Annotated in this window: 97 protein-coding genes, 5 tRNA genes, 1 pseudogene and 2 riboswitches (2 of these 105 running past the window's edge); of the genes and pseudogenes, 55 read left to right on the top strand and 48 right to left on the bottom strand. The window is 68.3% G+C overall.

What is annotated here, in order from left to right; all coding sequences use genetic code 11:
- A protein-coding gene (locus LA521A_RS13050) for an amylo-alpha-1,6-glucosidase (protein ID WP_281779310.1) crosses the window boundary here: on the bottom strand, positions 1–1,361 show its 5' portion. 757 nt of this gene lie to the left of the window's left edge; 1,361 of the gene's 2,118 nt are visible here — the first part of the coding sequence; its start codon is at positions 1,359–1,361; the stop codon falls past the left edge of the window.
- Between the two features lie 110 nt (positions 1,362–1,471).
- Complete coding sequence (locus LA521A_RS13045; RefSeq protein ID WP_281779309.1) at positions 1,472–2,530, bottom strand: glycosyltransferase family 4 protein; 1,059 nt, start codon at positions 2,528–2,530, stop codon at positions 1,472–1,474.
- Positions 2,531–2,715: 185 nt separating this feature from the next.
- Between LA521A_RS13045 and LA521A_RS13040 the strand changes: the two genes are divergently transcribed.
- From LA521A_RS13040 to LA521A_RS13020, 6 genes and pseudogenes are all read left to right on the top strand, one after another.
- Positions 2,716–3,600 carry an alpha/beta hydrolase family protein gene (locus LA521A_RS13040; protein ID WP_281779308.1) on the top strand — a complete coding sequence of 295 codons (885 nt, stop codon included), beginning with the start codon at positions 2,716–2,718 and terminating at the stop codon, positions 3,598–3,600.
- Between the two features lie 515 nt (positions 3,601–4,115).
- Positions 4,116–4,175: pseudogene (locus LA521A_RS19030) on the top strand (ESPR-type extended signal peptide-containing protein); the annotation flags it as partial.
- Positions 4,176–4,323: 148 nt separating this feature from the next.
- Positions 4,324–5,055, top strand: coding sequence for a hypothetical protein (locus tag LA521A_RS13035; RefSeq protein ID WP_281779307.1), 732 nt, complete (start codon positions 4,324–4,326; stop codon positions 5,053–5,055).
- Between the two features lie 355 nt (positions 5,056–5,410).
- Complete coding sequence (locus LA521A_RS13030) at positions 5,411–7,597, top strand: ESPR-type extended signal peptide-containing protein (protein WP_281779306.1); 2,187 nt, start codon at positions 5,411–5,413, stop codon at positions 7,595–7,597.
- A 219-nt stretch (positions 7,598–7,816) separates the two neighbouring features.
- Positions 7,817–8,167, top strand: coding sequence for a VOC family protein (locus LA521A_RS13025; protein ID WP_281782094.1), 351 nt, complete (start codon positions 7,817–7,819; stop codon positions 8,165–8,167).
- Positions 8,168–8,206: 39 nt separating this feature from the next.
- A complete protein-coding gene (locus LA521A_RS13020; protein WP_343226693.1) occupies positions 8,207–9,460 on the top strand; it encodes a multidrug effflux MFS transporter in 1,254 nt (417 codons plus the stop codon).
- Position 9,461: 1 nt separating this feature from the next.
- On the opposite strand, the gene LA521A_RS13015 is transcribed toward LA521A_RS13020, so the two are convergent.
- From LA521A_RS13015 to LA521A_RS13005, 3 genes are all read right to left on the bottom strand, one after another.
- On the bottom strand, positions 9,462–10,745 hold the full coding sequence (locus LA521A_RS13015) for an amino acid permease (protein WP_281779305.1): 1,284 nt from the start codon (positions 10,743–10,745) through the stop codon (positions 9,462–9,464).
- Positions 10,746–10,942: 197 nt separating this feature from the next.
- On the bottom strand, positions 10,943–12,016 hold the full coding sequence (locus LA521A_RS13010; protein WP_281779304.1) for an aromatic ring-hydroxylating oxygenase subunit alpha: 1,074 nt from the start codon (positions 12,014–12,016) through the stop codon (positions 10,943–10,945).
- A gap of 101 nt (positions 12,017–12,117) precedes the next feature.
- Positions 12,118–13,263: a DUF1214 domain-containing protein gene (locus LA521A_RS13005; RefSeq protein WP_281779303.1), complete on the bottom strand. Its 1,146-nt coding sequence runs from the start codon at positions 13,261–13,263 to the stop codon at positions 12,118–12,120.
- 509 nt (positions 13,264–13,772) lie between these two features.
- On the opposite strand from LA521A_RS13005, the gene LA521A_RS13000 reads away from it, so the two are divergent.
- Positions 13,773–14,327, top strand: a complete 555-nt coding sequence (locus LA521A_RS13000; RefSeq protein WP_281779302.1) for a hypothetical protein — start codon at positions 13,773–13,775, stop codon at positions 14,325–14,327.
- 104 nt (positions 14,328–14,431) lie between these two features.
- Here LA521A_RS13000 and LA521A_RS12995 read toward each other — a convergent pair whose 3' ends face one another.
- The 7 genes from LA521A_RS12995 to LA521A_RS12965 all read right to left on the bottom strand — a co-directional run bounded on the left by LA521A_RS12995 (position 14,432) and on the right by LA521A_RS12965 (position 21,356).
- The gene (locus LA521A_RS12995; protein ID WP_281779301.1) at positions 14,432–15,880 is read right to left on the bottom strand and encodes an amidohydrolase family protein; all 1,449 of its coding nucleotides are present in this window, start codon (positions 15,878–15,880) and stop codon (positions 14,432–14,434) included.
- Positions 15,881–16,006: 126 nt separating this feature from the next.
- Positions 16,007–18,040 (bottom strand): M2 family metallopeptidase, encoded by a 2,034-nt coding sequence (locus LA521A_RS12990; protein ID WP_281779300.1) that lies wholly within the window; start codon positions 18,038–18,040, stop codon positions 16,007–16,009.
- A gap of 201 nt (positions 18,041–18,241) precedes the next feature.
- Positions 18,242–18,736 (bottom strand): hypothetical protein, encoded by a 495-nt coding sequence (locus tag LA521A_RS12985; RefSeq protein ID WP_281779299.1) that lies wholly within the window; start codon positions 18,734–18,736, stop codon positions 18,242–18,244.
- A gap of 128 nt (positions 18,737–18,864) precedes the next feature.
- The gene (gene minE / locus LA521A_RS12980) at positions 18,865–19,131 is read right to left on the bottom strand and encodes a cell division topological specificity factor MinE (RefSeq protein ID WP_115842847.1); all 267 of its coding nucleotides are present in this window, start codon (positions 19,129–19,131) and stop codon (positions 18,865–18,867) included.
- Between the two features lie 2 nt (positions 19,132–19,133).
- Positions 19,134–19,943: a septum site-determining protein MinD gene (gene minD, locus LA521A_RS12975; protein WP_281779298.1), complete on the bottom strand. Its 810-nt coding sequence runs from the start codon at positions 19,941–19,943 to the stop codon at positions 19,134–19,136.
- Positions 19,944–19,968: 25 nt separating this feature from the next.
- Positions 19,969–20,748 (bottom strand): septum site-determining protein MinC, encoded by a 780-nt coding sequence (gene minC / locus LA521A_RS12970; RefSeq protein ID WP_281782093.1) that lies wholly within the window; start codon positions 20,746–20,748, stop codon positions 19,969–19,971.
- A gap of 8 nt (positions 20,749–20,756) precedes the next feature.
- Complete coding sequence (locus LA521A_RS12965; RefSeq protein ID WP_281779297.1) at positions 20,757–21,356, bottom strand: GNAT family N-acetyltransferase; 600 nt, start codon at positions 21,354–21,356, stop codon at positions 20,757–20,759.
- Positions 21,357–21,540: 184 nt separating this feature from the next.
- Between LA521A_RS12965 and LA521A_RS12960 the strand changes: the two genes are divergently transcribed.
- The 6 genes from LA521A_RS12960 to LA521A_RS12935 all read left to right on the top strand — a co-directional run bounded on the left by LA521A_RS12960 (position 21,541) and on the right by LA521A_RS12935 (position 26,533).
- The gene (locus LA521A_RS12960) at positions 21,541–22,734 is read left to right on the top strand and encodes a sensor histidine kinase (protein ID WP_281779296.1); all 1,194 of its coding nucleotides are present in this window, start codon (positions 21,541–21,543) and stop codon (positions 22,732–22,734) included.
- Complete coding sequence (locus LA521A_RS12955; RefSeq protein WP_281779295.1) at positions 22,731–23,372, top strand: response regulator; 642 nt, start codon at positions 22,731–22,733, stop codon at positions 23,370–23,372. Before LA521A_RS12960 ends, LA521A_RS12955 begins: the two co-directional genes overlap by 4 nt.
- A gap of 301 nt (positions 23,373–23,673) precedes the next feature.
- Entirely contained in the window at positions 23,674–24,750 is a 1,077-nt protein-coding gene (locus tag LA521A_RS12950; protein ID WP_281779294.1) for a polyketide cyclase, read from the top strand.
- Between the two features lie 212 nt (positions 24,751–24,962).
- Complete coding sequence (locus tag LA521A_RS12945) at positions 24,963–25,340, top strand: DUF423 domain-containing protein (RefSeq protein WP_281779293.1); 378 nt, start codon at positions 24,963–24,965, stop codon at positions 25,338–25,340.
- A gap of 9 nt (positions 25,341–25,349) precedes the next feature.
- Entirely contained in the window at positions 25,350–26,024 is a 675-nt protein-coding gene (locus LA521A_RS12940; RefSeq protein WP_281779292.1) for a DNA-3-methyladenine glycosylase family protein, read from the top strand.
- A gap of 113 nt (positions 26,025–26,137) precedes the next feature.
- Entirely contained in the window at positions 26,138–26,533 is a 396-nt protein-coding gene (locus tag LA521A_RS12935) for a hypothetical protein (protein WP_281779291.1), read from the top strand.
- Here the strand turns inward: LA521A_RS12935 and LA521A_RS12930 are convergent.
- The 6 genes from LA521A_RS12930 to LA521A_RS12905 all read right to left on the bottom strand — a co-directional run bounded on the left by LA521A_RS12930 (position 26,514) and on the right by LA521A_RS12905 (position 30,010).
- The gene (locus tag LA521A_RS12930) at positions 26,514–27,353 is read right to left on the bottom strand and encodes a M15 family metallopeptidase (protein WP_281779290.1); all 840 of its coding nucleotides are present in this window, start codon (positions 27,351–27,353) and stop codon (positions 26,514–26,516) included. The two genes, LA521A_RS12935 and LA521A_RS12930, sit on opposite strands and share 20 nt — an antisense overlap.
- 46 nt (positions 27,354–27,399) lie before the next feature.
- Positions 27,400–27,576, bottom strand: a complete 177-nt coding sequence (locus LA521A_RS12925) for a DUF4177 domain-containing protein (RefSeq protein ID WP_281779289.1) — start codon at positions 27,574–27,576, stop codon at positions 27,400–27,402.
- Complete coding sequence (locus tag LA521A_RS12920; protein WP_281779288.1) at positions 27,573–27,785, bottom strand: type II toxin-antitoxin system antitoxin; 213 nt, start codon at positions 27,783–27,785, stop codon at positions 27,573–27,575. The genes LA521A_RS12925 and LA521A_RS12920 overlap by 4 nt, the downstream gene beginning before the upstream one ends.
- Before the next feature lies 1 nt (position 27,786).
- A complete protein-coding gene (locus tag LA521A_RS12915) occupies positions 27,787–28,086 on the bottom strand; it encodes a hypothetical protein (RefSeq protein WP_281779287.1) in 300 nt (99 codons plus the stop codon).
- Between the two features lie 7 nt (positions 28,087–28,093).
- A complete protein-coding gene (locus LA521A_RS12910; protein ID WP_281779286.1) occupies positions 28,094–28,969 on the bottom strand; it encodes an SPFH domain-containing protein in 876 nt (291 codons plus the stop codon).
- A 144-nt stretch (positions 28,970–29,113) separates the two neighbouring features.
- Positions 29,114–30,010, bottom strand: a complete 897-nt coding sequence (locus LA521A_RS12905) for a YjiK family protein (protein WP_281779285.1) — start codon at positions 30,008–30,010, stop codon at positions 29,114–29,116.
- Between the two features lie 174 nt (positions 30,011–30,184).
- On the opposite strand from LA521A_RS12905, the gene purT reads away from it, so the two are divergent.
- Positions 30,185–31,384 carry a formate-dependent phosphoribosylglycinamide formyltransferase gene (gene purT, locus LA521A_RS12900; protein ID WP_281779284.1) on the top strand — a complete coding sequence of 400 codons (1,200 nt, stop codon included), beginning with the start codon at positions 30,185–30,187 and terminating at the stop codon, positions 31,382–31,384.
- A gap of 7 nt (positions 31,385–31,391) precedes the next feature.
- On the top strand, positions 31,392–31,865 hold the full coding sequence (locus tag LA521A_RS12895) for a hypothetical protein (protein WP_281779283.1): 474 nt from the start codon (positions 31,392–31,394) through the stop codon (positions 31,863–31,865).
- Between the two features lie 843 nt (positions 31,866–32,708).
- Here the strand turns inward: LA521A_RS12895 and LA521A_RS12890 are convergent.
- Together LA521A_RS12890 and LA521A_RS12885 are read right to left on the bottom strand one after the other, a co-directional pair.
- Complete coding sequence (locus LA521A_RS12890) at positions 32,709–33,950, bottom strand: endonuclease/exonuclease/phosphatase family protein (protein ID WP_281779282.1); 1,242 nt, start codon at positions 33,948–33,950, stop codon at positions 32,709–32,711.
- 73 nt (positions 33,951–34,023) lie between these two features.
- Positions 34,024–34,758 (bottom strand): arginyltransferase, encoded by a 735-nt coding sequence (locus LA521A_RS12885; RefSeq protein WP_425494517.1) that lies wholly within the window; start codon positions 34,756–34,758, stop codon positions 34,024–34,026.
- A 139-nt stretch (positions 34,759–34,897) separates the two neighbouring features.
- Between LA521A_RS12885 and LA521A_RS12880 the strand changes: the two genes are divergently transcribed.
- On the top strand, positions 34,898–35,521 hold the full coding sequence (locus LA521A_RS12880; protein WP_281779280.1) for a CREC-EF hand family protein: 624 nt from the start codon (positions 34,898–34,900) through the stop codon (positions 35,519–35,521).
- 249 nt (positions 35,522–35,770) lie between these two features.
- On the opposite strand, the gene LA521A_RS12875 is transcribed toward LA521A_RS12880, so the two are convergent.
- The 3 genes from LA521A_RS12875 to LA521A_RS12865 form a co-directional block, all read right to left on the bottom strand.
- Positions 35,771–36,628: a hypothetical protein gene (locus LA521A_RS12875; protein WP_281779279.1), complete on the bottom strand. Its 858-nt coding sequence runs from the start codon at positions 36,626–36,628 to the stop codon at positions 35,771–35,773.
- A 133-nt stretch (positions 36,629–36,761) separates the two neighbouring features.
- Positions 36,762–37,673 (bottom strand): acyl-CoA thioesterase, encoded by a 912-nt coding sequence (locus LA521A_RS12870; RefSeq protein ID WP_281779278.1) that lies wholly within the window; start codon positions 37,671–37,673, stop codon positions 36,762–36,764.
- A gap of 341 nt (positions 37,674–38,014) precedes the next feature.
- On the bottom strand, positions 38,015–38,587 hold the full coding sequence (locus LA521A_RS12865; protein ID WP_281779277.1) for an N-acetylmuramoyl-L-alanine amidase: 573 nt from the start codon (positions 38,585–38,587) through the stop codon (positions 38,015–38,017).
- 110 nt (positions 38,588–38,697) lie between these two features.
- Between LA521A_RS12865 and LA521A_RS12860 the strand changes: the two genes are divergently transcribed.
- The 5 genes from LA521A_RS12860 (at position 38,698) to LA521A_RS12840 (ending at position 43,228) form a co-directional block, all read left to right on the top strand.
- The gene (locus LA521A_RS12860; RefSeq protein WP_281779276.1) at positions 38,698–39,213 is read left to right on the top strand and encodes an MOSC domain-containing protein; all 516 of its coding nucleotides are present in this window, start codon (positions 38,698–38,700) and stop codon (positions 39,211–39,213) included.
- Positions 39,210–39,740 carry a YqiA/YcfP family alpha/beta fold hydrolase gene (locus LA521A_RS12855; protein ID WP_281779275.1) on the top strand — a complete coding sequence of 177 codons (531 nt, stop codon included), beginning with the start codon at positions 39,210–39,212 and terminating at the stop codon, positions 39,738–39,740. The genes LA521A_RS12860 and LA521A_RS12855 overlap by 4 nt, the downstream gene beginning before the upstream one ends.
- A 10-nt stretch (positions 39,741–39,750) precedes the next feature.
- On the top strand, positions 39,751–41,922 hold the full coding sequence (gene rlmKL, locus LA521A_RS12850; protein WP_281779274.1) for a bifunctional 23S rRNA (guanine(2069)-N(7))-methyltransferase RlmK/23S rRNA (guanine(2445)-N(2))-methyltransferase RlmL: 2,172 nt from the start codon (positions 39,751–39,753) through the stop codon (positions 41,920–41,922).
- A 109-nt stretch (positions 41,923–42,031) separates the two neighbouring features.
- Positions 42,032–42,883, top strand: a complete 852-nt coding sequence (locus LA521A_RS12845) for a pirin family protein (protein ID WP_281779273.1) — start codon at positions 42,032–42,034, stop codon at positions 42,881–42,883.
- A 24-nt stretch (positions 42,884–42,907) separates the two neighbouring features.
- The gene (locus LA521A_RS12840) at positions 42,908–43,228 is read left to right on the top strand and encodes a DUF3861 domain-containing protein (protein WP_281779272.1); all 321 of its coding nucleotides are present in this window, start codon (positions 42,908–42,910) and stop codon (positions 43,226–43,228) included.
- A gap of 132 nt (positions 43,229–43,360) precedes the next feature.
- On the opposite strand, the gene aqpZ is transcribed toward LA521A_RS12840, so the two are convergent.
- The 4 genes from aqpZ to LA521A_RS12820 form a co-directional block, all read right to left on the bottom strand.
- Complete coding sequence (gene aqpZ / locus LA521A_RS12835) at positions 43,361–44,098, bottom strand: aquaporin Z (protein WP_281779271.1); 738 nt, start codon at positions 44,096–44,098, stop codon at positions 43,361–43,363.
- A 191-nt stretch (positions 44,099–44,289) separates the two neighbouring features.
- A complete protein-coding gene (locus LA521A_RS12830; protein WP_281779270.1) occupies positions 44,290–44,727 on the bottom strand; it encodes a hypothetical protein in 438 nt (145 codons plus the stop codon).
- Positions 44,728–45,028: 301 nt separating this feature from the next.
- Positions 45,029–45,898: a ribonuclease H-like domain-containing protein gene (locus LA521A_RS12825; protein WP_281779269.1), complete on the bottom strand. Its 870-nt coding sequence runs from the start codon at positions 45,896–45,898 to the stop codon at positions 45,029–45,031.
- A complete protein-coding gene (locus LA521A_RS12820) occupies positions 45,895–48,318 on the bottom strand; it encodes a DEAD/DEAH box helicase (protein ID WP_281779268.1) in 2,424 nt (807 codons plus the stop codon). Before LA521A_RS12820 ends, LA521A_RS12825 begins: the two co-directional genes overlap by 4 nt.
- A 297-nt stretch (positions 48,319–48,615) precedes the next feature.
- On the opposite strand from LA521A_RS12820, the gene LA521A_RS12815 reads away from it, so the two are divergent.
- The gene (locus tag LA521A_RS12815) at positions 48,616–49,587 is read left to right on the top strand and encodes an MBL fold metallo-hydrolase (protein WP_281779267.1); all 972 of its coding nucleotides are present in this window, start codon (positions 48,616–48,618) and stop codon (positions 49,585–49,587) included.
- A gap of 367 nt (positions 49,588–49,954) precedes the next feature.
- On the opposite strand, the gene LA521A_RS12810 is transcribed toward LA521A_RS12815, so the two are convergent.
- The gene (locus LA521A_RS12810) at positions 49,955–50,584 is read right to left on the bottom strand and encodes a 2'-5' RNA ligase family protein (RefSeq protein WP_281779266.1); all 630 of its coding nucleotides are present in this window, start codon (positions 50,582–50,584) and stop codon (positions 49,955–49,957) included.
- Positions 50,585–50,758: 174 nt separating this feature from the next.
- On the opposite strand from LA521A_RS12810, the gene LA521A_RS12805 reads away from it, so the two are divergent.
- Positions 50,759–52,459 (top strand): sensor domain-containing diguanylate cyclase, encoded by a 1,701-nt coding sequence (locus LA521A_RS12805; RefSeq protein ID WP_281779265.1) that lies wholly within the window; start codon positions 50,759–50,761, stop codon positions 52,457–52,459.
- A gap of 83 nt (positions 52,460–52,542) precedes the next feature.
- Here LA521A_RS12805 and LA521A_RS12800 read toward each other — a convergent pair whose 3' ends face one another.
- The gene (locus LA521A_RS12800) at positions 52,543–52,983 is read right to left on the bottom strand and encodes an EF-hand domain-containing protein (protein ID WP_281779264.1); all 441 of its coding nucleotides are present in this window, start codon (positions 52,981–52,983) and stop codon (positions 52,543–52,545) included.
- Between the two features lie 422 nt (positions 52,984–53,405).
- Between LA521A_RS12800 and LA521A_RS12795 the strand changes: the two genes are divergently transcribed.
- Positions 53,406–56,060, top strand: a complete 2,655-nt coding sequence (locus tag LA521A_RS12795; protein ID WP_281779263.1) for a M1 family metallopeptidase — start codon at positions 53,406–53,408, stop codon at positions 56,058–56,060.
- A 288-nt stretch (positions 56,061–56,348) separates the two neighbouring features.
- On the opposite strand, the gene LA521A_RS12790 is transcribed toward LA521A_RS12795, so the two are convergent.
- The 3 genes from LA521A_RS12790 to LA521A_RS12780 form a co-directional block, all read right to left on the bottom strand.
- Entirely contained in the window at positions 56,349–56,708 is a 360-nt protein-coding gene (locus LA521A_RS12790) for a response regulator (protein ID WP_281779262.1), read from the bottom strand.
- Between the two features lie 107 nt (positions 56,709–56,815).
- Positions 56,816–59,326, bottom strand: coding sequence for a PAS domain-containing hybrid sensor histidine kinase/response regulator (locus LA521A_RS12785; RefSeq protein ID WP_281779261.1), 2,511 nt, complete (start codon positions 59,324–59,326; stop codon positions 56,816–56,818).
- Positions 59,327–59,621: 295 nt separating this feature from the next.
- Positions 59,622–60,332, bottom strand: coding sequence for a response regulator (locus LA521A_RS12780; RefSeq protein WP_281779260.1), 711 nt, complete (start codon positions 60,330–60,332; stop codon positions 59,622–59,624).
- A gap of 174 nt (positions 60,333–60,506) precedes the next feature.
- On the opposite strand from LA521A_RS12780, the gene LA521A_RS12775 reads away from it, so the two are divergent.
- The 7 genes from LA521A_RS12775 to LA521A_RS12745 all read left to right on the top strand — a co-directional run bounded on the left by LA521A_RS12775 (position 60,507) and on the right by LA521A_RS12745 (position 68,885).
- Positions 60,507–61,292, top strand: a complete 786-nt coding sequence (locus tag LA521A_RS12775; protein ID WP_281779259.1) for a methyltransferase domain-containing protein — start codon at positions 60,507–60,509, stop codon at positions 61,290–61,292.
- Positions 61,293–61,359: 67 nt separating this feature from the next.
- Positions 61,360–61,638, top strand: coding sequence for a DUF4242 domain-containing protein (locus tag LA521A_RS12770; protein ID WP_115842889.1), 279 nt, complete (start codon positions 61,360–61,362; stop codon positions 61,636–61,638).
- 31 nt (positions 61,639–61,669) lie between these two features.
- Positions 61,670–62,647 carry a hypothetical protein gene (locus LA521A_RS12765; protein ID WP_281779258.1) on the top strand — a complete coding sequence of 326 codons (978 nt, stop codon included), beginning with the start codon at positions 61,670–61,672 and terminating at the stop codon, positions 62,645–62,647.
- Between the two features lie 83 nt (positions 62,648–62,730).
- Positions 62,731–63,261 (top strand): hypothetical protein, encoded by a 531-nt coding sequence (locus LA521A_RS12760; protein WP_281779257.1) that lies wholly within the window; start codon positions 62,731–62,733, stop codon positions 63,259–63,261.
- Between the two features lie 261 nt (positions 63,262–63,522).
- Positions 63,523–65,976 (top strand): two-partner secretion domain-containing protein, encoded by a 2,454-nt coding sequence (locus LA521A_RS12755; protein WP_281779256.1) that lies wholly within the window; start codon positions 63,523–63,525, stop codon positions 65,974–65,976.
- A gap of 186 nt (positions 65,977–66,162) precedes the next feature.
- Positions 66,163–67,881 carry a ShlB/FhaC/HecB family hemolysin secretion/activation protein gene (locus LA521A_RS12750; protein WP_281779255.1) on the top strand — a complete coding sequence of 573 codons (1,719 nt, stop codon included), beginning with the start codon at positions 66,163–66,165 and terminating at the stop codon, positions 67,879–67,881.
- A gap of 521 nt (positions 67,882–68,402) precedes the next feature.
- The gene (locus LA521A_RS12745) at positions 68,403–68,885 is read left to right on the top strand and encodes an OmpA family protein (protein ID WP_281779254.1); all 483 of its coding nucleotides are present in this window, start codon (positions 68,403–68,405) and stop codon (positions 68,883–68,885) included.
- Positions 68,886–69,403: 518 nt separating this feature from the next.
- Here the strand turns inward: LA521A_RS12745 and gcvP are convergent.
- The 3 genes from gcvP to LA521A_RS12730 all read right to left on the bottom strand — a co-directional run bounded on the left by gcvP (position 69,404) and on the right by LA521A_RS12730 (position 73,957).
- Positions 69,404–72,304 (bottom strand): aminomethyl-transferring glycine dehydrogenase, encoded by a 2,901-nt coding sequence (gene gcvP / locus LA521A_RS12740; RefSeq protein ID WP_425494516.1) that lies wholly within the window; start codon positions 72,302–72,304, stop codon positions 69,404–69,406.
- A 51-nt stretch (positions 72,305–72,355) separates the two neighbouring features.
- Positions 72,356–72,474, bottom strand: a riboswitch (glycine riboswitch).
- A gap of 3 nt (positions 72,475–72,477) precedes the next feature.
- Positions 72,478–72,578, bottom strand: a riboswitch (glycine riboswitch).
- Between the two features lie 63 nt (positions 72,579–72,641).
- Positions 72,642–73,502: a pirin family protein gene (locus LA521A_RS12735; protein WP_281779252.1), complete on the bottom strand. Its 861-nt coding sequence runs from the start codon at positions 73,500–73,502 to the stop codon at positions 72,642–72,644.
- Between the two features lie 83 nt (positions 73,503–73,585).
- Positions 73,586–73,957, bottom strand: coding sequence for a hypothetical protein (locus LA521A_RS12730; RefSeq protein ID WP_281779251.1), 372 nt, complete (start codon positions 73,955–73,957; stop codon positions 73,586–73,588).
- Between the two features lie 133 nt (positions 73,958–74,090).
- On the opposite strand from LA521A_RS12730, the gene LA521A_RS12725 reads away from it, so the two are divergent.
- Complete coding sequence (locus tag LA521A_RS12725; RefSeq protein WP_281779250.1) at positions 74,091–75,668, top strand: phospholipase D family protein; 1,578 nt, start codon at positions 74,091–74,093, stop codon at positions 75,666–75,668.
- Between the two features lie 242 nt (positions 75,669–75,910).
- Here LA521A_RS12725 and LA521A_RS12720 read toward each other — a convergent pair whose 3' ends face one another.
- Both LA521A_RS12720 and mfd read right to left on the bottom strand, forming a co-directional pair.
- The gene (locus LA521A_RS12720) at positions 75,911–76,450 is read right to left on the bottom strand and encodes a SixA phosphatase family protein (protein WP_281779249.1); all 540 of its coding nucleotides are present in this window, start codon (positions 76,448–76,450) and stop codon (positions 75,911–75,913) included.
- A 20-nt stretch (positions 76,451–76,470) separates the two neighbouring features.
- Complete coding sequence (gene mfd, locus LA521A_RS12715; protein ID WP_281779248.1) at positions 76,471–79,944, bottom strand: transcription-repair coupling factor; 3,474 nt, start codon at positions 79,942–79,944, stop codon at positions 76,471–76,473.
- Between the two features lie 179 nt (positions 79,945–80,123).
- On the opposite strand from mfd, the gene LA521A_RS12710 reads away from it, so the two are divergent.
- Positions 80,124–80,648 (top strand): MarR family winged helix-turn-helix transcriptional regulator, encoded by a 525-nt coding sequence (locus LA521A_RS12710; RefSeq protein WP_281779247.1) that lies wholly within the window; start codon positions 80,124–80,126, stop codon positions 80,646–80,648.
- A 113-nt stretch (positions 80,649–80,761) separates the two neighbouring features.
- Positions 80,762–81,187 carry an organic hydroperoxide resistance protein gene (locus LA521A_RS12705; protein ID WP_281779246.1) on the top strand — a complete coding sequence of 142 codons (426 nt, stop codon included), beginning with the start codon at positions 80,762–80,764 and terminating at the stop codon, positions 81,185–81,187.
- 120 nt (positions 81,188–81,307) lie between these two features.
- Here LA521A_RS12705 and LA521A_RS12700 read toward each other — a convergent pair whose 3' ends face one another.
- Both LA521A_RS12700 and LA521A_RS12695 read right to left on the bottom strand, forming a co-directional pair.
- The gene (locus tag LA521A_RS12700; RefSeq protein ID WP_281779245.1) at positions 81,308–82,360 is read right to left on the bottom strand and encodes a class I SAM-dependent methyltransferase; all 1,053 of its coding nucleotides are present in this window, start codon (positions 82,358–82,360) and stop codon (positions 81,308–81,310) included.
- A 168-nt stretch (positions 82,361–82,528) separates the two neighbouring features.
- A complete protein-coding gene (locus LA521A_RS12695) occupies positions 82,529–83,095 on the bottom strand; it encodes a GNAT family N-acetyltransferase (protein ID WP_281779244.1) in 567 nt (188 codons plus the stop codon).
- Between the two features lie 68 nt (positions 83,096–83,163).
- Between LA521A_RS12695 and LA521A_RS12690 the strand changes: the two genes are divergently transcribed.
- Complete coding sequence (locus LA521A_RS12690; RefSeq protein WP_281779243.1) at positions 83,164–83,493, top strand: MmcQ/YjbR family DNA-binding protein; 330 nt, start codon at positions 83,164–83,166, stop codon at positions 83,491–83,493.
- 135 nt (positions 83,494–83,628) lie between these two features.
- Entirely contained in the window at positions 83,629–84,543 is a 915-nt protein-coding gene (locus LA521A_RS12685; protein WP_281779242.1) for a cation diffusion facilitator family transporter, read from the top strand.
- 265 nt (positions 84,544–84,808) lie between these two features.
- Here the strand turns inward: LA521A_RS12685 and LA521A_RS12680 are convergent, their stop codons facing one another.
- Complete coding sequence (locus LA521A_RS12680; protein ID WP_281779241.1) at positions 84,809–85,669, bottom strand: 23S rRNA (adenine(2030)-N(6))-methyltransferase RlmJ; 861 nt, start codon at positions 85,667–85,669, stop codon at positions 84,809–84,811.
- Between the two features lie 149 nt (positions 85,670–85,818).
- On the opposite strand from LA521A_RS12680, the gene creB reads away from it, so the two are divergent.
- The 5 genes from creB (at position 85,819) to LA521A_RS12655 (ending at position 91,131) form a co-directional block, all read left to right on the top strand.
- The gene (gene creB, locus LA521A_RS12675; protein WP_281779240.1) at positions 85,819–86,514 is read left to right on the top strand and encodes a two-component system response regulator CreB; all 696 of its coding nucleotides are present in this window, start codon (positions 85,819–85,821) and stop codon (positions 86,512–86,514) included.
- A complete protein-coding gene (gene creC, locus LA521A_RS12670) occupies positions 86,511–87,944 on the top strand; it encodes a two-component system sensor histidine kinase CreC (protein WP_281779239.1) in 1,434 nt (477 codons plus the stop codon). The genes creB and creC overlap by 4 nt, the downstream gene beginning before the upstream one ends.
- A gap of 210 nt (positions 87,945–88,154) precedes the next feature.
- Positions 88,155–89,477 (top strand): cell envelope integrity protein CreD, encoded by a 1,323-nt coding sequence (gene creD / locus LA521A_RS12665; protein WP_281779238.1) that lies wholly within the window; start codon positions 88,155–88,157, stop codon positions 89,475–89,477.
- 110 nt (positions 89,478–89,587) lie between these two features.
- Entirely contained in the window at positions 89,588–90,217 is a 630-nt protein-coding gene (locus LA521A_RS12660) for a GNAT family N-acetyltransferase (RefSeq protein WP_425494515.1), read from the top strand.
- A gap of 26 nt (positions 90,218–90,243) precedes the next feature.
- Entirely contained in the window at positions 90,244–91,131 is an 888-nt protein-coding gene (locus LA521A_RS12655) for a carbon-nitrogen hydrolase family protein (RefSeq protein WP_281782091.1), read from the top strand.
- 269 nt (positions 91,132–91,400) lie between these two features.
- On the opposite strand, the gene LA521A_RS12650 is transcribed toward LA521A_RS12655, so the two are convergent.
- Positions 91,401–91,949 carry a phosphatase PAP2 family protein gene (locus LA521A_RS12650; RefSeq protein ID WP_281779237.1) on the bottom strand — a complete coding sequence of 183 codons (549 nt, stop codon included), beginning with the start codon at positions 91,947–91,949 and terminating at the stop codon, positions 91,401–91,403.
- Complete coding sequence (locus LA521A_RS12645) at positions 91,946–93,118, bottom strand: glycosyltransferase family 4 protein (RefSeq protein WP_281779236.1); 1,173 nt, start codon at positions 93,116–93,118, stop codon at positions 91,946–91,948. Before LA521A_RS12645 ends, LA521A_RS12650 begins: the two co-directional genes overlap by 4 nt.
- Before the next feature lie 231 nt (positions 93,119–93,349).
- Here LA521A_RS12645 and LA521A_RS12640 point away from each other — a divergent pair, with 231 nt between their 5' ends.
- Positions 93,350–94,882, top strand: coding sequence for an OpgD/OpgG family glucan biosynthesis protein (locus LA521A_RS12640; RefSeq protein ID WP_281779235.1), 1,533 nt, complete (start codon positions 93,350–93,352; stop codon positions 94,880–94,882).
- Between the two features lie 17 nt (positions 94,883–94,899).
- Positions 94,900–96,813 carry a glucans biosynthesis glucosyltransferase MdoH gene (mdoH, locus tag LA521A_RS12635; protein ID WP_281779234.1) on the top strand — a complete coding sequence of 638 codons (1,914 nt, stop codon included), beginning with the start codon at positions 94,900–94,902 and terminating at the stop codon, positions 96,811–96,813.
- Positions 96,814–97,111: 298 nt separating this feature from the next.
- Here the strand turns inward: mdoH and ppx are convergent, their stop codons facing one another.
- From ppx to LA521A_RS12610, 5 genes are all read right to left on the bottom strand, one after another.
- Entirely contained in the window at positions 97,112–98,641 is a 1,530-nt protein-coding gene (ppx, locus tag LA521A_RS12630; RefSeq protein ID WP_281779233.1) for an exopolyphosphatase, read from the bottom strand.
- Positions 98,642–98,728: 87 nt separating this feature from the next.
- Positions 98,729–100,825 (bottom strand): polyphosphate kinase 1, encoded by a 2,097-nt coding sequence (gene ppk1, locus LA521A_RS12625; RefSeq protein WP_281779232.1) that lies wholly within the window; start codon positions 100,823–100,825, stop codon positions 98,729–98,731.
- A complete protein-coding gene (gene phoR / locus LA521A_RS12620) occupies positions 100,822–102,150 on the bottom strand; it encodes a phosphate regulon sensor histidine kinase PhoR (protein WP_281779231.1) in 1,329 nt (442 codons plus the stop codon). The genes ppk1 and phoR overlap by 4 nt, the downstream gene beginning before the upstream one ends.
- 130 nt (positions 102,151–102,280) lie before the next feature.
- Positions 102,281–102,988 (bottom strand): phosphate regulon transcriptional regulator PhoB, encoded by a 708-nt coding sequence (gene phoB / locus LA521A_RS12615; RefSeq protein WP_281779230.1) that lies wholly within the window; start codon positions 102,986–102,988, stop codon positions 102,281–102,283.
- A gap of 105 nt (positions 102,989–103,093) precedes the next feature.
- A complete protein-coding gene (locus LA521A_RS12610; RefSeq protein WP_281779229.1) occupies positions 103,094–104,743 on the bottom strand; it encodes a M48 family metalloprotease in 1,650 nt (549 codons plus the stop codon).
- Between the two features lie 240 nt (positions 104,744–104,983).
- Between LA521A_RS12610 and grxC the strand changes: the two genes are divergently transcribed.
- From grxC to LA521A_RS12590, 4 genes are all read left to right on the top strand, one after another.
- Positions 104,984–105,286 carry a glutaredoxin 3 gene (gene grxC / locus LA521A_RS12605; RefSeq protein ID WP_281779228.1) on the top strand — a complete coding sequence of 101 codons (303 nt, stop codon included), beginning with the start codon at positions 104,984–104,986 and terminating at the stop codon, positions 105,284–105,286.
- Between the two features lie 101 nt (positions 105,287–105,387).
- Complete coding sequence (locus LA521A_RS12600; RefSeq protein ID WP_281779227.1) at positions 105,388–105,786, top strand: carboxymuconolactone decarboxylase family protein; 399 nt, start codon at positions 105,388–105,390, stop codon at positions 105,784–105,786.
- Positions 105,787–105,969: 183 nt separating this feature from the next.
- Complete coding sequence (locus LA521A_RS12595; protein ID WP_281779226.1) at positions 105,970–106,977, top strand: isocitrate dehydrogenase; 1,008 nt, start codon at positions 105,970–105,972, stop codon at positions 106,975–106,977.
- A gap of 319 nt (positions 106,978–107,296) precedes the next feature.
- Positions 107,297–108,616 (top strand): Na+/H+ antiporter NhaC family protein, encoded by a 1,320-nt coding sequence (locus tag LA521A_RS12590; protein ID WP_281779225.1) that lies wholly within the window; start codon positions 107,297–107,299, stop codon positions 108,614–108,616.
- A 76-nt stretch (positions 108,617–108,692) separates the two neighbouring features.
- Here LA521A_RS12590 and LA521A_RS12585 read toward each other — a convergent pair whose 3' ends face one another.
- On the bottom strand, positions 108,693–109,457 hold the full coding sequence (locus LA521A_RS12585; RefSeq protein ID WP_281779224.1) for a Bax inhibitor-1/YccA family protein: 765 nt from the start codon (positions 109,455–109,457) through the stop codon (positions 108,693–108,695).
- Positions 109,458–109,599: 142 nt separating this feature from the next.
- On the opposite strand from LA521A_RS12585, the gene LA521A_RS12580 reads away from it, so the two are divergent.
- The 8 genes from LA521A_RS12580 to clpX form a co-directional block, all read left to right on the top strand.
- Positions 109,600–109,676, top strand: a tRNA-Pro gene (locus LA521A_RS12580).
- A gap of 65 nt (positions 109,677–109,741) precedes the next feature.
- Positions 109,742–109,818 (top strand) — tRNA-Arg (locus LA521A_RS12575).
- Between the two features lie 49 nt (positions 109,819–109,867).
- Positions 109,868–109,944 (top strand) — tRNA-His (locus tag LA521A_RS12570).
- Between the two features lie 65 nt (positions 109,945–110,009).
- A tRNA-Lys gene (locus LA521A_RS12565) sits at positions 110,010–110,085 on the top strand.
- A 130-nt stretch (positions 110,086–110,215) separates the two neighbouring features.
- A tRNA-Leu gene (locus LA521A_RS12560) sits at positions 110,216–110,300 on the top strand.
- 261 nt (positions 110,301–110,561) lie between these two features.
- On the top strand, positions 110,562–111,863 hold the full coding sequence (gene tig, locus LA521A_RS12555) for a trigger factor (protein WP_281779223.1): 1,302 nt from the start codon (positions 110,562–110,564) through the stop codon (positions 111,861–111,863).
- A gap of 138 nt (positions 111,864–112,001) precedes the next feature.
- A complete protein-coding gene (gene clpP, locus LA521A_RS12550) occupies positions 112,002–112,628 on the top strand; it encodes an ATP-dependent Clp endopeptidase proteolytic subunit ClpP (RefSeq protein WP_115842923.1) in 627 nt (208 codons plus the stop codon).
- Between the two features lie 163 nt (positions 112,629–112,791).
- A protein-coding gene (clpX, locus tag LA521A_RS12545; RefSeq protein WP_281779222.1) for an ATP-dependent Clp protease ATP-binding subunit ClpX crosses the window boundary here: on the top strand, positions 112,792–113,566 show its 5' portion. 515 nt of this gene lie beyond the right edge of the window; only the first 775 of its 1,290 coding nucleotides appear in the window; it begins with the start codon at positions 112,792–112,794; its stop codon lies beyond the right edge, outside the window.

The raw sequence follows: 113,566 nt of genomic DNA, 5'->3' as shown, positions 1-113,566 counted from the left end.
CGCGACATGCCGCGCATCGCCGCGAACACGTAGCCCTGCACCTCGACGAGCGCGATCGGGCCCTCCGGCGAACGGCCATCGGCATGGAAGACCGAATCGAAACTGTCCTTCCAGCCCTGGTTCGCCAGTCCCGTCGCTTCGCCGCGCGCATAGTCGAGCAGGCCGAGCGGGTTCGCATCGCATACGCGTTCGATCCACGCCGCCGCGGCTTTCAGCTCGTTCCAGATACTGCGCACGAACGCGACATCGCCCGTGCGCCGCGCGTACTCGGAGGCCAGCACCAGGAACAGCGGCGTGGTGTCCACGCCACCGTAGTACAGGCCGAACGGAAGCTCGCGCAGGCGCGCCATCTCGCCCTTGCGCGTCTCGTGCATGATCTTGCCGGGCGAGGCGTCCATGAAGGACGACTCTTCCTTCGCCTGGTTCTTGGCCAGGAACGCGAGCACGCCGCGCGCAAGCTGCGGATCCAGCCACAGCGTCTGCAACGCCGTGATCACCGCATCGCGGCCGAACGGCGTGGAGAACCACGGGATCCCCGCATACGGATACGGCCCGGTGTCGAGTTCGCTGGTGAGCAGCGCGAGATCCGCGCGCGAACGTTCCATCCACGAATTGAACAGCGGCGCTTCGCTGCGCACGCGCGATAGCCGTCGTTGCCTGCGACGCATGCGCGTGCGCGCCACGCTCGCTGCGGCGCGATACCGCGAACGCGTGGCCGGCGGCGGATCGTCGTCGGCGCTGACTTCCAGGTGCAGTTCGTCGCGACCGCGCGGCGGGAGCGAGATGTCGAACGCAAGACGCCCGTCGTCCATGCGTCGCGGTGCGCGAGAAAACACGATCGACGCGCGGCACGGCGCGCCATCGAGCCCGACGTAGCCGAACGTCAGGCCGTCCTCGCGCGGATGGGGCGGCAGCTGCTGGCCGCGTGCGGCGCGATGCGTGCCGCGCACTTCGAACATGTCGCGGAAGTCCGCATCGCAGTCGAACACGAGGCTCATGCGCACCGCGTCGGTGCCGTAGTTGGTCAGCGCCACGCGCTCGAACAACCGGTCCGCGCACAGGAAGCGCGTGCGCTTGATATGCACCAGCCCGTGCGGCGTCGCGTCGCCGCCGAGCGGCGGCAGTGCACGGTTGGTGAGGTGCGCGACGAAGAACACGTTGTCGCGCGACACCATCGAACTCAGCAGCGCCGGCGCGGTGTCGCCCAGGGTCAGGCGGAAGCGCGAGAGGATGCGCGTGTCGTTGTGGAACTGGCCGTCGCCTTCGCCGACGACATCGCCGGAACCATTGGCGATGAGGAAGGTGTCGCCGTCCTTGAGGACGTAACTGGAGAACAACGTCGCGGCAGCGGCGGGATCCATGGGTCAGCCCGTCGATGGAGGGAATGTGGTCGTGCGGCGAACGCACGTCGCGTTCGCTTCCGGCGGCGCCGTCCCTGGCGCGATGTGACGCTGGACCTCGTCCAACGTGCTCAGGCGGTAAGGCGGACGCGCGTGCCGCCCTGTTCCAGCACGCGCCAGTACAGTTCGACGTAGCGACGCGCCATGGCCGATGCGGAAAAGCGTTGTTCGAAGCGCGCGCGGACGCGACCGCGGTCGTAGCGCGCGACCGATTGCACGGCCTGCACCGCGTGGTCGATGTCGTCGACGATGAGGCCGGTGACGCCGTGGTCGAGCACTTCCGGCACCGAGCCGCAGTTCCATGCGATCACCGGCGTGCCGCAGGCCATCGCCTCGATCATCACCAGCCCGAACGGTTCGGGCCAGTCGATCGGGAACAGCAGCGCCACCGCGCCGCCGAGGAACGCGCTCTTCTGCTCGTCGTTGATCTCGCCGATGTACTCCACGCCCGGCCCCTTCAGCAGCGGCTCGATCTCGTCGTGGAAGTAGGCGCGATCGACCGCATCGACCTTCGCGGCGATCTTGAGCGGCAGGCCGGCACGACGCGCGATCTCGATCGCGCGATCGACGCGCTTCTCCGGCGAGATGCGCCCGAGGAACGCGAGGTACCCGCCGCGCGGCGTCGGGCTGAACTCGTACTGGTCCTGCGGCATGCCGTGGTACACGGTGCCGGCCCAGTTCGCGGTGGGCAGCGGACGGCGCTGGTGGTCGGAGATCGACGCCAGCGGGAACTGCGGCCAGCACGCGTACGCCTGCGGCAGGTCCTTCAGGTCGAGCCGGCCATGCAGCGTGGTCAGCGTGCGCCACGGCATGTCCTGGAAGAACGGGAAATGCAGCAGGTCGATGTGGAAATGGATGATGTCGAACTCATCGGCGCGCTGGCGCACTTCGTCGAGCATCGCCAGGTGCGCGGCGAGATCGCTCTTCAGCGGCGCGGGATCCAGGCGGATCGCCTGGTCGCGCATCGGCGCGAGCGTCGCGCTGGTCTGCGCGTCGGCGGCGGCGAACAGCGTGACGTCGTGTCCCGCCTGGACCAGCGCATCGGATAGATGCGCGACGACGCGTTCGGTTCCCCCATACAGCTTCGGCGGCACGGCCTCGTACAGCGGTGAAATCTGCGCGATCTTCATGCGAGTGGTTTCATCAGGGACGCCATCGCCGGCCGGGGCCTGCATGAATGGGCGGCCCCTCGACCTGCGTGTGCTGGCTTAAGGCACGACCATATGGCAGCGTTCTTCAAGGCCGCGTGATGCGCGCGCGGCCCGCATGAACATTAACGACGGCGGTTTCACCGGCGCGGCGTGAGGATCGCCGCATGCAGGATTCGCCGGGCCACGAAGCGCCGCCGCACGAGAACGCTTCACGCCGCAATGCGCATCGCGCGCCGGTCGAGGCGCGCGTGGAATCGCGGCGCATCGCCGTGGGCAACGACCACTTCTGCGCGACGCTCGCCTCGCCGACGCCCGCGCTGCCGGGCGTGATCTTCGTGCACGGATGGAACGGCACGCAGGAATTCGACCTCGGCCACGTGCGCGACGCGGTGGCGCTGGGATGCGTGGCGCTGGCGGTGGATCTTCGCGGGCACGATCGCGACGACCCGCGCCACGAACGGGTCACGCGCGAGGACAACCTGCGTGACCTGCTCGCCGCGTACGACTGCCTGGTCGCGCGGGACGACGTGGACGAGCGGGCGATCGCGGTGGTCGGCTTCAGCTATGGCGGTTACCTCGCCACGCTGCTTACCGCGCAGCGGCGCGTGCAGTGGCTCGCGCTGCGTTCGCCCGCGCTGTATCCCGACGAAGGCTGGGGCGTGCCGAAACACGAGCTGGAGGACCGCGTCGAACTCGACGCGTACCGGCGCGAGGTGCAACCGCCCGACGGCAATCGTGCGCTCGCCGCGCTGGCGGAGTTCCGCGGCGACGTGCTGCTGGTGTCCTCGCAGAACGACCAGGTGCTGCCCAAGCCGGTGGCCGAAAGCTTCCGCGGCGCCCTGGTGCGCGCATCGTCGATCACGACGCGCACCATCGCGGGCGCCGATCACGAGCTGTCGCATCCCGACGCGAAGCGGGCATGGGCCGACCTGCTGCAGGACTGGCTCGGCGGGATGGTTCGCGGCGCTCGCCGGCAGGCGGTGGTCGCCGCGCTCGAGGCGCGATACGAGCAGGTGGACGGGGCAGGGGACCCGCACGAGCGGGCGTGAGTCGTCGGCCTGCGCCGTCACGCTGGAAGCCGTTGAACCGTCATCCCGGCGAAGGCCGGGACCCAGGCCCGCAACGTTCGGTCACTACAACGGTGAACCGCCCACGTCACCGCAGGGAAGCTGGACGCGCTCAGCAGTCACTCCATCGCAATCGCGAGCTGAAACCTCACGCGCTTCACGTCGCGCAGCTTTGCGTCACGAGTCAAAACCCTTCAGCACTGCCGCACGACATCGGCGTCCATCCGGCCGGATGGCGACGATCGGTCGCAACCGCGCGTTCCGATGGACGAATCCGATGCCATGTCGTGCGCGATGCATTGACTGATCGTGTCGCGCGTTCGTGCATTTTTTCGCGAACGTAAAAGTTCAACGAATTTCAGACGAATCTGATTTGACGACAGACCCCCGTTCATAGGATCGCGCCGCGTTGAGAGTTTTCTCAAAGAGTTATCTCAACCAATCAAGCGAAATTCTCAAAAGAGACAGGTGATCCTTTGAACAAGATCTATCGCGTTGTGTGGAATGCCGAGCTCGGCCAATGGGTCGTGGCGTCGGAAGTAGCGAAGGGCCGGAAGAAGCAGTCGCGCACGTCGCCGAACCAGAAGGCCGTGATGGCCAGCGTCATGGGTGCGACGCTCATCTGGGCTGGCGGCGCATCCGCACAGTCCGTGACCAGCGGCGGCCTGGTGGTGTGCCAGCCGCGTGAGCAACATCGAAGGCTCCGTGACCAACATCACCACGCAGCTCAACAACGGTGGCGTCGGCCTGGTGAAGCAGGACGCGACGACGAAGGAAGTGTCGGTGGCGAAGGCCGTCGGCGGTACGTCGATGAACGTCGCCGGCACCGATGGCGATCGCACGATTTCCGGCGTCGCCGCGGGTTCGGCCGACAACGATGCGGTCAACGTCGGCCAGCTGAAGAAGGCGGGCGTGATCGCAGCCGACGGCCAGGCGCGCTCGGTCATCGCCTACGACGGCGGCGATCAGTCGAGCATCACGCTCGGTGGCAGCGGCGCGAGCCAGCCGGTGGCGATCCACAACGTCGCCGACGGCATGGCCGACCACGACGCGGTGAACGTGAGCCAGCTCAACCAGCGTCTGGAGTCGAAGGCGACGGAAATCGTCACGGAAGCCAACAGCTACACCGATTCCCGCATCAACGACGTGTGGGGCAGCATGGACAAGGTGGCGCGCGAGGTGGTGCAGCAGGATCGCCGCATCAGCTCGCAGGGCGCGATGTCGATGGCCTCCTCGCAGATGGCATCTGGTGCCGCCGCGGCGGCGGTGGGCAACCCGAACGGCGCGTGGTCGGTCGGTGTAGGCATGGAGCAGGGCCAAGGCGCGCTGTCGGCCGGTTACGCCAAGCCCGTCGGCCGCAAGAGCCAGATCAGCTTCGGCGCGGCGTTCAGCGGCAACGACCAGTCGATCGGCATGGGCTTCGCGCACAAGCTGTAAGCAGAAAAATTCGGATTCGTCCGATGGCAGAACGAAAGACGGGGCGGGAAACCGCTCCGTCTTTTTGTTTGTGCGGCGAACAGCCGAGGCGGCATCGAAACGCGGTAGCGGATTTCGTCCGCGCAACCGCCGTGTTTCGCGAAGGCCAAAACCAAATTAGCGCATAGGAATCGTCCGAAAAGCGCAATTTTGGGTGCAGCAGAAACAAGGGCTTACGACACGATCGAACAAGTACGGCGAAAACTCTGATGTGCGAAAAATTCTCTGGACACGAGCATCACCTCCGTTGCGACGCACAACGCTTCCAACGCTCTTCTCAAAACGCTCTCTCTCCCAGAACTCTTCAGGTGATCTCGTGAACAAGATTTTCCGCATCGTTTTCAACGCTTCGACCGGCCGCTATGTCGTGGCCTCCGAAATGGCCAAGGGGCGCACGAAGGCTTCTTCGCGCGCTCTGGCCGGCTTGGTTCTCATGGGCGGTACGGCGGCGGGCATGCTTTCCCCGGCCGCGTTCGCCAACGGCATCACCGTATGCAGCGAAGACAACACCACCTACGGCATGTCCGGCAATGGCGTGGGTCCCTACAGCATGGGCTGCACGACCGGCTCGGATGTCATCTACATGGGTGGCGCGCCGAGTACCGCGCCGCACGACGCCTATGCCGACACGACCACGACGTACATCTCGGTCAATAGCGCGTCGTCCACGAGCTCGGGCTGGACGGGCGGTACGGCCGCGCAGAGCATCAAGCTCCACGCGCCGGGCAGCATCGTGCTGGACGGCGTGACGGATCTGGCGAACCACAAGATCATCGGCCTGGCCGGCGGCAGCATCGCCGACAACAGCCTGGAGGCGGTCAATGGCGACCAGCTGTTCGACAGCAACAGGGCGCTGGCGGCAGCCTTCGGCGGCGGCTCAACGGTCGACTCGAACGGTTTCGTCACCGCGCCGAGCTACGCGCTGACGAAGGCCAACGCCATCGGCGGCACCAGCGGCGCGGCAACCGACGTCGGCTCGGCCTTCGTCAAGGTCGACGGCGCCCTCGGCGCGCTCGACACCCGCGTGACCAACAACGCCAACAGCATCACCACGCTCCAGTCCACGGTGAACAACATGGCGACCAGCGCGCTCGTGCAGCAGGCTTCGGCCGGTGCCGCGCTGACGGTCGGCAAGAACACCGACGGCGCGTCCGTCGACTTCACCGGCACCGCCGGCACCCGCAAGCTCGTCGGCGTCTCCGAAGGCGCGGTCTCGGCCACCAGCAAGGAAGCCGTCAACGGTTCGCAGCTGTACGCCACCGAGCAGAAGGTCGCGGCGAACACCAGCGCCATCGGCGCGCTCGATACGCGCGTCGGCACGGCTGAAACCGATATCGCCGGCCTGAAGACCCGCGCCGATGCGACCGATGCCGCCGTCGCGAAGAACACGACCGACATCGCGAAGAACACCACGGACATCGCGAAAAACACGAGCGACATCGCGAAGAACACCACCGACATCGCGAAGAACACGAGCGACATCAGCGCCCTGCAGACCCGCGCAGACACGACCGATGCCGCCGTGGCCGCCAACACCAGCGACATCTCGACCTTGAAGGACCGTGCCGATGCGACCGACGCCGCCGTCGCGCAGAACACCGCCGACATCGCGAAGAACACCGGCGATATCTCCGCGCTCGACACCCGCATGGGCAGCGCCGAGTCCAGCATCTCCAACCTCGACGGCCGCGTGACCAACGTCGAAGGCAGCGTCACCAACCTGACGCAGCAGATGAACGACGGCGAAGTGGGCCTGGTGAAGCAGGATGCGACGAGCAAGGTCGTCACGGTCGCCGCCGACAAGGACGGCAGCGAGGTGAACATCGCCGGCTCGGCGGGCGATCGCAAGCTCAGCGGCGTGGCCGCGGGCGAGATCTCCGCGACCAGCAACCAGGCCGTGAACGGTTCGCAGCTCAACGCGACCAACGAGCGCGTCGCCGCCAACGAGGGCAGCATCGTGAACCTCGACAACCGCACGACGAAGAACGAAGGCGACATCGCCTCGCTCGACAGCCGCACCGCGAAGAACGAAGGCGACATCGCCTCGCTCGACCAGCGCCAGGGCAAGACCGAAGGCGATGTGTCCGAGCTTCGCCAGGGCGTCAACGGCCTGGACGGCCGCGTGAGCTCGGTGGAGACCAACGTCGCCAGCCTCAACGAGAAGCTGCAGAAGACCGGCACGGAAGTCATCAACCAGTCGCGCGCCTACACCGACAAGCGCGTGGAAGAACTCCACGGCGAGATGGACGACCGTTTCAACCTGCAGGACGAGCGCATCGACCGCATGGGCGCCATGGGTTCGGCGATGTCGATGATGACGGCCAGCCTGGGCGGCCTGCACACGCAGAACCGCGCCGCGGTCGGCACCGGCTTCGTCAACGGCCAGAAGGCGCTGTCGGTCGGCTACCAGCGTGCGATCAGCGACCGCGCCAACGTCTCGCTGGGCGGTGCGTTCACCAGCGACGACCGCTCGGTCGGCGCGGCGGTGGGCATCGGCTGGTAATGCCGGGCCAACGAACCTGAGAGTGCGGTATGCAAGTGCGACATCCGATGCCGCGGCGACGACCTCGCCGCGGCATCGCTTTTTCCGGCCCGCCGGCCCGGTTCGGCAAGGCCGTCCGGGAGTATCCTGTCGCCCACGTCAGGGAGGGCGTGGCCCGTGATTCCATTCCAGCTGCAACGGCTCGACCACCTCGTGCTGCGCGTACGCGACGTCGAGGCGATGGTCGCCTTCTACTGCGACGTGCTCGGTTGCACCGTCGAGCGGCGCCAGGACGCGATCGGCCTCACGCAACTGCGGGCCGGCGACTCGCTCATCGACCTGGTCGGCATCGACGGGAAGCTCGGCCGCATGGGCGGCGCCGCACCGGGCGAAGAGGGTCGCAACGTCGATCACTTCTGCCTGCGCGTGGAGCCGTTCGATGTCGATGCGATCGTCGCGCACCTGCGGGCGCATGGCGTGCGCATCGGCGAATTCGGTTCGCGCTACGGCGCCGACGGCGAGGGGCCGTCGCAATACCTGTACGACCCGGAAGGCAACGTGGTCGAACTGAAAGGGCCGCCGCACGCCTGAGCGCGCGGCGCCCGTCCATCCCATCCGCATCGGTCGCACATGCCCAAGCAACCCGCCTCGCTGTCCGTCCCCATCCGCACGCTCGCGCTGCTGCTCGGCGGGCTGGCGATGTTCGGACCGTTCTCGATCGACACCATCTTCCCGGCGTTCCCGGCGATCGGCGCGCAGTTCGGCGCCGACAAGCTGGCGATGCAGCAGACCATCAGCGTGTACCTGGTCGCGTACGCGGCGATGAGCATCGTGCACGGGCCGCTGTCGGATGCGATCGGGCGCAAGCGCGTGATCCTCGGCGGGCTGGTGGTGTTCGCCATCGCCTCGGCCGGTTGCGCGCTGGCGAAGGACCTGCCGACGCTGCTCGCGTTCCGCGCGCTGCAGGGACTGTCGTCCGGCGTGGGCCTCATCGTCGGCCGCGCGGTGATCCGCGACGTGCTGCACGGCGACGACGCGCAGCGGTTGATGAGCCAGGTGTCGATGATCTTCGGCGTCGCGCCCGCGCTGGCGCCGGTGATCGGCGGCTGGATCCTCGGCGTCGCGCACTGGCCGGCGATCTTCTGGTTCCTGGTGGCGTTCTCCATCGTGCTGATCGTTGCGACCTGGCGCGCGCTGCCGGAAACCCATCCGACGCAGGCGCGCCTGCCGCTCGCGCCCAAGCGCCTGCTGCGCGACTACGTAGCCATCGTGGTGAACCCGCGTTTCCAGCGGCTGTCGGCCGCCGCGGCGTTCAACTTCGCCGCGCTGTGGGTGTACATCGCGTCGGCGCCGGCGTTCGTGCTGGACATCCTCAAGCTCAACGAACGCCAGTTCGGCTGGTTCTTCGTGCCGATGATCAGCGGCATGATCCTGGGCGCGTTCGTCTCCGGGCGCAGCGCGGGCAAGGTCAGCGGCGCGAAGCTGGTGTCGATCGGCTTCGCGTGCTCGGCCGTGGCGATGGCGTTGAACCTGGGCTACAACCTCGCGACCGACGCGCCGAAGGTGCCGTGGGCGGTGCTGCCGATGATGCTCAACGCCTTCGGCATCGCCCTGGTGTTCCCGATCGTGACGCTCGCCATCCTCGACATGTACCCGCGCCAGCGCGGCTCGGCGTCGTCGCTGCAGGCGTTCACCGGGCTGGTGCTCAACGCGGCGATCGCCGGCGTGTTGTCGCCGCTGATCAGCGACCACGCGTTGTGGCTGATCGCCACGGCCATCGCGTTTTTGACGATCGGCTTCGGGTTCTGGCGCTGGGAGGCGCGCGTGTCGCGCATGCGCGCCGGCAACGAGGCGGCGCCGTCGGTGCCGGGCGAATCGCTGTAGGTCAGGAAGCCGGCGCGACGCGTCGCCGGCGCATCCACGCGTACAGCGGGAAGCCGGCGAGGATCAGCACCGCGCCCCAGGCCAGCGCTTCGGTGCCGATGCCGAACATCGCGTACAGGCTGTAGACCAGCGCCAGGCCCGCGAGCGTGCGGCTGACCGCGCCCGTGCCGCGCACCAGCCACGCGGCGCTGCTCACCACGTACGGCAGCAGCGTCGCGGCAGTCGACAGCAGGATGGAGAAGGTGAACACCTGCACGAGCGAGCGGCTGTAGTTCGCCGCCACCAGCGCGCTGGCGAGCACGCTGCTCACGATCACGCCGACCACCGGCGTGCCGCCCTGGTCGAGTTTCGTGAAGGGCTTGGGGAACAGGCCATCGCGCGCGGCGGCGAACGGCAGCTGCGCCGACAGCAGGATCCAGCCGTTGAGCGCACCGAAGCACGAGATCGCCATGACCACGGCGAGCGTCACGCCTGCGGCCGGGCCCCACAGCGAACGCGCGGCGTCGGCCATCGGCGCCTGCGATTGCGCGAGCACCTCGCGCGGCAGCAGGCCGAGCACGGCGGTGCAGGCGAGGATCGTCGCCACGCCGGCGAGCAGCGTGCCGAACACCGTCGCGCGCGGCACGGTGGACTGCGCGTTCTCGGTCGAACCGGCCGGCACCGTGGCGGCCTCCAGCCCGAGCATCGCCCACAGCGTCAGCGCGACGGCGGCGTTGGCGACGTGCGGCAGGGGCTGCGTCGTCGGATTGAACGGCGTGTAGTGCTTCGCATCGACGAACCACAGCGCGATCAGTCCGAAGAGCAGCAGTGGCAGCAGCTTCAGGATCGTCGTCACCAGCTGCAGGCCGCCGGCTTCGCGCAGGCCGATGAGGTTCACGCCGCTGCACAGCCACAACGCGCCCAGCGCGCACATCGCCGCACGCAGCGGCGTGGCGGTGAGCGCGGGGAAGATCGCCCCGACACTGCCGGCGAAGGCGACGGCGATCGCGGCCGTGGCGCACCAGATCGAGATCCAGTAGCTCCACGCGATGACGAAGCCGGGCAGTTCGCCGAACGCATTGCGCGCGAACACGTACGGGCCGCCGGTCTGCGGCCAGCGCATCGCAAGGCGCGCGAAGGTGATCGCCAGCAGCATCGCGCCGGCCAGCGTGATGCCCCAGCCGAGCAGGCTCGCCGCACCGAACGGCGCGAGCGCCGCCGGCAGCAGGAACGCGCCGGAGCCGATCATGCTGCCGATGACGAGCGCGGTGGCGGACCAGAAGCCGAGGGGGCGGTTGTGGGTCATGTGTGAACGGGTCCGAAAGCTTCGAGGAACGAAACGCCTATGCCGTCATCCCCGCGAAGGCGGGGATCCAACTGTCCGACGCACCTCCGTCTTCCGGAGAGCGTGATGCATTCACGGCTGGATTCCCGCCTTCGCGGGAATGACGGCAGAAAACGCGGGAAATAAATGTCTGAAGTGGCGTGATGGTGATGACCGCGTTAGTGCCCATCCGCCCGATACACCGCGCGCAGCAGCTCATGGAAATGATGCACCGCGTTCTCGCGCAGCGGATTCAGGCGGCCCGGCTCGTACGAGCCCGACGACAACCCGCGCTGCACGTCCTCGCAGATGGTCAGGTCTTCCAGCTGCACTTCGTCGCTGAAATCGCGGTCGGCCTCGCGGCGCTGTTGCGCCTGGTCGCTGTCGTCCATCGCGTAGTAGAAATCGAACTCGACGCGGCAGCGATCCACGCCGCGCGGCACCACGCGGTTGGTCTGCAGGCGGCCGGGCAGGATGTTGAGCATCGTGTTCGGCCACAGCCAGTAGTAGAGCGCGTCGCCGTCGCCGTAGAGGCCATCGCCGCTTTCCAGCGGGCTGAACTGGTACGAGTACCACCGCGCGGTTTCGGTGATGTAGCTGCGGTAGTCCAGAAGCTTGTTCAGGCCCGGATGGATGTGCGGGACGTGGTAGCCCTCGAGGTAATTGTCGACGTACACCTTCCAGTTGCACGCGACGTCGTAGCCCACGCGACGATGGTGGCCGTAGCGTTCCAGGTGGCGGTTCGCGCCGAGCCGCGCATCGATGCCTTCGACGAACGCGTCGAAATCCGGCGCGCGCGCTTCATCGACCGCGGCGAACACCATGCCCTGCCACACGCGCACCGCGAGCTGCGGAAGGCGGATGTCGCCCGGCACGAAATCCGGCGCGGTGCCCATCTCCGGCGCGGAGCGCAGCACGCCGTCGAGCGTGTAGGTCCAGCCGTGGTAGCGGCAGCGCAGCGATTTCGCGGCGAGGCCGTCGCAACTGGCGATCGGCCCGGCGCGATGGCGGCACACGTTGTGGAAGACGCGGATGTCGCCATCGGCGCCGCGGACCGCGATCACCGGCAGCCCGGCGAAGTCGCCGACGACGTGATCGCCCGCGTCGCGCAACTGGCAAACGTGCGCGAGCAGCTGCCAGCCGGCATCGAAGATGGCGCGCCGGTCCAGCGACGGCATCGCCGGGTCCACGTAATAGCGGGCGTGCAGGGCCCTCGCGCGATCGAGCGGCTGCGAGGCGAGGTCGGTGTCCATGCGATTCATTCGCGCAGTATGCCCCGACCCCGCAGTGCGGCAGAAACCCGGATGCGCGCGTCGAACGGGCGGCACCGCGGCCACCCGTCCGCAATGTGCCGTCAACCCACCGGCTGCGGCGCCGGGAAGGTCCAGCTGCCGTCGAGGATCGCCTGGCGCGGTCGATACAGCCGCACCGTGTAGTTCCAGCCCGGCGAGGTCGGGAGGCAGTTCGCGATCTTGCCATCGCAGCCGCCGAACCGGATGCGGATCGTCCCGTCGGCTTCCTTCTTCGCCGTGAGGTTGTTGAGCGAATAGGCGTCGTACGGGTTCTTCTGGAAATACCCGTCGGCGTTGTAGACGCTCACCGACCAGAACGCGTCGACCGGCACGTCGCGTACGTCGAGCGTGTAGACGACCTTCCCGTCGTTGCGTTCGGGCGTGATGTTGAGGTACGTCGCGTCCTTGTCCGGGTTGCCGCCCCACGCGGCGGCGGTGGCGATCAGGTGCCGCACCGGATCGACCTGGCCGCGCATGCCGAACGCGTGTCTGAAGTCGGGCATCGTCGCGTTGAGGGCGATCAGCGCGTCGCGCACCTTCTTCTGGCTCACCGGGTCCCAGCTCGGCAGCGACAGCGTGCCCGGCGCCTTCTGCGACACGGAGATCGCGTCCTGCAGCCGATGCACTTCGTCCACGTCCTTCGCGTCGGCCGGATCGACCAGCGTGCGGATGCCGACGACCACGTAGCGCGTGCCGGCCTTGTCGCGCGTGACGGTGTGCGGGCCGGCGCCGTACTCGGTCCAGGCGGCGTGGTCCTGGTTGATGAACATCACCGACTGGAAGCGCGAACCGGCGTCGGGCAGCGTCACGGTGACCGGCCCGGCCTCCAGGTCATACACGCCCGAGCTGTAGAGCGTGTCCCGGTTGATGCGGATGACGGTCTGGTTGTCGATCGACGCCGGGACGCGGCGATGCTGCAGTTTCCCGATGCCGCCGGCGTCCTTCGCCAGGCCCGCCATGTAGGTGTCGGATTCGGCGCGGATGAAGTTGTCGGGCGTGACGGGGATCGCGCCTGCGACGGGCAGCGGCTGCGATGGCGCAGGCGGCGCGGTGGCGGAAGCGGCGGGTGTTTCTGCCGATGCCGGCGCGGTGGCGGCAGGCGTGGTGTCGGTCGGGGTAGAGGACGTCGGGGTGGAGGGCTGGCGACTGCAGCCGGCGGATGCGGCGAGGGCGAAGACGATAAGGCCGAACTGCACATGGACACGCATGGGAGTGCTCCTTGCGGGTGTCGGGGGGCATGACCGGTTCGCGATGCTGCCCCGGCAGGCGCTCAGTCCGCGTGAACCGCTATCGCAAGGCGCCTGCGTGAGCCGGAAAAGCACCCGCAGCACGAACTTTTCCCGCAATTGGTTTCATCTGAAACATTAGCCTTGCCGGGCCATGGATGCCCGTGGCGCCCGCGTGTGTCGCCGCGGCGAGGCACGCATTCCCCCGAAAACAAGGAAGCTTCAGATCACTCATCGCTCGAGCAGTTCCGCCCGATCGCGTCACCGCCCCGTCCCCGCGTCGAGCCCAATGCGCGGATCACCGCGACGCACGCGGTAAACCTCGACGCACAGAACGATCTTGCGATCGCAGGACGCGTCGATTCCGGCAGCATCGGGTTGGGTGGCGAAAACACAACCGTCGGGGGCACGGTGCACGGGACGAGCAGCGTCAACGTCTCCGCGAGCGGGAGCATGGTGCAAAAGGCAGCATCGTCGCGGACGCCGCCCATGTGCTGATCCGCGCGCCCAGGATCGAGCAGGCCAAGGGCGCCGTGACGCGTGCGGGCGATTACGTTTCGCTGGAAGGGAAGGGTGCCGTCCGCACGGCAGCGCTGCAAGGCAAGACCGTGAAGATCACCGGTTACGACATCGTGCTCGACGGCAACGTGCGCGCGGATGGCGATGTCGCCATCACGACGGTGGACAATCGCGTCTGCGATGAGATGTGCACCATGGAGTTCCGGGAGGGCAAGATCACGCAGAACGCGAACGTGACGAGCGTCGGCGGAGATGTGGCCTTCAAGGGATATACGACCGTGAAGTGGCCGGGATTCACCAGCATCGCGGGTAGCGGAAGCCTGCTCCAGAACGCCGCCGCCCAGACGCGCGCCGCAGGCACTGTCACGGTGGATACCGACTCGGCGAGCGTGGGCAATATCCAGGCAGGAAAGGCCATCGTGGTGAACGCGCCGCAGACCACGCTTACGGGCCGTCTCGTGGCGCCGGTGATCACCTTGCCGCCGGGCGCGCTCAACACCGAGGGGAATGTCCGCCTGAAGCGCTGAACGCTGGTACGTTCCGAAGCGTGACGCATGCGTCGCGCGACCAGGCACCACGGAAAAGGCCGGCATTCGCCGGCCTTTTCTCATCTGTAACGTCAACAGCGCCGTCAGCGCGGCGCCGCGTCCCGCTCCTGCGCCACGCGTCGCGCCACGTCGGCGAGCATCGCGTCGAGATCCGCGCGATCGTGCACCTGCCCGCGCTGCACGACGGCATGGATGCGCTTCGTCGCGGTGATGTCGCGCAGCGGATCTGCGTCGAGCAGCACGACGTCTGCGACCTTGCCGCTCGCCAGCGTGCCGTATTCGTTCGCGTGGCCGAGGAATCGCGCGCCGTTGATGGTCGCGGCCTGCAACGCCTGCGGCGGCGTCAGGCCGTAATGCACCAGCCAGCCCAGTTCCTGGTGCAGGCCGATGCCGGGGTAGTTGTACGAGTTGAGGAAGCCGGCGTCGGTGCCTGCGAGGATGGTCATGCCGGCCTTGCGCATCATTGGCAACACGCTCGCGCTGGTTTCGAAACGTTCGTGGCGGCGCGCGATCGCCTGCGCGTCGTCCTTCGCCGCGCGCTCCACGCGCCACGCATACGTCGCCTGCAGGCCGGGGCCGATGTACTTCAGGTACGCGTCGTCCTGGTGGTCGTCCTGGTCGAGGTAGGTGACCACGCGGCTGCCGTTGATCGTCGGCGTGATCGCGGTGCCGTGCGCGGCGAGGTTGCGGTACGCGGCCATCGCGCGCGCGGGATCGAATGTCGCGTTCCATTGTGTCCATGCGTCGCGGCTGTTGATCTCGCCTTTGGCGATTTTCTCGCCGAGGGATTTCTCCAGCGGCGAGCCGGCCTTGTACGCGTAGTCGAAGTGTTCGATCGAATCCAGGCCGGCGGCGCTCACTTCCTCCAGCGTCAGGGAGTAGGGCACGTGCGCGGAGGTTTTCAGGCCGCGACGATCGGCTTCCTTCACCGCCGCGAGGAACAGTTCCGGCGACAGCGTGTTGTCGGTGATCTTGACGAAGTCGACCTTCCAGCCCTGCAACTGGTCGAGCGCGGCATCCAGTTCGGCGGTGTTGCCGATCTCGATGTCGCCCGGCCAGATCGACTTGTAGCCCTCGATCTTCGGCCCCGAAGTGAAGATGCGTGGGCCAGCGAGTTCGCCTTTGGCGACCGCATCGCGCCACTGCAGCACGCTGGGGCTGAGGTCGCCCGCGCAATCGCGCACCGCCGTGATGCCGTGCGCGAGGTAGAGCGGCAGCAGGTTGCGGTTCTCCTCGATCAGCGCGTCGCCGCCGCCGAAATGCACGTGCATGTCCCACAGGCCGGGAATGGCGAACTTGCCGCGCGCATCGAGCACGTTCGGCGCGTCGTACTCCTTCGCGTGCTTCGCATCGGCGATGGCGAGGATGCGGCCGTCGCGAACGGCGATGGTGCGATGCGGCTGCAGCGTGCCAGATTCGACGTCGACGATGGTCGCGTCGCGGATGAGCAGGTCGACGCGTTCGGCGGCGTTCGCGCTGAATGCGAGGGGCAGCGAAGCGGCGAGGACGGCGGAAAGCAGGCGTTTTTTCATCCCGCCACCATACGCGCGCGGGCGTCGCGGGAACGGCACGCAAGCTGGCGAAAGCACCGTGCGCGCGTCGCAGAAACGAAAAACGGCCGGCGGATGCCGGCCGTTTCGCGGGTGGTGCGAGCGGGATCAGCCCTGCTTCGGCGGTTCCTGCGGAGCCGGCGTGGCGGCCGGTGCGGCCGGTGCCGTCGGCGCGGCAGCGGCGGTGGCATCGGCCTGCCAGCCGCAGGTCTTGCCTTCGTTCTGCTGCTTCAGCCAGGTCTGCAGCGGGGCGAAGTACTCCAGCACCGCCGAGGCGTCCATCTGCTCGCCGCCGGTGAGTTCCTTGAGCGTCTTCTGCCAGGGCTGGCTCGCGCCCTTGCTCAGCATCGCCTGGAAGCGCGCGCCGGCTTCCTTGTTGCCGTAGAAGCTGCACTCGTGCAGCGGGCCCTTGTAGCCCGACGCATCGCACAGCGCCTTGTAGAACTGGAACTGCAGCACGTGCGCGAAGAAGTAACGCGTGTACGGCGTGTTGCCCGGAACGTGGTACTTCGCGCCCGGATCGAAGAATTCCTCGCCGCGCGCGGTGGACGGCGCGACGCCCTGGTATTTCGCCTTCAGTTCCCACCACGCCTTGTTGTAGTCGGCCGGCTTGATCGAGCCGTCGAACACGCCCCAGCGCCAGCGGTCGATCATCAAACCGAACGGCAGGAACGCCACCTTCGCCAGCGCCATGCGCATCTGCGCGTTGACCACGGCTTCGTCGCTGACCTGCTGCTCGCCTGCAAGGCCAATGGACTGCAGGTACTTCGGCGTCATCGACAGCACGATCGTGTCGCCGATGGCTTCATGGAAGCCGTCGTGCGCGCCCTGCTGGAACAGCGGCGACAGCTTGTTGTACGCCAGGTAGTAATAGACGTGGCCGAGCTCGTGGTAGATCGTCGTGAAATCTTCCTCGTTCGGCTTGATGCACATCTTGATGCGCACGTCGCCGGTCATGTTCATGTCCCACGCGCTGGCGTGGCAGACCACGTCGCGGTCGCGCGGCTTGATGAACTGCGTGTGCGTCCAGTAGCTCTCCGGCAGCTTCTGCATGCCCAGCGAGGTGTAGAAATCCTGCGCGCGTTCACTCATCAGCTTGGCCGAGGCGAGGCGGGCATCCTGCTCGATCTGCGCGAGGTCCGCCGGCGCGCGCTTGCCCGGGTTCTTGGCGAGGATCGCGTCGTGCGTGGCGCGGTACTGCGATTCCAGCGCGGTGGTGATTTCCGGAACGCTGGCGTTCGGATACGGCGCCAGGATGTCCCACAGATTGCCCCAGTCCTGCTGCCACATGTTGCCCATCAGGTGCGCGGGCAGCATGTTGCCGGCGACGTGGCCGCGATCGGCGCCGTACTTCGCTTCAAGGCGCGTGCGCGCGTAGCAGTGCAGCTGTTCGTACAGCGGCTTGACCTGGCCCCAGAGGCGATCGGTTTCGGTCGCCATCTCGGCCGGCGTCATGTCGTAGCCGGAGCGCCACATCTCGCCGGTGTCGGCGAAGCCCATGTCGCGCGCGCCCTGATTCACCAGTTCGACGAAGCGCGTGTAGTCCGGGCGCATCGGCTTGGAGATGGTGTGCCAGCCCTGCCACGCCTGAAGCTGTTCGTCGTAGTCGCGGCTGGTACGCAGCACGTCTTCCAGGTCGCCCAGCTGGCGGCACTGCTTCGCGTCGCCTTCGCCGGTGCAGTGCGTGCCGGAGCCGTACATGCCTTCCAGGCGCGTGGCGATCTTCGTCAGTTCCTCGAGCTTGGCCGGATCCTTCGGCGGCGGCATCGAGGTGCCGAGCTTGAGCAGCTGGATGGCGCGCGCGGTTTCCGGCGACATCTGCTGGCCTTCGAAGCGCTTGGCCTGGTCGATCCAGCTGTTGAGCTGGGCGAGGTAGCGCTCGTTCGCCTTGGCCGACAGCAGCTGGCTGTCGTCGTTGATGAAGGTGGACGACAGCCACTGCGCGGCGGTCATCTCCGGATACATCTTCCGGTATTCGTCGTTCACCCGGGCGATGAACTGGTCGGCGGTCTCGCCGGCCGGCGCGGTGGCCGCGGTGCCGCCCTCGGGCGTGGTCGTCGGGGTCGGTTCCTTCTTGCAACCGCCCAGGCCGAGCGCGGCCGCGGTGATGCTGAGCGCGAGCAACGCGCGTACGGGTTTCATGATGGCTCTCTCCGGAGTGGAACTGCCCGCCATGGAGGGCGGCCCCGGAAGGCTAGAGGCGGCGCGGGATGCGCGCAAGGGAAGGAAGATTGGTGCGGTGCAGCGTTCTCGCGCGTTGCCGTGCCGGCTTTTGTAGCCCGGGTAAGCGGAGCGCACCCGGGTCAGGCGCAACGGGGCCTAGCCGCGCTTCGCTTGCCCGGGTTACGACACCGGGGCGAAATCCGGCAGCGTCAACGAACGCGCACCCGCATCCGCCAATCCGCGCACCTGCAGCCATTGCCACGCGCTGTCCGAATCCCGTTCGAAATACGCCTTCGCCGATCCCAGCCGGAACGTGTAGCCCCAACCGTCCATGTCGGCCAGCACGCGCTCGCGTCCGACGCCCGGCAACGCGTCGCCGAGCAGCGCCTGCAGCACGCACACGGCGTCTTCTTCCTCGATGGAATCGGTGGCGTCGGTATGCACCTGCGCGCGACGTTCGGGCGGCAGGACGATCAGGTGCGCGGCTTCGTGCAGCAGCGAATGCACCGGCGTGTCGCCGCGTGCGTAGACGTTGTGGCCGATCAGCCCCGCTTCGCATTCGCCCCAATAGCTGCCGGGAATCGCCTCGCCATCGGCGACGCGATGCAGCGTCAGTCCGTACCGCGCGAGCAGCGTGGCGGTGGCGTCGAAGTCGATGTCGGCGAGGGTGAGCATTGCGGGCTTCGTCCCCTCTCCAGCTTGCGGGAGAGGGCAGGGTGAGGGCGAACGGAGCGGCAGCCCTGGGCTGCCCTCATCCGGCCTTCGGCCACCTTCTCCCGCGGGCGGGAGAAGGGATCAGGCGATCACGCCTGCGCCGGGTTCTCCGGCAGCGCGACGGAGATGTCGAGTACCTTGCTGTCGCCTTCGCCGATCAGGTCCACCTTCACCGACTCGGCGTCGACGTTGATGTACTTGCGGATGACTTCCAGCAGCTCGCGCTGGAGCATCGGCAGGTAATCCGGGCTATTGCTGCCGCGGCCGGCGCGCTCGTGCGCGACGATGATGCGCAGGCGATCCTTGGCGATCGTGGCGGTCTGCTTCTTGGCGAGCAGGAAATCGAACAAGCCCATCCTCAACCTCCGAAGATCTTGCTGAAGAAACCCTTCTTCTCTGCAGTGATGAAACGCATCGGCCGGGTGTCGCCCAGCAGGCGCGCGACGGCGTCGTCATAAGCCTGGGCCGCGTTGGATTCGGTTTCCAGGATGACCGGTTCGCCCTTGTTGGACGCGTTGAGCACGTCGGGCGATTCGGGGATCACGCCGATGGTCTTGAGGCCGAGGATTTCCTCGACGTCGCCGACCGACAGCATCTCGCCCGTTTCCACGCGATTGGGGCTGTAGCGGGTGAGCAGCAGGTGCTCCTTGATGCGCTCGCCGTTCTCGGCGCGGCGCGTCTTGGACGACAGCAGGCCCAGGATGCGGTCGGAGTCGCGCACGGAGGAGACTTCCGGGTTCACCACCACCAGCGCCTGGTCGGCGAAGTACATGGCGAGGTAGGCCCCCTTCTCGATGCCGGCCGGGGAATCGCACACGATGTAGTCGAAACCGTCGGCGGCCAGGTCGTCGAGCACCTTCTGCACGCCTTCCTTCGTCAGCGCGTCCTTGTCGCGCGTCTGCGAAGCGGCCAGCACGTAGAGGTTCTCGAAGCGCTTGTCCTTGATCAGCGCCTGCTTCAGGTTCGCCTCGCCGTTGACGACGTTGACGAAGTCGTACACGACGCGACGCTCGCAGCCCATGATCAGGTCGAGGTTGCGCAGGCCGACGTCGAAGTCGATGACGGCGACCTTGTGGCCACGGCGGGCGAGACCGCATGCAAGGCTGGCGCTGGTCGTGGTCTTTCCGACGCCGCCCTTGCCCGAGGTGACTACGATGATTTCGGCCACTAACGAATCCTCCGGTAATGCGGTCTCAGTCAAGAGCCGCGATTTTCAGTTGTTGGTCTTCAAGCCAGATCTGCACGGCCTTGCCGCGCAGCTCCTTGGGAATCTCTTCCATCACTTTGTAATGGCCCGCGATGGCGACGAGCTCGGCGTGGAACTCGCGGCAGAAGATGCGGGCCTGTTCGTTGCCTTTCGCGCCGGCAAGGGCGCGACCGCGCAACGGTCCGTAAATATGCACCGAGCCGTCGGAGATGACCTCCGCGCCGGCCCCCACCGTTGTAAGAACGGTCAGGTCGCGGTTTTCGGCGTAGATCTGCTGCCCCGAGCGCACCGGCGCCGACTGGATCATGCCAGGGGCGACGTTCGCCGCTGCCGGCGTGGCGGGAGCGGGCGCGCTCCGGGGCGCCTTCGGCGGCGGCGCGGGTTCGGGTTCGCGGATGGTCGGTGCGGGCGCAGGCTGCGATGCCGCCTGTTCGTCGCGCTCGTAGGAGGCGCGGAACTTCGCGAGCAGCGGCAGGCCGAGCGCTTCGGACAGGCGCTCGATCTCGGTCGTGCCGTAGGCCAGCGCGACCGGCAGCACGCCGGCGTCGCGCAGTCCTGCGATCAGGGCACGCGCGGTGGCCTCGTCGGGCGTGCGCGTGAGGCCGCCGAAGTCGATCACCACTGCGGCGCGCGCGAACAGCTTCGGCGCGCGCTGCACGCGGCCGCGCATTTCCTCGGTGAGCTTGGCGACGTCGAGGGTGCGGATGCGCAGGTTCGCGATGCCGACCTGGCCGATCTTCAGTTCACCGGCCAGTTCGAAGTCCATGGCGGCGCTCACAGGGCGGTTCCGGTCAGGCGTTGTGCGGCGACGGCATTGCGCGGACGGGTGATCCACGGCGCCTGCGGCAGCGCGTCGCCGTAGGTCTCGCGGACCCAGGCGTAGCTGCACAGGGGCTTCATGAGCATCGCGGCGCGCACGTCCGCTTCCTCCATCACGTGCTGCCCGACCTCGTGGAAGCCGAAGCTTCCGTGGAAGAGCAGGGCGGGGTCGTTGGTGCCTTCCAGGAAGACCTCGCACGCCATCTGCGGGTAGCGCAGCTCGGCGTAGCTCTGGGCGTCGGCATAGAACGCACGGCCCACGCCGCCGCCGCGACGGCGGCTGGCGACCACGATGCGGTCGATGTAGAAGAAATCCGGGTAACGCTCGCAGAACCAGCGGAAGTTGCTGCTGTCGTGGTTCGTATGGCTGCCCACGCCGATCAGGAAGCCGGCGATGGCCCCGTCGCGCTCGGCGACGCGGAAGTATTCGGCGGTATCGAAGAAGTGACGCAGTCTCGCCGCATCCAGCGGCAGGATCGCAGGGCCGGCGGCGTTGTTGAGGGCAAGGACGGAATCCAGCTCGTGCTCACGCACGTCGCGGACGACGATCGACATTCCAGGCTCCAGCTGTGCTTCGGACCGGGCGCAAAGCGCGGCCGGCGTCGCGATTATCGCATGGCCGACTCCCCCCGGCGACCCGTCACGAGGCCGCCGGCGAGGCCATGGGAAGATGCGGGCCGCCGCTCAGACATGACTTTCGGACGGCTCCCCAGGCCCTTGATGCGTTTAGCATGCCGCCATGCTGGCCCGCCTCAACCACACCCGATTACTGCGCTACGCGGGCCTGTTCACCTGGGGCGCGGTCGGCCTCTGGCTGCTCAGCGTCTGGTTCGATCCGACCATCCTCAGCCCCGACACCGAAGGCCCGCCCGCGCTGCAGATCCTGCGCTGGCTGGTGGTTTATCTCGCGTTCGGGCTGATCTACTGGTGGATCAGCCGCCAGCTCGGACGCCCGAGCGGCGCGCTCGACAAGGTCCTGCTGCTGGTGCTGACCGGCTGCGCGATCGGCGTGGGCTACTTCTCGCGCACCGGCCTGGGCTCGATCCTGCTGATGGTGGTCGCCGGCCTGCTGCCGTGGCTTATGCCGGTGCGCTGGGGCCTGGCGCTGCTGGTCGGCGGCAACGTCGCGATCATCCCGTTGTTCGTCGAGGCGCTGGATTTCCCGCCGATGGTCGCGGTGCTCCAGTCGGTGACCTACATGGGCTTCTCCAGCCTGGTCTTCGTCACCGCGCTGGTCGCGCGCCAGCAGGCCGAAGCCCGCGAGGAGCAGCGTCGCCTCAACGCCGAACTGCGCGCCACCCGCGCGCTGCTGGGCGAGAGCGTGCGCGTGAACGAACGCACGCGCATCTCGCGCGAACTGCACGACCTGCTCGGCCATCACCTCACCGCGCTGAGCCTCAACCTGGAAGTCGCCGGGCATCTGTCGGAAGGCCGCGTCAAGGAACACGTGCAGCAGGCGCACACGCTCGCGCGCCTGCTGCTGACCGACGTGCGCGAAGCCGTGAGCCAGCTGCGCGAAGGCGGGGCGATCGACTTGTCCGCCGCCTTGCTGCCGCTGGCCGAGAACGTGCCGGCGCTGGAGATCCACATGGACATCCAGGCGCCGCTGACGCTGGACGATCCCGAGCGCGCGCACGTGCTGCTGCGCTGCACGCAGGAAATCATCACCAACGCCGTGCGCCACGCCGGCGCACGCAACCTGTGGATCAACGCCGGCCGTCGCGCGGACTGCATCGTCATGAGCGCGCGCGACGACGGCAACGGAAGTGACAACCTCGTCGCCGGCAACGGCCTGCGCGGCATGCGCGAGCGCCTCCAGGCGCACGGCGGGGACTTGAAGATCGAAACCCGGCTGGGGGCGGGCTTCTGCCTGCACCTGACGTTGCCGGCCTCGGCGGCCGCGGCCGCCGCCTGCGAAGGAGCCATCGCATGATCCGTGTGTTGATAGTCGACGACCAGACGCTGGTCCGGCAGGGCGTTCGTTCCCTGCTGGCGCTGGCCGAAGGCATCGAGGTAATTGGCGAAGCCGGCGACGGCCGCCAGGCGGTGGAACTGGTCCCGCAGCTCAAGCCCGACGTGGTGCTGATGGACATGCGCATGCCGGTGATGTCGGGCCTGGAGGCGCTGCAGTCGATGGCCCGCAGCAACACGCTGCCGCCGACGATCATCCTGACCACCTTCGATGACGACCAGCTGGTGCTGGCCGGCCTGAAGGCGGGCGCGAAGGGCTACCTGCTCAAGGACGTCTCGCTCGAGCAACTGGTGAGCGCGATCCAGGCCGTGGCCGATGGCGGGTCGCTGGTGCAGCCGGCGGTCACGCAGCGGCTGCTGTCGGGCCTGGAGCACATGCGCAACGACTTCGTCAGCCTGGATCGCCCCGATCCGCTGACCGAACGCGAAACGGAAATCCTGCGCCTGATGGCCGGCGGCTTCTCCAACAAGGAAATCGCCAATTCGCTGGGCGTCGCCGAGGGCACGATCAAGAACCATGTGTCGAATATCTTGTCCAAGCTGGGTGTGCGCGATCGCACACGCGCGGTGCTGAAGGCGTTCGAACTGCAGCTGGTCTGAGCCGGCCGTACGCCTGCGCCGCTCCCGCACTCCAGCGGGCCTGCTCCCGAGGACGGGACGGGCCCCGATCCGGTAGAGGCCACGAACGACAGTCCCGCACATCGCCCATCGACATTGCCGACCCTGTCGGGTCGGCCCGCCGCCGCACCGGGCGGCCCTGCAGCCGCTGGCGGACGACGCGCCGGCCGGCGTCTTCGACCTTACTTTTCTTGCCCTGACAGCTGCCCCGTCCGCAGCTTCCTTGATACGATTGCGGGTCTGTGTCCCGGTCCACCGGGTACCGGCCCTCGGAGAAACCTGAATGACCCGTCTGATCGAGATTTTGATTTCCCTGGCCATCGTGGCCGCGCTGTTCCTCATCGTAGGCATCGCGCTGCCGTCGAGCCGTCACCTGGAGCATTCGGTTGAGACCAACCGCAAGCTCACCATCGTGTACGACAGCCTCAACAGCCTGAAGCGTTTCAAGGACTGGAACCCGCTCGTCCTGCGCGATCCGAAGATCCAGCTGAAGCTCTCCGGTCCGGAATCCGGCGTCGGTGCCCGCCTTGACTACGACTCCAAGGAAAAGGGCCTGCGCCAGGGCAGCTGGGAGATCACCGCCAGCGATCCGGGCAAGCGCGTCGCCTATGCGCTGACCGACATCGAGCCGGGTCGCAACAAGCGCACCGAATTCACCCTGCAGCCGACCGGCCGCGGTGGTCGCAACGTGCAGATCACGCAGACCTATGACGTCGACTACGGCTGGAACCTGATCGGCCGTTACGCCGGCCTGTATGTCAGCAGCAACGTCGGCGAAGACATGAAGATGGGCCTGACCCGTCTGACCAACATGCTCGCCGCCGTGCCGAACTACGACTACGCCGAGCTGAGCAAGGCCGACCCGGCCAAGGCGCCGAAGATCGTCGAGCGTCCGGCCGAGAACCTGCTGGTCGTCACCGCCGCGGTGGAGCGCACGAACGACAAGGTCATGGGCCAGATCAACTCCAACATGGAGTGGATCAAGAAGGTCATGGCCGCCAACGGCCTGGAGCCGGCCGGTCCGGTTCGCATCGTGACCAACGAATTCGGTTCGGAGATGTACTCCTTCGACGTCGCCCAGCCGGTCAAGAAGATCGGCGCCGCCGACGGCACGCAGAAGCTGGACATCAAGGTCGAAGGCCCGGTCACGGCCGTGTTCAACGAGCCGGCCCGCGTCGCGATGGTGCCGGGCTTCAAGGGCCACATGGCCAACCTGCCGAAGGTCCGCGACGCGCTGCGTGGCTGGGCGATGACGCACGGCTACGAGTCGGTCGACCGTCCGTACGAAGCGTGGACCGGCGGCGTGCAGGCCGGCTTCACCGAGGAAGGCACCTACGACGTGTTCTGGGCCGTCAAGTAAGACGTCCGGCATACGCCAAGGCTTCATCGAACGCGCCGCGGATTCCGCGGCGCGTTTTTTTTTGCGCGCCATTCCAACCGGCTGTCGATGGCGCGAAACGCAACCTGCAGGTGCGGTCGGTTGCGATCCACGAACGAGCGCCTCGACCGGCGGTTTGGCGGGCTCCGCATCGAAGCGCTATGGTGGCGGACTTCGCGATCCGGACGATCCGCATGGGCCTTTACCCGAGCACGCACCATCTGCCGCTACCGGCGCGACTGCTCGCTGCCGCGGGCGCGCTGCTCGCCGCCGCCGCGGTCGCGTTGTCGGCCTACGCCGCGCACGCCGCGCAGGCGCCCGACGTGCAGCGACTGCACAGCGCCGCCTTGTTCGCCTTCGGCCACGGCATCGCGCTGGCCGCACTCGTGCCGCGCCGGCCGCGCATGTTCCGCACGCTCGCGTTGGTGTTGTTGTTGCTGGGCACGATCGTGTTTTCCGGCAGCCTCGCCGGCGCGGCGTTCGCCGGCATGACGACGCGCTTCGCGCCCATCGGCGGCAGCATGATGATCCTGGCGTGGGTGCTCTACGCCGTCGATGCGCTGAGGCGCTGAGGCGCTGACATGCCGCGCTTTTCGCGAGGATTCGACACCGACGCCGCGCACGCGCACCTGGTCAAACGCGACCGCAAGCTCGCGCGCTGGATGAAGAAGATCGGTCCCATCGAACCCGATCCGCGCTGGCGCAAGCCGTTCGACCCGGTCGATGCGCTGGCGCGCGCGATCCTCTACCAGCAGCTGAGCGGCAAGGCCGCGGCGACGATCGTCGGGCGCGTGGAGACCGCGATCGGCGCCACGCGCTTCCACGCCGACACGCTCGCGCGCATCGACGACGCGGGCCTGCGCGCGTGCGGCGTGTCCGGCAACAAGACGCTCGCGCTGCGCGACCTCGCCGCGCGTGAGGCGCGGGGCGAGATCCCCGACCTGCGCCGCATGAGCGTCATGGACAACGACGCCATCGTCCAGGCGCTGGTGCCGGTGCGCGGCATCGGGCGGTGGACGGTCGAGATGATGCTGATGTTCCGCCTCGGCCGCCCCGACGTGCTGCCCACCGACGACCTCGGCATCCGCAAGGGTGCGCAGCGCGTGGACGGGCTGGAGGACATGCCCACCCCGAAGGCGCTGGCCGAAGCGGGAGAGCGCTGGGGCCCGTATCGCACCTACGCGAGCCTGTACCTGTGGCGGATCGCGGACTTCGCGGCGGCCGCGAAGGAGCCCACGAAGCGTTCGCAGGACTGAGGCGGTCGCTTCGCCTCGTCGCCCGCCGCGACCGCGACGCCGGCGTGACGCGGCCCGTGCCTAGATTCGCGACGTGGACGGCCGGCCGCGCCGTCACCTCCGGGAGGTTCGTCATGCGATCGCTCCAACGCTCCGGCTTCATCCATGCCCTGTCGCTTGCCGCCATGCTTCTCGCGTGCCCCGCGCTCGCGCTGGCCGCGCCCTCGAACAAGTGGCGCATCCAGGTGAGCAGCGACGCCGACAGCGACGGCGTCGTGGTCCTGCGCGTCGCGCCGACCGACTCGGCGCCCGTCGACATCACCGTGCAGGTGCCCAAGGACGCGGGCGAGAACCACATCGCGCGGCTCATTCGCGACACGCTGCGCGCGAAGCTCGGCGACCGCTACAAGATCGAGGTCGACGACGGCGAGGACGTGCTGTTGAAGAAGCGCTACGGTGCCGCCGATTTCGACCTGACCATCACCCAGAAGACCGTCGCCGGCGTGCGCATCACGCTGGATCGGGAGTAGATGCAGCCGCTTGTGCGGGCCGGTACGCCCAATGCCACGGTTCATAGACGATGCCGTGCGGGTTGTCGCGCGGGTAGGTCATGACGAAGCCGTAGCCGCCGGCGTTGTCGCGCAGCCAGGCGAAGGCGCGGGTGGTCTCGAAGGATTCTTCTGCCGGCGGCTCGTCCGGCGCGCCGATGTCGAGCGCGAGGCCGGAATGGTGTTCGCTGTAGCCCGGCGCCGCGTTGACGGTGAGGATCTGATCGACACTCAAGCCGCGAGCGAGCTTCCGTTCGAAGATGCCGAGCTGGTAGTCGTGGCTGCGATAACCGGAAATCGCTTCGAGCACCACGTCGTCGCGCAGCGCGGCTTCGCGCAGGTGCGTCCAGGCGCGCGCGGCATCGACGTGCAGCCACAGCGGACGGCGATAGCGGTCGAAGCCGGCGAAGGCGAGCCAGTCGGGTTCGGCGACGAGTTCCAGTCCGGTGCGCTCGGCGTAGGCGTGGTCCAGACCGAGCGGTTCCAGTCGTTCCTCGAGGCGGTCCAGCGGCAGCTCGTGCACGTGTTCCAGGCCGCCGCGACGGTGCGCGGGCGCGGCGTCGAGCAGGTCGAGCGCTTCGTCCAGCCCGGGTTCGGCGCGAAGCCGCGGCACCAGCGCGAGCAGGCCTTCGGGAAGGTCCACGGCGAGGTACTGCCCGTCGCGCTTGCGACGGAGCACGTGATGCGCGCGCGACAGGGCGCGTGCATCGAAATTGCTGCGGGCGCGCAACAGTCCACCCGGCCAGATCTCGATCCGGGACGTGTTGACCAGGGCGGTCTTCAGGGGGACGGGGCCACGCATGCGGACAGGGTAGCGGGGCGGGTGCGGCGATGCACCCGCAAGGCCGTCAGGCCGGGCGCTTGAGCACGGCGCGCAGGTGGTCGAACGGCGTCACCGGCATCACGCTGACCAGTTCCCAGCCGTCCTGGCCGAGGCGGTTGAGTTCTTCCTGCAGTCGTTCGCTGACGGCCGGGCCAAGCATGCGCGGCACGATTTCCACTACCTGGTACGTCCACTGGTTCACGTCGATTCCTCGTCGGATGCGGGGTCGGGTTCGATTTCGGACTCCGTGGGCGAAGTATGCCCCGGCAGCCGCCCCGCCTTGCGCAGCGCATCGCGCAGCACGTACTCGATCTGCGCGTTGACGCTGCGCAGTTCGTCGTCCGCCCAGCGCTGCGCGGCGATGAGGACGTCGGCGCTGATGCGCAGCGGGAAGGCCTTCTTTTCGCCCACGTCAGCGGGGCCCCGAGCGGCCGCGGCCGAGCTTGAACAGCAGCACCAGCCCGAGCCCGTTGACCGCGACGACCATCGCGACGATCACCGCCAGCCGCCGCGTGCCGTCCTCGCCTGCCCACAACAGGCCGAGCGCGCCGGCGAGGATCGCCACGCCCACCAGCCGCATCAGCAGCGCCAGGGGAGGCACCGGCGCGCCGCGTGGCCGGCCGCGCGACATCAGCCGCGCCGCGACGAACGCCGGCAGGCTGCTGACGGCCAGGATCGCGGGGATGAGGTAATCGCCCAGGCTCGTCTCCATGGCGTGCTCAGTACAGCGTGCCGGTGTTGACGATCGGCTGCGTGCCGCGCTCGCCGCACAGTACGACGAGCAGGTTGCTGACCATGTGCGCCTTGCGCTCCTCGTCCAGCTGCACGACGCCGTTCTTCTGCAGTTCCGCCAGCGCCATTTCGACCATGCCGACCGCGCCGGCGACGATCCGCGTGCGCGCGGCGATGATCGCGTTGGCCTGCTGGCGCTGGAGCATCGCCTGGGCGATTTCCGGCGCGTAGGCGAGGTGGCTGATGCGCGCGTCGATCACGCGCACGCCGGCGTCGGCCAGGCGTTCGGCGAGTTCGTCCTGCAGGTGCTGGCTGATTTCCGCCGCATGGCTGCGCAGCGCGAGCTGGCCTTCCTCGTGCTGGTCGTAGGGGTAGCTGGTGGCCATCGCGCGCAGCGCCGATTCGGACTGGATGTGCACGAAGCTCTCGTAATCGTCCACGTTGTAGACCGCCTCGGCGCTGTCCACGACCTGCCAGACGATCACCGCGGCGATCTCGATCGGGCTGCCGTCGAGCTCGTTGACCTTCAGCTTGCCGCTTTCGAAATTGCGCACGCGCTGGCTCACCTTCTTCTTGCCGTAGAAGGGGTTGTTCCAGCGCAGGCCGTTTTCCTTGACCGTGCCGATGTACTTGCCGAACAGGCTCAGCACCGCGGCCTTGTTCGGCTCGACCATGTACAGGCCGAACATCGCGATGAACGTCACCAGCCCCAGGAGCAGGGCCCAGGCCACGCGCACGCCGGACGGGTCGTCGCCGGCGACCCCCAGCCCGGACAGCAGCATCCAGCCGGCGATCGCGAGGAGGGCAAGCTGCACGAGCAGCAGCGGGATGCCGGGCAGGGAGCGGATCGGGTTCTCTTTCACGGGGCGATCTCCATTCGTCGATGGATTATTGATATCAGAGTGATATCAAACCAGCAATAGGTGTGGGTGCGCTGCCGACGAGCGGCCGGCCGCGAAGGAACGGAGGAGACGCAGGGCGGGAACAACCGGTTCCCGCGCCCTGCCTCAGGGCACGATCCGGTACAGCGGTGCCGGGATGAATTCGCCGGTGGCATAGAGCGCGCGGCCGTCGGCGCTCCAGCCCAGGGCTTCGGCCTGCGGCAGCCAGGGCAGGGGCTGGAAGCGGGGCGTGCGTGCGACCGCATCGCCCCAGCCTTCGTCGCCGAGGCGTGGGTACAGCAGCAACCAGCGATAGGTCATGACCGCGAGCGTGCGATGGTCCGGCGAGATGTCGGCCGCGGTGACCTGGCTGTCCAGGCGCGCGCGCTGCGGGCTGCGGCTCAGCGCCTCGGCGGAGGGCTGCGGCACGCCCGCCAGTGGCCCGAGCTTCTGCGCGGTCTGCAACGCCGTGCCGGTCGACGGCCGCAAGGGCAGCGAGAACAGTTCCGGCGGCTGGCGCTTCTTCGAGATCAACAGCACCTGCTCGCGTTCGGCGTCGACCGCGACGGCTTCGCAGTCGCGCGCGCCATCGGGCCAGCGGAACGCGATCGACCACGCCGGGCGCAGGCGCGCGTTCTCCAGCTTCGCCGGTTCTTCGATCACGTGCAGCTGCAGGCTGCGGCGAAGCCCGCCGTTGTCGCCGGTGTCGGCGATCAGCAGGTACGCCTTGCCGTCCAGTTCGAAGGAGGCGATGTCTTCCCAGTCGGTCTTGGTGACGCCTTCCACGCGCAGCGTCGCCAGGCGCGTACCGTTCGTGCTGACCGCGAACAGGCGTTCGGGGTTGCCGCCGTCGTCGTGCATCCACAGCACGTCGCGGTGGCGACGCGAGGCGGCCAGGCCGCTGATCTCGTCCATCTGCGGATCCAGCAGCACGCCTGCCAGGCGCGTGCCGTGCTCCGGCGTGCGCGGCGGCTGCGCTTCGCGCGAACACGCCGAAACGGCCATCGCGAGCGCGACGACCATCCATCGGATCCAGTTGCGCGGGTGGGGGCCGGGCATCGGGAGCAAGGATCGCATGCGGATGCGTCAGGCCGACAGCCCGCGCGTGTCCGCATCGATGTCGTGCCGGGCCCGGCGGATCGTCGTCCGGTCGCGCCCGGTACACTGGCCGTCTTCCCTCCGCCCCACGGATTGCGCATGGTCACGATCGGCACGCCCCTGTCCCCGCACGGCTTCCGCGTGCTCCTGCTCGGCTCGGGCGAACTGGGCAAGGAAGTGGCGATCGAGCTGCAGCGCTTCGGCGTGGAAGTCATCGCCGCCGACCGTTACGCCGACGCGCCGGCCATGCAGGTGGCGCATCGCGGCCACGTGCTGGACATGCTCGACGGCGCCGCGGTGCGCGCGCTGATCGCGCTGGAACGCCCGCACCTGATCGTGCCGGAGATCGAGGCCATCCACACGCAGACGCTGGTCGAGCTGGAGCGCGAGTTCGAGGCGCGCGGCAGCGACGTGCGCGTGATCCCGACGGCCCGCGCCGCACGGCTGACGATGGATCGCGAAGGCATTCGCCGCCTCGCCGCGGAAACCCTCGGCCTGCCGACCTCGCCGTACCGTTTCGTCGACACGCTGGAGGATTACCGCGCGGCGGTCGCCGACATCGGCGTGCCGTGCGTGGTCAAACCGGTGATGTCCTCGTCCGGCAAGGGCCAGAGCCTGGTGCGCAGCGAGGGCGATGTCGACAAGGCCTGGGAGTACGGGCAGACCGGCGGTCGCGCCGGCGCCGGGCGCGTGATCGTCGAAGGCTTCGTCGATTTCGACTACGAGATCACCCTGCTCACCGTGCGCCACGCCGGCGGCACCACCTTCTGCGCGCCGATCGGCCACCTGCAGCGCGACGGCGATTACCGCGAAAGCTGGCAGCCGCAGGCGATGTCGCCGCGCGCGCTGGAGCGTTCGCAGGAGATCGCGCGTGCGATCACCGACGACCTCGGCGGCTGGGGCGTGTTCGGCGTCGAACTGTTCGTGAAGGGCGACGAGGTGTGGTTCAGCGAAGTCTCGCCGCGCCCGCACGACACCGGGCTGGTGACGCTGATCTCGCAGGACCTGAGCGAATTCGCGCTGCATGCGCGCGCCATCCTGGGGCTGCCGATTCCGTCGATCCGCCAGTACGGCGCCGCCGCCTCGTGCGCGGTGCTCGCGCATGGGCATGGCGTGCCGGTGTTCGAAGGGGTCGACAAAGCGCTGGAACAGGCCGACACGCAGCTGCGCCTGTTCGGCAAGCCGCGCGTGGAAGGGCACCGCCGCGTCGCGGTGACCCTCGCGCTGGGCGAAGACATCGAGGCCGCGCGCGAGCGTGCGCGCGATGCCGCCGCCGCCCTGACCTTCGAACTGCGCTGAGGCGACCATGGCCGACGACAAGAACCGCGATCGTTTCCAGGGCTATGCGGTGTTCCTCTATCCGCAGGCGCTGGAGATCCTCGGCGAGGCCATCCGCCCGTACCTGCTGGACGGCCCGCACGGCCCGCACGTGATGTGCACCGCCATCGACACCGGCGGCGCGCTGATCGACATGACCCTGCACGGCCGCAGCGAGGACGGGCACGAGGTCGAGATCGAACTGATGATCCCGACCGGCATGGTGCGCATGATCGTGTCGGCGCGCAGCGATGCGGCGTTCGGCTTCGGTCCGCGCGTCTACGCGCCGGAACCGGGTGCCTCGGTGCTGCCGCCGACCGCGCTGGCGTCGGCGCAACCGGCATCGCCGGCGGTGGGCTTCGCGGCGCCTGACCTGGAGCGTGGTGTGCAGGTGCCGGGAACGCCGGCGTCGATCGATCCGAAGGCGGCCACGCCGGATGGGAAATTGCCGCCGGAAGGGTGAGGGCGTTTCGCTCTGCGCTCCTCGCTATCGATCGTCATCCCGGCGAAGGCCGGGACCCAGGCCCGTAACGCAGGGGCACTCTCTTCTCGTCGAACAGCCTCACCGTCGTTCCAGCGAAAGCCGGAACCCATGTGCTGTTGCTGTTGATGTTGATGCTGATGTTGTTCTCGCGGTTGCGGTTGCAGTTGCAGTTGCGGTTGCCGTTGCTCTTGCTCTTGCCGCTTCGCTCTCGCCCTTGATCGTCATCCCGGCGAAGGCCGGGACCCAGGCCCGTAACGCACGGGCTCTCCCATGGCGACGAACCACCCACCGTCATTCCAGCGAAAGCTGGAACCCATGTTGCTGTTGCTCTCGCCCGTGCCGCTCCGCTCCCGCGCTCGATCGTCATGCCGCGAAGGCACGGATCCAGGGACTTTCCACGCTGTCTCGTGTGCCCTTCAGCAGAAGAATCACCAGCCAAGCTTCCGATCGCCTGGCGGCGCCCGGGTCACTTTTCTTTGCTTGCCCAAAGAAAAGTAACCAAAAGAAAGGGCAGTCCCCCGACAAACCAATCCCACGACCGGAAGCCGAAACGGCGCGTTCGCGATTCGCCATCCATGGCTCAGCGCTCACCGCCGCACATCCTGTGCGGCGCCCGTTGGGGCTAGGGACCTGTTTGGCTGTTCAACAGCAACAGCAACGGCAACGGCAACGGCAACAGCAACAGCAACAGCAACAGCAACGCCAGCGCGCCGCGCTCTTGTAGCCCGGGTAAGCGAAGCGCACCCGGGGACCCTCACGTCCAAACCCCCGGATGCGCTTCGCTTACCCGGGCTACAAAAACCAGGCGAAACGCCCGTGCGGTCACTCCGCCGCAGGCGTCGCGTCCACATCCACCCACACCAGATGGTGATCGCTGCCATCGGCGATCGCCGCGTCCGCCGACGTCGACGCCGGCCAGAACACGCCGCTGTCCTTCAACGCGAAGCCCGTCGACGGCAGCACGTAATCCAGCCGCATCGTGCCGGCCTTCGGGCCGAAGTCGCCCGTCGCGTGCGCGGGCGCACCGCGATGCACGATCCCGGTCGCCGTGTAGTGCGCGGTCTTCTCCACCGCGCCTTCGCTGCGCGGCGTCGCGTAACGAAGGACGCGTGGGTGTTCGAGCAGTTCGACGATCGCCTCGTGGCGTCCGTCGCCATCGACCGGGTCGTTGTTGAGATCGCCCGCGATCACGAATCGCGCATCCGCCGCGAGCCCGCCGCACCCACCGCGATCGTCGCAAAGCCACGGCTTGTCGCCGCCCGACAGGTATTCCGACCACAGCCGGATCTCGTCCGCGTTGCGTGCGCCGTTGCGATCCTCGGGGCCGTCGAACACCGGCGGCGTCGGGTGCGATACGAGAAAATGCACCACGCCCGACGGCGTGCGCACCGGCACGTCCCAGTGCGATTTCGACGACAGCCGCAGCTGCGACCAGATCTCCGCCGGATACCAGGGCGCGTTCGTCGTCGGATCCACCGGCCGGCGTGCGCCAGGCAGCGCGCTCCACTTGAGCTTCTGGAACGTGCGCACCTGCTCGGCGTCGATCGGATACTTCGACAGCACCAGCATGCCGTACTGGCCGGGATGCAGGCCGTAGCCCCACGCGTCGTTGCCGCGATTGCGGCCTTCGCCGCCTGCGGTGCCGTTGCGATCCAGGTCCAGCCCGCTCGGCACGCCGGTGTTCACCGGCGCGAGGTAGCGGTACGGATAGCGCAGCGGATCGCCGCCGCCGGGCTGCGCGATCGCGAGGTAGTGCTGCTGGAAGAGGTCGGCCGCGCGGCCGGCGTCATCGAAGTCGAATTCGTTGAGCAGCACGAGGTCGGGACGCACGCGCTGCAGGACCGCGGCGATCTTGCGCGCGCCGCCGTCGCCGGATTCCAGGCGACGGATCAACCCGCCGGTGTCGTCGTCGTAGAGCGAGGTGTTGTAGGTCGCCACGCGCAAGGTGGTGTCGCCGCTCATCGCACGCGCCCACGCTTCGGGATCGCCCTTGACGTTGACCTGCGTGCAGGCGGAAAGCAGCGCCGCCAGGGCGGGCGCGAGGAGAAGAGGGAGTCTGGACATCGCGCGATTCTGTCACGCGGCCGCGCACGCCGGATGACAGTGCGTGGCGATCGAAGGCGAACGGCGGCGGCCGTCAGGGGAGATCGTGCCATTGACGGCCGTCGAAGGCTTCCAGCGGGCGGAATCGCCGCTTGTAGTCCATCTTCGGGTGGCCGTCGATCCAGTAGCCCAGGTAGACATGGCGACGGCGTTCGCGCCGGGCCCATTCGATCTGCCGCAGGATCGCGAGCGTGCCGAGGCCGCGGTCGGCCAGGTCGGGTTCGTAGAACGTGTACACGGCCGACAGCGAGACGTCCGTGCAATCGGTGACGGCGACGGCTAGCAGCTTGCCCGGGCCTTGCGGCGAGGGTTCGCGCAGTTCGAGGAAGCGGCCTTCGCTCCAGCTGCCGATCAGGAACTGGTCGAACTCCGAGGCACCGTGCCCATCCATGCCGCCGCCGGCGTGGCGCGAGGCGAGGTAGCGGCGATACAGCGCGAGTTGCTCGGCGGTGCGATGCGCGGGCAGCACGCGCATTTCGACGTTGGCGTTGCGCGCCAGGCAGCGGCGCTGGCTGCGGTCGGGCACGAAGCGGTCCACCGGGATGCGCACCGCCACGCACGCGCGACAACCGGCGCAATGCGGCCGGTAGACGATGTCGCCGGAGCGGCGGAAACCCCACCCCAGCGCGTGCGGATACCAGTGGCGCAGGCGGGGATCGCGCGGGTCGAGCACCAGGTCGCGCGCTGCACGCTCCGGCCAGTAGCCGCATGCGTGCTCGCCCGTGTGGAACAGGCGCAGGTCGTCGCTGTCCTGCGGTTCGGTGCCCATGCACGCAGCATAGCGCCGCCGCGCGTGAGGACAACGCTGTCGCGCGACTGAACGCGGCCGGCGCGACGTCAACCGGCCGATGCGGCACGCGTTGACTGGATCATCGGCGCCATCCGGTGCCGCCCCCAGGAGCCATTCCATGACTCGCACGACCCTCTCCGTCCTGCTCGCCACCGCCGTCGCCGCGACCGTCGCCGGCGCCGCCATCGCCGCGCCGCAGGACGGCGCCGCGCGCCCGAAGATCGATGTCAACCAGGACGGCGTCATCGACCGCACCGAAGCCGCCGCGCATCCGCGCCTGGCGTCGTCCTTCGACCAGCTCGACAAGAACCGCGACGGCAAGCTCGACGCGTCCGAGCGCCCGCACCGCAAGGGCCACGGCGGCCGTCATGGCGGCCACGGCGGCGGTTACGAAGGCATCGTGAAGGCCGATGCCGACGGCGACGGCCGCATCAGCCGCACCGAGGCGGGCTCGCTGCGCTTCATCGGCGACAAGTTCGCCGACATCGATGCGAATCGCGACGGCTACATCGTTCGCAGCGAACTCACGAAGTACCACGAGCGCATGCGCCCGCAGCACGAAGCCGAACGCGCCAAGCGTGCCGAGGAACGCTTCGTCGCCGCCGACCTCAACAAGGACGGCAAGCTCAGCCGCGTGGAAGTCAGCGAGAAGATGCCGCGCCTGGAGAAGGCGTTCGCCTTCATGGACGAGGACCGCGACGGCTTCCTGACGCGCGCGGACTTGGCGCCGCGCAAGCGCTGAGTCGTTGTTGTTGCAGGCGGCGCGAGCGACGTGAACATCTCCGGCGATGCGCCTTTAGCCCCTCTCCCACCGGGAGAGGGGTTGGGGTGAGGGTTGGGGCGTGCGATCACGCTCGCACGCGCTCTTGCCGTTGTAGCCCGGGTAAGCGAAGCGCACCCGGGGTTTGTCACGCTCAACCCGGGTGCGCTTCGCTTACCCAGGCTACAAAGGCTACAAGTGCGCAGACCGAAGTCCCGCGTTCGCCGAACATCACATCGCCACGTGCTTCAACGTGCGCCCGACCTGCCAGCCGCTTTCGGTCTGCTTCACTTCCAGCGTCTTGTACGAGCCCGACAGGCGATGGTGGTACGCGCTGATTTCCAGCGTGCCGGTCACGCGGCCTTCGTCGTCGCGCGTTTTCGGGCGGAAGCCGTGCACGTCCACGATCACCGCCGGCTTGCCGGTGCCGCGCTGCGAACTGCCGACTTCATCGTCCGCGGTGCGCACGCATTGCGAGGCCGGGACCAGTTCGCGGCGCCGCGGTTTCTCCAGCAGCGGCTGCATCGCCTGGATCATCTCCGGCGACGCGTCCTTGCCGTCGATCGACAGGCACACCACGTCGATGCGCGCCGATGGCAGCTCCTGCGTGAACACCGCCGCCGCCAGCGGCTGCGGGATCTGCGCGGTGGAGCCGTCGAGCGGATGCGTCTTCAGCGCCTCGCCGGCGATGTCGAGCTTCACCGCGTGCCGGATTGCCAGCGCGCCGACGATCACGATGCCGGCGATCAGCACCAGCTTGAAGCGCAACGCACGCGATTGGGATTTCGCCTGCGCCGGCGTGCCTTCGGAATTCAGGCGGAAACTCGGGCCGGCGAAGCTCTCGCGCGTGGATTCCAGCAAGCCGGCTTCGCGCAGGATCTGCCGCGCCTTGACCGTGTCGTCCGAGCGCACGACCCACACCGCCGGCTTCGGCCCGCCGGATTCGCTGTCGCTGTAACTGAACGTGCCGCGGCGTCCGCCCTTGTACGAGCGCCCGTTGGTGATGCGCACCTCGATGTCGGCATCGCGCAGCATCTGCGCGACGGTCTCGACGTTTTCCAGGCGCTGGCTGGAGAAGACTTGTCTCATGACACCAAGGGAATCGGGAATTGGGAACCGGGAATCGACGAGCAAAGAGCCACTGACGCTTCACAGGAAGAGGAAGTCGATAACACGCAGGGTAGTCCTCCGATTGCCAACTCCCGATTCCCCATTGCCGGCTTCATTCTCTCGCCGGCACGAGTCCGGCCGCGGCGGCGTCCTTCACCACGCGGATGAGGCCTTCCTGCGCGGTGCTTGCCACCAGATGCCCGGCGCGGTCGAAGATCTGGCCGCGCGCGAGGCCGCGCGCGCTCTGCACGCTGGGGCTGTCGATCGAATACAGCAGCCAGTCGTCGGCGCGGAACGGGCGGTGGAACCACAGCGCGTGGTCGAGCGAGGCCATCTGCACGTTCGGCTGGTAATAGCTGATGCCGTGCGGGAAGGTCGCGGTGCCGAGCAGGTGGAAATCGGACGCGTAGGCGAGCAGGGCGCGATGCAGTTCCGGCGCGTCGCCGACGCGTTCGGTCAGGCGGAACCAGAACTGCTGGTACGGCGGGCGCTTGGGCGGGTTGAGCTCGTCGCGCGGGTAGATGTGGCGGAACTCGAACGGCCCCTTGCGCGACAGCCAGCGCTGGATCTTGATCGGCAGCGTCGCCATCACGTGCTCGGGCACTGCCGGCGCGGGGTCGATGTCCTCCGGCTTGGGGACTTCGGGCATCGACAGCTGGTGCTCGCCGCCGTCCTCGTCCTGCTGGAACGAGGCGGCCATGAAGAAGATCACCTCACCGTGCTGGATCGCGGTGACGCGTCGCACGGAGAAGCTGCCGCCGTCGCGCGTGCGGTCGATCTGGTAGACGATCGGCGCGGCGATGTCGCCGGCGCGCAGGAAATACGCGTGCAGCGAGTGCGCGCCGCGCGGCGCCTTCATCGTCGCCTGCGCGGCCGACAGCGCCTGCCCGAGCACCTGCCCGCCGAACACGTACTTGGTGCCGATGTCGCGGCTTTGCCCACGGAAGAGGTTGTCCTCCAGCCGCTCCAGCGAGAGCAGTTCGACCAGTTCGTGAACGACTTGCTCGTTGGCGGGCGAGGTCATGCGCAGGCTCTTCGAGGGCGGGACGGAAGTATACCCGGGGGGTGCAAAGCCCCTCTCCCGTCGGGAGAGGGGTTGGGGTGAGGGAGGGACATGAGGGCGCGCCCGTGCTCGCGATGTGTCGTTCGGGTCTTCGCTCACCGAGAAGCAGAATGGGTTCCAGCTTTCGCTGGAATGACGGCTCAAGGCCAGCGGTTGTAGCCCGGGTAAGCGAAGCGCACCCGGGAACCCGCAGACGGGAATACCCGTTTGCTGTGCGGGCGTGCCCGAACAGGGCGGGCCTGGGTCCCGGCTTTCGCCGGGATGACGGGAGAAGGTGCCCAATGCCAGATGCAGTGGCTGGACTACGGCACCCGCACCAACCCCACCGCCTGCATCACCCGCTCCCACGGAAACAACGGCCCCGGATCACGCTTGCGCCGCACGAGCACGTCCGGATCGTCGGTGGCGCGGACTTCGGTCGTGTCGAGATCCTCATGGCCGGCGATCGCGCGAAGCGACGGCAGCTCGCCCTCCAGCCAGCGCAGCAACGCGATCAACGCATCGATCTGCGCGTGGGTGTACGCCTCGTCCATCGCCTGGTGCGATGCGGCGAGCCAGTCCGGATAACGCCCGCGGTTCACCAGTTCGATGCCCACCGCGCGCGTGTTGTGGCCGCGCACGTGGTGGGCGATGCGGTCCAGCGCGACGTACTGGTGCACGCTGCCGTCGCGGTCGATGTAGAAGTGGCCGCTATTGCCGGTGAGCGAGGTCTCGTACAGCACTTCCTCGCCGAAACGGCGCGCCATCGCGAGGTCGGGCAGCTCGGTGCAGTGGATGACGACCAGGTCGATCGTGTCGAGCGCGCGTGCGTCCAGCCGCTCCTGGTAGGGCAGCGGATCGAAGGCGATTAGCGGGGCCGGCGGGGCGGTCGACATGGGGCCGGATGCTACCATTCGCCTCCCGCGCGCCACGCGCGGCGCCCCAGCCCTGCTGGGCAACTTCCCGCCCGCGCCCGTCGCGGTCCGACCCCCGGACGGAACCGCCCATGAAACTCCCGCCGCCCGACTCCGAGCTCGGCAAGCTGATGGCCACGTTGCCGCAAACCGGCACCGTGGACTGGATCGGCCTGCGCCCCGCGCGCGGTGCGCCCATGTCCGAAGTCGACGAGGTGGTGGCCGTGACCGGCGCCGGCCTGACCGGCGACCGCTACAAGGGCGGCAGCGGCAAGCGCGGCATCACGCTGGTGCAGGCCGAACACCTGCCGGTGATCGCCGCGTTGTCCGGCCACGCGGCGGTCGAACCGGCGACGCTTCGCCGCAACCTCATCGTGTCCGGCATCCCGCTGGTGGCGCTGAAGGGACGGCGTTTCCGCGTCGGCGAGGTCGTGCTGGAAGGCACCGGTCCGTGCGATCCGTGTTCGCTCATGGAAGCCCTGCTGGGCCCCGGCGGTTTCAACGCGATGCGCGGCCACGGCGGCCTGTGCGCACGCATCCTGCAGGGCGGCACGATCCGCCGCGGCGACGCGGTCGTCGCCCTCACCGAACCAGACTCCAACGCATGAGCACTCGCGGACACTGCATCCTTTCCCACGGCTTCGAGAGCGGCCCGGAGGCCACCAAGGTCGCCGCGCTGGCCGACGTCGCGCAGCGCCTGGGCTGGACCCACGAGCGCCCCGACTACACCGACCTCGACGCGAAGCGCGAGGTGAGCGAAGTCGGCGACGTGTACGCACGCGTCGATCGCCTGCTCGCGCTCGCGCAGGCCGCCGCCGCGCGCGGTCCGGTGGTACTCGCCGGTTCGAGCCTGGGGGCGTACATCTCCGGCCTGGTGTCGCAGAAGGTGGACACCGTCGGCCTGTTCCTGATGGCGCCACCGGTGCGCATGGGCGAAGCGCCGCGCCTCACCGCCGCGAACGTGCCGACCTCGATCATCCACGGCTGGAACGACGAACTCATCGCGCCGGCCGAAGTCGTCGCCTGGGCCTACGCGCGCAGTGCGCGCCTGCTGCTGGTGGACGACAGCCACCGCCTTTCCAAACACGTCGACGCGAGCGCGGAGGCTTTCGCCTCGCTGCTCGCCTCGCTTTGAGTAGACACCGATGAAGTTCTTCGCCAGCTGCGGCAAAGGCCTGGAATACCTGCTCGCCGACGAGCTGGCCGCGCTGGGCTGCACGCGCGCGACCGCCGCCATGGCGGGCGTGAACGTCGAAGGCTCGCTGATCGACGCGCAGCGCGCCGTGCTGTGGTCGCGCCTGGCCAGCCGCGTGTTGTGGCCGATCGCCGAATTCGACTGCCCCGACGAACACGCGCTCTACAACGGCGTCGCCGCGATCGACTGGTCGCAGCATCTCGAACGCAGCCACACCGTGGCCGTCGACGCGCACGTGTCGGGCGAAGCCATCACGCATGCGCGTTACGCCGCGCAGCGCGTGAAGGACGGCATCGTCGACGTGATGCGCGCCACGACCGGCACGCGGCCCGATGTCGATGTCGAATCGCCCGACCTGCGCGTGAACCTCGTGCTGCGCAAGGGGCGCGCGATCGTGTCCATCGACCTGTCCGGCGGGCCGATGCACCGCCGCGGTTGGCGCACGAAGCAGGGCGAGGCGCCGCTGAAGGAGAACCTCGCCGCCGCCGTGCTGATGCGCGGGCAATGGACGAAGGTGTACGCCGACGGCGGCTCGCTGCTCGACCCGATGTGCGGCAGCGGCACGCTGCTCATCGAAGGCGCGCTGATGGCGGGCGACGTCGCGCCGGGCCTGCAGCGCCACGGGCATGAAGCGCCCACGGGGTGGCGCGGGTTCGATGCGGCGGCGTGGAAGGCGTTGCTCGACGACGCGCGCAAGCGCGAAGCGGCCGGCATGAACGCGCTGCGTTCGGCGTTCTTCGGCCGCGATACCGATCCGCACGCGATCCGCGCGGCGCAGGACAACGCGGTGCTGGCCGGTCTCGCCGGGCTCATCGATTTCCATGTCGGCGACATCCGTTCGCTGGATCACGCACCGGGCGCGGCGAACGACGAAGCGCCGGGCGGCCTGGTCGTCTGCAACCCGCCGTACGACGCGCGCCTCGCCGCCGATCCCGCGCTGTACCGCGCGCTGGGCGACTCGCTGAAACGCGCGACGCCGCAGTGGCGCGCGAGCCTGCTGTGCGGCGATGCGGAACTCGCCTTCGCCACCGGCCTGCGCGCGCAGAAGAAATACCAGCTGTTCAACGGCGCGATCGAATGCACGCTGATCGTGTGCGATCCCATCGCCCCGGTGCAGCGTCGTCGCACCGACGAGGCCGGCGCGGAGATCGCGCCGACGCTGTCGGAAGGCGCGCAGATGGTCGCCAATCGCCTGCGCAAGAACCTGCACAAGCTCAAGCGCTGGCGCGAGCGGGAAGGCGTGACGTGTTATCGCGCGTACGACGCGGACATCCCGGAATACGCCGCCGCCATCGATGTCTACACCACGCACGAAGCGACGCCGCGCACGTTCCTGCACGTGCAGGAATACGCCGCGCCGCAGGCGATCCCCGAGAACCTCCAGCGCCGCCGCCTGAACGAACTGCTGGCCGCCGCGCGCGACGTCTTCAACGTCCCGCGCGAGAACGTTGCGCTGAAGACGCGCTCGCGCGGCAAGGGCGGCAGCAAGTACGGGACGATGGATTCGCGCGGCGAGTTCGTCACCGTGCGCGAAGGCGACGTGCTGCTGCGCGTGAACCTGTTCGATTACCTCGACACCGGCCTGTTCCTCGACCATCGCCCGATGCGCCTGCGCATCGCGGAGGAAGCGCACGACACGCGGTTCCTCAACCTGTTCGGCTACACCGGCGCGGCGACCGTGCACGCGGCCGTCGGCGGCGCGCGCCTGACGACGACGGTCGACCTGTCGGCCACGTACCTGGAATGGTGCGCCGACAACCTGCGCGAGAACGACGTCGGCGGCACGCGCCACCGCCTCGTGCAGGCCGACGCGTTGACGTGGCTGGAAGCCGACACGCACCAGTACGACCTGATCTTCTGCGATCCGCCGACGTTCTCCAACTCCAAGCGCGCGCAGGACTTCGACGTGCAGGCGCAGCACGTACGCCTGCTGCGCGCGGCCGTCTCGCGGTTGGCGGACGACGGCGTGCTGTACTTCTCGAACAACTTCCGGCGCTTCCGTCTGGACGAAGCCGCCGTCGGGGAGTTCGCGAAGGTCGAGGACATCAACGCCCGCACGATCCCGCCGGATTTCGAGCGCGACGCGCGCATCCATCGCTGCTGGCGCCTGACGCGGCGGTAGCCGGGCACCGGCCGGACGCGGCACGTCGAACATGGACCGTTCCACCCACGGCACTGGCCGTGGGGCGCCGGCGGCACGACATTGTCGCGAGCAGTTACCGGAGGTTCCCATGAACAGCACCGACTTCGCCCACATCGGCCGCACCCTGCGCGGCATGCCCGCGTCCGACGGCGCCGGCGTTCGCCTGACGCGCGTGATCGGCACGCCCCAGCTGGAGATGCTTGACCCGTTCCTGATGCTGGACGAGTTCGGCACCGACCAGCCCGAGGACTACCTCGCCGGCTTCCCGGACCATCCGCATCGCGGCTTCGAGACCGTCACCTACATGCTCGACGGCCGCATGCGCCACAAGGACAACCACGGCAACGAGGGCGTGCTCGTGCCCGGCAGCGTGCAGTGGATGACCGCTGGACGCGGCCTGGTGCATTCGGAAATGCCCGAGCAGCAGGAAGGCCGCATGCGCGGCTTCCAGCTGTGGGTGAACCTGCCGTCCGCGCAGAAGATGAGTGAGCCGCAGTACCAGGAATTCGCGCCGGACCGCATCCCGCAGTTGCAGCCGGCCGACGGCGTGCGCGTGAAGGTGATCGCCGGCCGCGTTGGCGACGTCGCCGGCCCGATTCGCCAGCCGGCGACCGATCCGGTCTACCTCGACATCGAACTCGCAGCGAACGCCGCGTGGGACGTCGACCTGCCCGAAGGCCACAACGCCTTCGCGTATGCGTTCGAAGGCGCGGGTTCCATCGGCGAGGGCGAGGCGGCGCGCGCGATCGCGTCGCAGGAAATCGCGGTGCTGGTCGGTGGCCGCACGGTGCGGTTCCGCGCGGGCGAGGGCGGGCTTCGCACGATCCTCGTCGCCGGGCGGCCGCTGCGTGAACCGGTCGCGCGTTATGGCCCGTTCGTGATGAACACGAAGGAGCAGATCATGCAGGCCTTCGTCGATTTCCAGGAAGGCCGGTTTTGAGCTTTGTTGTAGGAGAAGGCACCGATGGCCGTTCGTGAACACCGCTACCGCATCACCGTCGAACACCTCGCCACCCCGCGCGAGGACCAGCCGCTGCGCGGCACGCTGACCTTCGAGGACGGCAACCACGACGACCTGTTCCGCATCGTCGAACTGCAGCGCGGCAGCGGGCGGTTCGGCAGCGAGGACGAAGCGGCGGCGTTCGCCATCGGCCTGAAGCTGTTGAGCGAGGCGGTGCTGCGCCATCGCGACGACCCGCTGCTGCAGCAGCTGAAGGCGCCGATCGGCGATTTCATCCGGCAGTTGAAGGCGGAGAACGCGGCGCGTTCGAAGTCCGTCGCGTAAGCAAGCTCTTGTGAACCCGGGTGCGACCTGCGGTCTTACCCGGGCCGCAAAAGCCCGACGTCCGGAAAGGTCCCAAGGAAAAGGCCACGCTCGCGCGTGGCCTTTTCGTTTTTTCGCCGAAGCAGCGTGCGATCAGCGCGGCACGCCCTTCACATCCGGGCCGTACTGCCCGAGCCAGCGGTAGATCACGCCGCCGAGCAGGCCGCCGGCGATCGGCGCGACCCAGAACAGCCACAGCTGCGACATCGCGACCTGGCCTGCGAACAGCGCCACGCCCGTGGAACGCGCCGGGTTCACCGAGGTGTTGGTCACCGGGATGCTGATCAGGTGGATCAGCGTCAGCGCCAGGCCGATCGCGATCGGCGCGAAACCGACCGGCGCCCGTGCATGCGTGGCGCCGAGGATCACGATCAGGAACATCGCGGTCATCACGATTTCCGTCAGGAACGCCGCATTGATCCCGTAGCCGCCGGGCGAATGCGAGCCGTAGCCGTTGCTGGCGAAGGCGCCGGCCGCGTTCGGATCGATCGCGAAGCCCGGCGTGCCGCTGGCGATGTGGAACAGGATGAAGCCGGCGAAGATGCCGCCGAGCACCTGGGCGATGATGTACGGCACCAGTTCGCGCGCCGGGAAGCGGCCGCCGGCCCACAGGCCGAAACTCACCGCCGGATTGAAATGGCCGCCGGAAATGTGGCCGAGCGCGTAGGCGCCGGTCAGCACGGTCAGGCCGAATGCCAGCGACACGCCGAGCAGGCCGATGCCGAGGGGATTGCCGTCGCCGCCGAACTTGGCTGCGAGGACCGCGCTACCGCAGCCGCCAAGCACCAACCAGAACGTGCCGATGAATTCGGCCGCAAGCTTCCTGATCATGTTGCACTTCTCCTGCCCAGGGATTGAGGGATTCCGCTTGCGCTGCGCGTCCGGCAGGCAAAACGGGCTCGGATCTTAGGAGTGGCAGGAGCGACGGTAACTGCGAAAGAAGCTGATTGCACGCGCAAGCCGATTGACGGCTCTCCGCCCGGTGTCGCGGGCGGATGGGCCGTCCGGCGTGCCCGGACGCGTCAGTTGCTGCTCAGGCGCGTGGCGGGGAAGCGGATCGACTGCACCTGGTTCAGCGCCGGAGACAGTTCCGGTGCGGCGGCCTGCAGCCAGATATGCGCGACGCGTCCGTCCGGCAGCTGGACCAGCGTCTCGCGGACCTGGACGTCCGGCTTGGTCGCCAGTTCGCCCTTGTACCAGTAGATGGTCTGCCCGTCGATCACCGCTTCTTCCGCGCGGTTGCCGCGCTTGGGCTCGAAGTTCGCCTTGCGCGAGATGTACAGGCCGAACGCTTCCGAACCGTCCGCACGCAGTGCGCGGCAGAAATCGGAATCGCCCGATGCCTTGTATTCCCACGTCAATCCCGCGTTCGCGGGCAGCTGCGGGCAATTGCCCCCGTCGTTGGATTCCTGCGCGTGCGCGCTCGCCATGCTCCCGGCGAGCACGAGCAGGGCCGACATACGCCATGCCGTCGTGTTCACGACTAACCCCCTGTGATCGTTACACCCCATGCAACGAAACAGCCCAAGGCGGGCTGCGTGTGACCGGCACGAAACGTGACGGATCGGTCGGTCTGGACCGAACATAGTCCAGAAAACGGCACTTGACAAATAACCAGACTTAATAGGCGGTCTCCCGGCCTTATGGATCGACCCGGCACCCGGGGGCGGGCCTTGCATACGTGCGGAAACAGCGGATTTCCCGCGATTTCCGCTAAGACCCAACTGGTTTCGCGCGAAACCTTCACGCGCCGCGGTGCGGCTACCAGGCTTCGACCGAGGGAAGCGGCGTTTCCAGCGCGGCATCCATCTCCGCGGCGCTCAGCTGCGACAGGTGCAGCAGCAGTTCGGCCAGGGTCGCGACGTCGCGATCGTTGTGCGCGAGTACGCGTCGCAGGTTGAACGCCGAGCCGCCACGCAGGTACGACAACCACGCCGCGGGCGCTTCGGATCCGGGGAGATCGTCCTCGCGCACCACGTTCAATGCGCGGCGCTCAATCGTCGCGAGCCGGCAGTTCTCCCACCGCCCGCGATAGCGCCGCCGCGTGGGATACAGCAGGTCCACGTGCGCCAGCTCCGCCAGTGGGGTGCCCATGCGGTTGAGGCGGAAGCGCGTGGCGAGCAGCGGCGCATCAAAGCACTTGCCGTTGTAGCTCACCAGCATCGTGTCGGGCCGCAGCCATTGGCGGAAGGCCTCGAGCATCGCCGCTTCGCCGGACATCGCGGTGATCAGCAACTGCCGCACGCGCAGCGCGCCCTCGAACCAGTCGGCAGCGCCGATCATGAAGGCGCGCGTGCCGCTGCCACCGGCCAGTCCCGTGGTTTCCGTATCGAAGAACATGAGCCGTTGCGCATCCAGCGCATCGCGACGATCGAAGCGACCGTCGATCCAGGCCTGCGGCGGGGCGAACGGCAACCGTGCTTCGACCAGACGCAGGCCGGGTGCGATCTCCACGCCGGGCACGTGGCGATCGTTCGATGCGATGCGCGACACCGGCTCGGGCGCGCGACGTCGCAGGTGCCGGCGCAGGTCGTCGATGCTCGGCGTGCGCGCGGGCTCGACGGGTTTCGAAGGCGTTGCGGCGCCGGCCTGCCGCTTGAGTTGTTGCAGACGCGCGAGGGTCAGGCTCATGCGGGCGCCAAGGCCTTGAGTACGCGCAATGCAAGCGCACGCGGCGCGACGCTGGCATCTTCGTCGATCGCGAGCACCGGGCCCACGCACGCCGGGCAACCGGCCTTGCAGTCGCATCGTTCGACCAGTTCCACCGCGCGCTGCACGAGTTCGCGCTGGCGGAAGTGCAGCGGCTCGCTCAGGCCGACGCCGCCGGGATAGTTGTCGTAGAGGTAGACGGTCGGTACGAAACGCTCGCCGTCTTCCAGCGACGCCGCGTCTTCGCCCGCGCCGCGCAACTGCCCGCGTCCGCGCCCGTCCGCGCTGGCGAACCACGCGCCGTTGCCGTCGCCGACGGCCTTCTGCAGATCGACGCCTTCGGCCATCACCGCGAGCTTGGCGACGACGTGCAGCGCGTAGCCGGCACCGAGGAACCCGTCGAGCGCTTCCTGCCGCGAGGCGAATTCCGATTCGAGCACCGCCGGCGGCAACTGCCACCACACGCTGGTCGTATGCAGTTCCTGGTCGGGCAGCGTGACCGGACCGTAGCCGATGTTCTCGTGCGTGTAGTAGCGGATCTTCTTGTAGCCGGCGACGCGACGCACCACGTGCACTTCGCCGTGATGACACGTGCCGCGGCCCGCGGGCGAGCCGTCGAAACGTTCGAGCACGTTCAGCTTCGTGTAGTCGATCGCGTCGGTGTAGTAGTCCACGTGCGTGCGCGTGACGAAGGCCTTGCGGCCGTCCCAGTCGAGTTTCTCCACCTGGTACGGCGTGGCCTGCACCATGTAGATCGCGCCTTCGTACAGCGTCAGCGGCGCGCTGGAGAAATCGACTTCAGCGATGATCGTCTGCCGGCCCTGCGTGCGGTCGACCACGACGAAGTTGCCGTCGGCCACCGAACGCAGGCTCACCGCATTGGCGGGATAGCTGTCGGCGATCCACTCCCAGCGTTCGTTCTCGTTGTGCACCACGCCGTCTTCGGCGAGCAGTTGCAGGTACACCTGCGGATCGACCGGGCCGAATAGCTCGCGCGCCTGGAACGGGAGCTCGAACGCCGCGCAGCGGATGTGGTCGAGCAGGATCACCGGCTGGTCGGCATGGATGCGCGCATGCTCCGGCGACGCATTGGCGAAGAACTCCGGATGCCGGATCACGTACTGGTCCAGCGGATCGGAACTGGCGACCAGCACGCCGACCGAGGCCTGCTGGCGCCGTCCCGCACGGCCGAAGCGCTGCCACGTCGCGGCGATCGAACCCGGATAACCATTGAGCACCACGGCGTCGAGCGCGCCGATATCCACGCCCAGTTCCAGCGCGGACGTGGACACGATGCCGTCGATGGTGCCGGCGCGCATGGCGCGTTCGGTCTCGCGGCGCTCCGTCGGCAGGTATCCTCCGCGATAACTGCGGATGCGCGCCGGTTTGCGCGGATCGCTGTCGAACACGTCCTTGAGGTACTTCGTCAGCACTTCCACCATCAGCCGCGACTGCGCGAACACCAGCGTCTTCAAGCCGGCCTTGATGGTCAGTCGCGCGATGAGGTTGCTCTGCGAACGCGCCGACGCGCGCAGGCCGAGGTCGGGATTGATCACCGGTGGATTCCACAACAGCACGTGCTTGTCGCCGCTGGGCGCGCCGGATTCGGTAACGGCGGTGACGTCGCGCTCGGTCAGCGCTTCGGCGTGCGCCTTCGGATTGCCGATGGTTGCCGAGCACAGGATGAACTGCGGCTTCGAGCCATAGAACGCGCAGATGCGCTGCAGGCGGCGGATCACGTTCGCCACGTGCGAGCCGAACACGCCGCGGTAGCTGTGCACTTCGTCGATCACCACGTAGCGCAGGTTCTCGAAGAACTGCGCCCACTTGGTGTGGTGCGGCAGGATGCCCTGGTGGAGCATGTCGGGATTGCTCACCACGATGTCGCCGTGCAGGCGGATCGCCTGTCGCGCGTCGCCGGGCGTGTCGCCGTCGAAGGTGAAGGTGCGCACGCCCAGGTTGCCGGCGGAGTTGAGTTCGAGCAGTTCGGCGACCTGGTCCTGCGCCAGCGCCTTGGTCGGGAACAGGAACAAGGCCTTCGAACGCTGCGTCGAGGCGGCCGCGAGCACGGGCAGCAGGTAGCACAGGCTCTTGCCCGACGCGGTGGCAGTGGCGATCACCACGTCCTCGCCGCGACGCACCGCGTGCCATGCCTCGGCCTGGTGCGAATAGAGGCGATCGATGCCGCGCGCGGCCAACGCCTGCACGACACCGGCGGGGACGTCGTCGGGCATCGGCACGCTGCGCTCCGGCCGGCCCGGGACGGTGTGCACGCCGGTGATGCGCGAGAGGTACTTGTTCTCCAGCCGCTGCGCGAGCGCGCGTCCATCGGCGGCCGGCCGCGGGCGCGCGACCTCGGGAAAGACGGAGAGGTCGGTCGGGCTGCGCGCCGGCTGGTTCATGCGGGATCGTTTTGCGGAAGGGCAGGGCGTTGTAGGCGAGCGGCGTCTCAGGGTGTGAGATTGGGAATGGAACGGCAGTGTTCGCACTGGAGGAAGTCCGTGACCGTCATCCGGCGAAAGCCGGGACCAGTGCGTGGTATCTGGAGGCTGTCGGCCTGGGTCCCGGCTTTCGCCGGGATGACGGCAATGCGCGCACACACACCATTCCACGCGACGCGATTTCGGGCCGCGGTTCGTGCGCGCTAAGCTCGCGCAGCCCGGGCGAACCCGCCCGGCCCCTCACACCGGGAGCCTCCCATGAATCGCAGTTCCCTTTCCCTCGCGGTTTCCCTGCTGCTCGCAGGCAGCATGCTCGGCGGTTGCGCCAAGCCGGCATCCGAAGATCAGGCGGCCGCGCCTGTTCCTGCTGCCGAAGCACCGGCACCGGTCGCGCCGGCGCCCACACCGGCGGCACAGGAGAACGCCGACATCTTCCGCTTCAAGATCGGCACGCTCGATGCGGTCGCGCTGCGCGACGGCACCATCGACACGCCGAACGACGGCAAGACGTTCGGCGTCGGCCAGAAGACGGAGGACGTCGCCGCGGTGCTCGCCGCGAACGGCCAGCCGACCGACACGCTGCACCTGAGCATCCAGCCGCTGCTCGTGCGCGATGGCGAGCGCACGATGCTGTTCGACACCGGCGCTGGCGACGTGAGCTGGGCGAAGGCCGGCAAGCTGCAGGCATCGCTCGGCGCGGCGGGCGTGCAGCCGGCGCAGGTCACCGACATCTTCATCTCGCACGGCCACCCCGACCACGTCGGCGGCTTGCTGACGAAGGACGGCGCACTCGCGTTCCCGAACGCCACCGTGCACCTGTCGGCGCCGGAATGGGCAGCGATCCAGAAGAACGCGGAACTGGCGAAGCTCGTCGCCGCCGTCGGTGCGAAGGTCGCGACGTTCGAACCGGGCGCCACGGTGCTGCCGGGCGTCACCGCCGTCGCGCTGGAAGGCCACACGCCGGGCCACAGCGCATACGAGATCGCATCGGGCGACGAGCGTCTGCTGTATATCGGCGACGCGGCGCATCACTACATCGTGTCCGTGCAGCGCCCCGACTGGACCATCGCCTACGACCAGGACGCCGCGAAAGGCCAAGCGGCCCGCCGCGCCCTGCTCAAGCGCGCCGCCGACGGCAACCTGCGCGTGTATGCCGTGCACTTCCCGTTCCCGGGCATCGGCCACGTGAAGACGCAGGGCGACGCGTACGTGTGGGTACCGGAAGGGTGATGGCTGAGGTGTGAGGCGCCGCACCTGCCGGTTCGGGCTCTCCGGTGGCAGTGCTTGAAGATCGAAATGGGTTCCAGCTTTCGCTGGAATGACGGTGTGGTGGTTCGCCGCTGTCGGAGTGCCCGAACGCTACCGGCCTGGGTCCCGGCCTTCGCCGGGATGACGGCTTAGCCCCTCTCCCACCGGGAGAGGGGTTGGGGTGAGGGTCGGGGCGTGCGACGCAGCTCGCGCTCGCGGTGTTCGCTTTCGTGCGCGGGCGGCTACAAGGGCGCAGCGGTTTTCCGGCTACAACGTTGACGATCAAGATGGGTTCCAGCTTTCGCTGGAATGACGGTGTGGTGGTCCGCCACTGTCGCTCGACAGAACATCAACCGCTCCCCGGCCACCGCCACAAGCACCGCCGCGCGGTCCCGTGATTGCCCACCTGATACACGCCGACGGCCACCGGCGAGAACTGGAACGCCTCGAACGCGGCCGCCTCCAGCTCCCGAAGGAATGCCGCGCGCGCATGCCCCAGCGTCAGGTGCGGCGCGTAGTTGGCACCGCTGTGATCGGGGACGAAGCGCTCCACGTAGCGGATCGTCGACTCGCGAATGGGCGATCCATCCTCGTTCGGCACGAACGCCTGCGCCGTGCCGCCCGCGACGGCGAGCCTCTGCGCCGCCTCCAGGCAATCGTCCGCCAGCGCCTGCAGCGCGGGCGTCGAGGTGATGCGCCATGACGCGCTCCCCGTGTCGCCGTCGATACGCACCTGCACGCCGGTGACCTCCAGCGACAGCGCGAGCGGGTTGTGCGCGCTGGCGATCGATTCGATCGCCGCGAACAGCGCGGGCAGATCGCGCTCGTACACGTAACGCTGCGCCAGCGTGACGTGCGGCAGGTGCGTGTCGTCGAAGGCGAAGCCGACCGGATGGTCGGCGCGCAGCGCCGCGTTGGTCGCGCGCGCGCGGGCCTGCGTGGTCGGGTCGGGTTCGAGCAGGACGTCGAGGGCGATCATGGGTCACCTGCGCCGGTCGGTAAGCTGCGGTCTGCGTCTCAAGAATGAACGCGGGCCGCCGATAGAATGCCCGACAATCCGCGATGCCACGCGCCCGACGGTCGCCACGCTTCGCCCTCATCCACGGCATGGAAGCCAGACGCGCGTCGGACACGCGCCGGAACCGCGTATTCCATGACCTCACGTTTTTCGCCGCTGCGCGTGTTCCTTGCGGCCACGGTGATCCTGGTGTCGCTCGGGCTGTATGTGGTCGCCAACGCGATCCAGTTCGCCTCCGACTACCGGATGGTCACGCACACCTACGACGTGCTGCGCACGCTCGACCACATCGAATCGCTCAAGCACCAGGCCGTGGCCGAGTCGCGCGGCTACCTGCTCGCCGGGCGCGCGGACAATCGCGACAACTTCTGGCGCATCGGCGGCGAACTCCAGCGCGAGGCCGACCTGCTCGCCGAACGCGTGGTCGACAACCCGCCGCAGCACGAGCGGGCCGTGGCGCTGCGCCGCGCGCTCGATGCGCGCCTGCGCCTGAGCGTGCAGGCGATGCAGTCGCGGACGCCGGGCGAGGCAGCGTCCGGCACCGCGGCCACCATCGTGACGGCGGTGCGCTCCGGCGACGCCGATGTCGCGCGCCGTCTGGAACAGCTGCGCATGGCCGAGAACCAGCTGCTGTCGAAGCGTTCCGCACGCGCCGAACGCTCGGCCTGGCTGACGCTGTTCGCCGCCGGCGTCGGCATTCCGCTGAGCCTGATGCTCATCGGCTACGCGCAGCGCCGGCTGGCGCGCGAGAACCGCGACCGCAAGGTCGCCGAACGCGCCGCGTCGGCATCGAACACCGAACTCAACGCGACGGTGGAGCAGCTCGCGCGCCTGTCCGACAGCATGGCCGCGCTGAGCCAGTACTCGGGCATGTTGCAGGGCGCGTCGGACGCGCAGGAGCTGTACGAAATCACCGCCACCACCTTCCGCCAGCTGCTGCCCGGCATGGGCGGGCTGCTGTACGTGATCCGTGCTTCGCGCGATCACGCCGAGCTGGTCGCGCAATGGGGCGGGGCAGTGGCGCCGAACGATCCCGCGCCCGCGCTGCAGGCGTGCTGGTCGGTGCGCCGGCACGCGCCGTTCGCGATGGAAGACCTGCGGCACGGCCTGCGTTGTTCGCACATCGGCCGGCCGCACGGCGCCGAAGACGTGCACGGCCTGTGCGTACCGCTCAGCGCGCACGGCGAAGTCGTCGGCTGGCTGTCGTTGCAGGGCGAGGGTCGAGGGCGCATCCCGGACGAGTCGCTGGCGATCCGCCTGTGCGAACAGCTGTCGCTGGCGCTGGCTAACGTGCGGCTGCGCGAAAGCCTGCGCCACCAGGCCGTGCGCGATCCGCTCACGGGGCTGTTCAATCGCCGGTACCTGGAGGAATCGCTGGCGCGCGAGATCGCCCGCTGCCAGCGTCGCGGGCAACCGCTGGCCGTGCTGATGCTCGACGTCGACCACTTCAAGCTCTTCAACGACCGGCACGGGCATGCGATGGGCGATGCCGCGCTTTCCGCATTCGCGCGCATGTTGAAGACGCGTTGCCGGCCGGAGGATATCGCCTGCCGTTACGGCGGCGAGGAATTCACCCTGATCCTGCCGGAGACCGATCTGGCGACCGCGCTCGAGCGCGCCGAAGACATCCGCGCCGGCGCGGCGATGCTGCGCATCGGCGATCCGGGCGCCTCGATGCTGCGCATCACCGTGTCGATCGGCGTGGCGCTGATGCCGGAGCACGGCGACGTCGGTCTGGAATTGATGCGCGCCGGCGACCAGGCGCTGTATCGCGCCAAGCATGAGGGGCGCGACCGGGTCGCGGTGGCGGATGGGCGGGTGGCCGCGGCGGTGTAGCGCGCGGCCCGCTGTCGTTTGCCCTCACCCCAACCCCTCTCCCGCCGGCGGGAGAGGGGCTTCATCACGAACGACGCGGGCAGTTACGGCCCGCTCTTCGCCGACCGCATTTCCTTGTCGTGGCCGGCCTTCATCTCCGCGGCGGTGAGGTTGCCGTCGCCGTTGGTGTCCATCCTGGTGAACATCTGCGCCGAGCCGGCATCGTGTTCGGCCGCTGAGATCGCGCCGTCGCCGTCGGTGTCGATCTTCTTGATCTTCTCCGCGGACGACATCTTCATCTTGTCGCCCTTGCCGGCCATCTTGCTGGCGTGGAACGCGTCCATCTCGGCGGCGGTGACCTTGCCGTCGCTGTTGGCGTCCATCTGCGTGAACATCGTCTTGGCGCCCGCGGCGTGTTCGGCCGAACTGACCATGCCATCAGAGTTGGTGTCCATCAGCTTGGCCTTGTCGTCGCCGGCCATCGCGGCGGCCGGTGCGAGCAGCAGCACGCCCAGCCACAGTGCCATCGAGTTACCTGATTTCATCGCGCCCTCCCAGGGTTGTCTTCAGGTAGGCGGGAGGGTGCGCGCGGTTTCGTTGGATGTGCGTCAAGAAGGCGCGAAAACCGCCGCAATGGTTGAAGTTGGTGAACGCGAACCGCCCGGCAGGCAACTCTTACCGGGCCCGGCAAACCCTGCGCGTGGAATCGCAAGGGGTCCGACGTCGGCGCGGCGGTGCATGGGCCGCACGGGTGGCACGGCTCTTGCGGTCCTTCCTACATGGAGGCCGCACGCTGGGCACCTTGTCGCGGAGATGCACAACCTGCGTTTCCGGCCCACGGCGCGGCCTCCTTCCTTTCCCCTCTGTGATCGATGCCGCACCCCGGCGGCGCCGCGCTGCCGGCAGGACGGGCACACTGCGCCTCTGGCACTGTGCCTTCCATCCACGATCACGAGGTTGTCGAACGATGCGCCGTACCCTGGTAACCGCCGTCGCGCTGGCCCTGGCCAGCTTCACCGCAGCTTCGACGGCGGCCCCCGCCGCTCCCGGTGTCCCCATGAGCCGCCCCGCCACGACGACGCAGTTGCCGCGGAACGTGGTGCCCACGCACTACGACGTGGCGATCACCCCCGACATCGCCGGGCTCACGCTGGCCGGCAAGGCGACCATCGCGCTGCAGGTGATCGAGCCCACGCCGACCATCACGCTCAACGCCCTCGACATGACCTTCGCCTCGGCCGCGCTCACGCCAGCGAGCGGCAAGGGTCGCGCGTTGACGCCGAAAGTCGCCGTCGACAACGCCGCGCAGACGGCCACCTTCACCTTCGACAAGCCGCTCGCGCCCGGTGCCTACCGGCTCGCGCTGGATTACACCGGCAAGATCGGCACGCAGGCCAACGGCCTGTTCGCCATCGACTACGACACCGCATCGGGCAGCAAGCGCGCGCTGTTCACGCAGTTCGAGAACTCCGATGCGCGCCGCATGATCCCGTCGTGGGACGAGCCGGCGCACAAGGCGACCTTCACCCTCACCGCCACCGTGCCCACCGGGCAGATGGCGGTGAGCAACATGCCCGCGACGTCCACGACGGACCTTGGCAACGGCACCACGCGCGTGGCGTTCGCACCGTCGCCGAAGATGTCGACGTACCTGCTGTTCCTCTCCGTCGGCGATTTCGAACGCGCCACCACGCAGGCCGAAGGCGTGGAAGTCGGCGTGGTCACGCAGCGCGGCGCGATCGACCAGGCGCGTTTCGCGCTGGATTCCTCGGCCGACGTGCTGCGCGAGTACAACGACTACTTCGGCACGCCATACCCGCTGCCCAAGCTCGACAACGTCGCCTCGCCGGGCGCGAGCCAGTTCTTCAGCGCGATGGAGAACTGGGGCGCCATCTTCACCTTCGAACACACCCTGCTGCTGGATCCGAGCATCTCCACGCAGTCCGACAAGCAGCGCGTGTTCGCGGTGGCCGCGCACGAGATCGCGCACCAGTGGTTCGGCGACCTGGTCACGATGAGCTGGTGGGACGACCTGTGGCTCAACGAAGGCTTCGCGACGTGGATGGCCTCGCGCACCACTTCGATGCTGCATCCGGAATGGAACACGCAGCTGGAGGCGATCGGTTCGCGTGAATCGGCGATGGCGCTGGATGCTGTGGAATCCACGCACCCGGTCGTGCAGCACGTCGAGACGGTCGAACAGGCGAGCCAGGCCTTCGACTCGATCACCTACGAAAAGGGCAGCGCGGTGATCCGCATGCTCGAAGGCTACGTCGGCGGCGACGCATGGCGCGAGGGCGTGCGCAGCTACATGAAGGCGCACGCATACGGCAACACGGTGTCGGACGACCTGTGGCGCGAGATCCAGAACGCCGCCGGCAAGCCCGTGCTCGACATCGCGCACGACTTCACGTTGCAGCCGGGCATCCCGATGCTGCGCGTGGCCGCCGGCAAGTGCGAGAACGGCCGCACGACGCTGACGCTCACGCAGGACGAGTTCACGCGCGATCGCCCCGGCAAGACGCCGCTGCGCTGGCGCGTGCCGGTGATCGCGCAGGCCGCCGGTGGCGAGCCGGTGCGCACGGTGGTCGAAGGCGGGACGGGCACGCTCGACGTGCCGGGCTGCGGCACGGTCATCGTCAACGCCGGGCAGAGCGGCTACTACCGCACGTTGTATGCGCCGGCGCAGTTCGCGGGCATCCGTTCGGATTTCGCGAAGCTCGACGCGATCGACCAGCTCGGCGTGATGAACGACGTGTGGGCGCTCGGCATGGCCGGCCTGCAGACGCCGTCGGATTACCTCGACCTGGTGAAGGCGACGCCGGTCGATGCCGACCCGCAGATCTGGGGCGACATCGCCGGCGCGCTGCGCAGCCTTGACAATTATTACCGCGGCGATGCGGCGCGGCAGGCGAAGTTCCGCGCGTTCGCGATCGCGCAGCTGGCGCCGGTGTTCGCGCGCGTGGGCTGGGACGCGAAGCCGGGCGAGGCCGATCCGGTGAAGGTGCTGCGCACGGACCTGATCGAATCGCTCGGCGCACTAGGCGATCGCGGCGTGATCGATGAAGCGCGTCGTCGTTACGCGTCGCGCGATGCCAATGCCTTGCCGGGCGAGTTGCGCCGCAGCGTGCTCGGCGTCGTCGCGCGCCATGCCGACGCCGCGACGTGGGAGCGCCTGCATGCCGCCGCGAAGGCGGAAAAGACGCCGCTGGTGAAGGACGACCTGTACATGCTGCTGTCTTCCACGCAGGACGCCGCGCTCGCGCAACGCGCGCTGGAGCTCGCGCTCACCGATGAGCCCGGTGCGACCAACAGCGCCGGCATGATCCGCACCGTCGCCGGCCTGCACCCGGACCTCGCGTTCGACTTCGCCGTCGCGCATCGCGAGCAGGTCGACACCAAGGTCGATTCGACGTCGCGCTCGCGCTATTACCCGCGTCTTGCGAGCAATTCGCTGGATCCGGCGATGGTCGGCAAGGTGCGGGCGTACGCGGACGCGCACGTGGCGCCGAGCTCGCGCCGCGCATCGGAAAACGCGATGGCGAACATCACCTATCGCGTCGGCGTGAAGAAGCAGCGGCTGCCGGCGATCGACGCGTGGCTGGCGAAGCACAAGGGGTGAGAACATCACCGTCATCCCGGCGAAGGCCGGGATCCAGGCTCGTAACGTCCGGATACCGCGTTGGAGGTCTCGACACTCACCGTCATTCCAGCGAAAGCTGGAACCCATCCGCTTTCGCTTCCGATCGCCCTTCGCGACGCGGGCTCCCACCGATGCAGTTCACGCTAGACGGAAACCGTGACGCGCCGGATGGATGGAGTCCCGTCGTCGCGGGAATGACGCGAAGGGTGGAAGCCTGGCAGTGCACTTCAGCGGGCGTGCATTCGCAAACCCCGTGCACACGCGCACTCAATGCGGCCGAGCCTGCTCCACCATCGATTCCACCGCCTCGATGATCCGCTCGTAGGTGTACGGCTTGCGCACCAGCTCGCAGTCGTGGAAGTCCTCGGGGATCGTGTCCTTCGAGTACGCCGACGCGAACGCGAACGGGACGCCGCACTCGCGCAGGCGGTTGGCGAGCGGGTACACCTGCTCGCCCTGCACGTTGATGTCGAGCAGCGCGACGTCGACGCGTTCATGGTCGGCGATGTCGAGCGCATCGGACAGCCGCGCCGCGCCGAGTACGTGGTAGCCCGCGTCGGTCAGCAGGTCTTCCAGTGCCATTGCCAGATACGCCTCGTCCTCGACCATCAACACGTTGGGTTTCATGAATACGCCGCTTGCCGCATGCCAGCGCGCATGGTGCCGCATGCGTTCGTAATGGGAGCGTCATGATTTCGTGTCGGCGCGCGTTGCTTGCGACTATCGCATGCGATTCAGGCGTCGCGCGCGCCGCGATCGGCCAGCACGTCATCGACGATGCGCGACAGTTGGGCGTGGTCGATCGGCTTGCGCAGCACGGCGCGCAGCATGTTCGCGGGAAGCAACGGCTCGCGGATGCGATCGGCCAGTCCCGTGTACAGCAACACCGGCAGGTGCGGTGCGATCGGCTCCAGCGCCTGCGCGAGCTGCACGCCGGTCATCGACGGCATCGAGTGGTCGGTGATGACCAGCCGGTAATGCGCGGGCGATTCGCGCACGCGCGCGAGCGCCAGTTCAGGCGTGGAGACGAAATGCGCCTCCAGTCCCCAGTTCGACAGCAGTTCGCACATGAACTCGCCGACGCTGTGCTCGTCGTCCACCACCAGCACGCGGCCTTCGCGCCGCGCGACGCCGAGACGATCCGAACGCCGTCGCGAAGGCGTCGGACGCGCGGCTTCCGGGCACGCGGGCAGCAACACGCGGAACGACGTCCCGCGCCCCGGCTCGGTGTCGACCAGCAGGTGGCCGCCGTGTTCATGCACGATCCCGTGCACCGTGGCCAGGCCCATGCCGGCGCCTTTTCCGGGCGGTTTCGTCGAGAAGAACGGATCGAACATGCGCTCCAGCACCGCCGATTCGATGCCGGGGCCCGTGTCGCCGACGCTCAGTTCGACGAACGCGCCTTCCACGGGCTGCCGGCATGCCGCGCATTCGGCCGCCTCCACGCGCGTGTCGCGCAGGGCGAGCGTGAGCCGGCCTTCGCCCTGCATCGCATCGCACGCATTCACGCACAGGTTGAGCAGCACCTGGCCCAGCTGCACCGGGTCGAACTGCACCGCGCACGCGTTCGACTGCACGTCCTGTTCGACGCGGATGCCGTCGGCGAGCGCCGGGCCGAGCACGGCGAGGTTCTGCTCGATGCACGAGGCGACGTCGATCGCCTGCGCCTGGCCCTTCTGGCCGCGGCTGAACATCAGCATCTGCTGGATGAGGTCGCGCGCGCGTTCGCACGACTGCAGCGCCTGGTCGAGATAGCCCGACAGGCGCGCGTCCTCGCCGTCGTCGCTGCGCTCGTGCGCGAGTGCGACGTAGCCCATGATGCTGGCGAGCAGGTTGTTGAAATCGTGCGCGATGCCGCCGGTGAGATGGCCGAGCGCCTCCATCTTCTTCGCCTGCAGCAGCTGCGCTTCCAGGCGCCGACGACGCTGTTCGGCTTCGGTGCGTTCGGTGATGTCGCGCAGATACCCGATGAACACCTTACCGGCCGCACTGTCGTGCACGCCCACGGCGAGCTCGGCCGGAAACTCGCTGCCGTCGGCGCGCAACGCCACGACTTCGAGCCGCTTCTTGAGCACCGGCCCCGGACCGCCTTCCAGATAAAGCTTCAGACCGAACTGGTGTCGCTCGCGGAAACGTTCGGGAATGATCGTGTCCGCCAGCGAGCGGCCGATCGCGTCGCGCTCGCGGATGCCGAAACACGCTTCCGCTGCCGGATTGAACTTCACGATCATGCCGCGTTCGTCCATCGCGATGATGCAGTCCAGTGCGGCGTTCACCGTCGCGCGCAGGTGTTCGGCGTTGCGCTGCGCGGCGTCTTCCGCGCGCTGGCGCTCGATTTCCGCCGCGGCGCGCACGGCGAAGATCTTCATCACCGATTCGATGAACTCGGGTTGTTCGAGCGGGCGCCGCGAGACGATGGAGATGATGCCGAGGGGTTTCCCCTGCGCATCGTTGAGCGGGAAGCCGGCGTAGCTTTCGGCGCCCATCTCGATGAAATCGTCGTCCAGCGGGAACAACGACGACAACCCCGCGGGGTAGAGCCGGAAGCCGTGGCCCACCACGGTGTCGCAGGCGGTGTTCGCGATGGCGTAGTCGAAGTGCTCGCGCGGCTTGTCGTCGGCGACGAAGGCGAGGATGTGCATCATCGCCGGATCGTCCTCGCGGACCTGCGCGATGAAAGCGACGTCGACATCGAGGATCGCGGCGAGGTAGCGCGAGAGTTCGACGAACAGGTTGCGGCCGTACGCGCCCGACACCGCGAGCGCGGAACTGGTCAGCGCGGTTTCCACCTGCTTGCGGCGCGTGATGTCGGTGGCGATGCCGCACACCGCGTACGGCACCTGGTCGATGCCGAGCAGCGGGAACTTCGCCGACAGGAACGTGCGTTGCTCGCCGGCGAACACGCCGCTTTCCTCGAACTCCATCGCGCGCGCTTCCAGTAGCACGAGCATGTCGTTGCGGCGCAGCGCGGCGGCCATTTCCGGTGGAAAGATGTCGCGATCGTTACGGCCGATGAGCGCGTCGGCTTCCCGCCCGGTGAGGCGCTCGAACTCGCGGTTGACGAACAGGTAACGGCCGGCGCGATCCTTCGCGAACACCGCCGCGGAGGTGTTGTCGAGCACCTGCTGCAGGCGCAGCTCGCTTTCGCGCAGTGCGCGCTCGCGCTCGTCGATGGGCGAGGACTGCGCGGTCGAGGCTTCGATGGGCGAGGGGTCGACCTGCGGCGTGGCGTTGCCGGTATTCATCGGCGCATCCCGTGGGGGCGGGTGGGGCGAGTATAGGAGCGGGTTTCCGCGTGCGGCGACGGTGTTACAGGGCTGAAACAAAAAACGCCTCGATGTCGCGGAGCTTCGGCCTCTCTCCTGATCGGAGAGGGCTCGACATCCCTGCGCAGCGACAGCGGCAGGGAAGAATCCTTCTCCCGCGCGCGGGAGAAGGTGCCGGCAGGCGGATGAGGGCGAACCGTCGTCACCGCGCTTCGCCCTCACCCCAACCCCTCTCCCGCGAGCGGGAGAGGGCTGAAAGCAAGGCTCAGACCTGCTACGGCACGAACATGTACCCCACGCCGCGCACCGTCCGTATCGCTCGGGGATTGTCGGGATCGACCTCCACCTTGCGCCGCAGGCGCGCGATGCGGATGTCGATGGAACGGTCGAACGGCTCCCACTCGCGGTTCTTCGTCAACGTGAGGATCGCGTCGCGCGAGAGCGCCTTGCCCGCGTGTTCGTGCAGCACGCGCAGCAGGTCGAATTCCATGTGCGTGACCATCACCTCGCTGCCGTCGCTGTCGAACAGCTGGTGCGAGTCGAGGTCCAGCTCGCAGCGGCCGAATGGGACGCGTCGTGCGTTCTGCACCGGCGCTTGCGCGGCGTCGGGGCGCGCCTGTATGCGCCGCAGCACGCTCTTCACGCGGGCCAGCAGTTCGCGCGGATCGAAGGGTTTGGCGACGTAGTCGTCGGCGCCGATTTCCAGTCCGACGATGCGGTCGATCACGTCGCCCGAGCCCGTCACCATGATGATGCCGACGTCGTAACGCTCGCGCAGGAAACGCGCGAGCGTCAGCCCGTCCTCGCCGGGCAGGCGGATGTCGAGCAGCACCAGGTCGGGCGCCTCGCGTTCGAGCTCGCGACGCATGCCGGCGCCGTCGCCCGCCTGCAATGCGCGGAAACCGTGGGTCGCGAGCGCTTCGAGCAGCATCTCGCGCGTGGGCTGGTCGTCGTCGACCACCAGGACGCAGGGCGTGTGGGCCATCGCCGTACCTGTCATCGCCAAGGGATTGCCGGGTGGGCATCCTGCCGCATGTCGGGCGCAGTATCCGCCCCTGTTACCAAGCGTTACAAATCCATCGACACGGGACATCGGACCGTTACCGGCCGTCCGTAGATTGGCCCCATGCCGGCAACGCGCCGGCGAAGAGAGGCCAAGATGAGCCGTTGCCCGCTCGCGCTGGACACGATGACCCTGAATCGGCAGGTGCGCGCGACCTACGAGCGCGTCGCCCGGGCCCCGGGCAGCGGGTTCCATTTCCACACCGGCGCCGACTACGCCGTGCGTACGTTGCGTTACGACGCCGCCGAGCTCGCCGCGCTGCCCGCCGCCTGCACCGAACGTTTTTCCGGCGTCGGCAACCCGCTGCGCATCGGCACGATTCCTGCCGGGGCCGTGGTGCTGGACCACGCGTGCGGCGCGGGCATGGACCTGCTGCTCGCCGCGAAAGCCGCCGGCCCGACCGGTCGCGCGATCGGCGTGGACCTCACGCCCGGCATGCGCGCCAGTGCGCTGCGCGCCGCGGCGCAGGCGGGTCTGCTCGAACGCGTGCGCGTCCACGAAGGCACGTTCGAAGACCTGCCGATGGAGGACGCGAGCGTCGATGTCGCCATCTCCAATGGCGTGTTGAACCTCGCGCCCGACAAGCCGCGCGTGTTGTGCGAGATCGCGCGCGTGCTCAAGCCCGGCGGCCGCCTGTTCCTGGCCGACGTGGTGCTCGATCGCGAACTCGCGCAGGGCGTGCGTTCGAACGCCGACCTGTGGGCCTCGTGCATCGGCGGTGCGGTGACGGAGCCGGCGCTGATGCAGCTGCTGGGCGAATGCGGATTGCACGACGCAGCCGTGATCGAACGCTTTGAGTGCTTCGCCGGCACCGACATCGACCGCAAGTTCCACACGCACCTGCACGCCTACGGCGTCAACGTGCTCGCGTACAGGCGCTGAAGGCGCATCCAATCCCGCCGGCCCCGCCGGTCATCCGCGCCGCGCAGGCGCACCAAGGAGAGTCGTCATGTTCAAGAAATACGTGATCGAACGGAACATCCAGGGCATCGGCGCCCAGCCGATGGAAGCGCTGTGCGGCGTCGCGCTGCAGTCCAACAACGTGCTCGACGAACTGGGCACCGACATCCAGTGGCTGCACTCGTACGTCACGGCAGACAAAACGTATTGCGTGTACATGGCGCGAGATGAGGCGCTCATCCACGAACACGCGAAGCGGTCCGGCTTCCCGGCAAATTCGGTCGCCGAAGTGAAGGCCGTGCTGGATCCCACCATGGCGCCTGCGTGAGGCAGGCGCGACGAGATTGCTGGAGTCACGAATGAACGCTGCAACTGCCCGCACCACCGCCCCGCAATGGAATGCCGAAGTGGCGGCCGCCGACGCAGCCCGGTATGCGCGCTGCATCGAAGTGTCCAGGCGCGTGCGCTGGGAGATCGACCGCGACGTGATCCGCGGCCGCGATTTCGACTTCGATCGCACGTTCCTGCCGGCCGGGCTGTCGCTGGTGGATCGCATGGACTTCCTCGACGCGGACGAGCGCCGCTTCTTCAGCCAGGTGCAGGGACGCACCTACGCGTGGATGTTCGGCCTGTGCGAGCGTTTCATCGGCGCGAAGATGCTGCAGACCTCGGGCCTCCACTGGCTCGGCGACCAGCACGCGCTGGAAGCGCTGGTGCGTTTTTCCTACGAGGAGATCAAGCACCAGGAGCTGTTCCGCAGGCTGGAGGCGCTGCTGGAAGCGCGCATGCCCGACGGCCACGCGAAGATGGCGCAGGCCAACGCGGTGGCGCAGTTCGTGCTGGCGCGCCGCAACTGGGCGGTGCTGGCGCTGGTGTTCATGATCGAGCTGTTCGTACAGCGGCACTACGAGGAAAGCATCGCGCCGACGCAGGAACTGTGCCCGCTGTGGAAGGACGTGTTCCTGTTCCACTTCCGCGAAGAGTGCCAGCACAGCGTGCTGGACGAGATCGAATGGCGTGCCGAAAACGCGCGCATCGACCACGTCGAACGCGAGGCGGCCATGGACGACCTGGTCGCGCTGCTGGGCGCGGTGGACGACATCCTGCGCGCACAGGCCGATGCGGACGCGGCGTACTTCGTCGCCGCATGCGGACGCCCGTTCGGCATGCGCCAACAGCTGCTCGTGCTCGACGTGCTGCGTCGTGCGTACCGCTGGCAGTACATCGCCTCCGGTGCGCGGCATCCGCGCTTCGTCCAGGTGCTGGCCGAGCTTGCGACGCCGGCGCAGCGGATGCGCTTCGACGCATCGCTGGCGTCGATCGTCCCGGACGACTGATCCGAAGAACGACCCATTCCCCCGATTGCTTCACGCCCCACACGGCGACCGTTCGCGGCCGCCGACCGACAGGACTTGCCGATATGAGAACGATGACCCTGATGGCCGCGCTGGCGATGGTCGCGGCGACCCACTCCATCGCCACCCGTACCGCCGCCGCGAGCGACACGACGACCACGACCGCATCCGCGATCCACACCTTCGACCTGCCCACCGTGCGCGTGTACGCCACGGTCGAACGCGACGCCGACGCCGTCGCGCTGCAGGAACCGCGCATCCACGACCTCCCCCCGGTGCGCGTGCAGGCGGTTCGCGACGAGCGCGACGTGGCCGACGTGCGCCGCACGGCACTGGCGATGCGCACGCCCGCCGCGCGGCGTGCCTCGCTGGCCATCCCGCGTGGGTCGTCGCGGCGCGGCATCGCGCCGGAACGCGGCACGCCGTCGCAGGCCGAGGTCCGCTTCGACCGGTGGATCGCGCTGACGTGCGTCATCCGCATGCGCCTGACGCGCGTGTGGCCGATCCAGCACTGCAACGACGGGTCGCAAGGCGCGGGCACCCGGATGCGCACGGGCGTTTCGATGCCCGTGTCGCTGGTCGAACGACGACGATGAGGCGAACGCATTCGCGTCACGACGGAGCCCCGCCATGCGGGGCTTCGTCGTTTTCGGGCGAGTGACTCCCGGCTAAGCGCACGAGGAGAGGTTGGGAAAAGTCTCATACCCGCGCGTACGGACGGCCCCTAGAGTCCGTCACCGGTGTCAAACGGGCCGGCAGCGGTCGCGCGATGCCACCGCGGCCGGGCTGCGTCACCCGCCCGGAGAACCCGGCGTCCACGACGCCGGTTGCAACATCCCCACAGAAAGAGAGTTCGCATGAACCAATTCGAAGCACGATACGAAGCCGACGACCTGTCGGCGTCGCAACACGCCCTGCGCGTCCTGAAGCCGACCGTCCTCGCCGTGGCGATGGGCTGCGTCGGCAGCGCATGGGCCGCCGATGGCGGCGTCGTCGTCAACGGCACCGGCCGCATCGCCACCTCGGGCGCGGCGACCACCGTCACCCAGTCCACCGACAAGATGGTAGTGAACTGGAACAACTTCGACATCGCCCAAGGCCAGTCGGTCACCTTCAAGCAGCCGACCGCTTCGTCGGCCGTGCTGAACCGCGTCGTCGGCCCGGTCAAGGCCACCGACATCCAGGGCGCGCTGAACGCCAATGGCCGCGTGTACGTCGTCAATCCGGCGGGCGTGATGTTCGGCTCCTCGGCCGTCGTCAACGCCGACAGCCTCGTCGCCTCGACGCTGGACGTCAGCGCGCAGCAGTTCATGGCCGGCGGTCGCCTGGCCGGTACGCAGCGCGTGCTCGATCTGACCTCGAACGCGCCCAACGCTTCGGTCGTCAACCAGGGCACGATCAACGCTCGCCAGGTCGCCCTGCTGGGCAGCCAGGTGCTGAACAAGGGCGCGATCAACGCCACCGGCGACGTCACGCTCGGCGCGGCCGACACCGCCACGCTGACGCTGACCGGCTCGGGCTTCTCGGTCGCCCTGGGCGCACCGGAAGTGAACGCGCTGGTCGACAACGGCGGCGTGATCGTCTCCAAGGGCGGCGACGTCCGCCTGACCGCCGCGGCCACGGGCGACGTCCTGCGCAATGCCGTGCGCAGCACGGGCACGATCGAAGCGCGTCGCGCCACCACCGGCGCCGGCGGTTCGATCGAACTGCGTTCGGATGCCGACGGCCAGGCCAGCCTGGGCGGCAAGATGATCGCCGACAACCGCATCAACGTCGAAACCGCGCCGCGCATCGCCGGCAGCAAGGGCGGCAACATCGTCGTCGAGCCGATGACGCAGCTGCAGGCCTCGGAAGTCGCGCTGAACGCGGTCGGCAAGACGCTCACCTCCAACGCCGCCTACACCGCCAACACGGTGACTCTGGCCGGCGACAAGGTCGTGGTGAACGCACCGGTCCTCGCCGCGCGCGACGTCAACGTGTACGGCAACGCCAGCGTCGTGCAGAACGCCAACGTCACCGGCTCGGGCCGCGTGTCCATCAACGGTGCCAGCATCCAGCAGGCCGCCAGCGTGGTCACCAGCGGCGGCGCGGTCGAACTGACGTCGAACCAGGACACCGGTTCGATCGCCGCATCGACCATCGACGCGCAGCAGGTCCGCATCGCGGGCAAGACCGTCGCGCTGAACGGCGACGTCAAAGGCAAGTACGGCGTGGACGTGACCACCGGTCGCGGTGGCGCCATCAATGCCGCCAAATCGGTCGCTTCGGAAGCCGGCGCCGTGAACCTCACCGCCACCGGCGCCGAATACGGCAGCACGGGCGCATCGAAGGTCGCCACGCGCGGCGCCGTCACCGGCAACGCCGTCACCTTCAGCGCCGATGCAGTCGAGGTCTACGCGCCGGTCACCGGCAAGTACGACGTCGTGCTGGGCGGTGGCAAGACCGGCGTCCGCCAGGAAGCCAACGTCGCCAGCCAGATGGGCAACGTGATCGAAACCGGCGGCGCGATCTACCACGCGGCCGGCGTCAGCACGACGGCGGCGCAGCGCGCCGAGTTCCGCGCTCCGGCGCAGGGCGTGCCGCTCGCGTTCAACCTCGGCGACATCAAGGCCACGCAGGTCGTGGTCGAGAACGCCGCCGGTGGCGTGAACCTCAACGGTGCGGTCTCCGGTGACGGCCTGGTCCAGGTCAACGTCGGCAAGGGCAACCTGACCACGTCGAAGCTGGTGCAGTCGAAGTACGGCGCGGTCGACCTCAACGCCACCAACGTCACCGCCAACGGCGCCATCGACGCACAGTCCGTGCGCGTTGCCGGCAACGGCGGCGCGGTGACGCTGGCCGGTCCGGTCACCTCGCAGGGCAACATCGACGCGCAGGCCACCACCACGCTGACGCAGAAGGGCAACCTGTCGAGCGCGCAGGGCAGCGTCACGCTGAACGCCGCGGCCATCGACCAGGCCACGTCCACCACGACGGCAGCAGGCGACGTGCGCATGTTCGGCACGACCATCAAGTCGGCCACCAACACGGCCGGCAACGAGATCGTGCTCAACGGCAGCGACGTCACCCTGAACGGCAAGCTGACCGCGCGTCGCGTCAGCGTTCCGGCCAATGCGAAGAACACGGCCGGCAACATCGTGATGACGCAGCCGGAGCCGATCTACCCGCAGCCGCAGCCGCAGCCGGCCCCGCAGCCGCAGCCGGCTCCGCAGCCGGGCGGCGAGTACGTGACGATGGCGCAGATGGTGCCGGGCGTGCCGTACGCGGCGGTGTGGGTCAACGGCGAAATGATGTTCGTCGCCGTGCGTTGATGCGCGTCGCCGGCGGTTCATCGCCAGCGATCGCGTCACATCCGCGCTTCGCGCGCGGGTGCATGGGAGGAAGGCGTTCGCGCCTTCCTCCCTTTTTCGTGTCATGGGCCGGCTTCGTGCCGTGCCACTCTTCCTCTTTTTTTGCGGTCCGGCGCATTGCGAGCGGACTGAAGGTTCGATCCTGTCGTGAATAGATCCACCGCTTCCGCGTTCCCGCGTCCGGGCTTGTCCTGCCTGTCGGTGCTGACCCTCGCCATGCTGCACACGCAGGCGCACGCGGCCGAACATGGCGTTACCTCCGGCGGGCTGCTTCGCCAGAATCCCGGTCTCACGCGCGCGTTCGGAACCTCCGATGACAGCAGCCAGCCGAGCGCGGCGAATGCGGACGTCACGCAGGCAGGCGATGCCGACGAACTGCGTTTTTCCGTGCGCGATTTCGAGTTCGACGGCGAGATGACGCCGGAAGAGCGCACGCGCGTGGACGCGTACATCGCGCCGCTGCGCGGTCGCGAGATGACGCTGAGCGCGCTTCAGGTCATGCGCGCCGAGTTGACGGAACTGCTGTACCACGACGGCGAATCGCTCGTGCGCGTGCTGCTGCCGCAGCAGACGATCGAAAAGAACGGCGTCGTGCAATTCCAGATCGTGCGCGGGCGCATCGAGCGCGTCGTCGTCGAAAACGCCTCACAGGTGGACACCGCGCGCATCGAGGCGATCCTGCACGGCACCGGCGTCGCCGACCCCAAACTGCGCGACATCGACGCACGCATGCGCCTGGTGCGCGAGCTGCCGGGCGTCGGCCGCGTCGATGCGACGCTTGCGCCGGGCAAGTACCCCGGCGGCACGCTCGTTACCCTGACGGTCGCGTCCGGGCCGCAGCTCTACGGCATGGTCACCGGCGACAACGCGGGTTCGGTCGAAGCCGGCGAGCGCCGCATCGGCGTGATCGGCGGCACCAACAACCTGTTCGGTCGCGGCGATCGCTTCGAAGCGATGGTCTACGCCACGCCCAACGCCTTGCAGACGCAGGCGTCCGACGGCGGCCAGACGCGACTGGCGCGCCTGTCGTACGACACGCCGGTGGGGAAGGGCGCCTCGCGCGTGGGCGCCGCTGTTTCGTACGTGGGCTATCGGCTCGGCGGCGAGTTCGAAGGCCTCGGCAAGGGCTCGGCGGATGTCGCCAGCATCTACGCGACGCGGCCGGTGTGGCGCACGCGCAGCGACAGCCTCGATCTGGCCGCATCGATCGATCACAAGCGATTGCACGACGACCGCTTCGGCGACCTGCTGCAAAGCGATCGCCGCAGCACGGTGGCGAGTGTGCGCGCGGATGGTTCCGGTGTAGCGGGGCGCGGACGCTGGCGGCGCTATTACCGCTACGGCATGGGTGTCTCGTACGGCGGCATGGACATGACCGACCTGGATCGCACGAGTGGCGACGCCGCGACGCGGAAGCACACCACGTTCGTGAAGGCCGCGCCGTCGGCGAGCATCGTCGTTGCGCCGGTGTCGAGCCTGCAACTCAGCGCGCAGGTGCGCGGGCAGTGGGCCAATCGCAGCCTCGACGGCTCCGAGCGCATGAGCCTCGGCGGCCCCGGCGCGGTGCGCGCGTACGATCTCAACGCCGCCGCCGTCGACAACGCTGCCGTCGTGTCGCTGGAAGCCAGCCACGATTTCATCATTCCCAACACGCGCGTGAGCGCGTTCTACGACGGCGCGGCAGGCCGTTACCGTTCGGCGATGGGGTACGACTCGCGCCCGGTGAACCTGCAGGGCGCGGGCGTCGGCGTGAACTGGAACTGGAAAGGCATGCAGGCGCAGGTCAGCCTCGCGCGCCCGATCGGCCGTTCCAGCGAAGCGCCGAAGGACGACCAGCTGTGGGTGACGGTGGGCAAGTCGTTCTAAACCCGCAGAAGCCGCTGTTGTAGCCCGGATAGGCGAAGCGCATCCGGGACGCGGGACGGCCGATCAACCCCCGGTGCGACCTGCGGCCTTACCCGGGCTACAAACGCAGCTGTTGTAGCCCGGATAAGCGAAGCGCATCCGGGACGCGGGCAGCCGATCAACCCCGGGTGCGACCTGCGGTCTTATCCGGGCTACAAACGCCGGCGGGCATCACCGTGCCGGTCGTCGTTTCGGACGAATGCACCACGCGCGGGACGCGCGACTGCGAAAGCGTCGCTTGACATATCGCCGCGTGCAGCGGGCCAACTTCGACGCGCAATGGCTCGAACTTGCCCCGATCTGTCCGGCAAGTATGCAAACACCTGAAAACCCGCGATCTCGCCGCGCGATGCGGCGCAAAGACGCCGCGATCGTTCGCTCCGAAGCGTAAAACAAGCGACTTTCCTGAACTTCTGTCTAGTTTTTCGCTACGACTTATCTGAGTCGAAGCAGCGCGATCCGCGCACGAGCGGCTCGCGCCCATGCGTGCCAGCCAGACGCTGTGGAACCCGGCCGCATGCGCCGACGTCCTCGGCGGCATGCCGACGCAGGCCCAGGCCGTTGCCGCGCCGGCCAACGAGCCCGCGCGCGTCACGCAGTCGTTCGAAGTCTCGGCCGACGCGCTGTTCGGTTTCGACAGCGCGAAGCTGTCCGACACCGGCGCGGCCGCGCTGGAGAGCCGCATCATGACGGCGCTCAACAAGGCCGAGCACGTCGAGGCCTTGCGCGTGATCGGCTACACCGACCGCCTGGGCAGTGCCAGCTACAACCAGGCGTTGTCCGAACGTCGCGCGCTGGCGGTCAAGTCGTACCTGGTCTCGCGCGGCGTGCCGGGCGAGGCGATCCAGGCGCAGGGCGTTGGCGCGGCCGACCCGGTCGTCAACTGCCCGGGCGCGAAAAGCGCGAAGGTGGTCGAGTGCCTGAAGCCGAACCGCCGCGTGCGGATCGAGGTCGTCGCACGTTGATGCGGTGACTTCGGCGCGGGGTTGCCATTCCGCGTCGTGTACCTTGTCGTTAGTGGAAGCGCCCCGCGATTGCGGGGCGCTTTTTTTGTGCGGTGGTCGATTGCTGGCGTCGCTCGGCTGCCACCGCCCGCCACTGGCGTCCAGCGAAAGCTGGAACCCATTTGGGTCTTCGTGGCGGCACACAAAGCGTGCACCGCAAGCGCAGGCGTTGGCGCTCTGCCGACCCTCACCCCAACCCCTCTCCCGGTGGGAGAGGGGCTAAACCGCCGGCGTGCCGATTACCGCGGTCCACCTCAACTGTCATCCCGCCTCAACCGTCATCCCGGCGAAGGCCGGGACCCAGGCTGTCACGCGATCCGTTTCGTCACGTCATTCCAGCGAAAGCTGGAACCCATTTTTGATCCTCATGGCGGCACACAGAGCGCGCACAGCAGCTCACGCCAACACAAAAACAAAAAACGCCCCGCAATCGCGGGGCGTTCTCGTCGATCACCGCACGGCGCGGTCAGCCGATCCGATCAGGCCTCGACTTCGTCGTCCTTGTACGCATCCACCGGGATGCACGCGCACATGACGTTCTTGTCGCCGTAGACGTTGTCCACGCGCGCCACCGGCGGCCAGTACTTCTGCAGGCGCAGGCTAGGCAGCGGAAAGGCCGCCAGTTCGCGCGGATAGGCATGCGTCCACTCGCTCGCCGACACGGCCGTGGCGGTGTGCGGGGCGTTCTTGAGCGGGTTGTCCTCGCGATCGAGCTTGCCTTCCTCCACGGCGCGGATTTCGTCGCGGATCTGGATCATCGCGTCGATGAAGCGATCCAGCTCGTGCAGCGATTCCGATTCCGTCGGCTCGACCATCAGCGTGCCGGCGACCGGGAAGCTCAGCGTCGGCGCGTGGAAGCCGAAGTCGATCAGGCGCTTGGCGACGTCCTCGGCCGACACGCCGGTGAAATCCTTCAGCGGACGCAGGTCGAGGATGCACTCGTGCGCGACCAGGTCGTTGCGGCCGGTGTAGAGCGTCTCGTAATGCGGCGCCAGGCGCTTGGCGATGTAGTTGGCGTTGAGCAGCGCCACTTGCGTCGCGCGGCGCAGACCAGCGGCGCCCATCATGGTGATGTACATCCAGCTGATCGGCAGGATCGACGCCGAACCGAAGCTCGCCGCCGACACCATGCCCACCTCGCCGTTGCCGACGCCCTGCGTCTTCACGCCATCGGCGTGCAGCGCGCCCGGCAGGAACGGGGCCAGGTGCGACTTCACCGCGCACGGGCCGACGCCGGGGCCGCCGCCGCCGTGCGGGATGCAGAAGGTCTTGTGCAGGTTGAGGTGCGAGACGTCCGAACCCCACTTGCCCGGCTTCGCGACGCCGACCAGGGCGTTCATGTTCGCGCCGTCGGTGTACACCTGGCCGCCGTGTTTATGCACGATCTCGCAGATTTCCACGACGTCTTCCTCGAACACGCCGTGCGTGGACGGGTAGGTCATCATGATCGCGGCGAGGCGATCGCTGTACTTCTCGGCCGCGCGACGGATGTCTTCGATATCGACGTTGCCGTTCGCGTCGGTCTTGGTCACCACCACCTGCATGCCGCACATCTGCGCCGACGCCGGATTGGTGCCGTGCGCGGATTCGGGGATCAGGCAGATGTCGCGATGCGCCTCGCCGCGCGAGCGGTGGTAGGCGCGGATCGCCAGCAGGCCCGCGTATTCGCCCTGCGCGCCGGAGTTCGGCTGCAGGCTCACCGCGTCATAGCCGGTGCACTCGACCAGCATCGCTTCGAGTTCGTCGATCAGCTGCTTGTAGCCGGCCGCCTGCTGCGCGGGCGCCAGCGGGTGGAGGTTGGCGAACTCCGGCCACGTCACCGGGATCATCTCGGCGGTGGCGTTGAGCTTCATGGTGCACGAGCCCAGCGGGATCATGGTGCGATCCATCGCCAGGTCCTTGTCGGCCAGCGAGCGCATGTAGCGCAGCAGTTCGTGCTCGCTGTGGTGCGTGTTGAACACCGGGTGCGTCATGAACTGGCTGGTGCGCAGCAGGCCGCTGGGCAGCGCGTCCTCGACGCTCGCGTCCAGCGCGTCCACGTCGAGCGTGGCGCCGAACAGCGCGGCGATGGCGACGATGTCCTCGCGCGTGGTGGTTTCATCCAGCGAGATGCCGACGCTGCGGCCGTCGATGCGGCGCAGGTTGATGCGCGCCGCGTCCGCCTTCGCGTGCAGGGCGTTCGCGTCGACATCCACGACGTGCAGCGTGTCGAAGAAATCCGGGCCGACGGTGACGCCGGCATTGCGCAGCGCGGTGGCGAGGATCGACGCCAGGCGATGCGTGCGGCGCGCGATACGCACGAGGCCGTCCGGGCCGTGGTAGACGGCGTACATCGACGCCATCACCGCCAGCAGCACCTGCGCGGTGCAGATGTTGGACGTGGCCTTCTCGCGGCGGATGTGCTGTTCGCGCGTCTGCAGCGTGAGGCGGTAGGCGGCCTTGCCTTCGGCGTCGATCGACACGCCGATCAGGCGGCCCGGCATCGAACGCTTGTACGCATCGCGGCAGGCCATGAACGCCGCGTGCGGGCCGCCGAAACCGAACGGCACGCCGAAGCGCTGCGTGTTGCCGACCACGATGTCCGCGCCCCACTCGCCCGGTGCGGCGATCAGCGTCAGCGCGAGCAGGTCGGTGGCCACCGCGACCAGGCCGCCGCGCGCGTGGACCGCGTCGCTCAGCGCCTTGTAGTCGTGGATCTGGCCGAAGGTGTTGGGGTACTGCAGCAGGACGCCGAAGCTGTCGATGCTGGCCGCTTCGCTGTCGTCGCCGATCACCAGCTCGATCTCGAGCGGTTCGGCGCGCGTGCGCAGCACTTCCAGCGTCTGCGGGTGCACGCCGGCGGACACGAAGAAGGTGTTGGACTTCGACTTGGCCGAGCGCTTGGCCAGCGTCATCGCCTCGGCGGCCGCAGTGGCCTCGTCGAGCAGCGAGGCGTTGGCGATCTCCATGCCGGTGAGGTCGGCGCACATCGTCTGGAAGTTGATCAGCGCTTCCATGCGGCCCTGCGAGATCTCCGCCTGGTACGGCGTGTAGGCCGTGTACCACGCCGGGTTCTCCAGGATGTTGCGCAGGATGACGTTCGGCGTGTGCGTGCCGTAGTAGCCCTGGCCGATGAAGCTGCGGAAGACCTGGTTCTTCGATGCGACCGCGCGGATCTTGGCGAGCGCCTCGACTTCGGTGATCGGCGCCGGCAGCGCGAGCGGGGCGGGCGACTTGATCGAGGCGGGCACGATCGCGTCGGTCATCGCCTCCAGCGAGTCGAAGCCGACCGTGCGCAGCATCTGCGCGATCTCGGCGTCGTTGGGGCCGATGTGGCGGGCGATGAACGCGTCGTGGTTCTCAAGGGCGCGCAGGGTGTGCTTCTGGCTCATGCGGGGCATCCGGTCGTGGCTCGAAAGCCGGGCGTGCGCGGGCGCGCACGTGGAGTGCCCCTCTGTCCTTTTGCCTGAGAGTTTCAAAGCGCGGGGCGGGGAGGGAGACCCCGCTGGCTTCTTGCCCCTTCGGCGCCGGTTCCGTCCCGGGTGTGCGCGGGCGGTCGGTCTCTCCAGAGTGTGAGCCGACGGCGGTAATGGGGCCTGAGCGATTCCGGGCGTTTGCGCCTTCGGCAGCGGCTCCGACCCGTTCAGGTCCGGCCGCTTCTCCCACCGTCTGCTGGGTGCGAATCATACCGGTCGCGGGGCGATCCTGCCTCCGTTTCGGGCGCGCGGGGAGGGCGGATCAGCGCTCCGGCAGCGGGATGAACTCGTCGTCCCCCGGCACGTGGCCGAAGCGCCCGTCGACCCAGTCCTGCTTGGCCTGTTCGATGCGCTCCTTCGAGCTGGAGACGAAGTTCCACCACAGGTGGCGTGGCCCGTCGAGCGGCTCGCCGCCGAGCAGCATCGCCTTCACCGGCGTGCGGGCGCGCAGCTTCGGGCGCGTGCTCGCATCGAGCACCACCAGGTGCATCGCCGGGATGTCCGCGCCGTCGAGCTGCGCGTCGCCTTCCAGCACGTAGAGCGCGCGTTGCGGGTGGCTGTCGTCGAGGGCGAGCTCGGCGTCGGCGTCCAGGTCGATCGCGACGTACAGCGTGTCGGCGTACACGCGCACCGGCGATTCCTCGCCGTAGCCGCGCCCGGCCACCACGCGCAGCCAGCTGCCGTCGCGCCGCTGCTGCGGAAGCGTCGCCGCCGGATGGTGGAAAAAGCCCGGTTCGGCTTCCTCCGAACCGCGCGGCAGCGCGACCCAGGTCTGCATGCCGTGCAGCGGATGCTCGTGTTCGCGCAGCGTCGTGGGCGTGCGCTCGGAATGCGCGATGCCGCGGCCGGCGGTCATCCAGTTCACGTCGCCGGGGTTGATGTCCTGCAGGCTGCCGAGCGTGTCGCGGTGGGTGATCGTGCCCGACCACAGGAAGGTCACCGTCGCCAGGCCGATGTGCGGGTGCGGGCGCACGTCGATGCCGCGGCCGATCTCGAACACCGCCGGCCCCATGTGGTCGACGAACACGAACGGCCCGATCGAACGCGCCTGGATGCTCGGCACCGCGCGGCGCACCTGGAAGCCGCCGAGATCGTGCACGCGCGGGGAAACGATGAGGGTCATGGCCGGGCTCCGGACGTGGGGTCCGGGAGCGTGTCATATCCGGCGCGGGGCGGCACGTACCCGGGTGGCACGCACCGTGTCGATCAGCGGTCCACGGCGTCCACGCGCAACGTCGCGGGCGGACGCGGGCCCGGGCCGAGTCCGAGCAGCGTCACGCGCCATGCGCCGATCGCGCGCGGCTGTCCCTGTTCGGACGCCTTGAGCACGACGTCGAGCACCGCATCGGGTTTGACGAAGCGCAGGCGCACGTCGGCGTCGCCGGCATGGACGCACGTCACGTCCGGCGGGCAGCGCGAGTCGTTCGCCGTGTCGATGTACGTCAGGCGCGCGCCTTCGGGCAGCGACATGCGCTGGCCAGGATGCAGCCGTGCCTCGACCGGCAGCGCGACTTTCGGTGCACTTGCGCACGCGGCGAGGAGCAGGGCAGGCAGGACGGCGGCGAAGCGAAGCGTCATGTAGCTGATCGGCGGCTGAAGGGACGGCGGGAGTCTAGCCGTTGCGTGGCACGGCGCGGTGATTGCCGGGGCGTGAATGAGTCGTTGCCGGGCCCGTCGCTAGAATCGGTGCAATGCACAACGCGGGATCCTCATGACCCGGAAACTGCGGTGGATCGGCCTGGCCATCTTCCTGCTGGTGGCGGCCTCGCTGCTGTCGCTCTACAGCTACGGCCGCTTCGCCCAGCGGGCGCGCGGCGCGCCGTCGCAGGCGATTCCGGCTGCGGTGGTCGAAACGCCGCTGGATCGCGCCATCGCACCGATGGAGCAGGCCCACCCGGGGCAGGCGGGGCTGTCGCTCATCGCCGACAACCTCGATGCGTTCACCGTGCGCGTGCTCACCGCGCGCGAAGCCGGTCGCAGCCTGGACCTGCAGTACTACATCTGGAAGCCGGACCTCACCGGCAACCTCGTCGTCCACGAAGTGCTGCGCGCGGCCGATCGCGGCGTGCGCGTGCGCCTGCTGCTGGACGATCTGAACTCGCACAAGAAGGATTCCGTGCTGGCGGCGCTGGACCGCCACCCGAACATCGAAGTGCGCATGTTCAATCCCTCGCGCGCGCGGCAGTCGTATTTCCTGCGCGGCGTGGAAATGGTGCTGCGCATCTTCAGCCTCAATCGCCGCATGCACAACAAGGCGTGGATCGCCGACGGCCGCGTGGCCGTGGTCGGCGGCCGCAACATCGGCGACGAGTATTTCGGCGCGGCGTCGGAGTCGAACTTCCTCGATGCCGACCTCGCGGTGATCGGCGAGCCGGTCAAGGAAACCTCGCGCATCTTCGACGCGTACTGGAACAGCTCCACGGCGATTCCGCTGTCGGAGCTGGTCGATGCGGACGAGCTCTCGCTGCAGCGCCTGCGTCGCGTCGGCGCGCTGGAATACCGTTCGAAGGACGCGAAGCCCTACATCGAACAGCTGCGCCGTTCGCCCAGCGTGCGGGCGTTGCTGGACGGCAGTCGCGAGCCGCACTGGACGCCCAATGCGCACGTGTACTCCGACCCGCCGCAGAAGGCCGAAGGCGCGCCGCGTCGTGGCGACTGGCTCATCGACGACATCGCGCCGGCGTTCGCCAGCACCGAGCGCGAGATCTTCATCAGCTCCCCGTACTTCGTGCCCGGCGACGAGGGCGTGACCTCGCTGCTGCGCATGCGCGATCGCGGCGTGCGCGTCGGCATCCTGACCAATTCACTCGCGGCGACGGACGTCGCGGCAGTGCATGGCGGTTACGCGCCATACCGCGCGCCCCTGCTGCGCGGCGGCGTCGAACTGTACGAGCTGAAGGCGCGCGGTCCGGGCGGCGGCGCGCGCGGCGGAAGCGGCCTGCTGGGTTCGAAGTCGGGCGAGGCGAGCCTGCACACGAAGGCGTTCATGTCCGACGGCGATGTCGGCTTCGTCGGTTCGATCAACTTCGACCCGCGCTCGATCAACCTCAACACCGAGATGGGCATCCTGTTCACCGATCGCGAACTCACGCGCGACCTGCTGCGCCTGTACGCGTGGAAGATCGGTCGCGAGAACAGCTACCGCCTGTGGCTGGAGAACGGCCAGCTGCGCTGGGAGGATTCCGCGTCCGATCCGCCGCGCACCTGGGCGGAGGAACCGGAAGCGGACTGGAAGCGACGCACGATGGCGACGATGGCGCGCTGGCTGCCGGTGGAGTCGCAGTTGTGAGTTTGATCGTGCAAAGGTCGCACTGAGCCCCTCTCCCCACGGGAGAGGGGTTGGGGTGAGGGGTAACGGAGCATTACCCTCGAAGCATCGGCTGCATTGCCGCGCTGGCGATCCTGCGCGGCCTCTTCGTCGCCCCTCATCCGCCCTGCGGGCACCTTCTCCCGCATGCGGGAGAAGGGCAAAACCCATCGTGGGGAGAACGTGGAAGCCCCGTCCTCCCGCTCGCGGGAGAAGGGACTTCCTCAGCGCTGCCGATCCACCTGCAACGTCGCCTTTCCATCGCCTGCGACGCGAACCGTCATCAGCCGGTCGTACTCCGCCTCGCTCATCGGCGTGACCTCGCACGAACACAGCGCCGCCGCGATGTCCGGCACCGTGTTGCTGTGGCCGACGACGAGCACCGTCTGGCCCGCGTGCCGCTGCTTCAGTTGCGTGGCGAATTCGGGTGCCGGCAGCTTCGCGTCGTATTCGATCAGCGGCAGTCCGTGCTCCTGCGCGGTCGGCGTCGCGGTCTGGCGCGTGCGCTGGAACGGCGTGGTGTAGACCGCGATCACCGGCAGCGACGATAGCCGCTGCGCCAACGCCTGCGCGCGGGCGAGGCCGGCTTCCGTCAGCGGCGGATCCTTCGAACCGTCCGGCACTTTCTCCGCATGACGCACGATCACGAAGGTCATGGACGTCGCGGTAGCCGCACTCGTATCCGAAACATCCGGACGCGGCGCCGAAGCGCAGCTGGAAACCAGCAGGGACAACAGCAGGGCGGTGAGCGGCATCGTCTTCATGCCGCCCACCTTAGCCGACCTCACGCGGCCGGCTGAAGTGCCGTGAGGATGCCCTTGGCGGCAAGCACGCGCGATGCCGCATCCGGCAGATCGAGCACCATGCGCAGCTTGTCCGGCCCTTCCATCTTGTAGAGCTTCGGCTGGCCCTGGATGAGGCGGATGATCGCCATCGGATCGACGTTGGGCTTCTCGACGAAATGCACGCGACCGCCGGTTTCGCCGAGGTCGAGCTTGCGGATGCCCAGTTCCGTCGCGCGCAGCTTGAGTTCGGCCACGGCGAACATGTACTTGGCCGGATCCGGCAGCAGGCCGAAGCGGTCGATCATTTCCACCTGCAGCTCGCGCAGCTCGTCCGTGTCGCGCGCGCCGCTGATGCGCTTGTACAGCGTCAGGCGCGTGTGCACGTCGGGCAGGTAGTCGTCGGGAATCAGCGCCGGGATGCGCAGTTCCACTTCCGCGCCGCGCGCTTCGACCATGTCCACGTCCGGCAGCTTGCCCTGGCGGATCGAGCGCACCGCGCGTTCGAGCAGTTCGGTGTACAGGCTGAAACCGACCTCCGCCATCTGGCCGCTCTGTTCCTCGCCGAGCAGTTCGCCGGCGCCGCGGATTTCCAGATCGTGCGTGGCCAGCGTGAAACCCGCGCCGAGTTCGTCCATCGCCGCGATCGCGTCCAGGCGCTTGCGCGCATCGTCGGTCATCGCCTTGCGATCGGGCACCACGAGGTACGCGTACGCGCGATGGTGCGAGCGGCCCACGCGGCCGCGCAGCTGGTGCAGCTGCGCCAGGCCGAAGCGGTCGGCGCGGTTGATGATGATGGTGTTGGCGTTGGGGATGTCGATGCCCGATTCGATGATCGTCGTCGACAGCAGCACGTTGTAGCGCTGCTTGTGGAAGTCGAGCATCACGCGCTCCAGCTCGCGCTCGGGCATCTGACCGTGCGCCACGCCGATGCGCGCTTCGGGCACCAGTTCCTGCAGCTCGCGCTGCATGCGACCGATGCTTTCCACGTCGTTGTGCAGGAAATACACCTGGCCGCCGCGCGAGAGCTCGCGCTGGAACGCCTCGCGCAGCTGCATGTCGTCCCACGGCACGACGAAGGTCTGCACGGCGAGGCGATGCGCCGGGGGCGTGGCGATGATCGACAGGTCGCGCAGCCCGGCCATCGCCATGTTGAGCGTGCGCGGGATCGGCGTCGCGGTGAGCGTGAGCAGGTGCACGTTCGCGCGCAGCGCCTTCAGCGCTTCCTTCTGGCGCACGCCGAAACGCTGCTCCTCGTCGACGATGACCGCGCCCAGGTCCTTGAAGCGCACATCCTTCTGCAACAGGCGATGCGTGCCGACGATCACGTCGATGGTGCCTTCGGCGACCTTGGCCAGTTCGGCCTCGATTTCCTTCTTGGTCTTGAAACGCGACAGCACCTCGACCTTGATCGGCCAGTCGGCGAAACGGTCGCGGAAATTGCGGTAATGCTGCTCGGCCAGCAACGTCGTCGGCACCAGCACCGCGACCTGCTTGCCGCCCATCGCGGTGGTGAACGCCGCGCGCACCGCGACTTCGGTCTTGCCGAAGCCGACGTCGCCGCAGACGACGCGGTCCATCGGCTGGCTCGATGCCAGGTCGCGGATCACCGCTTCGATCGCCGCGTGCTGGTCCGGGGTTTCCTCGAACGGGAACGCCGCCGCGAAGGGCTCGTACACCGAACGGTCCACATCGATCGCCAATCCCGCGCGGGCCTGCCGCTTGGCCTGGATTTCCAGCAGTTCGGCCGCGACGTCGCGCACTTTTTCCGCGGCCTTGCGCTTGGCCTTCGTCCACTGCTCGCCGCCGAGGGAATGCAGCGGCGCGGTTTCTTCCGACGCGCCGGAATAGCGGTTGATCAGGTGCAGCTGCGCGACCGGCACGTACAGCCGGTCGCCCTTGGCGTATTCGATCTCGAGGTATTCGGCCGGCATGCCCCCGGCTTCCAGCGTCACCAGGCCGCGATAGCGGCCGACGCCGTGGTCCTCGTGGACGATCGGCGCGCCCTCGGTGAGTTCGCCCAGGTCCTTGATGATCGCCTCGGGCTCGCGGCCGACGCGACGGCGACGTCGCGGCTGGCTCGCGCGCTCGGGGAAGAGCTGCCGCTCGGTGAGGACGACGAACGCCGGGTCCGTGATCGCGAAGCCGTCCTCCAGCGGCGCCACCGCGATGGCGAAACGCGAGGCGTCGTTCGCGGCGAGGAACGTCGGGAAATCGGTGACGACGTCGGGCTTCAGCGCGCCCGACTGCAGGATTTCGAGCAGCGCTTCGCGCCGGCCCGCCGAATCCGCCGCCATCAGCACGCGGCCGGGATAGCTCGACAGGAACGACTTCAGCGAATCGGCGGTCGCATGATCGCGCGCGGCGAGCGGCAGCGCGGGTGCGGGCTGGTCGCCCAGCGCGCTGGCGCGTTCGCGCTGCGCATGGCCTTCGCCGCAGACTTCCACGCGTGCGCCGGCGTTGAGCCGTTCGCGCAATGCGTCCGGCGGAAGGTACAGCGCGTCGGGCGGAAGCAGCGGACGTTCCAGGTCGTGGCGACGCTGCTCGTAGCGCTCGCCGGTGTGCGTCCAGAACTGGTCGGCCGCTTCCATCGCGCCGTCGGCGATCACCGGCAGCGTGTCGGCGTCGAGGTAGTCGAACAGCGTGGAGGTCGTGTCGAAGAACAGCGGCAGGTAGTACTCGATGCCCGGAGGCGCGAGGCCGGCCTTGAGATCCTGGTACAGCGCGCTTCGACGAGTGTCCAGGTCGAAGCGGTCGCGCAGCGCATCGAGTGCACGCTTGAGCGCCGCATCGCTCAGCGGCACTTCGCGGCCGGGCAGCAGGTGCACGGCGTCGATCTTCTCCAGCGAGCGCTGCGATTCGGGATCGAACGCGCGGATCGTCTCGATCTCGTCGTCCAGCAGTTCGACGCGGAAGGGCTGGTCGGCGCCCATCGGGTACACATCGAGCAGGCCGCCGCGCACGGCGAAATCGCCCGGATCGAGCACCTGCGGCACGTGGCGGTAGCCGGCGGATTCGAGCCGGCGCTTTTCGGCGTCGAGGTCCAGGCGCTGGCCGGTCTTCACGTCGAAGCTGCCGCCGACCACGTGCTTGAGCGGCGCCAGACGCTGCAGCAGCGTCTGCACCGGCACGATGACGATGCCGCGCTTGAGCGTTGGCAGGCGGTGCAGGGCGGCCAGGCGCTGGCTGACGATGTCCGGATGCGGGCTGAAGACGTCGTAGGGCAGGGTTTCCCAGTCCGGGAAGCCGATCACCGGCAGGTCCGTCTGCCGCGCGCCCAGTAGCGTGTGCAGGTCGGATTCGAGCTGGTGCGCCCCGTGGTTGTCGCGCGCGACCACCAGCAGCGGCGCGGCATGCGCCGCCGCCGCGGTGGCGATGTGGAAGGCCAGCGCGGAGGGCGATGCGGGCGCACGCCACCAGGCGCGCTGCTGGCCGGTCTTGGGCAGGGGAGGCGTCGGAATAGCGGACTTCGGCATCGGAAGGAAGTGGGGCGCAGGGGGCAGTGAAAACAAGGCCAGCGCCGGAAGTCATCGCTCCAGCGCACGGGCCACGCATCTTGTGGCGCGCATTCTACGGAAAGGGCGGATGAAGGCCCGGTGCCCGATCGGCAGATATCGCTTGCAATTGAATCGCGCGCTATGTAAATTACGCACCCATGAAGGCCACCCCGCCCAAGTCCGCACCCCAGAAGCCGGCTCACCAGAAGCCGGCCGCGCCGAAGCAGGCCGCGCCCAGGCAGCCCAGGGGCCGCAACCTGCTGCAGCTCGACGAGCAGCTGTGCTTCGCGCTGTATTCGACGGGACTGGCGCTCAACAAGGTGTACCGGCGCCTGCTTGCCCCGCTGGGCCTGACCTATCCGCAGTACCTGGTGATGCTGGTGCTGTGGGAGCGCGACGGGCTGACCGTGTCGGAGATCGGCGAGAAGCTGTTCCTCGATTCGGCGACGCTGACGCCGCTGCTCAAGCGCTTGGAGGCCTCGGGCCTGCTGACGCGCACGCGCGCCAGCCACGACGAGCGGCAGGTGATCGTCGAACTCACCCCGGACGGCCGTGCGTTGAAGTCGCAGGCGAAGGCCGTGCCGTCGGACCTGATGTGTGCGTCGGAATGCTCGCCGGACGAACTCGTCGCCATGAAGCAGCAACTGGAATCCCTGCGCGAGGCGCTCGCCCGGAACGGCTGAGTTCGTCGCGCTCCCCCGCAACGTCTGCGCAATAAGTAGCGCCCTATTTAATAGTGTGTATGTAATGGCCATCCGGCCGATCCCCCTGTCGTACCCAACCCAGGAGTCTTGCCATGTCCCTCGAACAGGTCCTCTACACCGCCCACGCCACGTCCACCGGTGGCCGCGACGGCCGCTCGGTTTCCTCCGACAAGGTGCTCGACGTCAAGCTCGCCACGCCGCGCGAACTCGGCGGCGCCGGTGGCGAAGGCACCAATCCCGAACAGCTGTTCGCCGCGGGCTATTCGGCCTGCTTCCTCGGCGCGCTGAAGTTCGTCGCGGCGAAGGAAAAGGTCGCCTTCCCCGCCGATGCGAGCATCGACGCCAGCGTCGGCATCGGCCCGCTGCCGACCGGTTTCGGCATCCAGGCCGAGCTGAAGGTCTCGCTGCCGGGGCTGCCGCGCGAACAGGCCGAAGCGCTGGTGCAGAAGGCGCACCAGGTCTGCCCGTATTCGAACGCGACGCGCGGCAACATCGACGTGGCGCTCACCGTCGTCTGACGAAGCGCGGCAAAGAAGCGTGGCGCGGGCGTCATGCCCGCGCCACGCGTGCCCCCTTGCTACTGGAGAAACGTGGGAATAGGCGGGTCGTATCTCGCGCCTTTTCGCTCGTTCCTGGCGTCAGGGCCTGGCTTCGAACACCAGGTTGAACGGCGTCTGCGTCGCGCGGCGGAACCGGGTGAATCCCGCATCGGTCATCACCTTGCGCAGTCGCGCCTCGCCGGCCTGCGCGCCCAGCGCCGGGCCGTTGCGCGCGAGCGACACCGGCACGCAGATCTGCGACGACGCGCCGTAATACACGCGCCCGACCGGGTTGAGGTTCTCCGCCACGCTGTCGCCGGCGAAGGGCTCGACCAGCATGCACGTGCCATCGGGCTTGAGCGCCTGCAGCGCGTGGCGGGCGGCGCCGACCGGGTCGGCCATGTCGTGCAGGCAGTCGAAGAAGCAGATCAGGTCGAAGTCCTTCTCGCCGTAGCCCGTGGCGTCCGCCGCCTCGAACCGAGCGTTCTCCACGCCGGCCTGTTTCGCGCGTTCGCGTGCGACCTCGATCGACGGCGCGTGGTAATCGAAGCCGTAGAACGTCGAGTTCGGGAACGCGCGCGCCATCAGCGACGTGCTCGCGCCGTGGCCGCAGCCGACGTCGGCGGCCTTCGCGCCATCGCGCAGTTTGTCGACGACGCCTTCCAGCGCGGGCAGCCACTGCGTCACCAAATGCGCGTTGTAACCGGCGCGGAAGAAGCGTTCGGTGCCGTGGAACAGGCACGGGTGATGGTCGCCCCATTCCATGCCCTGGCCGGTGCGGAAGTTGGCCTTGGTTTTTTCGAGCGCGTGGAAGGTCGCTTCCACGATCGAATACGCGCCCGGCAGGTCCACCGGCCCGCCGGGATCGGCTAGGCACAACGCCTGTTCGGCGCTGAGCGAATAGGTATCGCTGGCGCGGTCGTACTCGACGTAGCCGCCGGCGGCCTGGTTGCCGAGCCATTCGCGGATGTAGCGCTCGTGGGTGCCGGTGCGGCGGGCGAGGTCGGCTGCGCCCATCGGTTCCTCGGCGAGCGCGCGGTACAGGCCGAGCTGGTCGCCCACGAGCATGAGGGTGGCGCTGATCGCGGCCCCGAGGTCCCCGACGGCGTGGCCGAGGAACTGGTTGAGGCGCTCTTCGTTGATGCTGTTCATCGCTGCGGTCCGGAAGCGGCCCTTCCGTGGACGGACGCGGTTGTGCCTGCCGCAAGGCCCCCCGGTCGTTGTTTTACAACGGGCGGGCGCGACCGGAGCGGCCAGTGCAGGCCGCTCGTCAGTCGGTCACGGATTCAGGGTCGATCGGGCGTCGCAGCGGCGGCCCGATCAGGCCGCCTTGGGCTTGAGGTCCAACCGCATGCGGATCAGGCCGGCCGCGTCTTCCCCGCCGCTGCGCTCGAACCCCAGCGATTCGGCGAGCGAGAGCATCGCCTCGTTGTGCTCGAACACGTCGCCGTAGACGCAGTCGAGCTTCTTGCCGCGCGCCCACTTCACCAGCCGGGTCATGAGGTAGCGGCCCAAGCCCATGTTCGCGACGTAGTGGCTGACCAGGATCGCGAAGCCCGCATCACGGCCGTTGTCGTCCACCGAAATGCGTGCGACCGCGCCAATCAGCGCTTCGCCGGGCGGCAGCGGTTCGGCCGCGACCAGCGCGAATTCGTTCTTGGGGTTGATGCGGGTCATCCGCTCGGCCGCCTCGGGCGTCATCTCCGACAGCGCGTCGCGCTGGATCCCGGAAGAGAAACGCTGGCGCACCTCCTCCGGCTGGAGCAGGGAGAAGCTGGCGCGAATGGGTTCTGCGTCTTCCGGACGGATCGGACGAATCAATACTTCGCGTCCGTTGGGAAGACGCATCCTTTCGTGCCAGGGCGGGAGTCGTTCGCGCGCGGCCATGGACGGATATTGGCACACTGCCCGTATTCACATTCTTCACGGGGGCGGCGGGGATGGATCAGGCGGCATTGCGGGCGTTCTTGGGGGGCTGGCCGGGGGTCGAGGCCTCGATCAAATGGGGCGAGGACCTGGTGTTCTGCGTGGCCGGCAAGATGTTCTGCGTGACCCGCGACCACGGCACCGGGCCGATCAGCTTCAAGGTCGAGGACGACCGGTTCCTGGAACTGACCGAGCGCCCCGGGTTCGAGCCGGCGCCGTACCTGGCGCGTTCGCACTGGGTGATGGTCGCCGAGCCCGGTCGCGTTCCCGCCGACGAATTGCGCGCCTTCCTTCGCCGCAGCTACGAGCTGGCCCGCGCGAAGCTGCCGAAGAAGACGCAACGCGAACTCGCCGACTGAGCGTCCCGGCGCTGCGTCGCCGCGAAGGCGTTGACGCAACGCACACCCGGCCGCTGCATCGGCCGCACAGGGCCCGGTGCTAGACTCGCGCCGCTTTCGACGCACACATCCGAAACTCTTTAGGGACGACGACGCATGGCTGGTGGTGGTGATTCGACCCGCGCGATCTTCTTCGCGCTCGGTGCCAACTTCGCGATCGCGGTGGCCAAGGGCCTGGCCGCGTTCTTCACCGGCTCCAGCGCGATGCTGGCCGAAACCGTGCACTCGCTCGCCGACTGCGGTAACCAGCTGCTGTTGCTGCTGGGCATGCGCCAGGCCAAGGCGCCGCCGTCGCCGGATTACCCGCTGGGCTACGGCAAGGCGATCTACTTCTGGTCGTTCCTGGTGGCGGTGATGCTCTTCACCGTCGGCGGCATGTTCTCGCTGTACGAGGGCATCCACAAACTCCAGCACCCCGAGCAACTGAAGGACTGGTGGTGGGCCGTGGGCGTGTTGATCTTCGCGATCATCGCCGAGGGCATCTCGATGCGCGCCTGCCTGCAGGAAGTGAACAAGGCGCGCGGCGACCGCAGCCTGTGGCAGTGGTTCCGCCAGAGCCGCCAGGCCGAACTGGTGGTGATCTTCGGCGAAGACCTCGCCGCGCTGCTGGGCCTGGTGTTCGCGCTGATCGCGGTGTGCCTGGCGGTCTACACCGGCAATCCGCTGTGGGATGCCATCGGCACCATCGCCATCGGCGCGCTGCTGATCGTGGTGGCGGTGTTCGTCGCCATCGAAGTGAAGGCGATGCTGATCGGCCAGAGCGTGGACCCGGCGCGCCAGAAGCAGATGCGCGAATTCCTCGAATCGCGCCCCGAAGTGCAGCGCGTGATCAGCCTGATCACGCTGCAGCTGGGCAACGAGGTGATGGTCTCGGTGCACGCGCAGATGCGCGAACTGCGCGATGTCGAATCGCTGGTGGACCAGATCAACGTCGTCGAGCGCGCGATGAAGCAGAGCTTCCCGGAAGTGCGCTGGAGCTTCTTCGAGCCGGACTGCAAGGCGCCGGCGTAAGGCACTCGACGCGCGTCGCCATCCGGCCGCGATTGCGGCCGGAAGTCCGTCATCCCGGCGAACGCCGAGATCCCGGCCCGCAGCGCCTGGGCGCCCAGCGGCGCGGAACCGTGTCGCCGTCATTTCCGCGAAGGCGGGACTCCATGCGTACGCGCATCGCACCTTCCGGCGAGCGAGAGCCGTCGGAGGCTTGGATCCGCGCCTTCGCGCGGATGACGTCGAGGACGCATGTGCCGGCCCGCTTCCAGGGCGGCAAGCGCCGCGCTCACTCTCCGCGTTTCAACCACTCCACGCGCCCGCCTGCCGCCGCATCCTCGCCCAGCACCTTCGCCAGTAGCGGCAGCACGCCGGCCAGGGTCTGGTCGAACTGCCACGGCGGGTTGAGGATCAGCAGGCCGCTGCCGTTCATGCGCAGCGGCGAATCGTCCGCGCGCACCAGCAGTTCGGCCACGAACGACGACTTGGCCGGCAGCGTCGCCGCACGACGGTAGAACGGCTGCAGCGAGCGGCGCAGCTTGATCGGGTACCAGAACGCGTACATGCCCTGCGGCCAGCGCGTGAGCGCGTCGCGCAGCGCGCCCAGCGCCGCGTCGAATTCCTCCAGCTGCGCCTCGAACGGCGGGTCGATCAGCACCAGCCCGCGATTGAGGCGCGTGGTGCCGGTGCGCGGCGGGAGCAGGGCCTTCATCGCCGCGTAGCCGTCGCGCTCGTGCACGGCTATGCGGCTGTCGCGGGCGAACGTGGACTCGAGCAGCCCGGCTTCCTCCGGGTGCAGCTCGCACGCGGCGATGCGGTCCTGCTCGCGCAACGCATGCGCGAGCAGCCAGGGCGAGCCGGGGTAGGCGGTCGGCCCGTGGTCGTGCCGGCAGGCGCGGATCGCCGTGAGGTAGCGCGCGATGGCCGGGTGCTTCGGCGCCTCGGCCATCAACCGGCCGATGCCCCCTTCCGCCTCGCCCGTGCGCTGCGCGGAATTGCTGTCCAGCGCGTACAGGCCGCGCCCGGCGTGCGTGTCGAGCGCGAACGCCGCCGCCGGCTTGGCGGTCAGGGCGTCGCACAGGGCGAGCACGGCGATGTGCTTGAGCACGTCGGCATGGTTGCCGGCGTGGAAGGCGTGGCGGTAATTCATGTGTGGGGCCGGCAATCGGGAATCGGGAATGGGGAATCGTAAGGCCGGGCGCGTGTTGGTGCTCGCTTGCCATCGCAAGCCGGTGCCTCGAAGCGCCAAGGCCGTATGCTCTTTCCATTCCCGATGTCCCATTCCCGATTCCCGGCCGCATGCGCATCCTCCTGGTAGAAGACGAACCCGCCATCGCCGAGGTCGTGGCGCACGCGCTGCGCGCGGAGGGCTTCGAGGCGGTGCACTGCCTCACCGGGGGCGAGGCGCTCGCCGCCGCGCGCGGGCAGGCGTTCGATCTGGCGGTGCTCGACGTCGGGCTGCCGGACATCGGCGGGTTCGCGCTGTGCCGTGAACTGCGCCGCGAGCGCGACCTGCCGGTGATCTTCCTCACCGCGCAGAACGCCGAGGCCGACCGCATCCTCGGGCTGGAAATCGGCGCCGACGACTACGTCACCAAACCCTTCTCGCCGCGCGAACTGGTCGCGCGCGTGCGCGTGGTGCTGCGCCGTTTGAAGTCGTCGCAGCCGGCGGTCGCGCGCGCCAACGACGGCCCGTTCGTGCACGACGCCGAAGGCCATCGCATCCGCTACCGCGGCCGCCTGCTCGACCTCACGCGTTACGAGTACGGCCTGCTCGCCGCGCTGCTGCAGCGCCCGGGCGCGGTGCTGTCGCGCGCGCAGCTGATGGACCGCGTCTGGGGCGACGCGCTGGAAAGCGGCGATCGCACGGTCGATACGCACATCAAGACGCTGCGCGCGAAACTGCGCGACGTCGCGCCGGACGACGATCCGATCCGCACGCATCGCGGCCTGGGCTATTCGCTCGAAACCGCGCCAGCGGGCACCGGTCGATGAAGATCGGCCTGCGGATTTTCCTCGGCTATTTCCTGATCGTCGCGATCACCGGCCTCCTGCTCGCGCAGGTGTTCGTCGCGCAGGTGAAGCCGGGCGTGCGCCAGGCGATGGAGGACACGCTGGTCGACACCGCCAACGTGCTGGCCGAACTGGCCACCGACGACCTCATCGAAGGCCGCATCGACAGCGGCGACTTCGCGCGCCGCGTGCGCGCGATGGCCGGGCGCGATTACGGCGCGCAGATCTGGGGCTTTGGCAAACGCACCTCGCAGTACCGCATCTACGTGACCGACGCGCGCGGCATCGTCGTGTTCGACAGCAGCGGGCGCGACGTGGGCCGCGATTACTCGCGATGGAACGACGTCTACCTGACCCTGCGTGGCCGCTACGGCGCGCGCTCCACGCGCAGCGAATACGCGGACCCAAATTCGACCGTCATGCACGTCGCCGCGCCGATCCGCGACGCGGGCGGGCGCATCATCGGCGTGCTCACCGTCGCCAAACCCAACAGCGCCATCGCACCGTTCATCGAGCGCAGCCAGCGTTCCGTGTGGCGATGGGGTGCGGTGCTGCTGGGCGCGTCGCTGCTGATCGGCCTGATGGCGGCGTGGTGGCTTTCGCGGCAGCTCGGCGCGCTGCGTCGATACGCGAATGCCGTCACCGCCGGCGAACGCGCGACGCTGCCGCGCACGGCGGGCGAGTTCGGCGAGCTCGGCCTCGCGCTGGAAACGATGCGCACGCGGCTGGAAGGCAAGCAGTACGTCGAGCAATACGTGCACACGCTCACGCACGAAATGAAGAGCCCGCTGGCGGCGATCCGTGGCAGCGCGGAGCTGCTGGAGGGGCCGCTCGACGACGCCGACCGCGTGCGCTTCGCCGCGACGATCCGCGCGCAGAGCGAGCGGTTGTCGCAGATGATCGACAAGATGCTGGCGCTGGCGGCGGTCGAGCATCGCCAGCGGCTGGAACATCCGGAAGCGCTGTCGCTCGCGGAAGTCGTCGCCGATGCGGCGGCGCAATGCGAGCCGCGGCTTTCGCAGGCGGGGTTGCGGTTGCAGGTGGACGTCGCGTCCGGGCTGCCGGACGTCCGCGGTGACGGGTTCCTGCTGCGGCAGGCGGTGGTGAATCTCATCGAGAACGCGGTGGACTTCTCGCCGGCGGGTGAGGTCGTCGAGGTTCGCCTGCACGGCGATGGCGACCGGCAGCGCGTGGACGTGCGCGATCGCGGGCCGGGCATTCCCGATTACGCGATGGCGCGGGTGTTCGAACGGTTCTATTCTCTGCCGCGGCCGGGCAACGGGAGCCGCAGCAGCGGGCTCGGGCTGCCCTTCGTGGCGGAAGTGGCGGCGTTGCATGGCGGCGAAGCATCGCTGGGCAATCGGGATGGCGGCGGGGCGATTGCGACGCTGGCGCTGCCGCGGCCTTTGTAGCCTTTGTAGCCCGGGTAAGCGAAGCGCACCCGGGAAGGCGTGCCCGGGCGTCAACTCCGAGACCTCATCCCCCGGGTGCGCTGCGCTTACCCGGGCTACAAGAGCGAACGCATCGCTCCAAGCCACTTCACCCTCGCTTCACCGATCCGCCATCGTCCCCCCACGCACCGCGCCGAAGCTTTGCTCCGTCTCAATCCACGGAGCTGGACCATGCGGTTGTTCCTGAAAATCGGATTCGTGCTGGCGATGACCATTGCCATCCTCATCGCGCTCGCGATGATCCGCGGCGTCATCAACGATCGGCAGATGTACCGGCAGCAGGCGGTCAACGACATCGCGCGCAGTTACGCCGGCGCGCAGTCGTTCGCCGGGCCGGTGCTGGTGGTGCCGTACACCGAGGAAGTCGAGGTCGAGGAGGCGGACCAGTTCAACGTGGTTCGCAAGGTGCGCCGCGCGAAGACCTCGCAGTGGGTGTTCTTCCCGACGACGCTGGACGTGCGCGGCACGCTCGCGCCCGACACGCGCAAGCGCGGCCTGCACGAGGTGCGCGTGTATGAGTGGAAGGGCAAGGCGACCGCGCGCTTCAACGCGGTGATCCCCAACGAAGGCGACCCCGCCGCGCGGCAGATCGGCCAGCCCTGGCTGAGCTATGGCATCGCCGACGTACGCGGTTTGCGCTCCACGCCCGTGCTGCGCGTCAACGGACGCGACGTTGCGCTGCTGGAAGGGCAGGGCGCGCGCGAAGGTTCCGGCCTGCACGTGCGCCTGGATGCGCCGCAGCCGGGGCAGACGCTGGAGCTGTCCACCGAACTGGACGTCGTGCTCGGCGGCACCGAAACGCTCTCGCTCGTGCCGCTGGGCCGCAAGAACCGCTTTGCGCTGGATTCGAGCTGGCCGCACCCGAGCTTCTCCGGTACCTCGCCGCGACAGGACGCCGACGCGCGCGGTTTCCGTGCCGACTGGGACATCGCCTCCGTCGCGAGCAACGCGCAGGGCAAGTTCCTCGCCGGTACCGGCCTTGCGGAACTTGCGCGCGAGGAAGGCGTCAGCGTGTCGCTCATCGATCCGGTCGACATCTACACCCAGGCCGATCGCGCCACCAAATACGGCCTGCTGTTCGTCGTGCTGACCTTCGTCGGCTTCTTCCTGTTCGAATTGATCAAGCAGCTGCCGATCCACCCGATCCAGTACGGCCTGGTGGGCCTGGCGCTGGCGATCTTCTTCCTGCTGCTGGTGAGCCTGAGCGAGCACATCCGCTTCCTGTACGCGTACCTCGCCGCGAGCCTGGCGTGCATCGGGCTGCTGGGCTTCTACCTGACGGCGGTCCTGCGCAGCACCGCGCGCGGCCTGGGCTTCGCCGCGATGCTCGCGACGCTGTACGCCGCGCTGTACGGCCTGCTCGTGTCGGAAGACAACGCGCTCGTGCTCGGCGCCGGCCTTCTGTTCCTCGTGCTGGCCACGGTGATGGTGGTGACCCGCAAGGTCGACTGGTACCAGGTGGCCGGTGCGCGCCCGGCGATGCGTCAGGCCTGAATGGACGCGGCCGCGAAGTAAGGAGCTTCGCGGCCGCCTTCGTCATGCCCGATTCGACATTCTCGTCACCGCGAGTCCGCGCCGCAGCCAGGGGCCCTAACATGTATGTCATGGACGTCAAACCCGCCGTTACCGAACGCCCGATCCAGATCCGCTGCTTCAACGGAATGGCGATCGAACCCTGGCTCGGGCACCTGGCTGCGCTGCGCATCGCGGTGTTCCGCGACTGGCCGTACCTGTACGACGGCGACGAGGACTACGAAGCGCAGTACCTCACCACGTACCTGCGCTCGCCGCGCAGCGTGGCGGTGCTCGCCTTCGACGGCGATCTCGTCGTCGGCGCGTCCACCGGCCTGCCGCTGGCGGACGAATCGGAGGAATTCACCGAGCCGTTCACGCATACCTCGATCCCGGTGACCGACGTGTTCTATTGCGGCGAATCGGTGCTGCTGCCGGCGTATCGCGGCAAGGGCATCGGGCACCGGTTCTTCGACGAACGCGAGGCGCACGCGCGCCACTACGGCGACTACGGCTGGACCGCGTTCTGCGCGGTGGATCGCGAGCCGACCCATCCGCGCCGGCCGGCGTTCCATCGCGGCAACGACGCCTTCTGGAACAAGCGCGGTTACCGTCCGCGCCCGGACCTTCGCGCACGCCTGCCGTGGCGCGAGATCGGACAGGACGGCGAAACCGACCACACCCTCACGTTCTGGCTTCGACCCCTGGAGCGAACCCGATGAGCATCACGAACGAACGCGCGGCCGCGCTGAAGGTGGCCGTCGCCAAGTACACGATCGACGCGCCGGCGGATTTCGACGCCTTCGCGCGCAAGCAGGCACAGTGGCTGGACGAGGCGAAGGCGCTGGGCGCACAGGTCGCGGTACTGCCGGAGTACCTGTCGCTGGAGCTGTCGGCGACGTTCGACCGCTCCGTCAGCGCCGACCTGCATGCCTCGCTTGCGGCGACGCAGGCGCATCACGGCGCGTTCGTCGAGCTGTTCTCGCAGCTCGCGCGCGAACGCGCGATGCACGTGGTCGCCGGCACCTTCCTGCTCGACACCGGACGAGGGCGGTATCGCAACCGCAGTTACGCGTTCGGCCCCGACGGCGCGCACGTGTGGCAGGACAAGCTGCGGCTGACGGGTTTCGAGAAGAACACCGGCGTGATCGAATCGGGCGATGAACTGAAGGTCTTCGAGACGCAGGGCGTGCGCAGCGCGATCGCGGTCTGCTACGACAGCGAATTCCCGCTGCCGGTGCGCGCGCAGTGCGAAGCCGGCGCGCGCTTGCTGATCGTCCCGAGTTGCACCGACACCGAGGCCGGCGCGACGCGCGTGCGCGTCGGTTGCCTGGCGCGCGCGCTGGAGAACCGGTGTTTCGTCGCGCAGTCGGTCACGGCCGGCGAAGCGCCGTGGAGCCCGGCGCTGGACGTCAACACCGGCGAGGCGGCGTTGATCGCGCCGATGGACGTCGGCCTGCCGCACGACGGCATGGTCGTGCAGACCCGCGGCGACCAGCACTGGGCAGTGGCGACGCTGGATTTCGGCGCGCTGGAGGCGAGTCGCGCGCATGCGCAGGTGTCGAACGATCGCGACTGGGCAGCGCAGTATTTCCCGAGCGTGGCGAGGGCCAAGGTGGTACGGGCGGCGGCGTAGGGGTGCTTTATTCCTTGTGCGCGTGATGTCTACTTGTGCGCGTGTCACGGTCATCCCGGCAAAAGCCGGGACCCAGGCGGGTAACGCATGGCACTCCCGCATCGGCAAACAACAGCAAGCGCGGGCTTTTGTAGCCCGGGTAAGCGAAGCGCACCCGGGGACGCGACCACCTTTCCAACCCGGGTGCGCTGCGCTTACCCGGGCTACAACAGCAGGTGGTTGTGGCTGCTGTTGTTGCTGTTGCTCTTGTTCGGCCTTTCACGTTCCCATCAGAACAACGAAACCCCCGGCACCAGCCACAACGAAACGCCCGCCAACCCCGTCCCGATCACCGTCGCCGCCAACACGTCGCTCGGGTAATGCAGGCCGAGCACCACGCGCGACGCCGCCACGCTCGCGGTGAACGGCACCAGCACCCACGCCAATACCGGGTAGTGCGCGATCCCGACGAGGCTGAAGGCCACCGCGTGCAGCGTGTGGCCCGACGGGAACGAGAACTCGTCCAGCGGCGCGACCCACGCGTGGATGCGGCGGTCCGAGGCGAACGGGCGCGGGCGGCGTGTCCAGCGCTTGAGAAGTTTGTAGAGGGTCAGCGCGATCGCGCCCGTCGCCGCCAGGTGCGCCGAGGCCGCGAGGCCGTCGAGGCCGTCCGCGACGACCAGCACGCCCATCAGCACGTACCAGAACACGCCGTCGCCCAGCCGGCTCACCGCCGCGAAGTACGACCGCGAGCCGCCGCGCTCGCACACGCGGTTCGCGCGCAGGCACCAGCCGGAGTCCCCGGCGATCAAACGCTTCTGCAACGAAGGACGGTTCATGACGCCTCCCGTTCGGCCGTGGTCGCGAGGGTGCCGGCCGCGCCATCACGGCGCGCCTCGATCAGTTGCTGGAGCAGCCCGTCGAAATCGCTGCTCACCTGGTCCGGACGCAACGCCGCGACGGCCTGCCGCGCCGCGCCGCGCATCGATTCGCGCAGGTCGTCGTCGGCCGCGATGCGCACGCATTGCGCGATGAAGCCGGCTTCGTCGTTCGGGGCGATCGCCGCACCGTGCACACCGTCGCGCAGGAACTCGCGCGCGGCGCCGTAATCGAACGCGACCGTCGGCACGCCGCTGGCGAGCGCTTCCAGCGTCACGTTGCCGAAGGTCTCGCTCAGGCTCGGGAAGACGAACAGGTCGCCGCATGCGAAATGCCGCGCGAGGGCTTCGCCACGCTGCACGCCGCAGAAGAGGAAGTCGGGGTTGTCGTGTTCGAGCTTCGCGCGCGCCGGGCCGTCGCCGACCCACACGAAGCGCGCGTCCGTGCGCACGTCCTGGATCCGCCGGAACGCGCGCACCGCAAGGTCGAGGTTCTTCTCGGCGGCGATGCGGCCCACGTAGATCGCCAGCAGCGTGCGTTCACCCACGCCCCACTGCGCACGCAGCGCCTCGTCGCGACGGCGCGGGTCGAACAGCGTCGTGTCGACCGCGCGCGGAAGGCGCACGACATTCTGGAAACGCTGCGCCTGCAGGAAGTCCATCAGTTCGCGGGTCGGCACCAGCGTGGCATCGGCCCGGTTGTGGAAGCGGCGCATCCAGCCCAGCGCCGCGCCGGTGAGGAAGGGCAGCCCGTAGTCGCGCATGTACTCGTCGAAGCGCGTGTGGAAACCGCTCGCCGCCGGAATGCCCAGCCGCCGCGCCGCACGCAGCGCCGACCAGCCGAGCGGGCCTTCGGTCGCCACGTAGACCGCATCGGGTCGCGCTAGGCGCCATTGGCCGATCAATCGCGAGGTCGCCGGCAGGCCCAGCCGCAGGCCGGGGTAGCGCGGCAGCGGTGCGCCGCGCACCAGCACTTCGTGCGCCTGCGCCGTGTCGTGGGCCGACTGCCGCGGCCGCACGAGCTGGACGTCGTGCCCCCGCGAGCGCAGGCCCTGTTCCAGTCCCTGCACGGTGAGGGCGACGCCGTTGATCTCCGGCGGGTAGGTTTCGCTGACGATCGCGTAGCGCATGCGCCGGTCCCCGGCCTGAGCAAGCCCGTTGCGCAATCGTGGCCGTGCGCGGTGAACCGGCGATGGCAGCGGCATGACGCGGCGATGACGTGCATCGGCAAAAACCGCGACTGAAAACGGTTACCCGTTGTGACGCGCGTGAAAGGCCCGTGTCGCCGAAGCGCGCAGGCGCTCGGATTAACAAATCCCTGCCTAGAATTAACCGCTTTGACATTCCCCCGAGGAGAGCGCGTGCACCGACGCGAAGTGTTGCTGGCCGGCCTGTCCTGGCCCGTCTGGGAGTTGTTGGGGAGCGCGCCCGCACGCGCATGGGCGCCCGCTGGCGCGCCGTCCGCGTTCGATACGGAGTCCGTCGCGAAGATGGCGCAGACCCTCGCCGCGAAGCCATTCGTCCCGCAGAACAAGCAACTGCCGGCCTCCCTGGAGCGCATCGGCTACGACGAATACCGCAGCATCCGCTTCAACCCCGCGCAGGCGCTGTGGCGCGCCGAAGGCCTGCCGTTCCAGGCGCAGTTCTTCCACCGCGGCTTTTTCTTCCGCGACCGCGTGGACATCTACCAGGTGGCCGACGGCAAGGCCACGCCGGTGGTCTACAAGCCCTCGCAGTTCACCTTCCAGGGCGTCAAGGCGCCGACCGAAACCGACCTGGGCTATGCCGGCTTCCGCCTGCACGCACCGATCAACCGGCCCGAATACTTCGACGAGATCGCCGCGTTCCTCGGCGCCAGCTACTTCCGCGCCGTCGCGAAAGGGCAGGCGTACGGGCTGTCCGCGCGTGGACTGGCGCTGAAGACGGGCGGTCCGAACGAGGAGTTCCCGGTGTTCCGCGCGTTCTGGCTGGAGCGTCCGGCGAACGGCGCGAAGCAGATCACCGTGCACGCGCTGCTCGACAGCCCCAGCGTCGCCGGCGCCTACCGCTTCACGATCACGCCCGGCGTCACGACGGTGTTCGATGCCTCCGCGCGCCTGTTCCCGCGCGTGGCGCTCGACCAGGTCGGCATCGCGCCGCTGACGAGCATGTTCCAGTTCGATTCCAACGACCGCGTCGGCATCGACGATTACCGCCCCGCGGTGCACGACTCCGACGGCCTGGGCATGGTCAATGGCCGCGGCGAGCAGATCTGGCGGCCGCTGTCGAATCCCTCGACGGTGCAGGAAAGCGGCTTCGAGGACACCAACCCGCGCGGTTTCGGCCTGATGCAGCGCAAGCGCGCATTTGCCGACTACGCCGACAGCGAGGCGCATTACGAGAAGCGCCCCAGCCTGTGGATCGAGCCGCAGGGCGAGTGGGGCGAAGGCGCGGTGCATCTGTTCGAACTGCCGACGGCCGACGAATTCCACGACAACATCGTCGCGTTCTGGCGGCCGAAGCAGCCGCTGGCGGCCGGTCGGGAGCATCGCTTCGACTACCGCATGCACTGGTGCGACCAGCACAGCTGGAAGCCGGAACTGGCGACGGTCACGCGCACGCGCATCGGCGGGCTGACCTTCGGCGAGAACGCGGGCAAGGCGCGGCTGGTGGTGATCGATTTCGATGGCGGGCGCCTGGACGGCCTGGGCGATGGCGCGAAGGTGAAGGCCGACGTGTCCGCGTCGAAGGGCCGTATCGCCAACGTCACCGCGCATCCGAATCCGGGCGCCGGCGGCTGGCGACTGGGCTTCGAACTCGTGCCCGGCAGCGAGCGCAGCATCGAACTGCGTGCGGTGCTCGGCGACGATCGCGGCCCGCTCACCGAAACGTGGTTGTACCGGTGGACGCTGTGACGGAAGTCCGCGCACCGATGGCGAACCTTCCGATGGGCGATGCGGCGCCGCTGCTTCCGCCCGAATCCCCGCTCGACATGCCGGTGCAGACGCTGCGTGCCGGCACGCTGCGCAACGGGCAACTGCCGACCACGCCGCGCGGGATGGCCCTGCGGCGCCTGGCCGTCATCGGCGGCGCCGCGCTGCTGACGTTGATCGCGACCTACCAGATCTGGTGGGTGCTGCGCGGCGGCGGCATCGACGTGCTCGAAGGCGTCCTGTTGCTGCTGTTCGTCGGCTTGTTCGCGTGGATCGCGCAGGCGTTCGTGGGCGCGCTCGCGGGGTTCGTGCTGATCATCGGGCGGCATCGCGCGCGGCTCGGGCTGGATTCCGCCACGCCCCTGCCGGAACTCGCGACGCGCACGGCGTTGCTGATGCCGACCTACAACGAGGATCCCGAGCGCCTGCTTGCGGGTCTGCAGGCGATCTTCGAATCGCTGCAGGCGACCGGGCGCATGGACCGCTTCGACTTCTACGTGCTCAGCGACACGACGAAGCCGGCGATCCAGGCGCACGAGGAGCGCGCGTTCCGTGCGCTGCGCGATCGCACCGGCGCTCACGCGAACCTGTTCTACCGGCACCGCAAGGACAACCGCGAACGCAAGGCGGGCAACGTCGCCGAATGGGTGCGTCGTTTCGGCGGCGCGTATCCGCAGATGCTGATCCTGGACGCCGACAGCCTGATGACCGGCGACACGATCGTGCGCCTGGTCGGGGCGATGGAACGAAACCCCGACGTCGCGCTGGTGCAGACGCTGCCGATGATCGTCAACGGCAACACGCTCTTCGCGCGCATGCAGCAGTTCGCCGGGCGCGTGTACGGGCCGGTGATCGCGCACGGCATCGCGTGGTGGCACGGCGCGGAAAGCAATTACTGGGGCCACAACGCGATCATCCGCACGCGCGCGTTCGCCGACGAGGGCGGGTTGCCGGAATTGCGCGGGCCCAGGCCGTTCCGCGGCACCGTGCTGAGCCACGATTTCGTCGAAGCGGCGCTGATGCGTCGCGGCGGCTGGGCGCTGCACATGGTGCCCGGCCTCGGCGGCAGCTACGAAGAAGGCCCGCCGTCGCTCACCGACATGCTCGTGCGCGACCGCCGCTGGTGCCAGGGCAACCTGCAGCACGGCGCCGTGTTGCCGGCGAAGGGCCTGCACTGGGTCAGCCGCTGGCACCTGATGATGGGCATCGGCCATTACTTCACCTCGCCGATGTGGGCGATGCTGATGCTGGTCGGCCTCGCGATTCCGCTGGTGAAAGCGGGGCTGGGGACGGATACGTTCTCGCTGCCGGGGTTCTCGCCGTCGGCCTACTGGCGCGAGCAGGATCCCGAGCGCTTCCTGTGGGTGTTCATCCTGACGATGTCGGTGCTGCTGGCGCCGAAATTCATGGGCTGGCTCACGCTGTTCTTCGACCGCGAAACGCGGCGCGGTTGCGGCGGCATCGTGCGTTCGTTCCTGAGCATGCTGCTGGAAACGCTGCTGGCCGCGCTGATGGCGCCGGTGACGATGTACGTGCAGTCGCGCGGCGTCGCCGAAGTGCTGGCCGGCAAGGATTCTGGCTGGGATGCGCAGCGTCGCGACGACGGCACGCTGCCGCTGTCGGGCCTGGTGCGCAGCTACGGCGGCGTCACGCTGCTAGGCGTGATCGCGGGTGTCGTCGCATACCTCATCTCGCCGTCGCTCGCGGCGTGGATGGCGCCGGTGATTCTGGGTTTGCTGCTGTCGATCCCGATCGTGGCGTTCACGTCGGCGCGCGGCCCGGGGCTGTTCCTGCGGCGCTTGAAGATATTCTCGATCCCGGAAGAGCACACGCCGCCGAAGGTCCTGGTGCGCGCGGCGGAGTTGCGCGCGCAGGTAGCGGAACACGTGGAGCCGCCGGAGCCGCATTTGTAGTGGATGACGCGCGGTTGCCGTTGATCGTCCGGCGGTGGCGACCGGTGTAGCCCCTCTCCCATCGGGAGAGGGGTTGGGGTGAGGGGTAACGAAGGGACGGCGCCGAACCGCCGATGCATGGCCGGGCTGCGCTGTTGCCTCTTCGGTGCGCCCTGAAAGCAGAATCAAGATGCGTTCCAGCTTTCGCTGGAATGACGAGACGAGGCGGATGGCGTGACGGCCTGGGTCCCGGCCTTCGCCGTGATGACGGCGGCTTTTGTTGCCCGGGTCGCTTCTCTCGCTCACATGCGCCGCGCGCTCAAACGAACTCGAGCTTCAGCGTGATCCCCAGCCCCGCGAGATCGTCCGGCTCGCCTTCCAGGTCCGCGCGGACGAGCGGGCGCGCGTCGACCCAGCGGCGCGAGACGCACAGGGTCAGCGTGTTGCCGTCGGCCTTCGCGTCCAGCTGCGGGATCGGGTCGGCTTCGTGCGCGCGGTGCAGCAGCACCGCCAGGCGCAGCAGCGCGGCGAGACGGCGCGCCGACATCAATAGACGGTCGGGCAATGCGTCGAAGGCGGTCTTCGGGATGCTGCGCCGGTGCGTGCGCACGAGTGCGGCGAGGAACTGCTGCTGCTGGCGCGAGAAACCGGCGATGTCGGAATGCTCGACGATGTACGCGCCGTGCACGTGGTACTGGCTGTGCGCGATGGCGAGGCCGAGCTCGTGCAGGCGCGCGGCACGCTGCAGCATCAGGCTGTCGTCTGCATCCAGCGACCAGGCCTGCATCACCTGTTCGAACAGCCGCAACGCGGTGCCGACGACGCGGCTGGCCTGGCTGTCGTCGATGCCGTAACGCTGCATCAACGCGGCGACCGACGCGTCGCGCGGATCGTCCGCGCCGCCACGGCCGAGCATGTCGTACAGCACGCCCTCGCGCATCGCGGCCTTGCTCACGGCCATGCGCTTGAGGCCGAGCGCGTCGAACGCCGCTTCCAGGATCAGCACGCCGCCGGCGATCACCGGGCGACGGTCGGACGACAGGCCGGGCAGTTCGATGGCGTCGATGCGGTCGGCCTGCAGCAGCTTGTCGCGCAGGACGGGCAGGGCTTCGGACGTCACCGCGCCCTTGGTCAGTTTCATCGCCGCGCAGATGTCGCCGATGGCCTTGTTGGTGCCGGACGCGCCGAGTGCTTCGTTCCAGCCCAGCGCGCGGTACGTGCCGGCGAACTGCTGGAACTCGGCGGTAACTTCGGTGAGCGCGTCCTTCCATTTCTTGCGCGAGAGCTTGCCGTTCTCGAAGAAGCGCCGCGTGGTCGCGATGCAGCCCAGCTGCAGGCTTTCGCGTTCGATCGCCTCGAATCCCGAGCCGATGATGCATTCCGTGGAACCGCCGCCGATGTCGATCACCAGGCGCAGCTCGCCCGGCCGCGCGGGCTGCGCGTGGGCGACGCCAAGGTAGATCAGGCGCGCCTCCTCTCGGCCGGCGACCACTTCGATGGCATGGCCCAGCGCGGTCTCGGCGGGCATCAGGAACGCCTGCGGCACGGCGAGCCTGCGCACGGTGTTGGTGGCGATGGCGCGCACGCGTTGCGGCGGGATGTCGCGGATGCGCTGGCCGAAGCGGGCCAGGCATTCGAGCGCGCGCTGGCGCACGTCCGGCGACAGGCCGCCCTTGCGGTCCAGGCCTTCGGCCAGGCGCACGGTTTCGCGCAACCGGTCCACGATGCGCAGCTGGCCCAGCACGTAGCGCGCCACGACCATGTGGAAACTGTTGGATCCCAGGTCGACGGCGGCCATCAGGTCGCCATCGACGAGCGGCAGTTTGCTGGTGGGGAAGGCGTCGCTCATGCGCACATGATCCCCGGTCGGCCCCGCGGCCGTCCATAAGCCTTCGGGTGGCTTGCCTTCACGCACCGGTCCATGGCCGCGATGCGGTTACGCGCCCACGTTGCCGAGCAGCGACAGCTGTGCCGAATGCGGCGTGTCGCCGGGCGCGGGCGACAGGCGCACGTAGCTGCCGTCGGACTGCAGCGTCCACGCGCTGCAGTTGTCGGCGAGGTAGTTCGCCAGCGCTTCCTCGTACACGCGCTGCGCCAGTTCCGGCGCGAGGATCGGGAAACCGGTCTCGATGCGGCGCAGCAGGTTGCGTTCGAGCCAGTCCGCGCTGGAGCAGAACAGGTCCGGATCGCCATCGTTGGCGAACCAGTACACGCGATGGTGTTCCAGGAAGCGCCCGACGATCGAGCGCACGCGGACGTTCTCGGAAATGCCCGGCAACCCCGGTCGCAGCGTGCACGCGCCGCGCACGATCAGGTCCACCTGCACGCCCGCCTGCGACGCCATGTACAGCGCGCGCACGACCTGCGGCTCGTTCAGCGCGTTCATCTTGGCGATGATCCGCGCGGGCTTGCCGGCCTTCGCGTGGCGGGTTTCGCGGTCGATGCGCTTGAGCACGCCCGCGTGCAGCGTGAAGGGCGATTGCAGCAGGCGCTTGAGCTTGATCGTCGGCGCCAGGCCGGACAGCTGCTGGAAGATCAGGTGCACGTCGTTGCCGATGTCCGGATCGGCGGTGAACAGCCCGAAGTCGGTGTAAACGCGCGCGGTACCGCTGTGGTAGTTTCCGGTGCCCAGGTGCACGTAGCGGCGCAGCTTGCGGCCTTCGCGACGCACGATGAGCATCATCTTCGCGTGCGTCTTGTAGCCGACCACGCCGTACACGACCTGCACGCCGGCGTCCTGCAGGCGGTCGGCAAGACCAAGGTTGGCTTCCTCGTCGAAGCGCGCGCGCAGCTCGACCACGACGGTCACGTCCTTGCCGTTGCGCGCGGCCTGCACGAGGCTGTCGACGATCGGCGATTCCTTGCCCGTGCGGTACAGCGTCTGCTTGATCGCGAGCACGTTCGGGTCTTCGGACGCCTGCTTCAGCAGTTCCAGCACCGGCGTGAACGCGTCGAAGGGATGGTGCAGCAGCACGTCGCCTTCGGCGATCTTGTCGAACATCGCTTCCACGCCCGACAGCTGGCGCGGCTGGAACGGCAGGAACTTCAGGTCCGGACGCTGCACCAGGTCGTAGACCTGGATCACGCGGTTGAGGTTGACCGGGCCGTTGATGCGGTACACCGCGTTCTCGGTGAGGTCGAAGTTCTCCAGCAGCGTGCGCACGATGTCGTCGGGGCACTGCTCGGCGATCTCCAGCCGCACCGCGCGCAGGTAGCCGCGGCCGACGAGTTCGTCGCGCAGCGCGAGCGCGAGGTTCTCGACTTCGTCCTCGTCGACGATGAGCTCGGAATTGCGCGTGACGCGGAACTGGTACGCGCCCTTCACCTGCATGCCGGGGAAGAGTTCGTCGACGAATGCGGACAGCACGGCGGACAGGAACACGAAATCGTGCTTGCCGCCGGAGACGTCTTCCGGGATCTGGATGATGCGCGGCAGCGAGCGCGGTGCGCGCACGATTGCCAGGTGGCCTTCGCGGCCGAACGCGTCCTTGCCCTTGAGCACGACGACGATGTTCAGCGACTTGTTGAGGATCTTCGGGAACGGATGCGCCGGGTCCAGGCCCAGCGGCGAGAGCACCGGCATGATTTCGTCGCGGAAGTACTCGCGCAGCCAGTGCGTCTGCTGCTCGCTCCAGCCGTCGCGATGCATCACGCGCACGCCGGCGTCCGACAGCGCCGGGCGCAGCACGTCGTTCCAGCATTCGTACTGCGAACGCACCAGGTCGGCGGCGCGTTCGTGGATGTGCGCCAGCACCGTCGCCGGCGCGAGGCCGTCCGGACCCGGCGGCACGCCGAGGTCCTGCGCGTGGCGCAGCGTGCCGGCGCGGATCTCGAAGAATTCGTCGAGGTTGGTGCAGGAGATGCACAGGTAACGCAGCCGTTCGAGCAGCGGCACCTGCGGGTCCTGCGCCTGCGCGAGCACGCGGAAGTTGAAGTCCAGCGCGGATAGTTCGCGGTTGAAGTACAGCTCGCTGTCGCGCAGCGGATCGGTGTCGAGCGCGGCGGTGGCGGCGTCGAAGGCGGCGGCGTTCATGGAAGCACCTCGGAGTACGCGAACTCGTCGCGCGGGCGCACGCGATCGGCGCCGAAATGACAGGAGAACGTGCTGCCGCGACCGACTTCGCTGGTGATCTCCAGCCGCGCCTGGTGCAGGTTCAACACGTGCTTGACGATGGACAGCCCGAGCCCCGTGCCGCCGCTTTCGCGCGAACGGCTGGTGGAGACGCGGTAGAAGCGCTCGGTGATGCGCGGCAGGTGCGAAGCGGGGATGCCATAGCCGCTGTCGATCACCTCCAGCACCGCGCCCTTGTCCTCGGGGCGGAAACGGATGCGGATCGTGCCGCCGGCCGGCGTGTAGCGCACGGCGTTGCTGACGAGGTTGGAGAACGCGCTGTGCAGTTCCTTGTTGGAACCCCACAGGTCCACGCCCGCGGCGTCCTCGACGATCACGTCATGCCGGCCGTGGCTCAGCGCCATGGCCTCGCGCCGCAGCGTGGCGATCATCGGCGCCATCGCGACGGTTTCCTCGGCCGGCAGGCTGTCCTGCGATTCCAGTCGCGAAAGCATCAGCAGGTCTTCGACCAGCTGCGTCATGCGCTGCGATTGACGCTGCATCTCGGCGAGCATCGGCGCCCAGTCGGGATGCTCGTCCGGATCGAGCATGTCGAGGTAACCATGCACCACCGTCAGCGGCGTGCGCAGTTCGTGCGAGACGTTGGCGACGAAATCGCGGCGCATCTGCTCCAGCTGCAGCAGGCGGCTGACGTCGCGCGCGACCAGCATCCACAGGTCGTCGGAGTAGGGGATCAGGCGCAGGCTGAGCGTGACGGCCGGGTTCCACGGCGAGGCGATTTCCAGCGTCTCGGCATTGCGGCCGGACGCCAGCCAGTGCGCGAGCTGCAGCGGCTGCAGGCGCTGCGCGAGCGGCGCGCCGATGTCGCGCGGATAGCGCAACTGCAGCAGGCTGTTGGCCGAATGATTGAACCACTGGATGCGCTGGCTGTTGCGTTCGACGACCACGATGGCGTCGGGCATCGCCGCCGCGGCGGCGCGGTAGGCGCGCAGCATGTCGATCAGGCGCTTCTTGCGCGTGCGCATTTCGGACTGGCTGCGATGCAGCAGGCGATCGAGTTCGTTCCAGATGCCTTCGCCCAGCGGCGACTTCAGCCGCTGGCGCGCGGTGAGGCGCAGCAGCACGTTGCGAAGGCGCCAGTAGTGCCAGGCCACCACGCCCAAGGCGGCGATCGTGATGACCGGCCAGGGGTAGCCGATCAGCAACCCCAGCACGGCCGCGCCCGCGAGGATCAGGGCGAGCTGTCCGAGGGTGCGCAGCCAGGCGGAGTGGGATCGGGGCGGCATGGTCAGGCGGGAGTCGGGAATCGGGGACGGGGAATCGTCGAAGCGGAGGGTCTGCCTCCCGATGTTAGTCGGCACCCGCTGCGGTTGTTCACGTGCGCAGCTTCCAATTCCGCCTCTCCCGTCCCGGCGCTCACGCCTCCACCGACGCCGAGAACCGGTACCCCGCGCCGCGCACCGTCTGCACCATGCCGTCGAGCTGGTGGGGTTCGAGCGTCTTGCGCAGGCGGCGGATGTGCACGTCGACCGTGCGTTCCTCCACGTACACGCTGCCGCCCCAGACGTGGTCCAGCAGTTGCGTGCGCGTGTAGACGCGCTCGGGATGGGTCATGAAGAAGTGGAGCAGGCGGTATTCGGTCGGGCCGATCTGCACCGGCTGGTCGCCTTCGCCGCCGTGGGCGAACACGCGGTGCGCGGCGCCGTCGATGCGCAGCGGGCCGACGGCGACGCTGCCGTCTTCGTCGTCCTCACGCGAACGCCTCAGCACGGCGCGGATGCGGGCCAGCAGTTCGCGGGCGGAGAAGGGCTTGACGACGTAATCGTCGACGCCGGCCTCCAGGCCGCCGACGCGGTCGTTCTCCTCGCCGCGGGCGGTGAGCATGATGATGGGGATCTCGCGCGTGAGCTGGTCCTTGCGCCAGCGGCGGGCGAGTTCCAGGCCGCTGGTGCCCGGCAGCATCCAGTCGAGCAGGATGAGGTCGGGCACGCGGTCGGCGATGGCGGCCTGCGCTTCGCGCGCGTCGCCGGCATGGACGGGTTCGTATTCGCCCTTGCGCAGGGCGAAGGACACCATGTCGCGGATGGCGGGTTCGTCTTCGACGATCAGGATGCGCTTCTGCACGCGGTCACCGGGGGGTGTAGAGAGGGGCTTCGGAAGCCGCATCAGTACACTACCGTTTTATGACGGGCCCATGACACCGTCATCGACGCCTTGCAAAGCAAAGGGTTACCGGCGTCGCAGATCCTCGTCGCGGATGCCCTGACGCTTGAGTTCGAGCACCGTCGGCGTGATGGCCGCGATCCGTGCCTCGATGCGGGCACGGGCGTAGTAGTCCAGGTCCGAACGCCGCTTGAGCGTGTTCAGCTGCACCAGCGCCTGTTCCGGCCGTCCGTTCAGATAGGCCGCTTCAGCGTAGGCCTCGCCCGCGCGAACCGGATCGCCGGCCATGTCGCAGGCGCGGGCGAACACGCGCTGGAACTGCGCGTCGTTGGCCGAACTGCCCAGCAGCGGGCGCAGGAGTTCCTGCGCGCGACGCCCCGCGGCGGCGTTGCCGCGTTCGGCGAGAACGTCGGCGTAGCTGAGGACGACCGCGCGATTGCGCGGCGTCTGGCGCAGAAGCGATTCGAAGCGCGCATCGGCCGAGGCCGCCTTGCCGCTCTTGGATTCGGCTTCGGCCAGCGCGAGCGTGATCCAGACATCGCCCGGGTTCTTCTGCAGCAGCGTGTCGAGCGTCGTGGCCGCCGCGGCCGGCTGGTTCGCACGCAGCTGCGCGTACGCCAGACCGTAGCGCTGCGCGTCGGTGCGCTTGGACGCATCGCCCATCTGCTCGTACTCGCGGATCGCGTCGCTGGGCGTGTTCGCGCTGAGCACCCGAAGGCGTTCGCGCGCGTAGTCGAAACGGCCGGTGCCGCCGGCGCCGAACGCCGTGCCCAGGTTGGCCTGCAACGACGCCGGCAGCAGCGGGTTGACCGCGCCGTCGGACGGGAACTGCGCGCGCGGGGCGCTTTCTTCCTCGCACTGCGCCGGGCCGTCCGGATCGCGCACGCAGACCTGGCTGGTGCCGCGCTCGCGACGGATGCGTGCGGCGCGGTCCTTGGCTTCGGTGATACGCGTGATGGTGACCGGGTGGGTCATCAGCCAGTCGGGCGATTCGCCCCAGTAATTGGCGCCGTTGCTGCGCGAGCGCGCCTGCATGATGGTGAAGAAATCCGCCATCGCTTCGGGCTCGTAGTCGCTGCGCGCCAGGGTCTGGATGCCCAGGCGGTCGGCTTCGGATTCGTTGGCGCGCGTGTAGTTGATCTGGCGCTGCTGCATCAGGCCCATCGCGCCGGCCATCGCCGCCTGCGCGGCGTCGTCGGACGAATTGCTGTTGGACGCCTGCGCGGCCACGATCGCGCCGAGCATCGCCAGCAGGATCGGCAACTGGTCGCGCTGGGCGCGCTCGGCGCCGCGCAGCACGTGCTGCTGGGTGACGTGCGCGATTTCGTGCGACAGCACGCCGGCGACCTCGTCCTCCTTGTCGGCCGCGAGGATGAGGCCGGAGTTCACGCCGATGTAGCCGCCCAGCGTGGCGAAGGCGTTTATCTGCCGCTCGCGCAGCATGAAGAAGGTGAATGGCTGTTTCGGCTGGTCGCTGTTCGCGGCCAGTCGCGTGCCGAGCGTGTCGAGCCAGCTGTCGATCAGCGGGTCTTCGAGGAGGTAATCGTAGTGGCGCAGCTGCGCCAGCATCATCGCGCCGTATTCCTCCTGCTGGCGCGGGCTGAGCAGCTCGCCGGCAGAGGAGCCGATGTCGGGCAGGCGCGATTCCTGCGCGGGCGCGCAGAGGCTCGCGACGGCGATGGTCAGGGCGGCGACGGGCAGGACGATGCGGCGCAAATGAGGCTCCCTATGGACCGGCCGGTGGCGTACCGGATCGCAGGCCGCGGCGGTCGCCCGCAGGATGCGGTGCGTCCATCATGCCGGGATGAACAGGTCCGATACAGCGGCAGTTTCCTTTCACAAGGCTGTCCGGATGCTTCCATCGCGCGTCAGTGTTCCGCGCACGGGGTGGAAATGGCGGACCGCTACGCCCATATTCGACCACAGCCCCATCCGCGAGTTCATCGGGAGATCGTCTTGAGCAGTTCCAACGTTGCGCCCGGCGCCGGTTCGACCGAAAAAGGTCCCGAAATCGTCATCTACACCACCGCCATCTGCCCGTACTGCGTGGCGGCGAAGAACTTCCTGAAGAGCAAGGGCCAGGCGTGGACGGAGATCCGCATCGACCTGGATCCGGCGCAGCGCGAGACCATGATGGCGCGCGCCCGGCGAACCAGCGTGCCGCAGATCTTCATCGGCGACACCCACGTGGGCGGCTACGACGACATGATCGCCCTGCATCGCGCCGGCGGCCTGGAGCCGCTGCTCTCGGCGCAATAACGCTCCGATCCGCCCCGCACCCGGCCACGGCGCCAGACGATGTCTGGCGGACCGTGGCCGATTCGTTACAGACTTCGTTCATCTTTCTTCCCGGAAACCCCATGAGCACGCAGACCCCCGACGAGTCCGACCGCGTCGCCGAATTCACCGCATTCCGCAAGCGCATGAACGAGCGGATCCTGGCCGAACCGAATCAGGTCGTCCGCCGATTCTTCGCGCTGGACACGCAGACCTACCAGGCCGGCGCGCTGGACGTGAAGACCAAGGAGCTGCTCGGCCTGGTCGCCTCGCTCGTGCTGCGCTGCGACGACTGCATCAGCTACCACGTCGCCCAGTGCAAGGAAGCAGGCGTGAACCGCGACGAGATGTTCGAAACCTTCTCCGTCGGTCTGGTGGTCGGCGGCTCGATCGTCATCCCGCACCTGCGCCGCGCCGTGGACTTCCTGGATCGCCTGGAGCAGGGCGAGGCCGCCGCGCCGAACGGCCACGACCACGGCTGAACGCACCCGCCGTGCCACGCAGGAGCCCGCTTCGGCGGGCTTTTTGCCGTTCAGGGCGCCTGACTCGGACATTGGTCGAATCCTTCACGCCTGCAGGGCGGGGGCGCTTCCGGCATAATTCCGGGGCTCACCATCCGGCGCCGACCTTCTCCTCGCGCGCCCATAAGTCGGAAGAAACCCCCAATGACGCAGACTATTACGGTCATCCGTGGCGACGGCATCGGCCCGGAAATCATGGACGCCACCTTGCACGTGCTCGACTCGATGAACCTCGGGTTGCAGTACGAATTCGCCGATGCCGGCCTGGTCGCGCTCGAAAAGCACGGCGAGCTGCTGCCGCAGGCGACGCTCGACTCCATCCGCAAGAACCGCATCGCGCTCAAGTCGCCGCTGACCACGCCGGTCGGCGAGGGCTTCAGCTCGATCAACGTCGAGCTGCGCAAGCGCTTCGACCTGTACGCCAACGTGCGTCCGGCCAAGTCCTTCCCGAACACCAAGTCGCGCTTCGCCGACGGCGTGGACCTGATCACCGTGCGCGAGAACACCGAAGGCGCGTACATCGGCGAAGGCCAGGCGCTGTCGGAAGACGGCGAGACCGCCGTGCTCACGCAGAAGGTCACGCGTCGCGGCTCCGAGCGCATCGTGCGCTACGCCTTCGAACTGGCCCGCCGCACCCGCCGCAAGAAGGTCACCGTCGTGCACAAGGCCAACATTCTGAAGTCGACCTCGGGCCTGTTCCTCAAGACCGCGCGTGCGGTGGCGACGGAATACCCGGACATCGAGTGCAACGAGATGATCGTGGACAACACCTGCATGCAGCTGGTGATGCGTCCGGAGCAGTTCGACATCATCGTGACCACCAACCTGTTCGGCGACATCATCTCCGACCTGTGCGCCGGCCTCGTCGGCGGCCTGGGCCTGGCGCCCGGCGCGAACATCGGTGCGGACGCGGCGATCTTCGAAGCCGTGCACGGCACCGCGCCGGACATCGCGGGGCAGGGCAAGGCCAACCCGTGCGCGCTGCTGCTGGGCGCGGCGCAGATGCTCGACCACCTGGGCGAATGCGAGAAGGCCGAGCGCCTGCGCGCGGCGATCATCGCCACGCTGGAAGCCAAGGACTCGCTGACCCCGGACCTGGGCGGCACCGGCAACACGATGTCGTTCGCGAAGGCGATCGCCGGCCGCATCTGATCGCGCAGGACGCAGGACATCGCCCGGCGGTTCGCCGGACTTCGACGGGGCGCCTTCGGGCGCCTCGTTGCGTTTGGGCGACCCCCGAAGGCGCAACGCGTCCCTGCGTTTGTCGCCCCGGGTAAGCGCAGCGCACCCGGGGAGAGGCTCCGATGCAGCGACGCATGCCCCGGCTGCGCGTCGCTTACCCGGCTACACAGGCACGGCGGCGTCTGCGCTTCGCAGCGCGCATGCTCCGCCTGTGTTCCGCTGGTGGCCTCGACACCGGCGGCGTCCGGCTTCAGAATGCGCCGCCTTTTCGCTCCATCCGGATAAAAAGATGAACGAGCCCGTCCGGCCAAGCGCCTTCGCGCTGGCGCCGCTGCTGGTGTTCCTGGCGCTGTTCTTCGGCGCCGGCCTGTATTTCACCAGCCACGGCGAAGCCATGGGCTTCTACCAGCTGCGTGCGCCGGTCGCGATCCTGCCCGCGCTGGCGCTCGCGGCCTTCATCGCGTGGCGCCGCGGGCTGAAGCCGCTGGAGACGCTGATCGAAGGCATGGGCGACCACAACGTCGTGCTGATGTGCCTGATCTTCCTGCTGGCCGGCGGCTTCGTGGAGGTGTCCAAGGCGATCGGCGCCGTCGATGCGATCGTCGCGCTCGGCATCGGCCACCTGCATCCGGCGCTGCTGCTGCCGGGGCTGTTCGTCGTCGCCGGATTCATCTCGCTGTCGCTGGGCACCTCGATGGGCACCATCGCCGCCGTGGCGCCGATCGCGCTGGGCGTGTCGGACGCGTCCGGCCTGGATCGCGCGCTGGTGCTCGGCGCGGTGATCGGCGGCGCGACGTTCGGCGACAACCTGTCGGTGATCTCCGACACCGCGATCGTCGCCAGCCGCACGCAGGGCTGCACGATGCGCGAAAAATTCCGCGAGAACTTCAAGCTCGCGCTGCCCGCCGCGCTGCTCACCGTCGTGGTGCTGGGCTTCCTCGGCGAGACCGCGCCGGTGCAGACGCTGGAGCCCGTGTCGCCGTGGTTGATCGTGCCCTACGTGATCGTGCTCGGCCTGGCGATGGCGGGCGTCGACGTGATCATCGTGCTCAGCCTGGGGCTGGTGATCGCCGGGTTGTTCGGCGCGTTCTTCACCGATGAGTTCGGCGTCGCCGCATACGCCACCCACATCTGGGAAGGCTTCGAAAGTATGGTGGAAATCATCCTGCTTTCGCTGCTCGTCGGCGGCCTGGGCGCGTTGATGAAGGCAACCGGCGGCCTGGCGTGGCTCGCGCAGACGATCGGCCGTTTCGCACGCGGCCATCGCAGCCGTCGCGCGGGCGAGGTGAGCATCGCGGCGCTGTCGGCGACGACCGACGTGTTCACCGCCAACAACACGGTGGCGATCCTCATCAGCGGCGGACTGGCGCGCGACATCGCGCAGCAGCACGGCGTGCCGCCGGCACGCGCGGCGAGCGTGCTCGACATCTTCGCGTGCGTCACGCAGGGCGTGTTGCCGTACGGCGCGCAGATCCTGCTGGCCGCGTCGCTGGGAACGGTCTCGCCGCTGGCGCTCGCCGGCAACGTGCACTACAGCTGGCTACTGGGCGCCATCACCATCGCCGCGATGCTGTGGCCTTCGCGCAAGGTCGCGCCGCAGGTGGCGTGATCCACACCACGTGATCCATAAAAGGGAAGGGCGCGGATCGCTCCGCGCCCTTCGCGTTTCAGCGTGGATGCGTCGTTCAGTCGCGCGACTGCAGCTTCGACAGCAGTCGCAGGAATTCCACGTACAGCCACACCAGCGTGACCATCAGGCCGAACGCGCCGTACCACTCCATGTACTTGGGCGCGTTCTGCTCGACGCCGCTTTCGATGAAATCGAAATCCAGCACGAGGTTCAGCGCGGCGATCACCACCACGAACAGGCTGAAGCCGATGCCGATCAGGCCGGACTCGTGGATGAACGGAACGCGCACGCCGAAGAACGACAGCACGAACGAGGCCAGGTACACCAGCGCGATGCCGCCGGTCGCGGCGACAACGCCGAGCTTGAAGTTCTCCGTCGCGCGGATCAGCCCGGAGCGGTACGCGAACAGCAGCGCGAACAGCGTGCCGAAGGTGAGCATCACCGCCTGCATCACGATGCCCGGGAAACGGTGCTCGAAAATCGCCGAGATCGCGCCGAGGAAGAAGCCTTCGGTCAGCGCGTAGAGCGGCGCGGTGACCGGCGCCCATTCCTTCTTGAAAATAGTGGCGATGGCGAACACCAGGCCGCCGATCGCGCCGCCGAGGATGTAGGGCATGGCGCCGACGGGGCCGGCTTCGGTGAACTGCACCTGGCTCCACGCGAAGGCCGCGGTGATCACGCACAACAGCAGCAGCGCGCCGGTCTTGTTGACCGTCCCGTTGAGCGTCATCGCCTCGCTGTCGCGCTGGACTACCGCGCCGCTGGAAAGATCGAGGAAGGTGCCTTCCTTCAGTGCGGGATTGCCGCTGCGTCCGATCATGTCGTCCCCTGTTCCGTGGTCAATGGTGGCCCGGAGCATACAACGCCGCTTCACGATGACTGCGATCCGTTGACAGCGGCAGTCGCGCCAGCCAGACTATCCGGCCTTTCGCGGCGTTGGCGCGCAACGGAAGTCCCGGCTTCGGGGTATAGCTCAGCCTGGTAGAGCGCCAGCTTTGGGAGCTGGATGTCGTGGGTTCGAATCCCTCTGCCCCGACCATCCAGGACCGAGCGGGAAGTTGTACCGGCGGTCGCCACGGATGTGTCAGTTAAGATGTAACGCTGGCGCCCGTAGCTCAACCGGATAGAGCACCGGCCTTCTAAGCCGGTGGTTGTGGGTTCGAGTCCCGCCGGGCGCGCCATGAAGTGGCAACACAGGTTTCAGGAAACACCGCGAAAACAAGCTTTATGGTGGCTGTAGCTCAGTTGGTTAGAGTACTGGATTGTGATTCCAGTTGTCGGGGGTTCGAGTCCCCTCAGCCACCCCAGATCGTGCGACAGGTTGTTGGCGAAACCGCTTTTTGTTGTTATAGTTTCGCTCCTAAGTTGTTCCGGGCCGTTAGCTCAGTTGGTAGAGCAGTTGACTCTTAATCAATAGGTCCAAGGTTCGAATCCTTGACGGCCCACCAATCCCGGAAAAGCACCTGGTTCCCCCAGGTGCTTTTTTCTTTTCCGGGCGATCGTTCCGGGGGCGATTTCGATTTTCCCGATGCCGCGGCCTAGAATGCCGCCGCGCCGACGCTCGATCGCCGGCCTTCAGCGAAAGTGGCGGAATTGGTAGACGCCCTGGATTTAGGTTCCAGTGCCGCAAGGCGTGCGGGTTCGAGTCCCGCCTTTCGCACCAACCCGACTCAGTAGGCGGCGGCCGGCAAGGTCGAGCGAGCGTTCGCGAGTGATGCATCCGGCAGCCCGCACAGGCGCCCGGCGGCCTGGCAATCCGAAATGGCCCCAGCGCCTCCCGCCTGCCGCCGAGCGCTGGCACGATGGCCCGCAATCGGCCAAACTACGCCGTTCCGCCGGCCGCGAAGCATTCCGCCCGGGCCGCGGGCAGGACAGGACCATCAACATCGTGCCGCGGCCGCTCGCCGCGGTGGCAGGAGTGGATATGCAAGTTTCGGTCGAATCGCTCGGCAACCTCGAACGCCGCATGACTTTCAGCCTTCCGGCGGACCGGCTGGAAGCGCAGGTCGGCGGTCGCCTGCGCGAGATCTCGCGCGGCGCCAAGATCAAGGGTTTCCGCCCCGGCAAGGTGCCGGCCAAGGTGATCGAGCAGCGCTTCGGCGCGCAGGTTCGCGCCGATGTCCTCAACGACCTGCTGCGCGAGGGCTTCAGCAACGCGGTACGCGAGCAGTCGCTGCAGATCGCGGGCAACCCGCAGATCGTCCCGGCGCAGGGCGGCGACGACCAGCTCTCCTACGTCGCGACCTTCGAGGTCGTGCCGGATTTCGGCGACATCGACGTCGCCAAGCTCAATGTCGTGCGCCACACCGCTGAGGTGAGCGACGCCGACATCGACGCGATGATCGAGAACCTGCGCCTGCAGCGCCGTACGTGGAACGCGGTGGATCGCGAAGCTGCTGCTGGCGATGCCGTCGAGATCGAAACCTACTCGCAGGTCGGCGATGAGCGCCTGCCGGCCGAAGGCGTCGAGCGTGGCGCGACGATCATCGGTTCGGCCGCCATGTTCCCGGCGATCGAGTCGGCGCTGGTCGGCATGAAGGCCGGCGACGAGAAGGCGGTCGACGTCGATTTCCCGGCCGACTGGCGCGTGCCGGCGTTCGCCGGCAAGACGGTCAAGGTCAACCTCAAGGCCACGAAGGTGTCCGAGCCGGTGCTGCCGGACGTCGATGCCGCCTTCATCAAGAGCTTCGGCGTGCGCAGCGGCGACGCGGACCAGTTCCGCGTGGACATCCGCAGCAACCTGGAGCGCGAGCTCAAGGGCGCGCTGATGACCCGCCTGCGTCGCGAAGTCGGCGAGCAGCTGATCGCCTCGTACTCGCACGTCGAACTGCCGCCGAAGCTGGTCGAGGCCGAAGCGCGCGACATCGCCCGCCAGACCATCGAAACGGCGCGCCGCCAGGGCCGCGCGATCGGTGAGGTTCCGGCCGACGCGCACATGGGCTTCATGGATCCGGCGCGCAAGCGCGTGCTGGTCGGCCTGCTGGTCGGCGAGATCGCCCGTCGCAACGAACTGCGCCTGGAACCCAAGCGCGTGACCGAGACGCTGAACCTGATCGCCTCCACCTACGAGGAGCCGCAGCAGGTCATCGATCTGTATCGCAACGATCCGCAGCTCATGAACGGTCTGCAGGCCCGCGTGATGGAAGAGCAGGTGATCGACTGGATCGCCGAGCGCGCGCAGCACACCGAGCAGCCGCTGTCGTTCAACGAAGCGATCCGCCAGTAATGCGTGGCGGCCGCGGCCTCGTGCCGCGGCCGGTTCCATAGAAAGGACGCGCCCCTTGCGCTCAGGTCCGGTTGGCCCCAAGTTGATCGGACCGCGCTTACCCAAGCGCCCCCTATCCGTTCCAAGGTGCCGTCGAACATGGACAACCTGACCAAAGCTTTGAATCTCGTGCCGATGGTGGTCGAACAGACCAGTCGGGGCGAGCGCGCGTACGACATCTACTCGCGCCTGCTCAAGGAGCGCGTGATCTTCCTCGTCGGCGGCGTGGACGACCACGTCGCGAACGTGATCGTCGCGCAGATGCTGTTCCTCGAGGCCGAGAACCCCGAGAAGGACATCAGCCTCTACATCAACTCGCCCGGTGGCGTGGTCACTGCGGGCCTGGCGATCTACGACACCATGCAGTACATCAAGCCGGACGTGAGCACGATCTGCGTTGGCCAGGCGGCCTCGATGGGCGCGCTGCTGCTGGCGGCCGGCGCGAAGGGCAAGCGCTACGCGCTGCCGAATTCGCGCGTGATGATCCACCAGCCGCTGGGCGGCTTCCAGGGCCAGGCAACGGACATCGACATCCACGCCCGCGAGATCCTGACCCTGCGCCAGCGCCTGAACGAGATCCTCGCCAAGCACACCGGCCAGGCGCTGGAGACCATCGCCCGGGACACCGAGCGCGACAACTTCAAGAGCGCCGAGGCGGCCCGCGAGTACGGGCTGGTCGACCAGGTCCTCGAACGTCGCCCGGAAGACTCCATCCAGGCGGGCTGACGCCCCTGCGCAGTCAATTCCACATCATTTTCCGGCCCGTGATCCGGCCCGCAAGGCGGGCCGGAGCGCTGTGTTATCCTCGGGCCGCAGCACCTGAACGCGTCATGCCACGGCGAGCTGTCGGCCGGCGCGTTCGAGACACCAGCACCATTTGGGCACAGGCATGAGCGACGACCGACAGGGCCGCAGCACCGGCGACAGCAACAAGATCCTTTACTGCTCGTTCTGCGGGAAAAGCCAGCACGAGGTCCGCAAGCTCATTGCGGGCCCGAGCGTGTTCATCTGCGACGAATGCGTCGAGCTGTGCAACGACATCATCCGCGAGGAGCTCGAGGAGAAGGCGCAGTCGGCCCGTAGCCACCTGCCCAAGCCGCGCGAGATCCTCGAGGTCCTGGACCAGTACGTGATCGGCCAGCAGCGCGCCAAGCGCACGCTCGCGGTCGCCGTGTACAACCACTACAAGCGCATCGAGAGCCGCCAGAAGAACGACGACGTCGAACTGGCGAAGTCGAACATCCTGCTGGTCGGCCCGACCGGTTCGGGTAAGACGCTGCTGGCCGAAACGCTGGCGCGCCTGCTCAACGTGCCGTTCACGATCGCCGATGCCACCACGCTGACCGAAGCCGGCTACGTCGGCGAGGACGTGGAAAACATCATCCAGAAGCTCCTGCAGAAGTGCGACTACGACGTCGAGAAGGCGCAGCAGGGCATCGTCTACATCGACGAGATCGACAAGATCTCGCGCAAGAGCGACAACCCGTCGATCACGCGCGACGTGTCGGGCGAGGGCGTGCAGCAGGCGCTGCTGAAGCTCATCGAAGGCACGGTCGCCAGCGTCCCGCCGCAGGGCGGTCGCAAGCACCCGCAGCAGGAGTTCCTGCAGGTCGACACGCGCAACATCCTGTTCGTTGTCGGCGGCGCGTTCGCCGGTCTGGACA

Source organism: Lysobacter auxotrophicus (genome assembly GCF_027924565.1).
In the GTDB taxonomy this organism is placed as follows: Bacteria; Pseudomonadota; Gammaproteobacteria; order Xanthomonadales; family Xanthomonadaceae; genus Lysobacter_J; species Lysobacter_J auxotrophicus.
This window is presented reverse-complemented; position numbering and strand designations above follow the sequence as displayed.

What these genes read in the sequence shown, in the direction of transcription:
- LA521A_RS13020 (WP_343226693.1), top strand. Translation starts at nt 8,207, where the DNA reads ATGCCCAAGCAACCCGCCTCGCTGTCCGTCCCCATCCGCACGCTCGCG.
- LA521A_RS12845 (WP_281779273.1), top strand. Translation starts at nt 42,032, where the DNA reads ATGAACAGCACCGACTTCGCCCACATCGGCCGCACCCTGCGCGGCATG.
- LA521A_RS13040 (WP_281779308.1), top strand. Translation starts at nt 2,716, where the DNA reads ATGCAGGATTCGCCGGGCCACGAAGCGCCGCCGCACGAGAACGCTTCA.
- gcvP (WP_425494516.1), bottom strand. Translation starts at nt 72,304, where the DNA reads ATGCCCCGCATGAGCCAGAAGCACACCCTGCGCGCCCTTGAGAACCAC.
- LA521A_RS12965 (WP_281779297.1), bottom strand. Translation starts at nt 21,356, where the DNA reads ATGTCGATCGTCGTCCGCGACGTGCGTGAGCACGAGCTGGATTCCGTC.
- LA521A_RS12995 (WP_281779301.1), bottom strand. Translation starts at nt 15,880, where the DNA reads ATGAAAAAACGCCTGCTTTCCGCCGTCCTCGCCGCTTCGCTGCCCCTC.
- LA521A_RS12745 (WP_281779254.1), top strand. Translation starts at nt 68,403, where the DNA reads ATGCGTGCCAGCCAGACGCTGTGGAACCCGGCCGCATGCGCCGACGTC.
- LA521A_RS12770 (WP_115842889.1), top strand. Translation starts at nt 61,360, where the DNA reads ATGTTCAAGAAATACGTGATCGAACGGAACATCCAGGGCATCGGCGCC.
- LA521A_RS12650 (WP_281779237.1), bottom strand. Translation starts at nt 91,949, where the DNA reads ATGAACCGTCCTTCGTTGCAGAAGCGTTTGATCGCCGGGGACTCCGGC.
- purT (WP_281779284.1), top strand. Translation starts at nt 30,185, where the DNA reads ATGGTCACGATCGGCACGCCCCTGTCCCCGCACGGCTTCCGCGTGCTC.
- LA521A_RS12780 (WP_281779260.1), bottom strand. Translation starts at nt 60,332, where the DNA reads ATGGCCCACACGCCCTGCGTCCTGGTGGTCGACGACGACCAGCCCACG.
- LA521A_RS12800 (WP_281779264.1), bottom strand. Translation starts at nt 52,983, where the DNA reads ATGAAATCAGGTAACTCGATGGCACTGTGGCTGGGCGTGCTGCTGCTC.
- LA521A_RS13045 (WP_281779309.1), bottom strand. Translation starts at nt 2,530, where the DNA reads ATGAAGATCGCGCAGATTTCACCGCTGTACGAGGCCGTGCCGCCGAAG.
- LA521A_RS12870 (WP_281779278.1), bottom strand. Translation starts at nt 37,673, where the DNA reads ATGACCTCGCCCGCCAACGAGCAAGTCGTTCACGAACTGGTCGAACTG.
- LA521A_RS12735 (WP_281779252.1), bottom strand. Translation starts at nt 73,502, where the DNA reads ATGACCCTCATCGTTTCCCCGCGCGTGCACGATCTCGGCGGCTTCCAG.
- LA521A_RS12840 (WP_281779272.1), top strand. Translation starts at nt 42,908, where the DNA reads ATGGCCGTTCGTGAACACCGCTACCGCATCACCGTCGAACACCTCGCC.
- mfd (WP_281779248.1), bottom strand. Translation starts at nt 79,944, where the DNA reads ATGCCGAAGTCCGCTATTCCGACGCCTCCCCTGCCCAAGACCGGCCAG.
- LA521A_RS12590 (WP_281779225.1), top strand. Translation starts at nt 107,297, where the DNA reads ATGAACGAGCCCGTCCGGCCAAGCGCCTTCGCGCTGGCGCCGCTGCTG.
- LA521A_RS12820 (WP_281779268.1), bottom strand. Translation starts at nt 48,318, where the DNA reads ATGAACCAGCCGGCGCGCAGCCCGACCGACCTCTCCGTCTTTCCCGAG.
- phoR (WP_281779231.1), bottom strand. Translation starts at nt 102,150, where the DNA reads ATGCCGCCCCGATCCCACTCCGCCTGGCTGCGCACCCTCGGACAGCTC.
- LA521A_RS12775 (WP_281779259.1), top strand. Translation starts at nt 60,507, where the DNA reads ATGAGCCGTTGCCCGCTCGCGCTGGACACGATGACCCTGAATCGGCAG.
- LA521A_RS12720 (WP_281779249.1), bottom strand. Translation starts at nt 76,450, where the DNA reads ATGAAGACGATGCCGCTCACCGCCCTGCTGTTGTCCCTGCTGGTTTCC.
- LA521A_RS12880 (WP_281779280.1), top strand. Translation starts at nt 34,898, where the DNA reads ATGACTCGCACGACCCTCTCCGTCCTGCTCGCCACCGCCGTCGCCGCG.
- LA521A_RS12730 (WP_281779251.1), bottom strand. Translation starts at nt 73,957, where the DNA reads ATGACGCTTCGCTTCGCCGCCGTCCTGCCTGCCCTGCTCCTCGCCGCG.
- LA521A_RS12985 (WP_281779299.1), bottom strand. Translation starts at nt 18,736, where the DNA reads ATGCTCACCCTCGCCGACATCGACTTCGACGCCACCGCCACGCTGCTC.
- LA521A_RS13025 (WP_281782094.1), top strand. Translation starts at nt 7,817, where the DNA reads ATGGTCGCCTTCTACTGCGACGTGCTCGGTTGCACCGTCGAGCGGCGC.
- LA521A_RS12875 (WP_281779279.1), bottom strand. Translation starts at nt 36,628, where the DNA reads ATGAGACAAGTCTTCTCCAGCCAGCGCCTGGAAAACGTCGAGACCGTC.
- LA521A_RS12685 (WP_281779242.1), top strand. Translation starts at nt 83,629, where the DNA reads ATGGCTGGTGGTGGTGATTCGACCCGCGCGATCTTCTTCGCGCTCGGT.
- LA521A_RS12905 (WP_281779285.1), bottom strand. Translation starts at nt 30,010, where the DNA reads ATGGTCGTCGCGCTCGCGATGGCCGTTTCGGCGTGTTCGCGCGAAGCG.
- LA521A_RS12815 (WP_281779267.1), top strand. Translation starts at nt 48,616, where the DNA reads ATGAATCGCAGTTCCCTTTCCCTCGCGGTTTCCCTGCTGCTCGCAGGC.
- LA521A_RS12705 (WP_281779246.1), top strand. Translation starts at nt 80,762, where the DNA reads ATGTCCCTCGAACAGGTCCTCTACACCGCCCACGCCACGTCCACCGGT.
- LA521A_RS12935 (WP_281779291.1), top strand. Translation starts at nt 26,138, where the DNA reads ATGCGATCGCTCCAACGCTCCGGCTTCATCCATGCCCTGTCGCTTGCC.
- LA521A_RS12810 (WP_281779266.1), bottom strand. Translation starts at nt 50,584, where the DNA reads ATGATCGCCCTCGACGTCCTGCTCGAACCCGACCCGACCACGCAGGCC.
- minC (WP_281782093.1), bottom strand. Translation starts at nt 20,748, where the DNA reads ATGGACTTCGAACTGGCCGGTGAACTGAAGATCGGCCAGGTCGGCATC.
- ppk1 (WP_281779232.1), bottom strand. Translation starts at nt 100,825, where the DNA reads ATGAACGCCGCCGCCTTCGACGCCGCCACCGCCGCGCTCGACACCGAT.
- LA521A_RS12700 (WP_281779245.1), bottom strand. Translation starts at nt 82,360, where the DNA reads ATGAACAGCATCAACGAAGAGCGCCTCAACCAGTTCCTCGGCCACGCC.
- LA521A_RS12785 (WP_281779261.1), bottom strand. Translation starts at nt 59,326, where the DNA reads ATGAATACCGGCAACGCCACGCCGCAGGTCGACCCCTCGCCCATCGAA.
- LA521A_RS12595 (WP_281779226.1), top strand. Translation starts at nt 105,970, where the DNA reads ATGACGCAGACTATTACGGTCATCCGTGGCGACGGCATCGGCCCGGAA.
- LA521A_RS12830 (WP_281779270.1), bottom strand. Translation starts at nt 44,727, where the DNA reads ATGTCGGCCCTGCTCGTGCTCGCCGGGAGCATGGCGAGCGCGCACGCG.
- LA521A_RS12950 (WP_281779294.1), top strand. Translation starts at nt 23,674, where the DNA reads ATGACCCGTCTGATCGAGATTTTGATTTCCCTGGCCATCGTGGCCGCG.
- LA521A_RS12585 (WP_281779224.1), bottom strand. Translation starts at nt 109,457, where the DNA reads ATGATCGGACGCAGCGGCAATCCCGCACTGAAGGAAGGCACCTTCCTC.
- LA521A_RS12890 (WP_281779282.1), bottom strand. Translation starts at nt 33,950, where the DNA reads ATGTCCAGACTCCCTCTTCTCCTCGCGCCCGCCCTGGCGGCGCTGCTT.
- LA521A_RS12990 (WP_281779300.1), bottom strand. Translation starts at nt 18,040, where the DNA reads ATGAAACCCGTACGCGCGTTGCTCGCGCTCAGCATCACCGCGGCCGCG.
- LA521A_RS12710 (WP_281779247.1), top strand. Translation starts at nt 80,124, where the DNA reads ATGAAGGCCACCCCGCCCAAGTCCGCACCCCAGAAGCCGGCTCACCAG.
- LA521A_RS12885 (WP_425494517.1), bottom strand. Translation starts at nt 34,758, where the DNA reads ATGGGCACCGAACCGCAGGACAGCGACGACCTGCGCCTGTTCCACACG.
- creD (WP_281779238.1), top strand. Translation starts at nt 88,155, where the DNA reads ATGCGGTTGTTCCTGAAAATCGGATTCGTGCTGGCGATGACCATTGCC.
- creC (WP_281779239.1), top strand. Translation starts at nt 86,511, where the DNA reads ATGAAGATCGGCCTGCGGATTTTCCTCGGCTATTTCCTGATCGTCGCG.
- clpP (WP_115842923.1), top strand. Translation starts at nt 112,002, where the DNA reads ATGGACAACCTGACCAAAGCTTTGAATCTCGTGCCGATGGTGGTCGAA.
- LA521A_RS12930 (WP_281779290.1), bottom strand. Translation starts at nt 27,353, where the DNA reads ATGCGTGGCCCCGTCCCCCTGAAGACCGCCCTGGTCAACACGTCCCGG.
- LA521A_RS12860 (WP_281779276.1), top strand. Translation starts at nt 38,698, where the DNA reads ATGAAACTCCCGCCGCCCGACTCCGAGCTCGGCAAGCTGATGGCCACG.
- LA521A_RS12660 (WP_425494515.1), top strand. Translation starts at nt 89,588, where the DNA reads ATGGACGTCAAACCCGCCGTTACCGAACGCCCGATCCAGATCCGCTGC.
- LA521A_RS12895 (WP_281779283.1), top strand. Translation starts at nt 31,392, where the DNA reads ATGGCCGACGACAAGAACCGCGATCGTTTCCAGGGCTATGCGGTGTTC.
- LA521A_RS13005 (WP_281779303.1), bottom strand. Translation starts at nt 13,263, where the DNA reads ATGCGTGTCCATGTGCAGTTCGGCCTTATCGTCTTCGCCCTCGCCGCA.
- LA521A_RS12855 (WP_281779275.1), top strand. Translation starts at nt 39,210, where the DNA reads ATGAGCACTCGCGGACACTGCATCCTTTCCCACGGCTTCGAGAGCGGC.
- LA521A_RS12805 (WP_281779265.1), top strand. Translation starts at nt 50,759, where the DNA reads ATGACCTCACGTTTTTCGCCGCTGCGCGTGTTCCTTGCGGCCACGGTG.
- LA521A_RS12790 (WP_281779262.1), bottom strand. Translation starts at nt 56,708, where the DNA reads ATGAAACCCAACGTGTTGATGGTCGAGGACGAGGCGTATCTGGCAATG.
- mdoH (WP_281779234.1), top strand. Translation starts at nt 94,900, where the DNA reads ATGGCGAACCTTCCGATGGGCGATGCGGCGCCGCTGCTTCCGCCCGAA.
- LA521A_RS12825 (WP_281779269.1), bottom strand. Translation starts at nt 45,898, where the DNA reads ATGAGCCTGACCCTCGCGCGTCTGCAACAACTCAAGCGGCAGGCCGGC.
- LA521A_RS12760 (WP_281779257.1), top strand. Translation starts at nt 62,731, where the DNA reads ATGAGAACGATGACCCTGATGGCCGCGCTGGCGATGGTCGCGGCGACC.
- LA521A_RS12955 (WP_281779295.1), top strand. Translation starts at nt 22,731, where the DNA reads ATGATCCGTGTGTTGATAGTCGACGACCAGACGCTGGTCCGGCAGGGC.
- tig (WP_281779223.1), top strand. Translation starts at nt 110,562, where the DNA reads ATGCAAGTTTCGGTCGAATCGCTCGGCAACCTCGAACGCCGCATGACT.
- LA521A_RS12915 (WP_281779287.1), bottom strand. Translation starts at nt 28,086, where the DNA reads ATGGAGACGAGCCTGGGCGATTACCTCATCCCCGCGATCCTGGCCGTC.
- LA521A_RS12960 (WP_281779296.1), top strand. Translation starts at nt 21,541, where the DNA reads ATGCTGGCCCGCCTCAACCACACCCGATTACTGCGCTACGCGGGCCTG.
- LA521A_RS12695 (WP_281779244.1), bottom strand. Translation starts at nt 83,095, where the DNA reads ATGGCCGCGCGCGAACGACTCCCGCCCTGGCACGAAAGGATGCGTCTT.
- LA521A_RS12795 (WP_281779263.1), top strand. Translation starts at nt 53,406, where the DNA reads ATGCGCCGTACCCTGGTAACCGCCGTCGCGCTGGCCCTGGCCAGCTTC.
- LA521A_RS12945 (WP_281779293.1), top strand. Translation starts at nt 24,963, where the DNA reads ATGGGCCTTTACCCGAGCACGCACCATCTGCCGCTACCGGCGCGACTG.
- ppx (WP_281779233.1), bottom strand. Translation starts at nt 98,641, where the DNA reads ATGAGCGACGCCTTCCCCACCAGCAAACTGCCGCTCGTCGATGGCGAC.
- minE (WP_115842847.1), bottom strand. Translation starts at nt 19,131, where the DNA reads ATGGGCTTGTTCGATTTCCTGCTCGCCAAGAAGCAGACCGCCACGATC.
- LA521A_RS12765 (WP_281779258.1), top strand. Translation starts at nt 61,670, where the DNA reads ATGAACGCTGCAACTGCCCGCACCACCGCCCCGCAATGGAATGCCGAA.
- aqpZ (WP_281779271.1), bottom strand. Translation starts at nt 44,098, where the DNA reads ATGATCAGGAAGCTTGCGGCCGAATTCATCGGCACGTTCTGGTTGGTG.
- LA521A_RS13015 (WP_281779305.1), bottom strand. Translation starts at nt 10,745, where the DNA reads ATGACCCACAACCGCCCCCTCGGCTTCTGGTCCGCCACCGCGCTCGTC.
- LA521A_RS12680 (WP_281779241.1), bottom strand. Translation starts at nt 85,669, where the DNA reads ATGAATTACCGCCACGCCTTCCACGCCGGCAACCATGCCGACGTGCTC.
- creB (WP_281779240.1), top strand. Translation starts at nt 85,819, where the DNA reads ATGCGCATCCTCCTGGTAGAAGACGAACCCGCCATCGCCGAGGTCGTG.
- LA521A_RS13010 (WP_281779304.1), bottom strand. Translation starts at nt 12,016, where the DNA reads ATGGACACCGACCTCGCCTCGCAGCCGCTCGATCGCGCGAGGGCCCTG.
- LA521A_RS12600 (WP_281779227.1), top strand. Translation starts at nt 105,388, where the DNA reads ATGAGCACGCAGACCCCCGACGAGTCCGACCGCGTCGCCGAATTCACC.
- LA521A_RS12865 (WP_281779277.1), bottom strand. Translation starts at nt 38,587, where the DNA reads ATGTCGACCGCCCCGCCGGCCCCGCTAATCGCCTTCGATCCGCTGCCC.
- LA521A_RS12755 (WP_281779256.1), top strand. Translation starts at nt 63,523, where the DNA reads ATGAACCAATTCGAAGCACGATACGAAGCCGACGACCTGTCGGCGTCG.
- rlmKL (WP_281779274.1), top strand. Translation starts at nt 39,751, where the DNA reads ATGAAGTTCTTCGCCAGCTGCGGCAAAGGCCTGGAATACCTGCTCGCC.
- LA521A_RS12725 (WP_281779250.1), top strand. Translation starts at nt 74,091, where the DNA reads ATGACCCGGAAACTGCGGTGGATCGGCCTGGCCATCTTCCTGCTGGTG.
- LA521A_RS12645 (WP_281779236.1), bottom strand. Translation starts at nt 93,118, where the DNA reads ATGCGCTACGCGATCGTCAGCGAAACCTACCCGCCGGAGATCAACGGC.
- LA521A_RS12940 (WP_281779292.1), top strand. Translation starts at nt 25,350, where the DNA reads ATGCCGCGCTTTTCGCGAGGATTCGACACCGACGCCGCGCACGCGCAC.